Annotated in this window: 100 protein-coding genes (1 of these 100 running past the window's edge); 27 read left to right on the top strand and 73 right to left on the bottom strand. The window is 33.2% G+C overall.

The window, feature by feature from the left end; genetic code table 11:
- From carA to rpsL, 35 genes are all read right to left on the bottom strand, one after another.
- Positions 1 to 67: the 5' portion of a glutamine-hydrolyzing carbamoyl-phosphate synthase small subunit gene (gene carA, locus ABJD27_RS14970; protein WP_348167902.1), read on the bottom strand. Its footprint begins 1,046 nt before the window's first position; the window shows 67 of its 1,113 coding nt (coding positions 1-67); the start codon lies at positions 65 to 67; its stop codon lies off the left edge, out of view.
- 107 nt (positions 68 to 174) lie between these two features.
- Complete coding sequence (locus ABJD27_RS14965) at positions 175 to 882, bottom strand: hypothetical protein (RefSeq protein WP_348167899.1); 708 nt, start codon at positions 880 to 882, stop codon at positions 175 to 177.
- A 33-nt stretch (positions 883 to 915) separates the two neighbouring features.
- On the bottom strand, positions 916 to 1,623 hold the full coding sequence (locus ABJD27_RS14960; protein WP_348167896.1) for a hypothetical protein: 708 nt from the start codon (positions 1,621 to 1,623) through the stop codon (positions 916 to 918).
- A 142-nt stretch (positions 1,624 to 1,765) separates the two neighbouring features.
- Positions 1,766 to 2,233 (bottom strand): 50S ribosomal protein L17, encoded by a 468-nt coding sequence (gene rplQ / locus ABJD27_RS14955; RefSeq protein ID WP_348167893.1) that lies wholly within the window; start codon positions 2,231 to 2,233, stop codon positions 1,766 to 1,768.
- 45 nt (positions 2,234 to 2,278) lie between these two features.
- On the bottom strand, positions 2,279 to 3,271 hold the full coding sequence (locus ABJD27_RS14950; protein WP_348167890.1) for a DNA-directed RNA polymerase subunit alpha: 993 nt from the start codon (positions 3,269 to 3,271) through the stop codon (positions 2,279 to 2,281).
- A gap of 26 nt (positions 3,272 to 3,297) precedes the next feature.
- Positions 3,298 to 3,903, bottom strand: a complete 606-nt coding sequence (rpsD, locus tag ABJD27_RS14945) for a 30S ribosomal protein S4 (protein ID WP_348167887.1) — start codon at positions 3,901 to 3,903, stop codon at positions 3,298 to 3,300.
- 79 nt (positions 3,904 to 3,982) lie between these two features.
- The gene (gene rpsK / locus ABJD27_RS14940) at positions 3,983 to 4,366 is read right to left on the bottom strand and encodes a 30S ribosomal protein S11 (protein ID WP_348167884.1); all 384 of its coding nucleotides are present in this window, start codon (positions 4,364 to 4,366) and stop codon (positions 3,983 to 3,985) included.
- Between the two features lie 12 nt (positions 4,367 to 4,378).
- Positions 4,379 to 4,753, bottom strand: a complete 375-nt coding sequence (rpsM, locus tag ABJD27_RS14935; protein WP_348167881.1) for a 30S ribosomal protein S13 — start codon at positions 4,751 to 4,753, stop codon at positions 4,379 to 4,381.
- A 5-nt stretch (positions 4,754 to 4,758) separates the two neighbouring features.
- Positions 4,759 to 4,875 carry a type B 50S ribosomal protein L36 gene (gene ykgO, locus ABJD27_RS14930; RefSeq protein ID WP_010519235.1) on the bottom strand — a complete coding sequence of 39 codons (117 nt, stop codon included), beginning with the start codon at positions 4,873 to 4,875 and terminating at the stop codon, positions 4,759 to 4,761.
- Between the two features lie 17 nt (positions 4,876 to 4,892).
- Positions 4,893 to 5,108, bottom strand: a complete 216-nt coding sequence (gene infA, locus ABJD27_RS14925; RefSeq protein ID WP_013751343.1) for a translation initiation factor IF-1 — start codon at positions 5,106 to 5,108, stop codon at positions 4,893 to 4,895.
- Positions 5,108 to 6,460 carry a preprotein translocase subunit SecY gene (gene secY / locus ABJD27_RS14920; protein ID WP_348167875.1) on the bottom strand — a complete coding sequence of 451 codons (1,353 nt, stop codon included), beginning with the start codon at positions 6,458 to 6,460 and terminating at the stop codon, positions 5,108 to 5,110. Before secY ends, infA begins: the two co-directional genes overlap by 1 nt.
- 13 nt (positions 6,461 to 6,473) lie before the next feature.
- On the bottom strand, positions 6,474 to 6,926 hold the full coding sequence (gene rplO / locus ABJD27_RS14915) for a 50S ribosomal protein L15 (protein ID WP_348167872.1): 453 nt from the start codon (positions 6,924 to 6,926) through the stop codon (positions 6,474 to 6,476).
- 13 nt (positions 6,927 to 6,939) lie between these two features.
- Positions 6,940 to 7,119 carry a 50S ribosomal protein L30 gene (rpmD, locus tag ABJD27_RS14910; protein ID WP_348167869.1) on the bottom strand — a complete coding sequence of 60 codons (180 nt, stop codon included), beginning with the start codon at positions 7,117 to 7,119 and terminating at the stop codon, positions 6,940 to 6,942.
- Between the two features lie 11 nt (positions 7,120 to 7,130).
- Entirely contained in the window at positions 7,131 to 7,655 is a 525-nt protein-coding gene (gene rpsE / locus ABJD27_RS14905) for a 30S ribosomal protein S5 (RefSeq protein ID WP_348167866.1), read from the bottom strand.
- A gap of 7 nt (positions 7,656 to 7,662) precedes the next feature.
- Positions 7,663 to 8,019 (bottom strand): 50S ribosomal protein L18, encoded by a 357-nt coding sequence (gene rplR / locus ABJD27_RS14900; protein ID WP_348167863.1) that lies wholly within the window; start codon positions 8,017 to 8,019, stop codon positions 7,663 to 7,665.
- Between the two features lie 10 nt (positions 8,020 to 8,029).
- Complete coding sequence (gene rplF / locus ABJD27_RS14895; protein ID WP_348167860.1) at positions 8,030 to 8,572, bottom strand: 50S ribosomal protein L6; 543 nt, start codon at positions 8,570 to 8,572, stop codon at positions 8,030 to 8,032.
- 21 nt (positions 8,573 to 8,593) lie between these two features.
- Entirely contained in the window at positions 8,594 to 8,992 is a 399-nt protein-coding gene (gene rpsH, locus ABJD27_RS14890; protein WP_348167857.1) for a 30S ribosomal protein S8, read from the bottom strand.
- 61 nt (positions 8,993 to 9,053) lie between these two features.
- Positions 9,054 to 9,323 carry a 30S ribosomal protein S14 gene (gene rpsN, locus ABJD27_RS14885; protein ID WP_348167854.1) on the bottom strand — a complete coding sequence of 90 codons (270 nt, stop codon included), beginning with the start codon at positions 9,321 to 9,323 and terminating at the stop codon, positions 9,054 to 9,056.
- A gap of 2 nt (positions 9,324 to 9,325) precedes the next feature.
- Positions 9,326 to 9,877: a 50S ribosomal protein L5 gene (rplE, locus tag ABJD27_RS14880; RefSeq protein WP_348167851.1), complete on the bottom strand. Its 552-nt coding sequence runs from the start codon at positions 9,875 to 9,877 to the stop codon at positions 9,326 to 9,328.
- A 2-nt stretch (positions 9,878 to 9,879) separates the two neighbouring features.
- Complete coding sequence (gene rplX / locus ABJD27_RS14875) at positions 9,880 to 10,191, bottom strand: 50S ribosomal protein L24 (protein WP_348167848.1); 312 nt, start codon at positions 10,189 to 10,191, stop codon at positions 9,880 to 9,882.
- Between the two features lie 11 nt (positions 10,192 to 10,202).
- Positions 10,203 to 10,571 carry a 50S ribosomal protein L14 gene (rplN, locus tag ABJD27_RS14870; RefSeq protein WP_013751332.1) on the bottom strand — a complete coding sequence of 123 codons (369 nt, stop codon included), beginning with the start codon at positions 10,569 to 10,571 and terminating at the stop codon, positions 10,203 to 10,205.
- A complete protein-coding gene (rpsQ, locus tag ABJD27_RS14865) occupies positions 10,571 to 10,828 on the bottom strand; it encodes a 30S ribosomal protein S17 (protein WP_348167845.1) in 258 nt (85 codons plus the stop codon). Before rpsQ ends, rplN begins: the two co-directional genes overlap by 1 nt.
- 11 nt (positions 10,829 to 10,839) lie before the next feature.
- Entirely contained in the window at positions 10,840 to 11,028 is a 189-nt protein-coding gene (rpmC, locus tag ABJD27_RS14860; RefSeq protein ID WP_348167842.1) for a 50S ribosomal protein L29, read from the bottom strand.
- Positions 11,029 to 11,039: 11 nt separating this feature from the next.
- On the bottom strand, positions 11,040 to 11,462 hold the full coding sequence (rplP, locus tag ABJD27_RS14855; protein ID WP_089373245.1) for a 50S ribosomal protein L16: 423 nt from the start codon (positions 11,460 to 11,462) through the stop codon (positions 11,040 to 11,042).
- 20 nt (positions 11,463 to 11,482) lie between these two features.
- Positions 11,483 to 12,199, bottom strand: coding sequence for a 30S ribosomal protein S3 (gene rpsC, locus ABJD27_RS14850; protein ID WP_348167839.1), 717 nt, complete (start codon positions 12,197 to 12,199; stop codon positions 11,483 to 11,485).
- A 4-nt stretch (positions 12,200 to 12,203) separates the two neighbouring features.
- Positions 12,204 to 12,614: a 50S ribosomal protein L22 gene (rplV, locus tag ABJD27_RS14845; protein ID WP_348167836.1), complete on the bottom strand. Its 411-nt coding sequence runs from the start codon at positions 12,612 to 12,614 to the stop codon at positions 12,204 to 12,206.
- A gap of 8 nt (positions 12,615 to 12,622) precedes the next feature.
- Complete coding sequence (rpsS, locus tag ABJD27_RS14840; RefSeq protein ID WP_348167833.1) at positions 12,623 to 12,901, bottom strand: 30S ribosomal protein S19; 279 nt, start codon at positions 12,899 to 12,901, stop codon at positions 12,623 to 12,625.
- A 7-nt stretch (positions 12,902 to 12,908) separates the two neighbouring features.
- Positions 12,909 to 13,733 carry a 50S ribosomal protein L2 gene (gene rplB / locus ABJD27_RS14835; protein ID WP_348167830.1) on the bottom strand — a complete coding sequence of 275 codons (825 nt, stop codon included), beginning with the start codon at positions 13,731 to 13,733 and terminating at the stop codon, positions 12,909 to 12,911.
- 9 nt (positions 13,734 to 13,742) lie between these two features.
- Positions 13,743 to 14,033 carry a 50S ribosomal protein L23 gene (gene rplW, locus ABJD27_RS14830; protein WP_348167827.1) on the bottom strand — a complete coding sequence of 97 codons (291 nt, stop codon included), beginning with the start codon at positions 14,031 to 14,033 and terminating at the stop codon, positions 13,743 to 13,745.
- A 6-nt stretch (positions 14,034 to 14,039) separates the two neighbouring features.
- Entirely contained in the window at positions 14,040 to 14,669 is a 630-nt protein-coding gene (rplD, locus tag ABJD27_RS14825; RefSeq protein ID WP_348167824.1) for a 50S ribosomal protein L4, read from the bottom strand.
- Entirely contained in the window at positions 14,669 to 15,280 is a 612-nt protein-coding gene (gene rplC / locus ABJD27_RS14820; protein WP_348167821.1) for a 50S ribosomal protein L3, read from the bottom strand. Before rplC ends, rplD begins: the two co-directional genes overlap by 1 nt.
- Before the next feature lie 150 nt (positions 15,281 to 15,430).
- Positions 15,431 to 15,736: a 30S ribosomal protein S10 gene (gene rpsJ, locus ABJD27_RS14815; protein WP_013073266.1), complete on the bottom strand. Its 306-nt coding sequence runs from the start codon at positions 15,734 to 15,736 to the stop codon at positions 15,431 to 15,433.
- An 11-nt stretch (positions 15,737 to 15,747) separates the two neighbouring features.
- Complete coding sequence (gene fusA / locus ABJD27_RS14810; RefSeq protein WP_348167817.1) at positions 15,748 to 17,871, bottom strand: elongation factor G; 2,124 nt, start codon at positions 17,869 to 17,871, stop codon at positions 15,748 to 15,750.
- Between the two features lie 3 nt (positions 17,872 to 17,874).
- The gene (rpsG, locus tag ABJD27_RS14805; RefSeq protein WP_348167814.1) at positions 17,875 to 18,351 is read right to left on the bottom strand and encodes a 30S ribosomal protein S7; all 477 of its coding nucleotides are present in this window, start codon (positions 18,349 to 18,351) and stop codon (positions 17,875 to 17,877) included.
- Positions 18,352 to 18,377: 26 nt separating this feature from the next.
- On the bottom strand, positions 18,378 to 18,752 hold the full coding sequence (gene rpsL / locus ABJD27_RS14800; RefSeq protein WP_089373255.1) for a 30S ribosomal protein S12: 375 nt from the start codon (positions 18,750 to 18,752) through the stop codon (positions 18,378 to 18,380).
- Between the two features lie 188 nt (positions 18,753 to 18,940).
- Between rpsL and ABJD27_RS14795 the strand changes: the two genes are divergently transcribed.
- The 9 genes from ABJD27_RS14795 (at position 18,941) to rlmB (ending at position 34,565) form a co-directional block, all read left to right on the top strand.
- Positions 18,941 to 20,635 carry a BamA/TamA family outer membrane protein gene (locus tag ABJD27_RS14795; protein ID WP_348167811.1) on the top strand — a complete coding sequence of 565 codons (1,695 nt, stop codon included), beginning with the start codon at positions 18,941 to 18,943 and terminating at the stop codon, positions 20,633 to 20,635.
- A 416-nt stretch (positions 20,636 to 21,051) separates the two neighbouring features.
- On the top strand, positions 21,052 to 24,090 hold the full coding sequence (locus ABJD27_RS14790; protein ID WP_348167808.1) for a TonB-dependent receptor: 3,039 nt from the start codon (positions 21,052 to 21,054) through the stop codon (positions 24,088 to 24,090).
- Positions 24,091 to 24,104: 14 nt separating this feature from the next.
- A complete protein-coding gene (locus ABJD27_RS14785; RefSeq protein WP_348167806.1) occupies positions 24,105 to 25,634 on the top strand; it encodes a RagB/SusD family nutrient uptake outer membrane protein in 1,530 nt (509 codons plus the stop codon).
- A 12-nt stretch (positions 25,635 to 25,646) separates the two neighbouring features.
- Positions 25,647 to 26,492, top strand: a complete 846-nt coding sequence (locus ABJD27_RS14780; RefSeq protein WP_348167804.1) for a hypothetical protein — start codon at positions 25,647 to 25,649, stop codon at positions 26,490 to 26,492.
- 313 nt (positions 26,493 to 26,805) lie between these two features.
- Positions 26,806 to 30,051 (top strand): SusC/RagA family TonB-linked outer membrane protein, encoded by a 3,246-nt coding sequence (locus ABJD27_RS14775; protein WP_348167801.1) that lies wholly within the window; start codon positions 26,806 to 26,808, stop codon positions 30,049 to 30,051.
- Between the two features lie 23 nt (positions 30,052 to 30,074).
- On the top strand, positions 30,075 to 31,895 hold the full coding sequence (locus ABJD27_RS14770; RefSeq protein ID WP_348167798.1) for a SusD/RagB family nutrient-binding outer membrane lipoprotein: 1,821 nt from the start codon (positions 30,075 to 30,077) through the stop codon (positions 31,893 to 31,895).
- A gap of 26 nt (positions 31,896 to 31,921) precedes the next feature.
- Positions 31,922 to 32,908: a hypothetical protein gene (locus ABJD27_RS14765; protein ID WP_348167796.1), complete on the top strand. Its 987-nt coding sequence runs from the start codon at positions 31,922 to 31,924 to the stop codon at positions 32,906 to 32,908.
- A 61-nt stretch (positions 32,909 to 32,969) separates the two neighbouring features.
- Complete coding sequence (locus ABJD27_RS14760) at positions 32,970 to 33,743, top strand: DUF6503 family protein (protein ID WP_348167793.1); 774 nt, start codon at positions 32,970 to 32,972, stop codon at positions 33,741 to 33,743.
- Between the two features lie 87 nt (positions 33,744 to 33,830).
- A complete protein-coding gene (rlmB, locus tag ABJD27_RS14755) occupies positions 33,831 to 34,565 on the top strand; it encodes a 23S rRNA (guanosine(2251)-2'-O)-methyltransferase RlmB (RefSeq protein ID WP_348167790.1) in 735 nt (244 codons plus the stop codon).
- Here rlmB and ABJD27_RS14750 read toward each other — a convergent pair whose 3' ends face one another.
- On the bottom strand, positions 34,566 to 35,312 hold the full coding sequence (locus ABJD27_RS14750; RefSeq protein ID WP_348167787.1) for a rhomboid family intramembrane serine protease: 747 nt from the start codon (positions 35,310 to 35,312) through the stop codon (positions 34,566 to 34,568).
- Between the two features lie 86 nt (positions 35,313 to 35,398).
- On the opposite strand from ABJD27_RS14750, the gene ABJD27_RS14745 reads away from it, so the two are divergent.
- Positions 35,399 to 36,676: a replication-associated recombination protein A gene (locus ABJD27_RS14745; protein WP_348167784.1), complete on the top strand. Its 1,278-nt coding sequence runs from the start codon at positions 35,399 to 35,401 to the stop codon at positions 36,674 to 36,676.
- Between the two features lies 1 nt (position 36,677).
- Here the strand turns inward: ABJD27_RS14745 and ABJD27_RS14740 are convergent, their stop codons facing one another.
- The 7 genes from ABJD27_RS14740 to radC all read right to left on the bottom strand — a co-directional run bounded on the left by ABJD27_RS14740 (position 36,678) and on the right by radC (position 45,536).
- A complete protein-coding gene (locus ABJD27_RS14740; protein WP_348167781.1) occupies positions 36,678 to 40,037 on the bottom strand; it encodes a VCBS repeat-containing protein in 3,360 nt (1,119 codons plus the stop codon).
- Positions 40,037 to 40,831 (bottom strand): hypothetical protein, encoded by a 795-nt coding sequence (locus ABJD27_RS14735; protein WP_348167778.1) that lies wholly within the window; start codon positions 40,829 to 40,831, stop codon positions 40,037 to 40,039. Before ABJD27_RS14735 ends, ABJD27_RS14740 begins: the two co-directional genes overlap by 1 nt.
- Positions 40,832 to 40,834: 3 nt before the next feature.
- Positions 40,835 to 42,190, bottom strand: coding sequence for a DUF5723 family protein (locus ABJD27_RS14730; protein ID WP_348167776.1), 1,356 nt, complete (start codon positions 42,188 to 42,190; stop codon positions 40,835 to 40,837).
- A gap of 51 nt (positions 42,191 to 42,241) precedes the next feature.
- Positions 42,242 to 42,802 carry a hypothetical protein gene (locus ABJD27_RS14725; RefSeq protein WP_348167773.1) on the bottom strand — a complete coding sequence of 187 codons (561 nt, stop codon included), beginning with the start codon at positions 42,800 to 42,802 and terminating at the stop codon, positions 42,242 to 42,244.
- Between the two features lie 48 nt (positions 42,803 to 42,850).
- Complete coding sequence (locus tag ABJD27_RS14720) at positions 42,851 to 43,537, bottom strand: YjjG family noncanonical pyrimidine nucleotidase (protein ID WP_348167770.1); 687 nt, start codon at positions 43,535 to 43,537, stop codon at positions 42,851 to 42,853.
- Complete coding sequence (locus tag ABJD27_RS14715; protein ID WP_348167767.1) at positions 43,530 to 44,747, bottom strand: polysaccharide deacetylase family protein; 1,218 nt, start codon at positions 44,745 to 44,747, stop codon at positions 43,530 to 43,532. The genes ABJD27_RS14720 and ABJD27_RS14715 overlap by 8 nt, the downstream gene beginning before the upstream one ends.
- A 90-nt stretch (positions 44,748 to 44,837) precedes the next feature.
- Positions 44,838 to 45,536, bottom strand: a complete 699-nt coding sequence (gene radC / locus ABJD27_RS14710; protein ID WP_348167764.1) for a DNA repair protein RadC — start codon at positions 45,534 to 45,536, stop codon at positions 44,838 to 44,840.
- Between the two features lie 295 nt (positions 45,537 to 45,831).
- On the opposite strand from radC, the gene ABJD27_RS14705 reads away from it, so the two are divergent.
- Positions 45,832 to 46,272 (top strand): DUF1569 domain-containing protein, encoded by a 441-nt coding sequence (locus ABJD27_RS14705; protein ID WP_348167761.1) that lies wholly within the window; start codon positions 45,832 to 45,834, stop codon positions 46,270 to 46,272.
- Positions 46,273 to 46,417: 145 nt separating this feature from the next.
- Here ABJD27_RS14705 and ABJD27_RS14700 read toward each other — a convergent pair whose 3' ends face one another.
- The 5 genes from ABJD27_RS14700 to ABJD27_RS14680 form a co-directional block, all read right to left on the bottom strand.
- On the bottom strand, positions 46,418 to 47,785 hold the full coding sequence (locus ABJD27_RS14700; RefSeq protein WP_348167758.1) for a hypothetical protein: 1,368 nt from the start codon (positions 47,783 to 47,785) through the stop codon (positions 46,418 to 46,420).
- 55 nt (positions 47,786 to 47,840) lie between these two features.
- The gene (locus ABJD27_RS14695) at positions 47,841 to 48,491 is read right to left on the bottom strand and encodes a hypothetical protein (RefSeq protein WP_348167755.1); all 651 of its coding nucleotides are present in this window, start codon (positions 48,489 to 48,491) and stop codon (positions 47,841 to 47,843) included.
- 42 nt (positions 48,492 to 48,533) lie between these two features.
- Positions 48,534 to 49,193, bottom strand: coding sequence for a hypothetical protein (locus ABJD27_RS14690; protein ID WP_348167752.1), 660 nt, complete (start codon positions 49,191 to 49,193; stop codon positions 48,534 to 48,536).
- Between the two features lie 14 nt (positions 49,194 to 49,207).
- The gene (locus tag ABJD27_RS14685; RefSeq protein ID WP_348167749.1) at positions 49,208 to 50,560 is read right to left on the bottom strand and encodes a Mur ligase family protein; all 1,353 of its coding nucleotides are present in this window, start codon (positions 50,558 to 50,560) and stop codon (positions 49,208 to 49,210) included.
- A 62-nt stretch (positions 50,561 to 50,622) separates the two neighbouring features.
- Positions 50,623 to 51,255: a 7-carboxy-7-deazaguanine synthase QueE gene (locus ABJD27_RS14680; RefSeq protein ID WP_348167746.1), complete on the bottom strand. Its 633-nt coding sequence runs from the start codon at positions 51,253 to 51,255 to the stop codon at positions 50,623 to 50,625.
- 280 nt (positions 51,256 to 51,535) lie between these two features.
- Here ABJD27_RS14680 and kynU point away from each other — a divergent pair, with 280 nt between their 5' ends.
- Both kynU and ABJD27_RS14670 read left to right on the top strand, forming a co-directional pair.
- Positions 51,536 to 52,816, top strand: coding sequence for a kynureninase (kynU, locus tag ABJD27_RS14675; protein ID WP_348167743.1), 1,281 nt, complete (start codon positions 51,536 to 51,538; stop codon positions 52,814 to 52,816).
- Between the two features lie 6 nt (positions 52,817 to 52,822).
- The gene (locus ABJD27_RS14670) at positions 52,823 to 53,440 is read left to right on the top strand and encodes an FMN-binding negative transcriptional regulator (RefSeq protein ID WP_348167736.1); all 618 of its coding nucleotides are present in this window, start codon (positions 52,823 to 52,825) and stop codon (positions 53,438 to 53,440) included.
- 23 nt (positions 53,441 to 53,463) lie between these two features.
- On the opposite strand, the gene ABJD27_RS14665 is transcribed toward ABJD27_RS14670, so the two are convergent.
- Complete coding sequence (locus ABJD27_RS14665) at positions 53,464 to 54,702, bottom strand: hypothetical protein (RefSeq protein ID WP_348167733.1); 1,239 nt, start codon at positions 54,700 to 54,702, stop codon at positions 53,464 to 53,466.
- 381 nt (positions 54,703 to 55,083) lie between these two features.
- On the opposite strand from ABJD27_RS14665, the gene ABJD27_RS14660 reads away from it, so the two are divergent.
- From ABJD27_RS14660 to ABJD27_RS14640, 5 genes are all read left to right on the top strand, one after another.
- A complete protein-coding gene (locus tag ABJD27_RS14660) occupies positions 55,084 to 56,481 on the top strand; it encodes an NAD(P)/FAD-dependent oxidoreductase (RefSeq protein ID WP_348167730.1) in 1,398 nt (465 codons plus the stop codon).
- 3 nt (positions 56,482 to 56,484) lie between these two features.
- Complete coding sequence (locus ABJD27_RS14655; RefSeq protein ID WP_348167727.1) at positions 56,485 to 56,907, top strand: RidA family protein; 423 nt, start codon at positions 56,485 to 56,487, stop codon at positions 56,905 to 56,907.
- A gap of 413 nt (positions 56,908 to 57,320) precedes the next feature.
- On the top strand, positions 57,321 to 58,130 hold the full coding sequence (locus ABJD27_RS14650; protein ID WP_348167724.1) for a Cof-type HAD-IIB family hydrolase: 810 nt from the start codon (positions 57,321 to 57,323) through the stop codon (positions 58,128 to 58,130).
- Positions 58,131 to 58,153: 23 nt separating this feature from the next.
- Complete coding sequence (locus ABJD27_RS14645; protein ID WP_348167721.1) at positions 58,154 to 58,417, top strand: biotin/lipoyl-containing protein; 264 nt, start codon at positions 58,154 to 58,156, stop codon at positions 58,415 to 58,417.
- Between the two features lie 177 nt (positions 58,418 to 58,594).
- Positions 58,595 to 59,149: a hypothetical protein gene (locus tag ABJD27_RS14640; RefSeq protein ID WP_348167718.1), complete on the top strand. Its 555-nt coding sequence runs from the start codon at positions 58,595 to 58,597 to the stop codon at positions 59,147 to 59,149.
- Here ABJD27_RS14640 and ABJD27_RS14635 read toward each other — a convergent pair whose 3' ends face one another.
- Genes ABJD27_RS14635 through ABJD27_RS14625 form a run of 3 tightly spaced genes read right to left on the bottom strand, consistent with a single transcriptional unit; the run spans position 59,150 to position 62,010 of the window.
- Positions 59,150 to 60,862, bottom strand: coding sequence for a hypothetical protein (locus tag ABJD27_RS14635; RefSeq protein WP_348167715.1), 1,713 nt, complete (start codon positions 60,860 to 60,862; stop codon positions 59,150 to 59,152).
- A 4-nt stretch (positions 60,863 to 60,866) separates the two neighbouring features.
- Positions 60,867 to 61,478, bottom strand: a complete 612-nt coding sequence (locus tag ABJD27_RS14630) for a hypothetical protein (RefSeq protein ID WP_348167712.1) — start codon at positions 61,476 to 61,478, stop codon at positions 60,867 to 60,869.
- On the bottom strand, positions 61,462 to 62,010 hold the full coding sequence (locus ABJD27_RS14625; protein ID WP_348167709.1) for an RNA polymerase sigma factor: 549 nt from the start codon (positions 62,008 to 62,010) through the stop codon (positions 61,462 to 61,464). Before ABJD27_RS14625 ends, ABJD27_RS14630 begins: the two co-directional genes overlap by 17 nt.
- A gap of 306 nt (positions 62,011 to 62,316) precedes the next feature.
- Between ABJD27_RS14625 and ABJD27_RS14620 the strand changes: the two genes are divergently transcribed.
- Both ABJD27_RS14620 and meaB read left to right on the top strand, forming a co-directional pair.
- On the top strand, positions 62,317 to 63,219 hold the full coding sequence (locus tag ABJD27_RS14620; protein ID WP_348167706.1) for a hypothetical protein: 903 nt from the start codon (positions 62,317 to 62,319) through the stop codon (positions 63,217 to 63,219).
- 88 nt (positions 63,220 to 63,307) lie between these two features.
- The gene (gene meaB / locus ABJD27_RS14615; protein ID WP_348167703.1) at positions 63,308 to 64,354 is read left to right on the top strand and encodes a methylmalonyl Co-A mutase-associated GTPase MeaB; all 1,047 of its coding nucleotides are present in this window, start codon (positions 63,308 to 63,310) and stop codon (positions 64,352 to 64,354) included.
- A gap of 40 nt (positions 64,355 to 64,394) precedes the next feature.
- Here the strand turns inward: meaB and ABJD27_RS14610 are convergent, their stop codons facing one another.
- Positions 64,395 to 64,619 carry a hypothetical protein gene (locus tag ABJD27_RS14610; protein ID WP_089374008.1) on the bottom strand — a complete coding sequence of 75 codons (225 nt, stop codon included), beginning with the start codon at positions 64,617 to 64,619 and terminating at the stop codon, positions 64,395 to 64,397.
- 459 nt (positions 64,620 to 65,078) lie between these two features.
- Positions 65,079 to 65,327, bottom strand: coding sequence for a YgjV family protein (locus ABJD27_RS14605; RefSeq protein ID WP_348167700.1), 249 nt, complete (start codon positions 65,325 to 65,327; stop codon positions 65,079 to 65,081).
- Between the two features lie 261 nt (positions 65,328 to 65,588).
- On the opposite strand from ABJD27_RS14605, the gene ABJD27_RS14600 reads away from it, so the two are divergent.
- From ABJD27_RS14600 to ABJD27_RS14575, 6 genes are all read left to right on the top strand, one after another.
- The gene (locus ABJD27_RS14600) at positions 65,589 to 66,389 is read left to right on the top strand and encodes a sulfite exporter TauE/SafE family protein (RefSeq protein ID WP_348167697.1); all 801 of its coding nucleotides are present in this window, start codon (positions 65,589 to 65,591) and stop codon (positions 66,387 to 66,389) included.
- A gap of 119 nt (positions 66,390 to 66,508) precedes the next feature.
- Positions 66,509 to 66,880, top strand: a complete 372-nt coding sequence (locus tag ABJD27_RS14595; protein WP_348167694.1) for a rhodanese-like domain-containing protein — start codon at positions 66,509 to 66,511, stop codon at positions 66,878 to 66,880.
- Positions 66,881 to 66,895: 15 nt separating this feature from the next.
- Entirely contained in the window at positions 66,896 to 67,495 is a 600-nt protein-coding gene (locus tag ABJD27_RS14590; protein WP_348167691.1) for a methyltransferase domain-containing protein, read from the top strand.
- Positions 67,496 to 67,530: 35 nt separating this feature from the next.
- On the top strand, positions 67,531 to 67,989 hold the full coding sequence (locus tag ABJD27_RS14585) for an isoprenylcysteine carboxylmethyltransferase family protein (RefSeq protein ID WP_348167688.1): 459 nt from the start codon (positions 67,531 to 67,533) through the stop codon (positions 67,987 to 67,989).
- An 85-nt stretch (positions 67,990 to 68,074) separates the two neighbouring features.
- Positions 68,075 to 69,388 carry a cytochrome ubiquinol oxidase subunit I gene (locus ABJD27_RS14580; protein WP_348167685.1) on the top strand — a complete coding sequence of 438 codons (1,314 nt, stop codon included), beginning with the start codon at positions 68,075 to 68,077 and terminating at the stop codon, positions 69,386 to 69,388.
- The gene (locus ABJD27_RS14575; protein ID WP_348167682.1) at positions 69,385 to 70,407 is read left to right on the top strand and encodes a cytochrome d ubiquinol oxidase subunit II; all 1,023 of its coding nucleotides are present in this window, start codon (positions 69,385 to 69,387) and stop codon (positions 70,405 to 70,407) included. The genes ABJD27_RS14580 and ABJD27_RS14575 overlap by 4 nt, the downstream gene beginning before the upstream one ends.
- Before the next feature lie 96 nt (positions 70,408 to 70,503).
- Here ABJD27_RS14575 and ABJD27_RS14570 read toward each other — a convergent pair whose 3' ends face one another.
- On the bottom strand, positions 70,504 to 73,260 hold the full coding sequence (locus ABJD27_RS14570; protein WP_348167679.1) for a trypsin-like serine protease: 2,757 nt from the start codon (positions 73,258 to 73,260) through the stop codon (positions 70,504 to 70,506).
- Positions 73,261 to 73,551: 291 nt separating this feature from the next.
- Here ABJD27_RS14570 and ABJD27_RS14565 point away from each other — a divergent pair, with 291 nt between their 5' ends.
- Positions 73,552 to 73,731 (top strand): hypothetical protein, encoded by a 180-nt coding sequence (locus ABJD27_RS14565; RefSeq protein ID WP_348167676.1) that lies wholly within the window; start codon positions 73,552 to 73,554, stop codon positions 73,729 to 73,731.
- 77 nt (positions 73,732 to 73,808) lie between these two features.
- On the opposite strand, the gene ABJD27_RS14560 is transcribed toward ABJD27_RS14565, so the two are convergent.
- From ABJD27_RS14560 to ABJD27_RS14475, 18 genes are all read right to left on the bottom strand, one after another.
- Entirely contained in the window at positions 73,809 to 76,019 is a 2,211-nt protein-coding gene (locus ABJD27_RS14560; protein ID WP_348167673.1) for a hypothetical protein, read from the bottom strand.
- 409 nt (positions 76,020 to 76,428) lie between these two features.
- Positions 76,429 to 77,133 carry a 4'-phosphopantetheinyl transferase superfamily protein gene (locus ABJD27_RS14555; RefSeq protein ID WP_348167670.1) on the bottom strand — a complete coding sequence of 235 codons (705 nt, stop codon included), beginning with the start codon at positions 77,131 to 77,133 and terminating at the stop codon, positions 76,429 to 76,431.
- 219 nt (positions 77,134 to 77,352) lie between these two features.
- The gene (locus ABJD27_RS14550) at positions 77,353 to 77,742 is read right to left on the bottom strand and encodes a hypothetical protein (protein ID WP_348167667.1); all 390 of its coding nucleotides are present in this window, start codon (positions 77,740 to 77,742) and stop codon (positions 77,353 to 77,355) included.
- An 838-nt stretch (positions 77,743 to 78,580) separates the two neighbouring features.
- A complete protein-coding gene (gene ccrA, locus ABJD27_RS14545) occupies positions 78,581 to 79,786 on the bottom strand; it encodes a crotonyl-CoA carboxylase/reductase (RefSeq protein WP_348167662.1) in 1,206 nt (401 codons plus the stop codon).
- A gap of 319 nt (positions 79,787 to 80,105) precedes the next feature.
- Positions 80,106 to 80,492, bottom strand: coding sequence for a hypothetical protein (locus ABJD27_RS14540; protein ID WP_348167659.1), 387 nt, complete (start codon positions 80,490 to 80,492; stop codon positions 80,106 to 80,108).
- Complete coding sequence (locus ABJD27_RS14535) at positions 80,492 to 82,858, bottom strand: penicillin acylase family protein (protein WP_348167656.1); 2,367 nt, start codon at positions 82,856 to 82,858, stop codon at positions 80,492 to 80,494. The genes ABJD27_RS14540 and ABJD27_RS14535 overlap by 1 nt, the downstream gene beginning before the upstream one ends.
- 178 nt (positions 82,859 to 83,036) lie before the next feature.
- Complete coding sequence (locus ABJD27_RS14530; protein ID WP_348167653.1) at positions 83,037 to 84,689, bottom strand: cyclic peptide export ABC transporter; 1,653 nt, start codon at positions 84,687 to 84,689, stop codon at positions 83,037 to 83,039.
- A gap of 173 nt (positions 84,690 to 84,862) precedes the next feature.
- Positions 84,863 to 85,582: an alpha/beta fold hydrolase gene (locus ABJD27_RS14525; RefSeq protein WP_348167650.1), complete on the bottom strand. Its 720-nt coding sequence runs from the start codon at positions 85,580 to 85,582 to the stop codon at positions 84,863 to 84,865.
- Positions 85,583 to 85,621: 39 nt separating this feature from the next.
- Complete coding sequence (locus tag ABJD27_RS14520) at positions 85,622 to 87,997, bottom strand: TonB-dependent receptor (protein ID WP_348167647.1); 2,376 nt, start codon at positions 87,995 to 87,997, stop codon at positions 85,622 to 85,624.
- A gap of 96 nt (positions 87,998 to 88,093) precedes the next feature.
- Positions 88,094 to 89,719, bottom strand: a complete 1,626-nt coding sequence (locus ABJD27_RS14515; protein ID WP_348167644.1) for an MBL fold metallo-hydrolase — start codon at positions 89,717 to 89,719, stop codon at positions 88,094 to 88,096.
- 193 nt (positions 89,720 to 89,912) lie between these two features.
- Entirely contained in the window at positions 89,913 to 95,858 is a 5,946-nt protein-coding gene (locus ABJD27_RS14510; protein ID WP_348167641.1) for an amino acid adenylation domain-containing protein, read from the bottom strand.
- A gap of 111 nt (positions 95,859 to 95,969) precedes the next feature.
- Positions 95,970 to 99,029, bottom strand: coding sequence for a beta-ketoacyl synthase N-terminal-like domain-containing protein (locus ABJD27_RS14505; RefSeq protein ID WP_348167638.1), 3,060 nt, complete (start codon positions 99,027 to 99,029; stop codon positions 95,970 to 95,972).
- A 20-nt stretch (positions 99,030 to 99,049) separates the two neighbouring features.
- Positions 99,050 to 105,343, bottom strand: coding sequence for an amino acid adenylation domain-containing protein (locus tag ABJD27_RS14500; RefSeq protein ID WP_348167635.1), 6,294 nt, complete (start codon positions 105,341 to 105,343; stop codon positions 99,050 to 99,052).
- An 85-nt stretch (positions 105,344 to 105,428) separates the two neighbouring features.
- Positions 105,429 to 106,421: a TauD/TfdA family dioxygenase gene (locus tag ABJD27_RS14495; protein ID WP_348167632.1), complete on the bottom strand. Its 993-nt coding sequence runs from the start codon at positions 106,419 to 106,421 to the stop codon at positions 105,429 to 105,431.
- A gap of 224 nt (positions 106,422 to 106,645) precedes the next feature.
- A complete protein-coding gene (locus ABJD27_RS14490) occupies positions 106,646 to 111,433 on the bottom strand; it encodes an amino acid adenylation domain-containing protein (protein ID WP_348167630.1) in 4,788 nt (1,595 codons plus the stop codon).
- A gap of 86 nt (positions 111,434 to 111,519) precedes the next feature.
- The gene (locus ABJD27_RS14485; RefSeq protein ID WP_348167627.1) at positions 111,520 to 112,791 is read right to left on the bottom strand and encodes a condensation domain-containing protein; all 1,272 of its coding nucleotides are present in this window, start codon (positions 112,789 to 112,791) and stop codon (positions 111,520 to 111,522) included.
- 287 nt (positions 112,792 to 113,078) lie between these two features.
- Positions 113,079 to 113,249, bottom strand: a complete 171-nt coding sequence (locus ABJD27_RS14480; protein WP_348167624.1) for a hypothetical protein — start codon at positions 113,247 to 113,249, stop codon at positions 113,079 to 113,081.
- A 92-nt stretch (positions 113,250 to 113,341) separates the two neighbouring features.
- Positions 113,342 to 115,343 (bottom strand): condensation domain-containing protein (locus ABJD27_RS14475; protein ID WP_348202060.1); only part of this gene is annotated, 2,002 nt, incomplete at its 5' end.

The following is a 115,343-nucleotide window of genomic DNA, read 5'->3' as shown; positions in this document are numbered from 1 at the left end:
ACTTCCCATGAAAAATAGTTCCATCTGCTAATAGAATAAGTGCTGGACGTCGAGATTGATATTTCATAATATACTATTATAATTTATCTGCAAATATATTATATCGCTTAAAATACTAAGCCAAAAAAAAAGAGCTTTTTTCAAGCTCTTTTTTAAAATATGTTATAACCTAACTTAGGATATCTTATTAAGGTACAAAAACATCCTTTTTACATCCTTATCTTTATTAAATGATAGTCTATTTTTTTTTGCAAAAGATTTAATCTGATCTGCTTTTGAACCAAATATTTTTAACAATTCTGATTTTTTAAACTTGATGGCTGTGATTTGTCCATTTCTTTGAACATAATATTTATAAGAAATAACATATTCATCATTACCTTTTCCTTTAGTTGGTGAAAAAACACCTTCTCTAATTGTTAACTTATAATCTTTAAGTAATGAAAAACTATCTGCTTCTCCTACAACCTCCATGAACATCATTCCATTTTCATTTACTTTATCGACAACTTTAAAGTTTTTGTTATTAATAACAATTTTTTTAAAGTTAACAGTATTGAATACAAGCACAGAGTCTTTACTTATTTTAGAAACAAAAGCATCTCTCTCTACATCATAGTTTAAATTTTCAATTCTATATTTTTTATTTTTTCCAGTTTCTAAAACCCCAACATTTTTCCAGTCGTCATATAAATATTTCGAACCATCTATACTACTAGGAGCAATATAAGAAATTGCAAAAGTAGCATTTGCAGGCTGTTCATTAGAAACCTGACCTAAGTTAAGAGTATTTCTAAAGGTATCACCTCCAGCATCATCTTGTGAAAACATAACTACTGAACTCATTACAGATACTAGTACTATAAAAAAAATCTTTTTCATAACAATTTTATTTTAGTGAAGTACTTACTCTTACTATAATGTTCTGTAATAACTTGCTATTTTCTGTAAATCTCGCTCACTTTTAAAATTGAGGTTATTATCTTTTGCATACTTCTCTAGATTAGAAGATTTAGATCCTGCTACTTGAAGAATTGCAGATTTTTTAAGTTTAAATTTCTTAAAAGATTTTCCTTTTTTCACATAATATCCATCTCTCATAAGGTACTTATCATTTGCACGAGCTAGTAATGGATTAGGGTTCCCTTCTCTTATATCTATTGTATAATCTTTATAGATCTCAAAGTCATTGGTTTCAGCAACTACCTCAAAAATTCTATATCCACCATCAACTGGAGAATATACATTTTTAAAAACTCTATTATTAATTACAATTTTTTCAATGTTTGTAAAATCAAACGTGAAAATAGTTTCATCATCAATTTTTGATTCAAAGACATTTCGTTTTGCATTAAAATTAATATTACTATTAAGTCTAATAGGTTTTTCCTGAGTAGTTGTTACTATAAGTGTGTTATTAGACCAACTCTCAAATAAATATACAGTTCCATCTATAGGTCTAGCTGGATTACGCACAAAACTAGATGCACCTATATTTGCTCCATCTGGTCCGTATGTTGCAAGTGCGTTAAGCACATTGTTATTCGTATCAACCGCATTTTGTTGCGCGTATCCTATAGAAGTAATCACAAAGGATACTAAAACAATAATTAATTTTTTCATAATTCTATAATTTCAAATTTATATCAATTTCAAGTTCAAATACTTTGCCATATTTTAACTTAACACTGTAAAAATAAAAAAAGGGATTCACCTTGCGGTAAATCCCGATACTATTTAACCTTTTTGTAACAGGTTTCCCGATCTATTCTTCCTCGTTAGAAGTGGTATCTGCAACTGGAGTTGCTTCTACTTTTTTAGTTCTACCGCGACGTGTAGATTTCTTTTTAGCAGGTTTACCAGCATTATAAATTTCATTATAATCTACAAGTTCGATCATTGCCATATCAGCATTATCCCCAAGTCTATTACCTAATTTAATAATACGAGTATATCCACCAGGGCGATCTCCTATTTTTACTGCAACTTCTCTAAAAAGTTCTGTTACGGCATCTTTTTGACGTAAACGAGCAAATACAATACGTCTATTATGTGTTGTATCTTCTTTAGATTTTGTTACTAATGGTTCAACAAACTGCTTAAGTGCTTTAGCCTTTGCAACAGTTGTGTTTATTCTTTTATGTTCAATTAGGGAACAAGCCATATTAGCAAGCATTGCTTTTCTATGGGCTGTTTTTCTTCCTAAATGATTAATTTTCTTTCCGTGTCTCATTGTTGTTATTCTTTATTCGCTTTCGCGAAAGCGTACAAATCGTAATTAATCTTTATCTAGTTTATACTTTGATAAATCCATACCAAAATTTAAACCTTTCACATTTACAAGTTCTTCCAATTCTGTTAATGATTTCTTACCAAAGTTTCTAAACTTCATAAGATCATTTTTATTAAAAGAAACTAGATCTCCTAATGTGTCTACTTCTGCAGCTTTAAGACAGTTAAGAGCACGTACCGAAAGATCCATATCGATAAGTTTTGTCTTAAGTAATTGCCTCATATGAAGTGACTCTTCATCATATGTTTCTGTTTGAGCAATCTCATCAGCCTCAAGGGTGATACGCTCATCAGAAAATAACATAAAGTGATGAATAAGTGTTTTTGCAGCTTCAGTAAGAGCTTCTTTAGGATGAATAGAACCGTCTGTAATTATTTCAAAGATTAATTTTTCATAATCTGTTTTTTGCTCTACACGGTAGTTTTCAATGCTATATTTTACATTTCTAATAGGTGTGTATATAGAATCTGTAAATATTGTTCCTAGAGGTGCATTTGATTTTTTATTTTCTTCTGCTGGTACGTAACCTCTTCCCTTTTCTATGGTAATTTCCATATTTACATTAACCTTCTTATCCATATTTGCGATAATAAGGTCTGGGTTAAGAACTTGAAATCCAGAAATAAATTTCTGAAAATCTCCTGCAGTAAGTTGATCTATGCCAGAAAGTGAAATAGTAACAGTTTCATTATCTATTTCTTCTATCTGTCTCTTAAAACGTACTTGCTTTAGATTAAGAATAATCTCCGTTACATCTTCAACTACTCCAGCGATTGTAGAAAACTCATGATCTACGCCTTCTATACGAACAGAAGTGATTGCAAAACCTTCTAAAGAAGAAAGTAATACACGTCTTAAAGCGTTTCCTACGGTTAAACCATAACCAGGTTCTAAAGGTCTAAACTCAAACTTACCTTCAAAATCAGTAGAGTCAATCATAATGACTTTATCAGGCTTTTGGAAATTTAATATTGCCATATCGTGTTTTCTAGCTTTAGTTAATTTTACTTAGAGTATAATTCGACAATGAATTGCTCATTGATATTTTCAGGTATTTGGATACGCTGAGGGACAGCTACAAATGTACCTTCTTTCTTATCATTATTCCATGTGATCCACTCATAAACATGACTTGCATTAGCCAATGAGTTTTCAACAACTTCTAATGATTTTGATTTTTCGCGCACTGCAATAACATCCCCAGGTTTTACTTGGTAAGATGGAATATTAACAATACCTCCATTTACAGTAATATGTCTATGTGATACTAATTGACGTGATCCATTTCTTGAAGGAGAAATCCCCATTCTATATACTACATTATCTAAACGTTGCTCACAAAATTGAAGTAAAACCTCACCAGTAATTCCGTTTGATCTATTTGCTTTTGCATATAGGTTTCTAAACTGACGCTCTAATATACCATATGTATATTTTGCTTTCTGTTTTTCTTGTAATTGAACAGCGTATTCAGATTTTTTTCCTCTACGTCTGTTGTTTCCGTGTTGTCCAGGAGGATAATTTCTTTTTTCAAAAGATTTATCATCTCCAAAAATTGCTTCACTAAATTTACGAGCAATTTTAGTCTTAGGACCAGTATATCTTGCCATTTAAAAAGTTTTTTTGAGGGGGTTAGGAATTAAGGTCAATCCTTCGCAAACTCTATTCCCTCTAGATATTAAATTAAAATTAAACACGACGTCTTTTTGGTGGACGACAACCATTATGTGGTGCTGGAGTTACATCAATAATTTCTGTAACTTCAATACCGCTATTATGAATAGATCTAATAGCAGACTCACGTCCATTACCAGGTCCTTTTACATATACTTTTACTTTACGCAAGCCTGCTTCGTGAGCAACTTTTGCGCAATCTTCTGCAGCAGTTTGAGCAGCATATGGAGTGTTCTTTTTAGAACCTCTAAAGCCCATTTTACCAGCAGACGACCAAGATATTACATCTCCTTTCTTATTAGTTAAAGATATAATCAGGTTATTAAAAGATGCTGTGATGTGTGCTTCACCCACAGATTCTATAACAACTTTACGTTTTTTTGTACTTTGCTTTGCCATTACTACAAGTTATTATTTAGTTGCTTTCTTCTTGTTTGCAACAGTTTTACGCTTTCCTTTTCTTGTACGAGAGTTATTCTTTGTACGTTGACCTCTTAAGGGAAGTCCTGTACGGTGGCGAATACCTCTATAACATCCTATATCCATTAAACGTTTAATGTTTAATGATACTTCACTACGTAATTCTCCTTCGATAGTAAAACTACCCACTGCATCACGAATACGACCAATTTCGTCGTCATCCCAATCAGAGACTTTTTTATCTTCAGATACATTAGCAGTAGCCAAAATTTCTTGTGCTCTACTCTTACCGATTCCAAAGATGTAAGTTAATGCAATTACACCTCTTTTTTGTTTTGGGATATCAATCCCTGCGATTCTAGCCATAACTTTTAACCTTGTCTTTGTTTAAACCTAGGGTTCTTTTTGTTAATTACGTATAATCTGCCTTTGCGACGTACAATCTTACAATCGGCACTTCTCTTTTTAATAGACGCTCTTACTTTCATATCAAGCTATTTTCCCGTTAATAACGGTACGTTATACGAGCCTTAGATAAATCATAAGGACTCATTTCTAATTTTACTTTATCTCCAGGTAATAATTTAATATAGTGCATGCGCATTTTACCTGATATGTGCGCCGTCACTACGTGACCATTTTCTAGTTCAACTCTAAACATTGCATTAGACAATGCCTCTATAATTGATCCATCTTGTTCTATAGCTGCTTGTTTTGCCATTATGCTACCGCTTTACGATTTTTACCTGACTTCATAAGACCATCATAATGTCTATTAAGCAGGTATGAGTTTACTTGTTGCATTGTATCTATGGCAACTCCCACCATAATCAAAAGTGATGTTCCTCCATAAAATAAAGCCCATCCTTGTTGTATTCCTATGACATTAAAAGCTATTGCTGGGAATATTGCTATTAATGCTAAAAATACAGATCCTGGTAATGTAATCTGAGACATTATCTTATCCAAATATTCTGCTGTTTCACTTCCAGGACGAATCCCAGCTATAAAACCACCACTACGTTTAAGATCATCTGCCATTTTATTTGTAGGAACTGTAATTGCTGTATAGAAGTACGTAAAGATTATAATTAATAATCCAAATACTAGATTATACCAAAATCCAAATATATTTCCTCCAAACTCAGCTTGTAACCATTGTCCTGCAGAAGTATTTTCTAAGAAACTAGCTGATCCAATCAAACCTGGTACAAACATAATTGCTTGTGCAAATATAATAGGCATTACTCCTGAAGCATTCAATTTTAATGGAATATATTGTCTACTTCCAAAAACGTTTTTCTCATAGGCTCCACTTGCAGTTCTTCTTGCATAAGAGACTGGGATTTGCCGTACAGCCATCACCAGAAGAACAGATAATAATATAATTACAAACCATATTACTAATTCTATTAGAATCATAATGATTCCTCCGTTAGATTCTGTTACACGAGCAACCCATTCTTGGACAAATGAAAGAGGCATTGTTGCAATAATACCCACCATAATTAAAAGTGATATACCATTACCAATACCTTTATCTGTAATTTTTTCTCCCAACCACATTGCAAAAACACAACCTGTTACAAGTATTAATACTGATGAAATATAGAAGACAGGTGTTTTACCTAAAATAAAAGCAGATTCAGGAACTCCTAATGTTCCAAGAGCAGCAAGATAACCAGGAGCTTGTAATAAACAAATTCCTATAGTAAGCCATCTTGTAATCTGATTAATCTTACGACGACCACTTTCTCCTTCTTTTTGTAATTTCTGTAAATAAGGAATTGCTATCCCCATTAATTGAACTACAATAGAAGCAGAAATATATGGCATAATACCAAGTGCAAATACTGACGCATTAGAAAAAGCTCCTCCAGTAAATGCATTAAGTATACCTCCTAGACCAGCATCAAAATTAGCAGCAAATCCTCCTAATTGAGAAGCATCAATACCAGGTAGTACTACTTGGGCACCAAAACGATATACGAGGAGCAGAGTTAACGTAAGCAAAATACGATTCTTAAGCTCGTCAATCTTCCAAATATTTTTTATTGTATCTATAAATTTCATCCTCTTATATCAATTATAAAGTTACAGCTTCTCCTCCAGCAGCTTCAACAGCTTGCTTTGCTGATGCTGTAAACTTATGAGCAGACACTTTAAGTTTTGCTTTAAGCTCTCCTCTTCCTAATATTTTTACTAGATCGCTTTTTCCAACAAGACGATTCTCGATTAACACATCAAGAGTAACCTCATCTTTAATACGACCTGCATCAACATATTCTTGAAGAGTATCTAAGTTTACACCTGCATACTCTTTGCGATTAATGTTTTTAAAACCAAATTTAGGAACACGTCTTTGTAAAGGCATTTGACCTCCTTCAAAACCTATTTTCTTAGAATAACCAGAACGAGATTTTTGTCCTTTATGTCCACGACCAGCTGTACCACCGTTACCAGTTGCCTGACCACGACCTTTACGGCTATCGTTTTTCTTAACTGAACCCTTTGCAGGTTGTAAAGTATTTAAATTCATCTATACTAATTATTTAAGCTTCTTCTACAGAAACTAAATGACTTACTTTATTTATCATACCAAGAATATTAGGAGTATTTTCATGCTCCTTTACTTGGCCCATCTTTCTTAATCCAAGAGCCTCTAGGGTTCTCTTTTGGTCTTTAGGACGATTAATCGCACTTCGAACCTTTGTTACTTTAATCTTTGCCATAACTTCTTGGTTTATCCTTTAAATACTTTATCAAGAGAAATCCCTCTTTGTTTTGCAACAGTTTCAGCACTTCTTAATTGAAGTAATGCATCAAAAGTAGCTTTAACAACGTTATGTGGATTTGAAGAACCTTGATTCTTAGATAATACATCATGTATTCCTACAGACTCTAATACGGCTCTAATCGCACCACCTGCAATTACTCCTGTTCCGGCAGCTGCTGGAAGTAATAATACTCTAGCTCCACCATATTTTCCTTTTTGCTCGTGAGGAATTGACTTCTTATTTAATGGAATACGTACAAGGTTTTTCTTAGCGTCCTCTACTGCTTTTGCAATAGCAGAAGCAACTTCTTTAGATTTCCCTAACCCTTGACCTACAACACCATTCTCATCACCTACGACTACAATAGCAGAAAAACCAAAGGCTCTACCTCCTTTTGTTACTTTAGTAACACGTTGTACCCCTACTAAGCGATCTTTAAGTTCTAAACCACTAGGTTTAACTAACTCTACGTTTTTATAATTCTGATACATAATTTATTTAGAATTTAAGTCCACCCTCTCGAGCGCCTTCTGCTAGTTGTTTAACTCTTCCATGATATAAGTAACCTCCTCTGTCAAATACAACAGATTCAACTCCTGATTTTACAGCTTTCTCTGCAATTGCTTTTCCTACAAGTTTTGCGATTTCAGATTTGTTTACGTCTGAAGTAACAATTCCTTTATCACGAGAAGAAGCAGCTCCTAAAGTCTGACCAGATAAATCATCGATTATCTGAGCATAAATCTCTTTATTACTTCTAAATACACAGAGTCTAGGGCGCTCTGCAGTTCCAGAAATAGTCTTACGAATTCTCAAATGAATTCTATTTCTTTTTTCACTTTTTGATAATGCCATAACCTATGTATTATGCAGATTTCCCTGCTTTTCTTCTAATGATCTCTCCTACAAACTTAATCCCTTTTCCTTTATATGGTTCAGGCTTACGGAAGGCGCGTATTTTTGCAGCAACTTGACCTACCAGTTGTTTATCGTGAGACGTTAATTTTACAATTGGATTTTTACCTTTCTCAGATACAGTTTCCACTTTTACCTCAGGAGCGATTTCTAAAACAATATTATGAGAGAAACCAACAGCCAAATCTAATTTTTGACCTTGATTACTAGCACGATATCCTACTCCTATAAGCTCTAATTCCTTGGTCCATCCTTTTGAAACACCTTCAATCATATTAAAAATAAGCGAACGATATAAACCGTGCTTTGCTCTAATATCTTTTTTATCTGAATCGCGTTCAAGAGTAATCGTTCCATCTTCTACTTTAATAGCAATATCTGAAAACTCTTGTGTAAGTTCACCTAACTTTCCTTTTACGGTTACAACACCATCTGCTACATTAATTGTAACACCGTCTGGTACTGTAATTGGACTTTTACCTATTCTTGACATTTCTTTGTCTTTTTAACTGGGTTAGTAAACGTAACAAAGTACTTCGCCACCTACATTAGCTTGTTGAGCTTGCTTTCCTGTCATAACTCCTTTAGAAGTTGAAACAATAGCAATACCTAAACCATTCAATATACGAGGTATATCTGAAGATGATGCGTATTTACGTAAACCAGGTTTACTTATTCTTTGAATATCCTTAATTACAGATTCTTTTGTTAATCCATCATACTTCAATGCAATCTTGATAGTATCCTGAGACTTACCTGTTTCAAATTTGTAACTTAATATATAACCTTGATCGAATAAGATTTTTGTCATCTCCTTTTTAAGGTTTGATGCAGGAATCTCAACGACTCTGTGATTGGCTGCAGCTGCATTTCTAACTCTAGTTAGAAAATCTGCAATTGGATCTGTGTTCATTTATATGAATTTACAGTAGTGGTTTTTCATCTATATGAAACCTTCTACTTATTAATATTTATTACCAACTAGCTTTCTTTACACCTGGAATAAGACCTTGATTTGCCATTTCACGAAATGTTACACGTGAAATACCAAATTGTCTCATATATCCTTTAGGACGACCTGTCAATTTACAACGGTTGTGCATACGTACAGGTGATGCGTTCTTAGGCAGCTTCTGTAATGCATCATAATCTCCAGCTTCTTTTAAAGCTTTACGTTTTTCAGCATATTTAGCAACTGTCTTTGCTCTTTTCACCTCACGGGCTTTCATTGATTCTTTAGCCATAATTAGTTCTTTTTGAAAGGTAAACCTAGTTCTGTTAACAATGATTTTGCTTCTTTATCAGTAGAGGCAGAAGTTTCAAAAGTAATATTCATACCATCAATCTTCTTTATTCTATCGATATTGATTTCTGGAAAAATGATTTGTTCAGTAATTCCCATATTGTAATTACCTCTACCATCAAATCCAGTAGCATTTATTCCTCCAAAGTCTCTTACTCGTGGAAGTGCTGATGTAATCAATCTATCAAGAAATTCATACATACGTTCACCACGTAAAGTTACTTTTGCTCCAATTGGCATTCCTTTACGAAGTTTAAAAGTAGCAACATCTTTCTTTGAAATTGTAGAGACAGCTCTTTGCCCTGTAATTAGGGTAAGTTCATCTACTGCATTTTCAACCAATTTTTTATCAGCAACTGCTGCTCCAACTCCTCTAGATACTATGATCTTATTTAGTTTAGGAACCTGCATTACATTCTTATAGCCAAATTCTTCTGTAAGAGCGACCGTCACACGATCTTTAAACTCTTGTTTTAATCTTGGTACGTATCCCATGACTATATAATTTCGTTTGTTGTTTTTGCGAAACGAACCTTCTTATCTCCTTCCATACGGTAACCTACTCTTGTAGCTTTACCATTACTATCTATTAAAGATAGATTTGAAACTTGAAGAGGTGCTTCTTTTTCTTTAATACCACCTTGAGGGTTTGCAGCGCTAGGCTTTTCATGTTTTTTAACCATGTTTACACCTTCAACGATAACCTTATTTTTATCGATAAACACTTTCGTCACTTTACCTTCCTTACCTTTTTGGTCTCCAGCAGTAACACGAACAGTATCTCCAGATTTTATTTTAAGTTTTGTCATCTTCTTATGTATTAAAGCACTTCTGGTGCCAATGATACAATCTTCATGAATTGCTTATCACGAAGTTCTCTCGCTACTGGTCCAAAAACACGAGTTCCTCGCATTTCACCTTGAGCGTTTAAAAGAACACAAGCATTATCATCAAAACGGATATATGATCCATCTGGACGACGTACTTCTTTCTTAGTACGCACAACTACTGCTGTAGAAACGGCTCCTTTTTTAATTTGGCCATTAGGTGTTGCATCTTTTACAGATACAACAATCTTATCTCCTACAGAAGCATATCTTCTCTTAGTACCTCCCAACACACGGATAGTCAAAACTTCTTTTGCTCCTGTGTTATCTGCTACTTTTAATCTTGATTCTTGCTGTAACATTACTTAGCTCTTTCAATGATTTCTACTAGTCTCCAACATTTTGATTTACTCATAGGACGAGTTTCCATAATCCTAACAGTATCTCCTTCGTTGCAGTCGTTTGTTTCGTCGTGTGCTACGTATTTTTTCGTTTTCAAAACGAATTTACCATACATAGGGTGTTTTACCTTTTTAACCTCTGCAACAACAATTGATTTTTGCATCTTGTTACTGGTTACAACACCGATACGCTCTTTTCTTAAATTTCTTTTTTCCATCTTAAGCGGCGTTATTGTTCTCTTTTAGTTAACTCAGTTGCTATTCTTGCGACTGTACGTCTCAAAGAACGCAATTGAATAGGATTCTCTAATGGAGAAATGGTATGTGCCATTTTAAGATCCGCATAAGATCTTTTAGCTTTTCCAAGTTCTTCTTGTAATTCTGCTGCAGATAATCCTTTTACCTCTGATTGTTTCATTATCTTAAAATTTATTCAGCTGAAAAATCTCTAGCTACGATATATTTCGTTCTAACAGGAAGTTTTTGAGCGGCAAGTCTAAGTGCTTCTTTAGCCACTGGCTCAGGCACTCCACCTACTTCAAATAAAATACGTCCTGGTTTTACAACAGCTGCCCAATATTCTACAGCACCTTTACCTTTACCCATACGTACCTCAAGAGGCTTCTTCGTTATAGGCTTATCCGGGAATATTTTGATCCATAATTGACCTTCCCTTTTCATGTAACGTGTTGCAGCAATACGAGCTGCTTCTATTTGTCTAGCAGTAATGAAATTTGAGTCTGTTGACTTAATTCCAAAAGTTCCATTTGAAAGTGTATGTCCTCTTTGAGAAAGACCCTTCATACGTCCTTTTTGCTGCTTACGGAATTTTGTTTTTTTAGGCTGTAACATTTTTTTGTTCTTTTAAAAAATTACTTTCTACGACGAGGTCCTCGGTTATCTTTACCTGAACCCCCTTTACCTGATTTCTTCTGTAAACCAACTAATGGAGAAAGCTCTCTTTTGCCATATACTTCACCTTTCATAATCCACACTTTAATACCCAATCTACCATAAGTAGTATGAGCTTCAACTAAAGCATAATCTATGTCGGCTCTAAATGTTGATAAAGGAATACGTCCATCTTTATAAGACTCTGAACGCGCCATTTCAGCACCATTCAAACGTCCAGAAATCTGAATTTTAATACCCTCGGCATTCATACGCATTGCAGCCGCAATAGCCATTTTGATTGCACGACGAAAAGAGATACGACCCTCTATTTGACGAGCAACACTTGACCCTACCAAAAATGCATCAAGTTCTGGACGTTTGATCTCGTGGATATTAATTTGTACTTCTTTCTCAGTAATCTTCTTAAGCTCTTCTTTTAACTTGTCTACCTCTTGACCACCTTTCCCAATAATAATACCAGGTCTAGCAGTAGTGATAGTAACGGTTACAAGTTTAAGCGTACGCTCAATAATTACACGTGACACACTAGCTTTACTTAAACGAGCGTGAATGTAACGTCTAATCTTATCGTCTTCGGCAAGTTTATCACCGTAGTCGTTACCACCGTACCAGTTAGATTCCCATCCTCTGATAATTCCTAGGCGATTTCCGATTGGATTTGTCTTCTGTCCCATCTAATTAATTGCTTTGTGTGTTATCGTTTGCTGCAAGCACAACTGTAACGTGATTGCTGCGTTTTCTTATTCTGTGTGCACGACCTTGTGGTGCAGGACGAAGTCTTTTTAACATCGCTCCACTATCCACTTTGATCTCTTTAATAAAAAGATCTGCATCTTCAAGACTTGCGTCTTCATTTTTTGCTTCCCAATTTGCAATTGCAGAAAGGACAAGCTTTTCAACTTTACGAGATGCTTCTTTATTACTAAATTTCAATAACTGAAGTGCTCTCTCCACCTTTGCGCCGCGTATCATATCTGCTACTAAACGCATTTTACGAGGTGAAGTCGGGCAGTTATTCAATTTAGCGAAAGCTACTTGCTTATTAGCAGCCTTGCGCGCTTCTGCTGATTCTCTTTTACGAACTCCCATGACTTCAATTATTTTTTACCTTTATTTTTTGCACCAGCATGTCCTCTATAAGAACGAGTTGGTGAAAATTCTCCTAATTTATGACCTACCATATTCTCAGTAACATATACTGGAACAAATTGGCGACCATTATGCACTGCTATTGTTTGCCCCACAAAATCTGGAGTAATCATTGAAGCTCTAGACCAGGTCTTGATGACAGTCTTTTTACTTGCTTCAATATTTGCAGCAACTTTCTTTTCTAATTTATAGTGAACGTAAGGTCCTTTTTTTAATGAACGTGCCATATCTTAATTATTTCTTTCTACGTTCTACAATATATTTATTACTCGCTTTCGTTTTAGAACGCGTTCTATACCCTTTAGCAGGAACACCGTTTCTATTACGAGGGTGACCTCCAGAAGATTTACCTTCTCCACCTCCCATTGGGTGATCGACAGGGTTCATCACTACTGGACGTACACGAGGTCTTCTACCTAACCAACGGCTTCTACCAGCTTTACCAGATACTAATAACTGATGATCACTATTAGACACCGCTCCGATCGTTGCCATACAAGTCACAAGAATCAATCTTGTTTCCCCTGAAGGTAATTTTACCGTAGCAAACTTACCATCACGTGCCATTAATTGTGCAAATGCACCAGCACTACGAGCCATTACAGCTCCTTGACCTGGACGCAATTCTATACAAGAAACGATTGTACCTAATGGAATATCTGAAAGAGGCATTGCATTTCCAATTTCTGGAGCCACATTTGGACCAGATACTAGATTTTGACCTACTTCAAGACCGTTTTGAGCAATTACATAACGCTTTTCACCATCTTGGTAATTAAGCAATGCAATAAATGCTGTTCTGTTTGGATCGTACTGAATCGAAGCAACCGTAGCTGGAATTCCTTCCTTGTTACGTTTGAAATCGATTATACGATACCTTCTTTTATGACCCCCACCTAATTGGCGTACAGTCATTTTTCCTGTGTTGTTTCTACCCCCTGAGCGTTTTCTCGGAGCCAAAAGGCTCTTTTCTGGCTTGTCAGTTGTAATCTGGTCGAAACCATTTACAACTCTAAATCGCTGCCCTGGAGTGATAGGTTTTAGTTTTCTTACTGACATTTTAAGAAATTAAATGTTGTTATAAAAATCTATTGTATCACCTTCCGCCAACTGTACAATTGCTTTTTTGATAGCACTTGTTTTACCAGTAATAACCCCAGATTTCGTATAACGAGATTTGCGATCTGGACGGACATTCATTGTTCGAACTTTTTCAACTGAAACGCCATAAGCAGACTCAACTGCTTTTTTAATTTCAACCTTATTTGTTCTCATACTTACTTCGAAAGTATAGCGATTATTAACCTCACTATCCATCGTAGCTTTTTCCGTAATAACAGGTTTTATTAAAATACTCATGACGTCTTATTTAGCTAAGTTAGTCTCAATACCTTCTAAAGAACCTTCAAGCAATACAACATTATTAGCATTCATAATTTTGTAAGTACTTAATTCTGAGCTTGTTACAACTTCAGTGCTCTTTAAATTGCGTGACGACAAATATACATTATTATTTGACTCTCCCAACACTATCAAAGATTTTTTGTTTTCAAGACCTAAAGCCTTAAGCACATTGATAAAATCTTTTGTCTTTGGAGTTTCAAAATTAAAGTCTTCTACGACTGTGATTGCTTTATCATTTGCCTTTAAAGAAAGTGCAGAACGACGTGCTAATCTTTTTAATCCTTTATTAAGTTTGAAAGAATAATTTCTTGGTCTAGGACCAAACATTCTTCCTCCTCCTTTAAAAACACCAGACTTGATACTACCCGCACGAGCCGTACCAGTTCCTTTTTGTTTTTTAATCTTACGAGTAGATCCTGAAATCTCAGCTCTCTCTTTTGCCTTATGAGTTCCTTGACGTTGATTAGCAAGATATTGCTTTACGTCTAAGTATACAGCATGATTATTAGGCTCAATAGCAAAAACAGCATCAGAAAGGTCTGCCTTTCTCCCTGTTTCTTTTCCTTTAATATCTACAACTGCTACTTTCATTATTTCTGAATGGTTACATAAGCGTTTTTGTGACCAGGAACACATCCTTTTACAACAAGTAGATTTTTATCTGCAACTACTTTTAAAACTCTTAAATTTTGAACTTTCACTTGATCACCTCCCATACGTCCTGCCATACGCATTCCTTTGAATACACGTGCAGGATAAGAAGCAGCACCAATAGAACCTGGAGCCCTCAAACGGTTATGTTGACCGTGAGTTGCTTGTCCTACTCCGGCAAAACCGTGACGCTTAACAACTCCTTGAAAACCTTTACCTTTTGAAGTACCAGCCACATCTACAAATTCACCTTCTTCAAAGTGATCTACAGTGATCGCATCTCCTAATTTAAATTCTCCTTCAAATCCTTGAAACTCGACAACTTTGCGTTTTGCAACCGTACCTGCTTTTTTAGCGTGACCGCTAGCAGCTTTGTTTGCCTTTTTCGCGTCATCGAAACCAAGTTGAAGGGCTTCATACCCGTCAGTTTCTGTGGTTCTGACTTGGGTAACTACGCAGGGACCTACCTCTAAGACCGTACATGGAATATTCTTTCCATTTTCGTCAAAGATGCTGGTCATACCTACTTTTTTTCCGATTAACCCAGACATATTTATTTATATTAATTATTAAAAATTCTATTCAAAAAAAACAGGGCCAAATACCTTCAACCCTGAATGTATTTTTCCGTTTTTCCTTTGCTCGCAGCTCAGGACATTTTATAGTGTTAAGTGTGCTTTCGCGAAAGCACACTCAATCTATCACACTTTTATCTCTACTTCTACTCCACTTGGCAATTCAAGCTTCATTAACGCATCAATCGTCTTTGAAGATGAACTATAAATATCAAGTAAACGCTTATAAGAGCTAAGCTCAAATTGCTCACGAGATTTTTTGTTTACGTGTGGAGAACGTAGTACTGTAAAAATTTTCTTATGTGTAGGAAGCGGAATTGGTCCAGTTACTACAGCTCCAGTTGTTTTTACTGTCTTTACGATCTTCTCAGCAGACTTATCTACTAAGTTGTGGTCGTAAGACTTTAATTTGATTCTTATTTTTTGACTCATATCCTTAGTAATTAGTTTGTTCCTTTAGATGCTGCAATTACTTCTTCAGAAATATTAGAAGGAGTCTCAGCATAATGAGAAAATTCCATTGTTGAGGTTGCACGTCCAGAAGACAACGTTCTTAATGTAGTTACATATCCAAACATTTCTGAAAGTGGCACCGTTGCTTTTACAGTTTTTGCACCAGCACGATCACCCATATCACTCACTTGACCACGGCGACGGTTAAGGTCACCTACAATATCTCCCATATTCTCCTCAGGCGTAATTACCTCAAGTTTCATAATAGGCTCCATTATTACGGCTTTAGCAGCTTTAGCTGAATTTTTAAAACCTAATTTTGCAGCAAGTTCGAATGATAATTGATCAGAATCCACATCATGGAAAGATCCATCTGTCAGTGTTACTTTAATAGCGTCCACCTCATAACCTGCTAAAGGCCCATTTACCATTGCCATTTTGAAACCTTTCTCAATAGAAGGAACAAATTCTTTTGGTACGTTTCCACCTTTAATCTTATTTACAAACTCAAGTCCTACAAAACCTTCTTCTGCTGGCTCAATTGTAAATACGATATCTGCAAATTTACCACGTCCACCTGATTGCTTTTTGTACGTTTCTCTATGTTCTGCTGTAGCAGTAATAGCCTCCTTGTACTCAACCTGTGGTTGACCCTGGTTAACTTCTACTTTAAATTCACGCTTTAAACGGTCTACAATAACATCTAAGTGAAGTTCACCCATTCCAGATATAATAGTCTGCCCTGAAGCTTCATCAGAACGCACTGTAAACGTTGGATCTTCCTCAGCTAATTTAGCCAAACCAAGCCCTAATTTATCAACATCTGCCTTCGTCTTTGGCTCTACCGCAATACCAATTACTGGATCAGGGAAATCCATAGATTCCAACACTATAGGATGCGCTTGATCGGTAAGAGTGTCTCCTGTTTTAATAGATTTGAATCCAACAGCAGCCCCTATATCTCCAGCTTCTATATATTCAATTGCATTTTGCTTGTTAGCATGCATCTGATAGATACGAGAGATACGTTCTTTTTTACCAGAACGATTATTTAAAACATAAGATCCAGCATCTAAACGACCTGAATATGCTCTAAAAAATGCTAAACGTCCTACAAAAGGATCTGTAGCAATTTTAAATGCTAAAGCAGCAAATGGCTCCTTAACATCTGGCTTACGTAATTCTTCCTCATCTGTATTTGGATTTACACCAACAATACCTTCTTTATCCGTAGGAGAAGGTAAATAACGACATACCGCATCAAGAAGGAACTGAACTCCTTTATTCTTAAATGCAGACCCACAGATCATAGGAATAATAGACATATCCATTACAGCAGCACGAAGCGCAGCATGCACTTCTTCTTCCGTAATTGACTCTTCATCTTCCATGAATTTCTCAAGAAGATTCTCATCATACGCAGCAACTTCTTCAATAAGTTTACCACGAAGCATCTTAGCCTCTTCTTTAAGATCTTCAGGAATATCAACAATATCAAATGTTGATCCCATTCCTTCCTCATGCCATACAATAGCACGATTCTTAACTAAATCAACAATTCCTTTAAAATCTTCTTCATCACCAATATTCAATACAATAGGTACTGCATTAGAACCTAACATATCTTTAACTTGCTGACATACTTCTAAAAAGTTAGACCCTTGACGGTCCATTTTATTTACAAAACCAATACGTGGCACTTTGTAATTATCCGCTAGTCTCCAGTTAGTTTCTGACTGAGGCTCAACACCATCAACAGCACTAAATAAGAACACTAACCCATCAAGTACACGTAATGATCTATTTACCTCTACAGTAAAATCAACGTGACCTGGAGTATCTATAATATTAAAATGGTATCCTTTTGTATCTGGAGTAGATTCCCCATTTTCAATAGGAAATTCCCAAGTACAGGTAGTCGCAGCAGAAGTAATCGTGATACCACGCTCTTGTTCTTGCTCCATCCAGTCCATTGTAGCAGCACCATCATGTACTTCTCCAATTTTATGACTCACACCTGTATAATAAAGAATACGTTCAGTAGTAGTAGTTTTTCCTGCATCAATGTGCGCAGCAATACCAATATTTCTAGTGAATTTTAAATCTCTTGCCATTTCTTAGAATCTAAAGTGTGAAAATGCTTTATTTGCTTCTGCCATTTTATGCGTATCAGTACGCTTTTTAACAGCAGCACCTTCTTCTTTTGCAGCAGCAAGAATTTCTGCAGCAAGTTTAGAAGCCATTGACTTTTCGTTTCTTTTTCTTGCAAAACCGATTAACCACTTCATCGCAGTTGAGATCTTACGATCTGGACGAATTTGCATAGGGATTTGGAAAGTTGCCCCTCCTACTCGACGACTACGTACTTCAACGTGAGGCATTACATTAGATAATGCATCCTTCCACATTTCAAGTGCTGTTTTTTCGTCGTCTGTTTTCTTTTCTTCTACGATATCAATTGCATCGTAAAAAACTTTAAAGGCTACCGATTTTTTTCCGTCCCACATCATCATATTAACAAATCGAGTTACTAACTGATCGTTAAAGCGTGGATCCGGTAAAAGTGGTCTCTTTTTGGCCTGTCTTTTTCTCATTTCTTCTCTTTAAAAGTGTTGATGATTTACTTCTTAGGGCGTTTTGCACCATATTTAGATCTCGATTGTAGTCTTCCTTGAACACCTGCGGTATCCAAAGCACCACGTACAATGTGATATCTAACTCCTGGCAAATCTTTTACCCTTCCACCTCTAACCAATACTATCGAGTGCTCCTGAAGATTGTGTCCTTCACCTCCGATGTATGCATTCACCTCTTTACCATTTGTTAAACGAACACGCGCAACTTTACGCATAGCCGAGTTTGGTTTTTTAGGTGTAGTCGTGTAAACACGAGTACATACGCCGCGGCGTTGTGGGCACGAATCTAAAGCAGCCGATTTACTCTTCTTGGTTATTTTGGCTCTTCCTTTTCGTACTAATTGTGAAATTGTTGGCATAATTTCTTTCTACCTAAATTTTGTTAAAATTAACTAACCCTTCTCTAAGGGCTTGCAAAAGTACAAATATTTTTAAGTTTATCAAATACTAAATCACTTATTTTAATAGGTTTTTCTAATTAAATACCGTCACAAACACTTTTTACTTTCAAAAACCGTTAGATTTACATCAAAAAAACTACAACTGCTTGAGACGCATTATTTACTTTTTTCATATCCTATATATATATACTACTTCTGTAAGTTTTGCTCAAGAAGAAAAACTCACACTCAAAATTCAAGGAATAACAGATACCGAAACAAAAGTAATAGACAGTTTAGGTTATGCAAAAACGTATAACGAACTCACCCCTCTTTTAAAAACCATAGACAGTTTAAAAAGCAATCTTTCTCAATTAGGATATATAGACATCTCTGAACAAAGAAGCAACAACAAATTTGCTTATACTTCTATCTTAAACTTAGGAAAGCGCTATACTTACATCAAAATATATGTGGGCTCTGACAAATCCATTAAAGAATACTTTAAACAAGCCAATATAAAAGTAAAGAACGATAGTGTTGTTATTGAGACCGCTTTCGCGAAAGCGGCCTTAGAAAACTTAACATATATTGCTGCAAATAGCGGAAATCCATTTACTAGTTTTCAAATAACATCTATTGCAAAAAAAGACTTATCTAATAGTCTAACAGGGACACTAACTACAGAAAAGGATACTGATCGATATGCTGATCGTATAATTATAAATGGATATGAGAAAGCTCCAAAGGGTTTTATAAAACATTATGCGAGGATAAAAGAAGGAAAGCCTTTTAACCAAAAAGAACTAATTGAGCAAAACGAACGGCTAAACAACCTTAGTTTCATTTCTTCAAAGAAAGATCCTGAAGTGCTTTTTACAAAAGACAGCACTACTGTTTATTTTTACTTAGAACGAAAAGTCAACAATCGTTTTGATGGTTTTTTAGGTTTTGCCACAAATGAAGAAACTAATAGACTCCAGCTTGACGGCTACATAGATTTAATACTAACAAACAATCTCAATTATGGAGAGACACTTCTTCTTAATTACAAAAGTGATGGAGAAGATCAAACTCAATTAAACATCAAAGCAACATTACCTTATCTTTTTAAAAGTCCTTTAGGAGTAGAGGCTCAGCTTTCACTATTCAGAAAGGACAGCACCTTCTCTGAAAACAGCCAAGAAGTTAGTTTATTTTACCAAGTAAATGCAAATAACACAATTTCCTTAGGATACAAATCAAAACAGTCTGAAGATCTTATCGAATCGACAGACATAAATGAAGTCATAGAAGACTTTACACAACAAAGAGTATTAGGTAGTTTTAAACACACTAACCTTCAATCTGACTTTTTCTTTCCCACCAAAACACAACTAATTATTGAAGGAGAATTAGGTAATCGCCAAACAACGACTTCAAAAGAAGAGCAATTAAGCATTAATGAATACATCAGTCATATTTTTAAACTTAATGAATACAATCAAATCTATTTACAAAATAGAACTCAAGTACTTCTTTCTGATTCGTACTTAACAAATGAACTTTACAGGTTTGGAGGAATCACAAGCATACGAGGATTTGAAGAGAATAGTATTTTTGCAAATCTTGTAAGTACACTAAATACGGAATATAGATATGTCATAAATTCTGGAATTTATATACATAGCATTATAGATTTAGCATATTTTGAGAATGAAATAGCCAATCAAAAAGAAAAACTAGTAAGTTTTGGAATTGGTGCAGGGCTAAGAACTAAAGCTGGTATTTTTAAAATCAACATAGCAAACGGCAAAACAGAGAATCAAACATTTCGATTTTCGAACACAAAATTACACTTTCAACTCGCAATTCGTTTTTAAAAAGACATCCAAGCAGCAGAAAATGTATTTTTTTCACCTAAAAACAGCTTCCTTTCCTTATTTATTATGTTAAAATTAACTTAAAAGTAAATCATTATCGGGATTATCTATACTGCGAAAAAAAAGGATAAAATTTAACCTGAAATAGAAAATACCTCGAGACCCCTCCAAACTATTTTAAATAAAGAATTCTCACATACAGAATTCTAAGGGACAATTAAATGGATTGTAAAATTTTCTTAAAACAACACATCCAAATTAAGTGCTTTTTTGATACAAAATAGACACTTAAGAGTATTAACAGTTTTTATGAAAAGTTTAATAAAAATGCCATTTATCCTAAAATTTAGCAATAAATAGTTGTACGATTAACTTTTTATTGTGATTTTTATAAAAAATTGTAATCTTTAAAAGAAATGAAAAAAAAATTGACACTATTGTCAATACTACTCTTAGTATTGACAGTGCAGATTTCTCATGCACAAGAAAAAACGATATCAGGAACGGTTTTTGAGTCCGAAGGTCCTTTGCCAGGCGCTAATATTTTGGTAAAAGGAACATCAAATGGAACACAGACTGATTTTGATGGTAAATTCACATTACCCGATGTTAATTCATCCGATATTATCGTCATTAGCTATGTAGGATACAAGACTCTCGAAATTCCTGTTGGAACCCAGACTACTATTACGGCAACGCTAGAAGCCGACAATACACTTGACGAAATTGTCATTGTAGGTTTTGGTAGTAGAACAAAAGAACTCTCAACATCTGCAGTATCTACCGTTACTGGTAAGGATATAGAAAACTTAGTTCCTTCCACCAGTCTTGATAATGCATTACAAGGTAAAGCCGCAGGGGTACAAGTCGTAGGCGCAAATGGACGACCTGGTCAAACCGCTTTTGTACAAATACGTGGTATTGGGTCCTTAAGTGCATCTACAACACCATTATATGTTGTTGACGGCGTGCCAATTGATGCAAATGACGTAAACAACATCAATCCTAACGATATTGAGAACTTCTCTATTTTAAAAGATGCAGCAACTGTAAGTCTTTATGGTTCTCGTGGAGCAAATGGCGTTGTTTTAATTACAACAAAAAAAGGAAAAAGTGGGGAAGCTAAAATTAGTTTTAATTCTTCCATAGGGTACTCTCAACGCATTCCTGATCCGTTTGATCTTTTTGATGCAGCAGGAAAACTTGAGATTGAAAGACAATTTGCAGAGCTAGGAGTTACAGCTGCCCAAAGTTTACCTGGAGCAACATCTTCCCCAGAAGAGTTAGCTGAACTTATTGCTTTAGATACAGATTGGGAACAAGAATTACTTAGACAAGGTTTTATTCAAAATAATTCACTTTCTATTTCAGGTGGAGATGACAAATTAAATTATTTCTTATCTCTTGCATATAGTAAGAATACAGGAGTTATTGACCGTATTGATGGTTTTGAAAGGACCTCACTTCGTTTAAATACTTCGTACCAAGCAAAAAAATGGTTAAAAGTAAACACAAACATCTCTTTATCACGTAATACGTCTGATTTACCTAGAGACAGAAACAATGTACAAAACCCATTTAGAGCACTTTATGATTACAATCCATATGAACCTCTTTTCCTAAGAGATGCAGATGGAAATATTGAGGTTGATGAAAATGGAGACAATGTATTTAATCCAACTTCTACAGGATTCCCTATAGCTAGAGCTCTTCAAACTGAACCAGAAGATAATAGAAACTTCTTAATTATTGGAAGTCTTGGTGCGGACATCAAACTTTCAGATAATTTTTCAAATAACTTCCTAGTTGGAGCAACATCAAATAGATTTAACAGAACAAACAGGTCTTTAGCTGGAGGTGTTCTTCAAGGATTTGTAGGAGATGCCAATTTTCCTGGAACTCAAACAGATAATGCTTCTGTAGATTTACGATATAATGTAACAAACACATTTAGTTACAAAGACACTTATAATGGAGTACATAATCTTCAAGCTGATTTTCTTTTAGAATACATAGAACGTATTTTTACTAGTCAGTTTTCTACAAGTAGAGGATTCCCTTCTCCAGACATTCCATTTCAAGATGTTGCAACAGAAGCTCAAACAGCAGGTTCAAACGAAGCAAGAAACAGACTGTTTTCTCAAGGATTATTCTTAACCTATGATTACGACAGAAAATATGTAGTATCTGGAAGTATACGTCGTGACACATCTACACGTTTTAGCCCAAATAATCAAGAAGGATATTTTTGGAGTGGTAGTGCTGCTTGGAATATCAGTAATGAAGATTTTTTAGCAGACAATTCGACAATTAGTAATTTAAGACTAAGAGCTTCTTTAGGAACAGCAGGAAATCAAGCAATTGGAGATTTTCAATTCTTAGATTTGGCTGGTTTCAGTACATTTAATGGAAATCCTGCATTAATTCCTTTTGGATTAGGAAATCCTAATATTCAATGGGAAGCACAAAGGACTCTTGACATTGGGGTAGAATGGGGATTATTCAACAATCGCTTAAACGGAGTCGTTGACTTTTTCCAAAGAAATTCTGATGAATTATTACTTCCTAGACCTTTATCTTTAACTCAAGGAGATCAAAACAATTCAATAACAACTAATGTTGGTGAAATAGAGAATCAAGGATTAGAAGTATCTTTAAACTATGATATTATAAGAAACAGTGCTATTAAATTTTCTGTAGGTGGTAATATTTCTTTCCAGTTAAACAACGAGGTTGTTTCTCTTCTAGATGGAGCAGATATCATTAATGGGAATACTATTCTAAGAGAAGGTGAAGAACTAAATACATTCTTTCTACCAAGGTACGCTGGTGTAAATCCTGCAAATGGAGCTCCATTATATCTTGATCAAAATGATGCAATTACCGATAACTTTAGCGCGGATTTCCAAACATTATTAGATGGAAAATCTCCAGCTCCGGATATTCAAGGTGGATTCTATACTGATTTTAGTTGGAAAGGTTTTAGTGTACGTTCTGATTGGGCTTTTCAATCTGGAAACTATATTCTTAACTTCCAAAGACAACAAGGAGTTGCCATTGGTAACATTGATTCTAATTTAAGAACGGAAGCATTAAATTTTTGGAGACAACCAGGAGACACCAACGTACTCCCTAGTCCATTATTCCAAGCTACAGCAGATCAAACATCGACTAGGTTCCTTGAAAAAGGCGATTTCCTACGTCTTAGATCATTAACGTTAGCATATAGTCTTCCAAGCTCTTTTACCGAAAATTTATTTATCAGTTCATTAAGAATATACGGAACAGGCCAAAACATACTTACAGTAAGTGGCTTTGAAGGAGACCCTGAAGTAGGTATTGGTTCTGCAGAAACATCTGCTCCAGGTGCAGCTGGATTTGTTGCCGGAGCATTTAATCTATTTAGTTATCCACAAACCCGTTCATATACATTTGGTGTAGAAGTAGGATTTTAATAAAAAAACATAAAATGAAAAAAATAAAATTAACAATAGTATCAGCACTATTACTGAGTATGACATATTCTTGTAGTGATGAAATAGACAACCTAGAGCCCTTTACATCCGTAAACCCTATAGCATTTCTTGAAGGACCTGCGTCATTTCAAACTGCTGTAGATGGTATGTATAACCAAATATTTGGATATTATTCTTCTCCCGGGTCTGCCCTACAAGGCATTCCTGATATCTTATCAGACAATGCTGTTTTAGTCACTACAGGAAGACGTTCTAATGAAGTATATTATGATTACCAGTATACAGCAGCTACTGGAGGAGCCATAGGCTTGTATTTTAGTCAAGCGTATAATGCTATAAATATCTCAAACATTGTTATTTCTCAAATAGACAAACTACCAGAAGGAGATACGAGAGATAATATCTTAGGTCAAGCATTAGCTGGAAGAGCACTCGCTCATTTTGATTTGGCTCGAGTATATGGTCCAATACCTAGTCAATCTAATAATGCAATTAGTGAGCTTGGAGTATCTTATATTAAGGTAGAGGATGGCGATGTAGATTTTGACGTACCTACACCTATATTCCCTGAAAGAGAATCTATAGGATCAAATTATGAAGAGATTTTAGAAGATTTACTTGCTGCAAGTACTTTAATTTCTGAATCAAATTCAGAAGGAAGATTAACAAGAAACGGTGTTTTCGGTTTATTATCTAGAATCTACCTATACTTAGGGCAGTACCAAAACGCTATTGACTCATCAAATGAGGTATCAACAGCTATAGCTACGCAAGAAGATTTATCATCTATATATATAGACGCCACAAATGCTGGTATCGTTATAGAACTTTCGGTCAACACTGCTGGCTCAGAAGCAAACTTTAACAATGTGGGTGTTATTTATAGTCAAGGAAGTCTTGATGATGCTGGAAATATAACTAATACAATTTCAGAATACGCAGTAGATTTTGAATTCTTTAATAGTATAGACGATTCAGATATAAGAAAGGGTATTATCCAATTTGACAGCGCTAATGGTGATGCTGAACATAACGGCATACGTAAGTTTCTAGGAGAGTCTGGACAAGTAAACGGTCGACTTGACATTAAAGTTATGAGAGCTGCTGAAGTATTATTAAACAGGGTTGAAGCCCAATTTGAACTTGGTTTTGAAGGCCAAGCACTAACTGGACTAAATCAATTAAGAGAGTTACGCTTTTTTGGAGACGACCTCCCTGAAAACAATGACAATGACACTACAAATGATATTGTTTTTATACCTGGAACAGAAACTGGACAAGCTCTTGAAGATGCTATTCAATTTGAAAGACGTGTAGAATTAGCCTTTGAAGGACATCGCTTCTTTGACCTAAAACGAAGAGGAGAATCTATACAAAGATCTACTTTTGGAGATTTAAGGGACGGAACAGGAACTCCTGCCGAAGTATTAACATTACCAGCTGGTGATACTAGATTTCAATTCCCTATCCCTATCGCTGAAATCAATGCAAATACAAATTACACTCAAAATCCTGGGTATTAAAAAAAGAACACAATGAAAAAAATAAAACTTTTATTTATAGCAATCTTAGTTACAGCTTTTACATCTTGTGATGATGATTCTGAATTTGGATCTGGGATTCAAGATTCTGATCCTTCTATTGTAAGTCTAAGTCAGTCTAGTGCTAATTTATCAATTGAAGTAGGTGAAACAAGAGAAATGGAGTTTTCTGTTAATGCATCTAAATTATCAAATAACGCTAGAACTATTAATTTATTAATTAATGAAGCATCAACGCTTAATCCAGATTCATATGTAATATCCACGACGAATGTGACTATTCCTGCAAATGAATTTTCAGGTTCATTTACCGTTACTATTACTGATCCTACAGGTTTTCCTGCATTAGCTGAAAATTTAATTTTAGATATTGAAGATTCTTCTGATTATACTACGTCCACAATATTATCGTCTCTTACTATAAGATCAGGTATACTAGGACCATTTTCAGGTTCGTACAAGCTTGATGTTATTGAAGGGGTTTTCCCTGGGTTTGGCGCAACTGGATCATATGAAACAGGGAGAGTAATAGATATCGAATTTCTTTCACTTAATGACAGAAGAATTACAGATCTTTGTTACTTACCTTCACTTGGAAGTTTTTGCGGTCCCTTTGACTTTTCTATTGACGGAAATCAAATAGTTGTACCATTACAAGCTCCAGGTGGAGGTGTAGGTTGTGGTGCAGCTTTACTAGCTCAATCATTTTCTGATGATCAAGCATCTATAGATTTAGATGACGATAGTTCATTTCAAATTATATTTCAAGATAATGTGGATAATGCTGGAGGTTGTGATGTAGACCCATATAGAGTCGTATTTGAATTGACAAAACAATAAACACAATTAGTTAGCATAAAAAAGCTCTCTGATTAAGAATAAAAGGATGTAATTCATATGAGTTACATCCTTTTTTAGTTAAAAGTTAAATGTATTATAAAATATAAATATGCAACTATTAATGCTTTTAATTCACTCAAACTGACATCAAATTTCACCATAACTTAATAATATATATACAAGAGAACCCCTTTCATTATTTTGAAAATAAATCTGTCTATTAAACTAATTCGTTAATTTTAGGAGTAAATAGTTGTGTAATTAACTTTTTATTGTGATTTTTGACATTGGCTAATTCAAATAATTTATAAAAATGAAAACAAAGTTTAGTGGAATTTTAACGCTCTTGTTAGCGTTTGTCGTGCAAATTTCTTTTGCACAAACAACAGTTTCCGGGACGGTTTCTGAAGAAGGTGGACCATTGCCTGGAGCAAGTGTCCTAATCAAAGGAACTCAAACTGGAGCTCAAACCGATTTTGATGGTAACTATACTATTGATGCAAGTCCTAGTGACGTTCTTGTATTTAGTTATGTAGGTTACTCAACTCAAGAAGTTACTGTAGGTAATCAAACTACAATTAATGTTACTCTTGCTCAAGACAATCAACTTGATGAAGTAATTGTAACTGCTCAGGGTATAAAACGTGAGAAAAAAGCGTTAGGATATGCTGTAAGTGAGGTTTCTTCTGAAGAAATCGAGAACCGTACAGAAGGTGACGTAGGACGTATCCTTTCAGGTAAAGCGTCTGGGGTGGCTATTACTTCTCAGAGTGGTACATCAGGATCTGCAACTAATGTTGTTATTCGTGGTTACAACTCTATTAATGGTGATAACCAAGCTCTTTTCATTGTAGATGGTGTTCCTTTTAGTAGTGACACAAATGCAGATGGAAATTTTGTTAATGGTAATAACGGATCTTCTCGTTTCTTAGATCTTGATCCAAACAACATTGAAAGTGTTAACGTACTTAAAGGATTAGCTGCTGCTACACTTTATGGTACAGCTGGACGTAATGGAGTTATTGTAATTACAACAAAATCTGCTACATCTCGCGGAACGGGTGCTAAAAAGACTGAGATTACAATAAACCAATCATACTTTGCAAATGAGATTGCTTCTTTACCTGATTATCAAGATAAATTTGGTGGAGGATTTGATCAATCATTTGGGTGGTTCTTCTCAAACTGGGGACCAGGATTTGAAGCTGACGGTGTTGCTGGTTATTTAAATGATCCAGCTCAGTTAATTGCAGCTGACGGAACAGTAGAACACCCTTATTCATCTTCTGCATTTTTAGATGGATTCTTAGGAGGGGCAAACATCCTTGAAGATGAGTTTCAAGATCAACGTTACGAATGGAGACCATATAATAACGTAGATTCATTTTTTAGAACTGGTGCAGTTTCTAATACTTCTATTAATATTAATGGTGGTTCTGAAGACGGAAAAGTTTCATATAATGTAAACTACGGTCACTTAGATGATGAAGGATTCCTTCCAGGAAACACTGTAAGAAGAAATAACTTATCTATAGGAGGTAGAGCTCAATTATCTAACAAGTTTACGGTCTCTGGATCTTTAAACTACGCTAGAACTGATTTCTCTACACCTCCAGTCGCTGCTTCTTTAGGAAATGGTACTACTGGATTATCTGTATTTGGAAATGTATTCTTTACTCCTCGTAATGTGGATTTAGCAAACCTTCCATTTGAAATTCCTGAAACTGGCGGAAGTATTTACTATCGTAATGGTAATGATATCAACAATCCAAACTGGCTTGTTCAGAATGCTAAAGATTCACAATTAACAAATCGTGTATTTGGAACTACAACTTTACAATATGCTATAAATGATAATTTAAATATACAGTATAGAGGTGGTGTTGATTTCTTTAACCAAAGAAATGTAAGTTATATTAATAGAGGTGGTGTATTAGGTGCTGGACGTGATGATATTCGTGGAGAATATAACACGACTGATATTAATACTAGAATATGGGATCATTATGCAGCAATAAGCGGTGATTACGATCTTAGTGATAAAATAGGACTTACATTTATTGCAGGTGCTACATCTAGATCTAGAGAAAGAGAACGTCAAAGTACTTTTAGTACTGATCAAATTGTATTTGGAGTACAAAGACATTTTAACTTCAGACAAGTAGTTGCTACAGAAAACTTAACATTTAGAAATATTGTTGGGGTATTAGGTCAAGCAGATTTTGATTATGATAACTTTGCTTTCTTAACGCTTTCAGCTCGTAATGACTGGGTTTCAAATTTACCTACAGCAAACAATTCTCAATTTTACCCAAGTGCAAGTGTATCATTCTTGCCTACTGCAGCTTTTGATGGTTTAAAGAGTGATGCTCTTAACTATTTAAAAATTAGAGCTGGTGTAGGAACATCTGCAGGATTCCCTGGTGGATTTCCATCTGTTCAAAACGTAATTCAGACTTTAAATGTTCAACAACCAGGTTTAGTAACTAACTCTGTAGATAACTTTAGAGCAAATCCAGATTTAAAACCTGAACTTATTACTGAATTTGAAGTAGGATTTGATGCTCGTCTATGGAAAAATAGAGTAAGTCTTGATGTATCTTATTTTGATCGTTCAACGGAAGATTTAATTGTATTCCAACCTTTAGCTCCTTCAACAGGATTTACACAAACACAATCTAATATTGGTGAAGTAGAAGGTGACGGATGGGAAGTTGATTTAGGTGTTGACATTTTCAAAAGTGAAAACAACGGATTTAACTGGAACTCAAGAATAAACTTCACACAATCAGAGCAAATTGTTACTGAGCAAGCGGACGATATTATTGTATATGCTGGATTTGGTAACTTAGGAAACGCTGCTATCCTTGGAGAGCAATTAGGTGTAATCGTAGGTGATCGTATCTTAAGAGATGCTAATGGAAACTTTGTTGTAAACGGTGCTGGTAACTATGTAAGTGAAACAAATATTACATTAGATGATGGACGTAACATCCAACCAATCATTGGTAATCCACAACCTGATTATGTAATGAACTTTATCAATACATTATCTTATAAAAACTTTAACTTAGGATTCCAAGTAAACCATACAAAAGGAGGTGACATTTACGCATCTACTATATCTGTATTACTTGGTCGTGGTTTAATTGTTGAAACTGAAGACAGAGAAAATACATTTATCCTTCCAGGAGTAAATGTTGACGGTGCTGGAAATTCAACTCCTAACCAAACACAAATTAACAACTCACAGTATTACTTCTCAAACATACTGTTCGGCCCATCAGAATTACAAGTATATGATGGATCGGTTGTTAGACTTCAAGAAGTTTCTTTCGGGTACAGTGTACCAAAGAAATATTTAGAAAAAACACCTTTTGGTTCTTTCAGCATTACGGCTAGCGGATTTAACCTTTGGTATGATGCATACAACACACCAGATGGAGCAAACTTTGATCCAAACGTAGCAGGTGTAGGTGTAGGTAACGGACGTGGATTTGACTTCCTTAACGGACCATCATCTAAGCGTTACGGTGTAAGTGTTAAAGCATCATTTTAATTGAAAAAATTTAAAATACAATTATGAAAAAAATAGTTAAATATATAATGGCAATTGCAGTTGCAAGTTCCGCTATGTTTTACTCTTGTGAGACTATAGAACTTGAACTAGTAGACAATCCTAACGGATTAAGCGAAGACCAAGCCGATCCCAATTTATTATTGAATTCGGTACAACTTGGATACTTATCAAATATGAGTTATTTTAATGGTCGTGCTTCTTCATTAACTAGACTTAATGTATTCTTCAACAGAGATTACTTTGCTGGAGTTACACCAGTATCAGTTAATGCTGTATGGACAAGAACATACTCTACCACTGGTACTAGAGGTATGATTCCTAATACATTTGCTATAGAAGCTCTAAATACTGCTGCAGGAGATGGTTCTCTTAATTATGCAGAAGGAGTAGCAAAAACATTATTAGCACATAATATGATGCTTTTAGTAGACTACATTGGCGACGTTCCTTATGCTGAAGTAAATAATCCTGACGAGTTTCCTGCTCCAAATGTAGATTCTGGTGCTTCTGTATATGCAGCCGCGCTAGGACTTTTAGATGAAGCGGAAGCTTTATTAAATGGTATCCCTAGTGGAGATGACTTATTTGATATAGGTACTGGATCTGGATGGCTTAGCGTTATTAATACAATACGTATGAAAGCTGCTCTAACAACTGGAGATACAGCAACTTTTACATCTCTTGAGTCTGGTGGTAACTTTGTAGGAGGACCAACTGGTATTGCTGATTTTCGTTATCAATATATAACAAATGATGTAAATCCTGATGGACGTCATCCTGATTACATTAATGATTATACTCCATCTGGAGCAAACATTTATCAATCAAACTGGTTAATGAATCAAATGATGACTAATAACGATCCAAGAATACGTTATTATTTCTTTAGACAAACCGACTGTACACCTGGAGCATCTTGTAATCCTGCAGGAGATGGTCAAACATTATCTTGTTCATTACAAGCCCCACCTGTACATTATGTTAATGCTGGATTTGGTGATATCGCTTGTTTCCTAGAAAATGGATACTGGGGACGTAGTCATGGAAATGATGAAGGTACACCTCCAGATAACTTCTTTAGAACTGCATCTGGTGTTTATCCTGGTGGAGGATATGTAGATGGAGATAACTTTAGAAATGGTACTATTGAACTTAATAGTGATACTGGTTCTTTTGAATTTGTTTTAGATGCTCTTGATGATCAAGTTGGTCTTGGAGTAGCTGGAGAAGGAGCTGGTATAGAACCTTTTATATTAGGTTCTTTTGTTGACTTCATGCGTGCAGAAGTTGCACTTTCTAATGGAGCTACAGCTACAGCTGCAGATCATATCAGAAATGGATTAGACAAATCAATATCTTTAGTACAATCATTCCAGAGTTTAGATTCTAATTTCTCACCTGGAACATTATTAGATGGTACTGTATTTAATGCCGCTACTGGAGAAATTACAACATCAGAAGCAACAGGAGATTTATTTCCAACATCTGCAGACAACCAAACTTTTATTGACGGAATCGTAGCAGATTTTAATGCTGCTGCTCCTGGTGCAGATCAGTGGAATATTCTTGCTGAGCAATTATGGGTTACTCAATATGGTGCAGGAGCTGAAACTTATAACTTCTATAGAAGAACTGGGTTTCCAACTACCTTGCCTCCAAACTTAGAGCCAAATCCGGGTCCATTTGTAAGATCAATACCATATCCTGCAAACGAGGTTATTGCTAATCCAAATATTAGTCAAAAATCAAATCAATCAGTACAGGTATTTTGGGACACAAACCCTCCATCGGCTGTTTCTGGTGGTTTCCCAGCTTCAAACTAAATATAATTTAAAACAACAAAATAGATATGAAAAATTTATTTAAATATATCTTTATAGGAGCAATCTTTATTGGTTTTTCCGCCTGTGAAGAGGATGATGGAGATGAGAATATCACAGTACTAGTTCAAGATACTGTAGAAACTGGAGCTGTGCTACGTACGATTCAGATAATATCAAATGAACTTCCAATCGGATTAGATGCTGGTTTTTCTGTTCAAATTGAAGAGCAGGATGAATTAGGAGGAGATTTATTACAAAGTGTAGATGTATTTGCTACGTTTGCTGATAATTCACCTGATGACGGAGATACAACTGGAGCAAATTTTTCTGAGTTTTCTTTAGGAACTATTGATGCAACTGAATTTACAGATGATCAACCATTTGGTTTACCTCGCGTTACATTAAGCTATTCATCAGACGTATTAAACGCTGGAGCTGGTGTAACACCTGATCAACTTTTTGGAGGAGATACATATACTGTTCGTCTTTCATTAAATCTAACTGATGGCCGTGTATTTTCTGTAAATAATGCTGGAGGTATTATTACAGGAGGATTCTTTAATTCTCCATTCCAGTATGCAGTAACTGTTACTTGTCCTGTAGATGCTGCTTATGCTGTAGGAAACTACGCATTAGACGTAACAACTGGTGTATTCCCTGATTTTGGAGCTACACAAGATTTTACAGAAGCTACTTACTCAGTTACCGCTGGTACTGGTGATACAGAAAGAATTGTAAATGATGTTCCTTTCTTACCTGAATTTGGAGATTTTGTTGGACCTATTACTTTCAATTTAGTTTGTGGTCAAACAATCTTACCAAATCAAGCTCTAGGAGGAGGAGTAGGATGTGGTGGTGCTATTCAAGGTGATTCTATGGGAACTGACTTTGGTGCATACGATCCTGCAGATGATAGTGTATTCACTATTGGATTTATAATTACAGCTGGAGATAGCGGAAGTACTTGTCCAAGTGCTCCTTACTCATCTGTTCTTACTTTAACAAGACAATAAGAGTATTCTATAAATACATAAATATTAAAGGCTACCTAATTAGGTAGCCTTTTTTTTTCCTATGAAAACATCATACATTATAATTATACTTGTTTTATTGACTCTTAGCTGTAAACAAAAAAACAGCTCAACACCCAACGAACCTTTAGTAAATGAAACAACCTCTGTAGATTTATTCCAAAAAGCTATGGATGCTCATGGAGGGGAAGAATTGTTTAAAAAATCTCTAATCAACTTTAAAATTGATGAAACATCATTTAGTCTTCAATATGATGATAATGGTAGAGCAGACTTTAAACAAATACGTCAGAAAGATTCAGACACTCATTTACTGTCATACAAATACGGACTTATACAGTACCGTATTAATGATTCTTTGCAACCTGAAGAATCTTATTCTCAAAGAATGGCAGAAATTAGTTTATTTGGTCTCTTATACACGTTTTCTATTCCTTTTAACTTAACGACTAATGATGTTATTATTTCTAGACTACCCAATGTTACTATTCGCCAAAAAGAGTATTATACACTAGATATCCAGTTCACAAAAATCCCTGACTTACCAGAAGATCATTTCTTATTATACATAGATGTAGATTCTAATGAAATTAATTATGTAGCATTACAACATGATCTTAGTGGATCAAGAGCTCAATTTAGAAGAATGATTAATCCAAGGAGAACAGAGGGTATTTTATTTCAAGACTATATATTATTTCATGCAAAAGACACTATCACTACATTAGACAAATTATACAGTAAATATAACTTTGGTGATTTAAAGGTTGCTCGTACCATAAAATTTGACTCTATTAATGTCAAAAAAAGATTTTAGATTTTTATTAAAATAAAAATTAGAAACTATAATAAGAAATGGTTTCTTTGCATAAATTAATAAAATCAGTTTCTCAAACATTAATTCATGGAAAAAAATCTTCAAATATTTGGTACTAGAGCTATTATAGAGGCCATAGAAGCTGGAAAAGAAATTGATAAAGTGTACTTGCAAAGAGGGCTCACAAACAACCTTACGAGTGAGTTAAACACCTTAATAAAGAGAAATGGAATACAAACTTCATTTGTTCCTATAGAAAAGCTCAATAAACTTACTCAAAAAAATCATCAAGGAGCAGTAGCAACAATTTCTCCGATTACTTTTCATGATTTTGAAGAACTGGTAATCAAAACTATTGAATCTGGTCAAAATCCATTATTTTTATTATTGGATCAACTATCTGATGTTCGCAATTTTGGAGCTATTATACGTACTGCAGCTTGTACAGGTGTGCATGGTATAATTATTCCTAAAAAAGGAGGAGCTCCTATAAATGCAGATACTGTAAAGACTTCTGCTGGCGCAGCTTTTCAAGTTCCTATTGCAAAAGTAGATCATCTTAAAGATGCTATCTATTATTTACAAGGGTCTGGCGTTCAGGTTGTAGCTGCTACAGAAAAAACGAATACGACCATCTATACTGTTGATATTACAAAGCCAACGGCTATTGTAATGGGAAGTGAAGATAGAGGAGTTTCTGGAGGTATTTTAAAAATAAGTGATCATTTAGCTAGCCTACCAATGCAAGGAAATATCGCATCATTAAACGTCTCTGTGGCTTGTGGTGCATTATTATATGAAGTTGTAAGACAACGTTCATAATTATGTTTCAGGATCTTTTTTATCCTCTTTATAAATATAATTTACAACAGTCTCATCATCTGATTCTTCTATAACCTCTTCTTCTAATTCTATAAAATTTCCGTTTTCGTCAAACTGACGCATAAATGGGTCATCATTTTCATCATAATCTTCTTTCTCCCAAACATATTTTGGAGGTGTTTCAACGCTTTCGCGAAAGCAAAAACCTAACAATCCCCCAGATATAAAACCAGCTAAATGCCCTTCCCAAGAAATCTTCTCATCCATGGGCAATGTTCCCCATATTAAACTACCATATAAAAACACTACTAGCAAAGAAAGAGCAATAAGTCTATAATGTTTTGCCTGAATTCCTTTAAAAAACAAAAAAGAAACAAGTCCATAAATCACACCGCTCATACCTATATGATACGATGGGCGACCAATTAGCCAAGTTCCTATACCGCTTAAGATAAGTATCCAGAAAAGCACTTTCCAAGCAATTTTATGGTAGAAATAAAATAATGCAGTACTTAGCACAAATAAAGGAACTGTATTATGCCATAAATGCGATAGACTACCATGGATAAATGGAGAAAACAAAACACCTCTAAGTCCATACAGCGTTTTTGGTCTTACTCCATACGATGTGAAGTTTACACTAAAACGAACCTCGATCCAATACACAATCCAAATAAGTAGCACTAAACCTACAGGATATAGCACTACTCCATTATAAAATTGAAACGATTCACGTTTTGAACTCATACTATTATAAAAGCAAAGAACTAGCCAAATTCCATTTACAGTAATATTGTCATTCTTATCATCTTCAAAATACCTATTTTTATAATATGAATACACCTTTAGCAGAACGTTTACGTCCTAAAAAACTTGAAGACTATTTAAGTCAACAGCACTTAATAGGAGAGCAGGGATCTTTACGACAAGCACTTCTTGCTGGAGTGATACCTTCTCTTATACTTTGGGGACCACCAGGAATAGGCAAAACAACACTAGCAACTATTATTGCCAATGAGTCAAAACGTCCATTCTATACCCTAAGTGCTATTAACAGTGGTGTAAAAGACATAAGAGAAGTCATAGACAAAGCAAAGCAAAGCGGAGGTCTCTTTACACAAAAAAATCCAATTTTATTTATAGATGAGATCCATCGTTTTAGTAAATCACAGCAAGATTCTTTACTTGGAGCGGTAGAAAAGGGATGGGTAACTCTTATAGGAGCTACTACCGAAAATCCAAGTTTTGAAGTAATTCCTGCCCTTTTGTCGCGTTGTCAAGTATATATCCTTAATCCATTTGGGAAAGAAGATCTTGAAGCTTTATTAGCAAGAGCAATAGAAGAAGATAGTGTTATAAAAAATAAAAACATTGAACTCAAAGAGACAGAAGCTTTATTAAAACTAAGTGGTGGCGATGCTCGTAAACTTCTTAATATCTTTGAACTCATTGTAACTACAGAAATGACAGATCTAGTAATTATTACGAATGATCTTGTTATGTCAAAAATTCAAAAGAACACCGTACTCTATGATAAGACAGGGGAGCAACATTATGATATCATCTCTGCTTTTATAAAATCTATACGCGGTAGTGATCCAAATGCAGCTGTATATTGGCTTGCAAGAATGATAGAAGGAGGCGAAGATGTAAAGTTTATTGCTCGAAGACTTATTATTGCTGCCTCAGAGGATATTGGAAACGCAAACCCAACAGCCCTTGTTGTTGCTACAAATTGTTTCCAAGCAGTAAATACCATAGGATATCCAGAAGCTCGCATTATTTTAAGTCAATGTGTTACCTATCTAGCGAGTTCTGCAAAAAGTAATGCCTCTTATATGGCAATAAAAAAAGCACAGCAACTAGTTAAAGAAACAGGAGATCTTCCTATACCATTACATTTACGGAATGCTCCTACAAAATTAATGAAAGATTTAGGATATGGAGATGATTACAAATACGCTCATGATTATCCTGGAAACTTCATTTCTCAAGAATTCTTACCAGAAGAAATTACAAATACCAAACTATATGACCCTGGAACATCTACAAGAGAAAAAGCACTTAGAGATTTTCTCAAAATACGATGGAATGACAAATATGGATATTAAACTATTTTAAAGTAAATACTTGCATAGAAGCATCATTTACCCCTACTAGCATTATATCTTTGTTTAAACCTTTATGGTATACACTTAGTAGGCTCTTAGCATTCCCTTCTATATACAAACCAGATTGAGATGATGATACTGCAGTATAACCGTCTTTTTGATTTGATAGCAATACGACGCCATTACCAGCATCATACCTAGGTGTTTCTACTTCAGTTTCATATATATTTCCAACAACTACAACATCCTCATATCCATCTTTATTAACATCTTTGATTATCATACTCAATATAGGAGAAGATTGTGCTACAGTAGGCAATTCTGATACGCTAAAGGTTCCATCTCCATTATTAAATAATAATTTTGATGAAAACGTAGTTACTTCTTTTTGATAAGCTGTAGTCAGTTTATCTCCATATATATCTTGCATTGTAGCATTTGCAAAAGCATTATACGTTTCAAATTTTTCTGAGATAAAAGGCATTTGTTGTGTAGAGCATTCTTTTCCTCTTGCTGGCACATAATTACCATTATAATTATTACTTAACACGAGGTCAAATGTTCCATTATCATCAAAATCTGAAGCAAATACTTTAAAAGGTGTTTTTTGAGTAGCCTTATACTTTATATTATCTCCTATATTCCCTATAATATAATCAGGCAATCCATCCTTATTTACATCTGTTTCTGTGATTGTAAACCACCATCCTTTTTCTTTATTCAGTCCTATTTCCTTTGAGGCATCTGCAAACTTTCCATCTGTATTTTTAAACATCCCAATATGTGACCACTCTCCTACTGCTATAAAATCTTGATCACCATCACTATCAAAATCTGTAGCGATTACTTTATTTACAATACCAAAATCTAATAGTTCAGGTGCAACATCTTTGGTTACATCACTAAATGTTCCATTTTCATTTTTATAAATCAAAGAAGGAGCACTTACTGGAAAATGTTGTGGTTGTATACGATTCCCAATAATAACATCAGAATCTCCATCTCCATCATAATCAATGATTGTTATTGACTTACTATAAAAAAGATTTTCATCGTCGGATGCTTGTCCAAAAGATGTTTGACTAAAAACACCGTTTCCATTATTTTTATAATATCTATTTTGAAAAGCTTTAGAATTTTCTGAAAATTCATTTCCACCACTTACAACAATCAGATCAAGATCTCCATCTGCATCTGCATCAAAAAAGATAGATTCCATATCTTCTTGAATAGCGTCTGCTTCAATAGCAATTTGTTTCGATTTTTCAAACCCACTCTCTGTCTGAATAAACAATTGTCCAGCCTGACCAGATGCGCCACCTATATACACATCTTCTAACCCATCTCCATTAACATCTCCTTTTGCCATACTAGGCCCTAATGTAGATTGCTTATAAGGCAATAAGACTTCGTCTTCAAAATCGTTATACTGATTTTCTTTATGCACAAAATCAAGTCCGTAGTTTGAGTTCGCTTTCGCGAAAGCGTATACCCCCTTACCTGACTCTTCAAAAATTGGATTGCCTGTCATTGTTGCTTCTTCTTCTACAAATGCAATAGTTGAATTTACAGAAACATCTGTACGTTCTTCTCGTTTTCCAGAAAGCCACTGCACAATAACTTTATCTACAGTCTTTATATTACCTAATCCAAAATGCGCAATATTTTCTGTGGAAGATAAATATCCTTTGGTTCGCTTTGATTCATAGACTTGCCTTTTACCATTGTCATACACGACCGTAACCTTTGCAAAAGTTTCGGATGTAGTACCTTCTAATGCTATACGCACATAATTCCCTATTTCTTTTTCTATACTTGTGTTTTTAAATAGAAAAGCTTCATCATCTATATTATTTACGATAAGTTCTAGATCACCATCATTATCTAAATCGGCATAAGCACCTCCATTTGAGTATGAAGCTATAGCAAGTCCCCACTGATATCCTTTGTTTTTAAAATGTAGATTCCCATCATTATGAAACATAATATTACTCAACTTCTCAGTAGGCATTGCATCATATAATTTTTGTTTTACATCTAATGGAACATTACCATTAAACGCTTTTTGAGTATCTCGTACTTGTCCTTGGATATCATTATCTAATGCATATCTTCTATATCCATTGGTCACATATACATCTTTATGGCTATCATTATCTAGATCGGCAATAAGTCCTGCCCAACTCCAATCTGTTTTTGCCATTTTTGCTTGATGCACTGCATTATTAAAATGATCGTTCCCCATATTTAATTGTAATGAATTAAACATGTATTGATGTTGAAATCCGAAGTCATCTACTAGCATAGCAAAACGATCTTCATCCATACTAGCCATTAATGTTTTAGAACGGATATGATCACTAGCTGCCATGTCAAGCACAAAAATATCTTGAAGATTATCGTTATTAATATCGGCAATATCTACCCCCATACCAAAAAAAGAGACTTGTTTTGTATAGTCTTTTATACGATCAGAAAATGTTCCGTTTTTATTATTAATGTACATCACATCAGGGACATAATAATCATTGGTCACATAGATATCGAGCCACCCATCATTATTAATATCACTCACTGTAATTCCTAATCCAAAAGCGGGTCTAAGCAATCCTGCTTTTTTTGTTATCTTACTAAAAGAGTTTCCGTTATTTTGATATAATTGTACACTACTTTTTTCAAGATTTTTTTGAATTTTCATACTCGCAAAGAATCGTTGCGGATCTAATCCATAAAACTCATTTTCATTGGAAACAACGCAATCTAAATCTCCATCATTATCAAAATCAAAAAACACAGATTGAGTACTAATTCCTGTATCTGCGAGATTATATTGTTGTGCGCTTTCGCGAAAGCGGTTATTTTTTAAATTAATATATAGTAAATTTTTGCGTTCTTCTGATTGCTTAGGCCCTCCTTGGGATATATAAATATCCATCCATCCATCATTATTTACATCGGCAAAAGTGACTCCATTTGCCCAATGTTTTCCAGTATTAATTCCTGCTATTTCTGAAATATCTTCAAATTGGAGGTTTCCTTTATTTAAATATAATTTATTTTCAGCTTGATTTCCTGCAAAAAATAAATCTTGTAATCCATCATTATTAATATCGGCAACGCCAATACCAGCTCCATTATAAAAATAATCGAAGTCAAATAGGTTTTCTAAAGAGCCTACATTCTCTTTAAGAGTATTAGAAAATGTAATCCCGCTCTCAGAACTAGGGATTAATTCAAAAAGGTTTTGAGTTTTATCTACTTCCCTTTCTTTTTCTAAAGAAGTCTCTATCGTAGTTTTCTCTTTTTCTTGACCACAGCCTAGAAGAAAGAAGGCTAAACTTATGGTTAAAAAGTATTTCATTAGTTTTTAGAAAATATCATTTGTACAATTCCTATTCCTTTAACAACTCGGTCTACGACAAAAGTATTTGCTTCAAATTTTCCTTTCCCAGAAAACTGAGTGGTCAAAACTTCATACGTATTATTATCATTAATTATTGCAGTGCCTATCTTAGTCTCACCTTCATAAATAGTAATATTATCATCTTCTACAACAAGTCGATAAAATCCATCTGCACTTTGATATGAACCAAGAATAGATGTCACTTCTTGCACGACTACTGCAACCTCTTCTTTTACAGGTGTTTTTTCTTTAACAACCACATCCTCTTTTTCATCGATAACTGGAGTTGGAGTCACATCTTCTGTCGTGGTATCTTCTTGATTTTTTCCGCTATAAACATACTTTAATTCTTCAATAGAAAGAAAAGCTTTGCGTAATGCATCATGGTATGCTTTCTTAAAATCTTTTTCTTTACTTCTTCCTCTCTCAGAAATAAAAATCACTTCTCCATTACAATCTTTTAAAATTACTTTCAATTTTGCTGTAATAAAGTTTGACTCACTTTCTATATCTGCATATAAGGCATTACAATCTCCTATTTGAAAACCAGCAGGTTTCTGATCTCTTACTTTATAAGCTTCAAATCCATATTTATTAAACAAAAATTGTGTTAGAGAATTGAGCTGATATTCATCTATGTTTTTTGCAAAACTATATTGTTCAGGAACTATAACATATTCATAATCATGCACGTTTTGAGCAAAAGAAGAAAAATGCAGTAATAATATGGCTGCGATTACAAGTTGTTTCATTATTTATTTAGGGTCAAAAATTAACTGAAAACCAAACTGTATTGAGGCGCTTTGAGCCTTTGCTAGATTGGAATATTCTAATATATTATCTGTTGCAAGATAAACATTAAATTTATTAATTTTTGTCGAAACTAGCAGTCCTATATTTCTATTTGAAAAGGCATCATAGGTGTAGGTCATTTTTGTACGAAAAAACCGATTCCAAGTCCTATCTACGTATGCAGTAACAGCTCCTTGAACACCTCTAGGTCGTTTTATTCCATATAATTGAATTCCTACATTAGTAGCATATCTATCTACACCACTGTTTGTACAATCACAATCTCCATTAAGGTTTCTCCCAAATCCTCTATTTACAGAAGCATTTATTTTAGTAGGACGCCACGTTGTATAGCTGTTTGTTAACGAATCTTGATAAGGGATATTCTCTTCAAATTCATCTTGTAGATTTTGCCAGTAGTCGGTTAACTCTTCTCCATTTAAAACATCAGGAAATTCTAGTTCTATACCATCTGTTGTATAGTTACCAGACAATTTATAATTGCGTAAATCCTTTGTATGAAAGATAGCACCTACATCAATGATACTCGCAGTTGCTGTCCAATGACGATTAAAAGTATAGGTTCCTCCTATATCAAAACCTACCCCAACATTATTACTTACAATGGCTCTTCCCAAAGCTTTTCCAGGCCCTGCGTTATCATCAGTAAACGAACGTAATCCCGATGTATTTGCAGTTACAGATGCATCTTGAATTTGATGCTGTAAAAAATTAGGTCCATCTGGAGTTGTCCTGGTAATAAAAAAGCCTTCATTATCTGTACTATTGATATTTATAATACTCATATACAGTTTTGCCCTTGCTCCTACTCTAAGTTTTTTAGAAATCTCTTTATTTATTCCAAAGTGGTATACCGAGATCACCTCAGCTGCAACAGATACGTCCGAAAATTGAAAAGGTGTATCTAAGAAATTTGCATTCCCTTCATAGCCAAGAACAGCAATATCTTTAGGAAAATACGCTATCACATCTGTCTCTTGATAAAGTCCTGCAGAATAATAGTTATTGTTAAATTTATTTTTCCATCCAAAAGAAGCTATTTCAAGTTGTTGATTTACAACAAAAGCATCTTTATTATCTAAACGAAAAATAGCATCCCGTATTCTAGCATTGATATCTCCTCCTTCTTGAAAAATATCATAGGTACTAATTCCTGTTGATCCGGCACTTAAAGAAATTCCAGAAAGCAACGGTATTCCTATATGTTTTTCAAAAGATATGGCTGCGCCAGGATTGCTTAATAATGTTTGAGGTAAATCATCTACATTATAGAGCAATTGCTTATTCTGCGCATTCATATGCGTCACTAGACAGCTTATATATAATAAGAAAACTACTCGCATCGTAAATTATAGATCTGAAAATTCTAAAGCATAAGTTGCTTTACTCTGGAATATCAACTCGCCATTTATAGATGCTCCATTTGTAGTAAGAGTCACCTCATTTGCTATCTGACTAGAGTTACTAATTGCTTGAATATCTTCTAGACTTATCACTTCTGTAAATAGTGTTCTTTGTAATGTACCATCTGGAGAAGCAACGATTTCAAATTCGACTACATATTGTTCTACTCCTGCACTATTTATAAATGCCGCGCGATTCACAAGAGATTGCCCGAAACTATTATCTACTTGAAAATCTAATGTAATCTCTATCAAATTCTCTCTAATAAAGTCATCATTAAGAAATTCTAAGCGTGTAGTGTCTTGAACTGAAAGTTCAATTTCTGGCGTATCTACATTTTCAAAATCTGATGTATCTAAATTAAAAAAAATAAGGTCTGTTACTGCATTTGGTGAAATAACGACATCCTGCGTTTGATCAAAGTCAACGTCACTTACACAAGAAGTGTATGCCGTAAAAAATAAAGTGAGTATTAGTACTCCTAATAATTGAAAGGTATGTTTCATCGTTTGGGGGATGTATGTTCATAAAACGCCTATTCACTGAGTATATTGCTATAAATAATTTTGGATCTCCAGCAATTCATCTACAACAATCTGTTTATCAGGCATCTCTAAATTATGATAATTAAAACAAATCGTTTTCATATTCATTCTTTCTGCTCCAAGAATATCTGCTTCATAGGTATCACCTATCATCATACTTTCTTCGGCAGTGGCTTGTGCTGCTTGTAATGCTACCTTAAAAATACGAGGATTTGGCTTTTTAACTCCTGCCGCCTCGCTGGTAGTTATCGTATCAAAGTAAGATACAATCTTTGACTTTTTAAGTTTTGTCATTTGCACTTCTTCAAAACCATTTGTAATAATATGGAGTTTATATTTTCCTTTTAAGTATTCAAGAAGTTCTATTGTACCATCAAATAAAAAGTTATGATCGGGCAAATGTGTTATATAATCCTCTGAAAGTTTATCTATAATATCATCAGTCACAGAAATCTTAAGAGCATCAAATGTTTTCTTAAACCGTCCATAACGCAGTTGTGCTTTTGTAACTCTTTCTTCTCTATACCATTTCCAGTACTGAAAATTAATTGGAAAATAAGTTTCTAAAAAAACGTGTAAATCAATATCAATCGTATTTTTCTCAAGTATTTTGGCAAATGCCAATTCTGAATTACGATCAAAATCCCAAAGGGTATGATCAAGATCAAAAAAAATGTTTGTTATCTCTTTATTCATCCGTTGTAATTAATGTTCTAAATATTTTTTTACTGTATATATTTATAAAATCTGCATTAGAAAAAGCGACCATAAATAACCCATTGACTTCTTTTACCGTATTGCGTATTGCTTCAAAACTCACTCGATTTATAGTTTGATTATTTGAGTTTATAATTGCGTTTACATGAATACAAAAAGGATATAATAATAAAGGGGTTTGTATTTCATAATCTAAATCATAAAACAAAAATGGCGTACACGTACTTGCTCTAAAACCTGGTGTATCTGGATATCCCATAGTGTAATCTTCTGTCACCTCCTGATCTAACAGATCGCGATAACTATAAGGTAATGTAATCCTATAGTCTGAAATCCTAGCTTGTTTGAGAGGTCTATTGGTAATTTGTTCTATTCGTTTTTTTTCTTCTTTAAGAACTGTAATAGATTGCGATGCACTTTTGGAAACAAATAAACCTACACAAGAATAGTCGCCTACCATTTTTATTAATGATTGAAAACTACGTTTACTATACTTGATATTTTTACTTTCTTCTGTATAATCTCCTAATTCAAAAAACAGTTTAAATCTAGTTGTCGCTTGCTTTTGGACATTAACTAACCAACTAAAAACATCATAAGGGTCTTTACGTAATCCAAGCAACACCTGTGTCCGATTAAAAGTTTGTTTTAAACGAAAGTTTATAAAATCGCGCCCATATCCTCCAAGAGTACGTAAAAAGCCTATTTTTCTATATGCAAATGCCTGAGGCACATCTATAATTACTCCTATTTTAAATGTTGCAATTTTTTGCAGACTATCTGGATAAGCCTGTAATAGCATTTCTTTAAACCGAAGCATCCAGATATCTACAACTGGTCGATGTATAAATTTATGTTTATAAGCTATACTTTCATTTGCAGGAAAACGTCCTAGTACATCCTTTACATGGGGTAAATATTCTTCATAACGACTTAGTAAATAAAAGGTCGCCCCAAAGATATCATACGGCAAAGCTGCATCTATATTTTTGGATGCAAAAAAACAAGGCACTCCTTCCCAGTCCTGTACTTGAATATCTACATCCATGATACCTTGTTCAAAGAGTAGATCTACAGCATTTATATGCATTTCATCCCCCAATTGCTTATGTGTATAAGACAGTTTTGGACCATCATGCGCTACAAAATCTTCTACTTTACTAGTAAAAGACACAGATATTCCTAACATACGTTTACATATATGCTTAAAGGTATACGTAACCCTAGTCGTAATCTTATGTGTATAGATGAGTAGCATTAATAATACTAAATACAATGGTTATAGTAGGCCTTCATCGGCAAAGCTAAAATACGCCTTTTCAGTTACAATAATATGATCTAACACCTTTACATCTAGACTTGCTGCTGCTATATTTAATTTTTGAGTAAGTTGCTTATCCGATGGGCTTGGCCTAAGGGTTCCAGACGGGTGATTATGGGCAAGAATAATGCCTACAGCATTTAATTGCAACGCTGTTTTTAATACCAATCGCACATCGACTAAGGTTCCTGTGATTCCGCCTTTACTCAGCTGTTGTTTATCTAGGACACTATTAGAATTATTAAGATACACTACCCAAAATTCTTCATGAGGCAAATCTCCAATAATAGGTTGCAGTAATTCAAATACAGAGGAAGATGATGTTATACGCTTTCGCGAAAGCGTACCACCGTCATTTCTTCTTCTTCCAAGCTCTAGAGCTGCTAGAATCGAAACTGCTTTTGCTTCTCCTATTCCTTTAAATTTCATTAACTCTTTTACAGAGAGTCTTCCTAATTCTGAAAGACTATTGGACGACGAAGCCAAAATCCGTTTACTTAAACCTACCGCACTCTCATCTCGATTACCAGATCCTATGAGGATGGCAATAAGTTCTGCATCAGAGAGTGTAGATCTCCCTTTATATACTAATTTTTCGCGAGGGCGGTCATCTTCTGACCATTCTTTTATAGAGAAAGAGGGTTGTTTTTCTGACATAGCGATTATACCTATTATTATGCAATAGAAAGCCTATTACGGTTTAAAAAAGTTTCAAAAAATGCTGTTATATTACATTTTGAACTTTAACTATAGCGCATAACTGCTAAAATTATAAATGTCATATTCTATTATGTTTTCAATCTTCACGATGAAGTTTTATCACATAATCTGGGTTAAATATAAAGATTGTATTTTAAAATAGTGTCAGATTCATGACTAACCAAAATATTTTTATAGTAACAATTATAGTACCTTTAAAAATCTATTATTTTTACCTTAAAATATAAAGACTATGAAATCACTATTTGATCCTAATGCTTATCAAGAAATTAAAACACGCCTTGAAGCATTAACACATGAAAGTAATCCTTCTTGGGGTAAAATGAATGTAGGGCAAATGGTTACGCATTGTCAATTTCCTTTAAAGATTGCATTAAGTAGTAAACCTAGAAAGCACAAATGGAATCTTATAGGTTTTCTATTTAAAAAATCGCTTTATAACGACAAACCTTGGAAGCAAGGACTTCCTACGGCAAAGCTTGCAAAAATCACAGATCAAAAGGATTTTCTTGCCGAGCGAGAAAAGTTAACCTCTATGGTAGATGCTTTTCACATAAAAAAAGAACAAACCGAATGGCAACCTCATCCTATGTTTGGTACATTCACTCCCGAGCAATGGGGACAATTAGAATATAAACACTTGGATCATCATCTTAGGCAGTTTGGGGTTTAGAAAACATGACTTCTAACGGGGTGGTTGTTTTCTATTTTTTGTAATCTACGAAGCATAAAAAATAGAAAATTTTCCGTTATAGTTCTTCTCTTACAAACACTTGGATCATCATCTTAGGCAGTTTGGAGCTTAGAAATAACATGGTTTACTCTATTTCCTCTATAAGCATGAAAGGATACTTCTTTTTAACTCCTGATTCTTTATATATATTTAAAGCTTGGTTTCTTCTTCGTTGCTCTTCCCTTAAGTCATATACACTCTCTTTATAAGCGATCATAAAATCAAGATAATCTTGAAGTGTCACTTCTTTACTTATGTTAAGCTTAAAAAACACACTATCAGATACAGATTCTTGAAAATAAGAATAGACTTTATCTTCATCAACTTGATTATTGACTTTAAAAGCATCAAGAACTATTTCTATTTCTTCTTTGTCTTTTAAGAATGTATCTATATATAAAATATCTGGAGGTGGGGGAATCACTTGATTTTTCGCCTCTTCAAAAATCTCTTTTGTAGGGTACAGTGTTTTTGTATATATAAACGGTTCATCATTAATAGTAGAGTGAATTACATAATTTAATTTATCTATACCTCTTATCATAGCTTTACTTTCCAATTCTTTAAGCCTACTATAAGACAATGCTCCTTCTGCATGTATTGTAAGTTTTGGATTTTTACCATATCTCATCCCATATGGATTATGTTTTTTAGAGTAGGGCATCTCTATCAACTCATGTATTGTTAACTCATTATCATATAGGATATACTTAAGATTATTAGAATCACTCAATACCTTTACAGGAATTTTAAAGTAATTATTATAAGGAGAAATTACAGGATCATCATATGTTTCTATTTCGTATGTAGTTGTAGGAATATAGACATAAGGATGTGATGTATTATATACAATGCCAAGTTTATAATATGCAGATGTATTTAACCGTGAACAAACAAACATCAAGCCTACTACCAAAATGAAATGAAGCATTAATACTTTTATAGTATACCCTTTAAAAGAACGTCTTAACTCCTTAACACTCTCTAAAAAAAGCACCACAAATAACAATACACATACACTCCAAATACTTTCTAGAAAAATTAATTTTGATAATAACATTAGAAGTACTCCTATAGACACTATCACCTTAATAAATAAATAAAAATGAGTGCCAATAAGAAATGACTGATTATTTAAAACGTTTCTTTTCCTCAAACGACTTATTGTTGTTTTTGACACTCCTGAAATATAAAATGCAATTCCTACAGAATTCCCTAAAATCACTGCATTACCCGCAAAGATCATTGCAACTAAATCTCCAAAATCTTTAGATAAAAGATGATTTACATTATATTCATGTGCCAATAATGTCGATCTAAACAAAATAAAAAGATATTGTTGAAAAAGATAGAAAATAACCATTGTTACTATTCCCAATAGAATACTCACAAAGAATCTTCTAGAAGAATAATCTTTAAAACGAAGAGGTCTATGCATATAGAATCTACCCATATAGATAGGTATACATTATAGAGGGAACGTTACATTATTAAAATACAAGCGTCCCTTATTCTATGACAAACGTTTTATTTCTATTGACAACATTCATTAAGCTACAATAAGATACTACGGAACCATCTAGACGCTCTGTTAAAGATTCACGAATTAATCCTTTAGGAAATTTATCTTTCCAAGGCAACAAAGAATAATAATCACCAAACCCTACACCAATCATAGAACGATCTACACTTTGATCTACAACCATAACATGATTCTTTGTAAGATACCTGTTACTACTCTCTGATTTATTATAGGAGTAATTATAAATGCTTTGTAAAGAATCATGAGGTGTTATTGTGAGATCATAATCACTTATATAAACAGGATTTCTATATTTGTTTCCTTTAAATGCTTTCTTATTAATACGTAAATCGTTTGCATTAAAAATAGCTTCTCCAGGCACGGTAAGCTCTGCTATTTTGTCCTTTTTATCATCTCTAAACACGAGACTATAAGTACCACCCTCTCTTAGAATAGCAATTGCCACATACGAGTTATCTTGCGTATTGATAAAGTAATATCGCGTCTCTACATCTTTACGCACAGATTCTGAAGGCTTCTGAATTTCATACTCAAGAACTTGATCAAAGATGTAACTATCCTGACAATAGAGGATCGTTGAAATAAAAAATATAAGTAAGTATATAATACACTTCATATATAAATAAGGAATATTTTATTTAGAGTAATTAAAATTATTTCAATTTACCTCTACTCTTGAATTCATGGTATGAATGTTTTCTAAAGAAATACAAGATTTCATTTTATCATCACTATCCCTTATACATCTTTTAGTAATTATGCCTTTTGTGTTTTTAAACATTTTTTTAAAAAGAAGCTTAGATTTGGTTACAATAAAATTAATCTCATGCTCTTGGTTTGAAATATCTATTTCGTAATAATACGTATTTAACTTTTTGCGTTTTTTAATCTTTTCTTTTTTAGGTAATATTTCGAATCGAACTATCAATGGGTTTTCGGAAGGAAGTAACTTTAAAAAATAATTATTAATATTAGTATTCTTCTTTGTTCTAGCTCCATTAATTAACACCCCTACGTTATGCATTATTTCTTCGTCAAACGAAATATTGTAGCCATCTGCTAACACATAATTATCAAGTCTAAATTTAGCATGGTCTTGAGTATTATGGAATGTAAGATTAAACCAAAACTCATTATCTCCTTCTACATGGATACTCGCTTGATATGAGTTATCTTTTGAATTATGTAACTGCATCCATTTCCATTTTTTCTGTTTTTTTAAAGAGACATAGCTATATTCTAAAACTTCATCAAACGTATATTTTGTTTGAGAATATGAAATACTTGATACTAACAATAATAAAAACAGAAACTTCATAAAAGCAATTTACGTCATATAACCTCTTTCACCTCTTCAAAATCCAATCCGCCATAATTACCACTACTCATTAATAACAAAGCCGTATTCTCAAATTTTTGCGCAAATAAGAATGCTTTAAACTGAGCTGGATCTGTATAAATTTTAAGATCATCTCTTTGAAATGCCATTGCAATTTGCTGTTCAGTTACTTTTTCTAGCTTTTTAATCTCAACGGCATGCGGAGAATAAAAGACAACAGCAATATCGGCTGCATTAAGTGCTCCTTGATATTCCTTAAGGAAGTTAGCATTAAGACTACTATAGGTATGTAATTCTAGACAAGCGACTACAGTACGATCTGGATATTGTTCTTTCATCGCTTGCGTCGTAGCACTTACTTTTGAAGGACTATGTGCAAAATCTTTATAGGCTACATTGGTCGTACTTTCTGCTATTTTTTCTAAGCGTTTTGATGCCCCTTTAAAGGTTGCAATCGCTTCATAAAAATCCTCTTCTACAACCCCCATATGCTGGCAAATCCACTTAGCTCCCGCCAAATTATTAAGGTTGTGTTTCCCAAAAACCTCTATAGGCATTGGCCCTTCTGGAGTTTCTAATAATGTCTCTCCATTCTCAACTTCATACACAGGTGTTTCATAAGGATACTTTTTGATATGGGCTGTTGCATTTTCTACAACGTTTACCACCTCAGCATCTTCTATATTATATACCATAGCACCGCCATTAGTCATGCTATTTACAAAAATCTGAAACTGCTCCACATAATTCTCAAACGTAGGAAACACATTAATATGATCCCAGGCGATCCCGCTTAACAATGCAATATTAGGTTTGTATAAATGAAATTTAGGGCGACGATCTATAGGACTGCTCAAATACTCATCTCCTTCTAATACAATAAAATCATTGTCTTCTGTAAGATGCACCATAGTGTCAAAGCCTTCAAGTTGTGCTCCCACCATATAATCTACTTCTTTCTCCCAATAATGCATCACATGCAAAATCATAGAAGTAATGGTTGTTTTTCCGTGTGAACCACCTATAACAACACGTGTTTTATTTTTAGATTGCTCATACAGATATTCAGGATATGAATACACAGTAAGTCCTAATTCTTGTGCTTTTAACAACTCAGGGTTATCTTCTTTTGCATGCATTCCAAGAATAATTGCATCCAGACTGTTTGTAATTTTTTCTGGAAACCAGCCAAAAGATACTGGCAACAAACCATATTTCTCAAGGCGAGATTTAGAAGGTTCAAAAATCGTATCATCACTCCCCGTGACTTGGTATCCTTTATGATGTAGCGCTAGGGCTAAATTATGCATCGCAGCACCTCCTATGGCTATAAAATGTACGTTCATATATGATATTTACAATCAGATTTAAAAATAAGACTAATTATAGAAAAGAAAATACTTTCCTTTTAAGGAATATTCAAATACTTATGTGTCTGTAAAGAAATCTTCCAGGTAGGATTTGCCATTACATAATCCACAATGAGTGGCACCATTTTATCTCTCACAGACCATTCTGGCTGTAAATATAAAATACAATTTTCAGATACTTTTGCGGCTTGTTCTTCTGCAAAAACAAAATCACTTTTATTATATACAATGACTTTAAGCTCATGTGCTTTTTGAGACACCTCTTCCTTAGGAAGCATTCGTTTCTTAGGAGAAAGACAAATCCAGTCCCAATCTCCAGAAAGGTCATATGCCCCAGAAGTTTCTATATGTACTTGCAACCCTCTTTCTTTAAGTAACGATGTGAGAGGTTTCATATCCCACATTAAAGGTTCGCCACCAGTAACAACAATGGTATCACTATACTTTGCAGCGTTATCTGCAATGATTTTTGCTTCTGTTGGAGGGTGAATTGCTGCATCCCAACTCTCTTTTACATCACACCAATGACAGCCCACATCACAACCTCCTACACGTATAAAATACGCCGCAGTTCCTTTATGATACCCTTCTCCTTGAATCGTATAAAATTCTTCCATCAAAGGAAGTAACTCTCCTAAATCTACTCGTGATTGTATGGCTTCTTTTGTCATAGAGTGCAAAAATACAAAATGAAAATGCGTATGACACAACAAGTCGTAGTAAACTCGCAGTCATCATTACATGTAATATATTCTATACAGGATTGACATATCGTATTATTTGATATACGCTTTCGCGAAAGCGTATATTAATAAAAAAATTATCCATCAAAAACTATTAAATTCTAAAAGATAAAACGCACGATGTATCTATTGGATCACAAAAACGTTTACGTAATTTACTTTCTACATCGCAGTATAATCCTTATTTTTATACACCTAAGATTTTCTAATGACAACAGCCAAAATAGCATATCAAAATACACTCGCTTTCGCGAAAGAACAAGACGCACAAGACCCGCTTTCTCATTTTAAAGAACGATTTTACCTTCCTATAGATAAAGATGATAATCCACTCGTTTATATGTGCGGAAACAGTCTCGGATGTCAACCCAAATCGGTAGCCTCTTATATTGAACAGGAGCTTAATGATTGGGCAAATCTAGGAGTCGAAGGGCATTTTGAAGCAGAAAACCCTTGGATGCCTTATCATGAGTTCCTCACAAATCAAATGGCAGAGATTGTAGGCGCTTTACCTAGCGAGGTTGTCGTAATGAATACACTTACGACAAACCTACATCTGATGATGGTTTCTTTTTATAGACCTACCCCTCAGCGTCATAAAATTATTATAGAAAGTGATGCCTTTCCATCTGATAGGTATGCAGTAGAAAGTCAGATTAAAAATCATGGATTTGATCCTTCAGATAGCCTTATTTTATGGCAACCTAGAGAAGGGGAAGATCTCTGTCGGTATGAAGACCTAGAAGCAATCGTACAAGAACATGGAGATAGCATTGCTCTCTTCTTAATAGGAAATACCAATTATTACTCAGGGCAATTTTATCCTATACAGAAAATTACACAGTTAGGACATACCAATGGAAGTAAAGTTGGATTTGATCTCGCTCATGGTGTAGGTAATATTATGCCTGACTTGCATAAAAATGGTCCTGACTTTGCAGTATGGTGTTCTTATAAATATTTAAATAGTGGCCCTGGAAGCTTAGGAGGATGTTTTGTGCATGAGCGTCATCATCATAATAAAGACCTTAATCGGTATGCGGGTTGGTGGGGACATAATAAAGATACGCGTTTTAATATGCGACATAGTTTTGACCCAACTCCTTCTGCAGAAGGGTGGCAATTATCTAACCCTCCTATTTTATCAATGGCAGCAGTGCGAGCCTCTTTAGATATTTTTGCAGAAGCGGGAATGACCAATATTAGAGCAAAATCTGTGGCACTTACCGGATATTTAGAATTTTTACTAGACGATCTAAACAACGATCGTATTTCTGTAATTACGCCTAGAGATCCAGAACAACGAGGATCTCAATTATCTATTCAAGTAAAGAATGCAGACCGCAGTTTACATGATCAACTAACCAAAGCAGGTGTTATTTCAGATTGGCGTGAACCCGATGTAATTCGTGTCGCTCCTGCTCCATTATATACAAGTTATGAAGATGTATTTGAGCTTGTGGAAAAACTAAAAGAAGTATTAGGTTAAAAACATATGTATATACCAGAAATATATAAAAATGAAGATCCTGAACAAATCAAATCTTTTATAAAAGAAAACAGTTTTGGGATCCTTGTCACAAATAAAGATGAGGTATCATTTGCTACGCATATCCCTTTAGAATATGCTCTAAAACCAGATGGTACAGAAATACTACATGCTCATATTTCAAAAGCAAATGAGCAATGCGCACATATCATAGACGGAGCTGAAGCATTATGTATTTTTAATGGACCTCATAGTTATGTTTCTAGTAGTTGGTATGATTTTGAAGAAGTTCCAACTTGGAATTACATCGCTGTACAAGTTCGCGGGAAATTAACCGTATTGGATCAAGAGGGGTTATGGGATTCTGTAAAAACCTTAATGCATACCTATGAAGATGGACAAGAAAACCCAGTTCGTATGGAAGCACTCTCTGAAAAAACATTGAGACAAATGAATGGTATTATCGGTTTTGAAATTGCTATCTCTTCTATAGAAGCGGCGTATAAATTATCTCAAAGTAGAGATGACAAAAACCATAAAAATGTTACTGATCATTTACGTAAAACAGAAAATACAGGAAGTTGTGCAATTGCAGATGAGATGAATCGATTAAGGAATAAATAAATTCATGACTAAAGTATCCTCTTCTAATCTTCAAAAAAGTTGATTTTATAATACGTTTTATTATCAGTTTCGATCAACCAGACTCCATCATTTTTGCTTTCAGCTTCCAAAAACACTTTCCTTTTACCTTTAGAAATCCCTCTAACATATTTCCTTATTTCTTCATTTGCTTTAAGATATGTAAGAGCTTTAGGGGTAAAGGCTACTTTGGGGTATTCTCTTAATTTGTTATGAGCTTTAATAAAATATGTAAACTGTATTCCCTGAATACTACCCTTCATAACATTTCTTTCAGCTTGATTATTCTTCATTGCATTTTGCTCTCCTGTAGTTTTATCAAGTTCTAAACCAGATGATTTTATTTTTTTTACAATTTGGGCATGGGAACTTAATAGAACATAATCCCTATTTAAATCTAATGACAGAGTCATATCATATGGGTTTATTTTATGTTGCGAAATACCGACAGTAGATCGTTTAAAGGTACTCCAAACTTCTTCTCCAATGCTATTAAATTTATATACATATATCCCTGTGGGAGTATAGGAATACTTAACATCTTTTTTTGATGGAGCCCTTAAAAACCCATATACATAATAAAAATATTCACCATTCTCCAAAGCCACCTTTAAGTCATTTATACTAAAATAGTCTCCAAGCACATATGTACTTGTTTTAGCACCTGAAATAGATAAACTCATGTGTGAATTATTAAACTCCCCAAAAGCAAATCCGTTTTTTGCCTTCAAATTAAGGGTAACCTCATTTAATGCATCTCCATTTTCACTATACGGCTGGATGTAAATATTTACTTCCCTATTTTTGTTTCTTAATGTTTTTGTAACAAAGGCAATAGAATTATTGTGGCCTTTTTCCAAAATAAAAGGAATTACCCTTTTTCTTTTATCTTTAAACTTATAGTTGTAAATCTCATCTGCTCTATCTTTAGGAATATTCTTAATAGAAAAAGTATTCAATGTACCGTCTCGTATATTTCTCAAACTTAATTTAAGATTGTTGTCTTTTTCTAAATCAATATATTTCCCCTTTTCGTTATGAACAAAAGCGAAATATTGATCAGTCAACAAAGTGTTTTGGATACCATCTTCAACCTTTTGAAATTCAATTACAGGAGATAAACCTTCATCAGAAAAAAACTGATATTTCTTGTAAGAATAAGCCATATTTCTGTAATGGGTTAACATTAAGGTATTCCCACTTAAAGATTCCTTAAAGATGTCAAAATCTCCATCATCAAACACAATCTTTTCTTTACCATCAGGATAATATTGTATAGCTTTTCTATAAGCAGTTCTCTGGTCCAATCCCCTTTTGGATCCAAAAAAAAGTGTAAGTACATTATCTTCATTAATTGAATAATATCTAGGTTTATTACCTTTCTCATAATCACCCTCAGTAATCAAACTTTGTGCTTTAATAGCCGGTATGGTTAAGAAAAAGAAAATAATAAAGAAATAATGATTGATTTTAGGCTTTATTGAGGTCATAGACTTTTAGGAAATTTAAAAGATAGCAATATAAAATATTTAATCTTATTTCTTAAAAATGATTAGATGATTAATAAGCAAATGACTTTTCATTCGTATTTTTAGTTCCTACTATATGTTTATAGATCACCAGAAATGAAACAAAAAGAACACATATTAATCATAGGAGCAGGACTTTGCGGTTCATTACTAGGACTGCGCATGGTACAAAGAGGCTATAAAGTCACTATTGTAGAAAAACGTCCTGATCCTAGAAAAGTACATCAAGACGCAGGAAGGTCTATTAACTTAGCCTTTTCTGACAGAGGCATGAAGGGAATCAAACTTGTAGGACTTGAAAAAGAAGTTCGCAAATTATGCATCCCTATGAATGGACGTATGATTCATGATCCTAAAGGCAATACATTCTTTAGTCCTTACAGTGGTCGTACAGATGAATATATAAATTCTATATCTCGTAGTGATCTTAATACGATGTTACTAGATGCCGCAGATCAGTTTGACGAACTTACAATTCATTATAATTTAGGTTGTAAAGAAGTAGATTTAGAAAATGCAACAGCTATCTTTAAAGAATATACCACTGGAGAAATGCATACTTTTTCTGGAGATATCATTCTAGGAACAGATGGAGCTGGATCTACCGTGCGTAAAAGCATGTACTTAAGTAAAAAATTCTTGTTTAGTTTTTCTCAGGAATACTTAGGACATGGGTACAAGGAGCTTTCTATACCTCCCGCAGAAGATGGAGGATATCGTACAGAAAAAAATGCATTACATATATGGCCTAGGGGACGTGATATGATTATAGCACTTCCTAACTTGGATGGTAGTTTTACAGTGACATTATTTTTAGATTTTGATAATGCACCTGATAGTTTTGCATCTCTTAATTCTTCTGAAGCTATTACCGAATACTTTACAAGACAATTTCCAGATGCTGTAGCAATGATGCCTAACTTAATTCAAGAGTTTCAAGAAAACCCTACAGGACCATTAGGCACTATAAAATGTAGCCCTTGGCATTCTTTTGGAAAAACGTGTGTTCTTGGAGATGCAGCTCATGCGATTGTTCCATTTTATGGACAAGGGATGAATGCTAGTTTTGAAGATGTTGTGGTCTTTGATGAGGTATTAAATGCATATGAAGGAGATTGGCAAACCGTTTTTAAAGAATATGAAAAAGCACGTAAAAAAGATACTGATGCCATTGCAGATCTCGCTGTAGATAATTTTTATGAAATGAAAGAGCACACAGCAAATCCTTTGTTTCAAGAAAAACGTAAACTAGAAACTGCTTTTGAAAAAGATTTTCCAGAAGATTATTATTCTAAATATAGTCTCGTTACTTTTAATGGAGCTATAGGATATAGAGAAGCCATGTTACGAGGGAGAGCACAAGACAAAGCGATTCTAAGTTTGATAGATGAAGGTGGTCTCTCTAGTGATCTTTCGCTTAAAGCGAAATTAGAAAAAGTACAACAAGAAACGAATGATATATTGCACGATGATGCGATTATAGAAAACTTATAACCTATGAAAAGTAATTTAGTAGAAGGTAAAGCAACACCACGTGGAGCGTATCCACACGTAAAACGTGCAGGAGATTTCTTATTTATCTCTGGAACCAGTAGTAGACTTCCTGATAATACATTTGCAGGAGTACATCAAATGGATGAGATGGGCACGATGCATCTTGACATCAAAGAACAAACACGCGCTGTCTTAGAAAACATTAAAGATTACTTAGCCACCGAAGGAGCTACCATGGCAGATGTTGTAGACGTCACTTCATTTCTAGTAAATATGAATGATTTTGGAGGGTACAACCAAGTATATGCTGAGTACTTTAATAAAGAAACTGGACCTGCTCGTACCACAGTTGCCGTACACCAATTACCACACCCAAACTTAGTGGTCGAGATTAAGGTGATGGCATACAAACCTTTAAAAGGTTAGAAGTACAAACGACAAAATATTCAACAAAGAATTGTAATGAAAAAGATCTTATCGAAAGAATTTATACCATTGGGTATCTGTATTTTATTACTCCTCTTTTCTATATTTAAAATTGTAACATCTAATTATATCTTTAACATAAAACACTATGCAGGTATATTATTAATACTATTCTCTACAATAGCATATATAAAAAATCAAAAAGTGTATATCTATCTCTTTACGATCACATTGTTTTTAGGATTACTAAGTTTTATAGATATATTTTATACTACGTACGCTTTTGGAATAAAAGGATTCTTTAGTCTTAATCCAATATTTATAATATTTATTATTTTACTTTTCATAACAAACAAAGATCGCATGAATGAGGTTTTCCAAAATTAATTAACCCATTCAGTTCATACACAAAAATGAAATACAACCTCATTTGCACAGATATAGACGGTACATTGCTTAATGCAGATCGTTATTTGAGTGATGTTACTGTGAACGCTTTCGCGAAAGCGAACATATCCACAGTTCTCGCTTCCTCACGTATGCCTAGTGCTATGCATTACTTACAAGAAGGGCTTGGCATTAAAAACGCACCTCTTATTGCATACAATGGAGGGCTTATTTTAGGAAAGAATGGCAAGTGTATAGAAAGCAATACCATGCCTCTACAAATACTGGAAAAACTTATCTCACATCATAATGCACATTCATACAATCTAAGTATTTATGCAGACGATGATTGGTATACAGATCAAGAAGATTTTTGGAGCTTACGCGAAATAAATAACACTAGAGTTACTCCTACATATCAAAGTGCTTTAAAAAGTCTTGAAACACTTCATTCAACACAAAGAGCGCCTCATAAACTCATGTGTATGGGAGACGCTTCTGAAATAGATAGTATTGTGGCTCATCTTTCTGGGCTATATAATGATGCCGTGCACTTATACAGATCTAAAGACACCTACTTAGAGATCACACCAAAATATATAGATAAGGCGAAAGCACTTCGTATTTTATTACAAAGTAAGTTTGATTTTGAGATGGATCGTGTTATTGCTTTTGGTGACAATCATAATGATGAAGAATTACTCAAGCATGCTGGGTTTGGAGTAGCTGTTGCAAATGCAACTGACAAACTGAAGTCAATTGCAGACTACACAAGTTCTTCTACAAATAAAGAAGATGCCGTGGCAAAAGCTATTGAGAAGTTTGTGATTATTTAATAATAACTATTTTATAACTCAAAATGAGTAGCCCAAATATTATTACGTTTAAATGTCCTCCAGGGATGAATGCTGATGATTCTGTAACAGTAGATAAATTAACAATTACATTAAACCAAAAAGTAAAAAAAGGACAATTGCTAGCCATTTTATCAAGCGGAAATTATGAAGTAGAAATAACCGCTGAATCTGATGGAATAATTACCGAACTACTTATTGAAGAAGATCAAATCTTACATCGGAATGATATTATGTGGAAAATTAAAACAATTAATATCGCAAATTAGATCTATACACAACTTTTTCCTCTTCTTCTTTTAAAAGTAATTGTAATAGAGAGTAATCATCTTTCTAGATATTTAAAATAGTAACATAAATAAGAAAGAATAGATAGTTCTTTTCAAAAACACTACTTCTCGTGTAACGATTATCATAAAAATGGAGTCCTACAAGAAACACACATTATGAAGCAACATCTTTGGATTATAGAATTTACTTTTAGAATATATGTATGGTCAAAAATTTGGGCTTATGGAATAGGAAAGATTGTAGGAGGCCAGTTTCATCGAGCAGGAAGACTTCCTGAAGAAGTTGCAAAAACACCTATTGCAGATATTGGAAGTTTTGATCTTGCTTGGACCTTTTTTGGGTTTTCTACAGGGTATATTTGGTTTATAGGGCTATCACAAATACTGGGTGGAGGATTACTACTTTTTAATCGAACAAAGATCATAGGTGTATTTATACTAATTCCGATACTCCTAAATATCATTGTAGTTGATTTCTTTTTTGAGATATCCCCAGGTGCTATGTTAAGTGCTATATTCTATTTATTAATGTGTTGTTACATCCTATATTACAACAAAAAACAGCTAATAGAAGCTGTAAAAAAAATACTAGAAACTGTAAAAATTTCTAGAACCAAAAAAATAAAATGGATAGGGTATTGTATTGCTATAGTTGCAGTAGTGGTTATTACGATTATTGAGGTTTCTTTAATTAATTGGGTAGGCAGGTAATTATTTTAATACCACATCACTAAACTTTGCTGTGATTGTAATCACATTTCCTGTACTACGAGATTTGTGATATCCGTTTACAACTTCGGTTCTATCATTCTTCATAGTCTTTGTTTCTAATTGTCGTGGTACTAGAAACTCGTTATGTTCTCCACTATAATTAAAGTTAAATGCACTATCAGGTAAATTAAGTACAAGGTCACTATTCTCAAGAATGATAGTTAATGATCCAAAATCGTCTACTACTTGAGAGATTGATAATTGTCCAAAAGAACCAGAAAGCAATCCACCTCCTGAAAGCGTATTGATGACTACATTACTAGAGTTTGAAGTCAGCGCTATATTTTGTGCATTTGCTATAGTACATTCTTTTACATGGCTTGCATCTAGCGTTCCTCCGTTCCAAGAACCTACAGTGATAGGGCTATATGATACATTGATGGAGGTATCCCCTCCATCAATGTATGTAGCTGCAAGACTACCATGTGATATAACAGCTTTTGGATTATAGACCGCTGCCATTTTTACTTTACCATAACGCACATTCATATCGATCTCTGCCTTTTTTGGCATCTTTATGATAATTGTACGTTTTACATCACGACTAGGTTTGTCATCAGTGTCATAGTTAAAATGAAAGCTAGAGCTTTTATTCCCATGCTCATCTTCATCATGACGCTCTTCCCAATCGGCTTCATGCTCTTCTGCCCATTTCTCTACTTTTCTTCCGAACTCTTCTCCCCACTTCTCCATATCTTTTCCAAAGTCTTCTCCCCAATCTTCAAAAGCTTTGCCTACAGACTCTCCAAAATTCTCTCCCCATTCTTCCATGGCTTTTTCAAAATCGCCCATCTTAAGTTCAAAGTTCTCTCCCCATTCTTCCATATCGTGTTCAAACTCTTCTCCCCACTCTTCCATTTCTTCTAGCCAAGCATCTACTTCACGTACTTTTACATTTGTATTGTACTTTTTATTTAGTTTATTTAGATATGCTTTCTTGTCTTTACGATACTCATTATCGTTAAAGTTCATATTTCTAGTTTTCCCAAATGGCCATTGTGGAATATCCATAAGTCCTTTTAATGCACCACCTAAGGCTCCATCTTCAGAAAAGTCGTTTTCTTTTTCCCACTTCTCCATTGCTTTATCAAAATCAGGTCCAAAGCTCTTTTCCATCTCTTTTTCATAACGCTTAAGGTATGCTCTTCCTTCACGACGGTATGCATCGTGATCAAACTTTGTTTTCCCTAATTCTTCATAAAACTCTGCAGGCAATTGAGCTCCTGTTAATCCTTCAAGAATTGGTCCTACAATTCCTTCTAAAACAGGCTCTACAATGTTTAATGATTCTCCTATAATCTCTGTTAAAGGGATTTCGCCAAGGTCTATATTATCTATATCTATAACGGTTGCATCACTATATCCACCTGAGCTATGAATACGTACTTTATCACTATTTCCAGTTACAGATAAGTTCCAATCTTCTATAGCTTGGTCTGTATTTTTTCCTTGTACAAAAGCTTCTACAGAAACCTCGTTTTTATTCCAAGTTTCAAAAATCACATCTACATAACGTGTATCTACTTCTATTTCAACATCTTTATTTACATTGAAACGTTCTTTTAATTTTTCCTGTTTGGCTTGTGCAAAAGCACTTCCCGATAGCATTATAAATGCTAGCATAAAGAGCCAATTTATTTTATTTATTTTCATTGTATTAGATCGTTTGGATGGCATCTTCTTGAGATGCTTTTAATTCACTTAACTTGCGTTTCAGTTTTGACAGTAATTCTACTCGTAGCTTCAAATTTTCAATCATTGCATTGACCATCTCTTCGCTGATTCCGCTCTCTGTAATTTCTTTGTTTAATCGTTGATATTCTTCGTCTAGTTCTGCAAGTTGTTTTAAGAAAGAATCGATAAGTTCTTTGTTTTCATCGTTTATTTCTAATCTTGTGATTTCTAGATTGATGCTCGCTAGGTAATAGTCTTCTACTTTTTTAAAGTCTGGAGATAGATCACTTAATTGTAATGATCTTTTTTCTTCAGGTAATTCATTAGTATCTGTAGAGACTATTTTGTGTTCATCTGAGTCCGCTTTCGCGAAAGCGTTATTAGCCACAAACCACACCGTACCAGCAACAAGAATGATAACAGCTGCTATTTTCATAAAAAAGAAAATTCCTTTTTGAGATCCTTTATCTGTATCTTCTTGGACGGGTAATGCTTGTGCAAGACGGTCTTCAAATCGAGACTGATGTCCTTTACTTAATGGTGTCCCATCTTGTTCTTTTATGTCTTTAAACATGTTTCTAAGATCCTGTGCCATAGCTCAACTCTTTTAGTTGTTCTTGTAACTTCTTCTTACCGCGGTGCACCATGGTACGAGAAGCTACTTCTGTTATATTTAATATTTCTGATATTTCCTGATGATCGTACCCTTCTACAAGGAATAGCATAAGTGGGTATCGATATTTATCAGGCAACTCAGCGATTGTTTTCTTGACGTGGTCTACCGTTACTTCATCATCTACATCCCAGTTTTCGGTATCCTCATCTACTTTGCCTATCACCTCTTCATTAAGAGGGACAATGGTTGCTTTTTTTGCTTTAATCATATCGAGACTTTTATTAATCACGATACGTTTTAACCAAGCTCCAAAAGTGACATCCCCTGTGAATTGATGTAATTTTGCAAAAGCATTTATAAATCCTTCATGCATCGCCTCTTCTGCTTCGAATGTATTCTTCAAAAATCGAAAAGCCACGTGGTACATACCTTCACAGTATTTGTTGTACAGTTGCAACTGTGCCCTTCGGTCATTGCGTTTACATTGTTCTATGATATCAGTTGTAAGCAAAGTATTCTTTTTGGTTAGTGTATAATTATTTGCTATTCGATCTAAAGACGAGACTATTTTTTTGATGTTGCAAAAAAAATGAAAAAAGTTTCGCCTATTCAAATTTACTACCTCTAAATTAAATCATTAATGTTCATATATCAACATTAAATTTTATTGATTATCACATATTAACGATAAAAAAATAAAGTAAATTTGAATTGAAATTTTATTATTAACCCATCGAAAGCCTAACAATTGAAGTTCTCTAAATCTAGTATTTTATACCTATTAAGATTATTTTGTCGCTATTATATTGCCTTTAGGATGTTTTCTTATGCTTTTTCAAAAATTCTTAAAACACAATTTAATTTAGGCCCTAGATATCTAGATGATTCTATAAGTAGTTTTAATGGGCTTTCTCTTACTTGGTATTATTATGGTTATTCCCGAACATACGGTTTAGTAATAGCTGGCGCACAAATAGCTGCTGCGTTACTACTTTTATTCAGAAAAACAGAACGAATAGGAGTTATCCTTTTCTTAAGTTTTATGATTAATATTTTATTGTTAAATTATTTTTATGAAATTGATGGAGCAAAATCAATGTCTATTACACTAACAATAATGGGCATTTTCCTGTTGTTTTCAGATTGGAAAGCATTTAAAAATTATTTTCTAAAATCAAATATAAACCAGCCATTAATCCCTTCTATTATTCCTGCAAAAGCAAAAAACTTATATTGGTTGAAGTTTCTTGTTATTATTCTTCTTGCCTTTTTTGCACATAGAAGAATCTCTGACCTCAAAAAAGAATATTTAGTTGAAAGTAAACTTCATGGAGTTTGGGAAATAACCCCTAGAAATTCTAAAAATAAAATTGACAAACTCTATATAGGATATTATAACCGTATAAAGTTACGAGACTCTCTTAATAATATGTATCGCGGAAAATTAGAGCTTGATACAATAAAAAAAATAGGAACTTTCAAAGCAAGTTATTATTCAGAAAAATATTATTACTTTATTGAAGACAGCATAGCAAAATTAGATGTTCAAAAAGATAGTTTAAAGAAAATTAGAGCTAACATTAGAGAATTTTATAATACAAAAAACAATTCATCACCTATTGAATTCACATTTAATTATAAATTAAGAGGAGATACATTAATTTTAAATGGTCAACGTGAAGTGAAATATTTAAATATAACAGATAGATATAAAAATTAAAAAGTTATTTTTTTTTACAGAATAATACTGCATCTATTTTCGCCTATTCAAATTTACTACCTTTACTTTACAATGAGATAATGCAGGTATGAATAAAGAAAATACTAGAGGAATTAATCCTGACTATTTACAAGGAAAAGCTCGTAAGGCTAGAACATCACTTGATGTTGAAGTACTTGCTCAAGAAATTATTTCTGGAAACCATACGGCATTATCCAAAGGAATTACATTGGTAGAAAGCACTGTAAGCAAACATCAAGAACAAGCACAAATCCTGATAGAAAAATGCCTTTCGCATGCAAATCAATCTATCCGAATTGGAATTACAGGTGTTCCAGGCGTGGGAAAAAGTACATTTATAGAAGCTTTTGGAAGTTATCTCACAGAACAAAATAAAAAAGTAGCCGTACTTGCAGTAGATCCTTCTAGCTCACTTTCTCACGGAAGTATCTTAGGGGATAAAACAAGAATGGACACTTTATCTCAGAATAAGCATGCTTTTATAAGACCATCTGCTTCTGGAAATTCTCTAGGTGGTGTTGCACGTAAAACAAGAGAAGCTATTATTTTATGTGAAGCGGCGGGTTTTAATACTATTATTATAGAAACCGTTGGTGTTGGTCAAAGCGAAACTATCGTACACTCGATGGTAGATTTCTTTCTTTTGCTAAAACTTGCAGGCGCGGGAGATGAGTTACAAGGGATCAAACGAGGTATTATTGAGATGGCAGATGCCATTGTGATTAATAAAGCCGATGGTAAAAATGAGAAACCTGCAAAGCTAGCAAAGGCTGCTTTTGCAAAAGCGTTACATTTATATCCTCCAAAAGATAGTCACTGGACGCCCAAAGTAAGTACGTGTAGTGCTCTAGAAAATACAGGGATTACAGCTATATGGGAACTCATTACTTCTTATAAAGAACTTACAGAAGAAAATGGATATTTTACAACAAAGCGTACTGAACAAAATACTTACTGGTTATTACAAACCATAGAAGATAGTTTAAAAGAAAACTTTTACCGCAATAAAAATATAAAAGAAAAATTACCGCTGTTATTAAAAGAACTTTCTAATAATAAGATTTCTCCTTTTGCAGCGGCAAGGATATTATTAAAAGAAAATAATAATTCTTAAAAAACAAATGGCTCGCAATTGCGAGCCATTTGTTTTTTAATTAAGCAGTATCTGGACGTCCTTTAAGACGCTTTTCTATCTTACGTTTTTTTTCTGTAAGCCTCTTCATCATATCCATCAGCTCCGGTTCTTTTGTTTCCTTATAAATTTCATTAATTGCTAAAATGAGTCGTTTTGCTTCTCTTGAAGCTACCACACGATCACTAGTCGACATATGACTCATTTTGGAATTTTCAAAAGCTTCCGCTTCAGTTAAAATATCCATAGTTGTTTTGTTTGTTCAATATTGTTTGAAAGTGCATAAATGTAAATAAACAAAGTTTATTATACAAAAAACGTTCATTGATTATGCTTATGTTAACATTTGATATCAATATACTTATCTCGTGTTATTTATAAAACAACACTTACCGCACCCTTTTAACTACTGATTGTTAATTATTTACACAGCTCTCAATATACACATTTTAATATATTAACCGCATTCATTTGTAAGTAAATTCTACTATTATTTTTTTATTTCTGTCCAAAGAATTTATTTCATCAGCAAAATTACGACGCATAAACATATTCTCGATGTGCTTTTAGAATACTAAAACCTGCTATAAAACAGAAAAAAACAATATTTTATATAAAAGCAAATAGCAAAAGACATGCTAGAAAGCGAACTTATAACGACATAATATTTTAGTAAAATAGGTATTCCAAATTAGATATGCAGCCCTTAATTATCTTCGGGTTTCACTACTGTAGCATCCGACTTCTTTATAAAAAGATAATACCCGTTTACAAGTAAAATTGCTACATTAGTTATAATAATAGGAATACTTGTAAGTAACACTCCATAGGCTACAAAAAAAGCACATCCTATTGAATTTGTAATTCTAAGTTGGCGTATATCTTTTCTAAAAAAAGATAGCAACACAAATAAACTAGCTAAATATCCTACAATTTCTACTGAATTAAACTCCATATTTTCCTTCTCTTTTATGGATGCAAAACTAAGAATACTTACTTTATTTTATTGTTCATTATTCTTGTTTTTTATTGTTTGCTTACCTGGTTATGTTTTATGAAGTATCATTATTGTATACTCTTCTAACAAAAAAAATCAATCATTTAATAAAATCCAAAGTAGTTGTAAATCCTTCTTAAAATACATACATAACAATTAATATATTTATAGTTTAAAAACTATCATTACTTTTATATTAAAATTACCCACTAACTATTAATGGACATTATCCAAATTCTTGGTTACATTGGCGCTTTATGCATAGGTGTCGTTTTAGGTCTTATAGGAGGTGGAGGTTCGATATTAACCGTTCCTATCTTAGTATATCTCTTATCCCTTAATCCTATTACAGCAACTGCATACTCACTATTTGTTGTAGGAGTCTCTGCTCTTGTAGGTGCTATTAATAATATAAGAAAAGGGCTTGTTGATTTTAAAACTGCTATTGTTTTTGCTATTCCAGCGCTACTAGCAGTTTATGCTACAAGAAAGTATATAGTACCTAATATTCCTGAGGAATTATTTTCTATAGGTGATTTTATCATAACCAGAAGCATAGGGATTATGATCTTTTTTGCCATCATTATGTTACTTGCTTCTATCTCTATGATACGTACTAAACGTAAAGATGATAATATAGAAACAACAGTAACGTATAATTACCCAATGATTATTTTGGAAGGAATTGTTGTTGGCGCTTTAACAGGAGTTGTAGGTGCTGGAGGAGGTTTCCTTATTATTCCTGCATTAGTATTGCTGGCAAAGCTTCCTATGAAAAAAGCAATTGCTACGTCATTATTAATCATCGCAATAAAGTCTTTAATTGGTTTTATAGGAGATGTAGAAAATCTAACGATAGATTGGCCATTTCTTTTGAGCTTTACGAGCCTCTCTATTGTTGGGATTTTTATAGGGATGTGGCTTACAAACTTTATTGATGGAAAAAAACTAAAGAAAGGGTTTGGTTGGTTTGTTCTTATTATGGGGATTTATATTATTATCAAAGAGTTTACGATGTAACTTATGTTACTGTTTACTTTAAAAGATGTTCCTAAATTCGCTTTCGCGAAAGCGTACTTACAAACATTCAGATTTTAGTAAAATCATCTGTATGTTATTAAATCTTAAAATGAAATTACATGAAAAATATATTTTTTATCATACTACTTATACTATGTGTTTCTTGTAAAGGGCAAGAGAAACCTAATGAAACTCAAGTAATAGATATTCAAACATTAAAGACAGAAGTTATAGGTAAAGATGTACAATTTGTAGATGTACGATCAGAAAGAGAATACAATCAAGGACATATAGATGATGCTATTAACATCAATATTGCAGATAAAGATAATTTCAAAAAAGAAATACAAAATCTGGATAAAACAAAGCCTGTATATATCTATTGCCAGGCTGGTGTGAGAAGTCACCGTGCTAGTAAAATCATGCAAGAATTAGGTTTTACTACTATTTATGATTTTGCAGGAGGTTGGGGTGTTTGGAGTAATCAATAATTCTAGCATATCACGATGGAGTTTAATGATGAGTATTGGGAAAACAGGTATTTAGAAAATACAACACGATGGGATCTAGGAGAGATCTCTACACCCATAAAAGAATATATAGATCAGCTAGAAGATAAGACATTAAAGATTTTAATTCCGGGAGGTGGTAATTCTCACGAAGCTGAGTATCTCATCCGTCAAGGTTTTAAGCAAGTATATGTTATAGATATTGCAAGTACACCTCTTCAGAACATAAAAAAAAGAGTGCCATCTTTTCCTCCTTCTCAACTTATTCAAGGAGACTTTTTTGATTTAAATCTAACCTTTGATCTTATCATAGAGCAAACCTTCTTTTGTGCTCTTACACCTAACCTTAGACCTGCTTATGTCAAAAAAATGAATAATTTACTTACTACAAAAGGAATCCTCGTAGGATTACTTTTTAATGCTCCTCTATATGAAGACCACCCTCCATTTGGAGGAAATATAGAAGAATACCGTTCTCTTTTTGAACCTTATTTTACAATTAATAGTATGGATCCTGCAACAAACTCTGTAGAAAGTAGAACCGGAAGAGAGCTTTTTATACATATGCATAAAAAAAATAAGCACTTGTCTGTATGACAATTATGTTTCTTATTTTCTTTTATCTTATGCCTATGAAATTACAACCAACCGATTTTGCTTTTGTGTTTATTCAATTCGTATTGTTTTTTGCATTTATTTTTGAGATTTCATTTTTACAAATAACGTTACCAAAATTCGTTAAAATCGCAGGATTTGTCACTTCTATTTTCGGAAGCCTACTTGTTGTAATAGCACTACTGCAATTAAACAAAAATCTATCTCCTTTTCCCTCTCCAAAATCTGATACTCAACTTATTAAAAATGGCATCTATACATACATACGTCATCCTATTTACACTGGTATCTTAGGAATAGTCGTAGGATATAGTTTTTTTTCAGGATCGGGATATAGATTCTTAATTACGTTACTCCTTCTTGTTCTATTTATATATAAATCTCGTTATGAAGAAAAGCGATTATTATTAGTTTTTAAAGACTACCTAGATTACAAAAAGAAAACGGGTCGTTTTTTGCCAAAAATAAACCCGTAAACGTTCTTTTTATGTACCCAAGTGTACTAGCAAATTAACATTTGAAAAGTATCTTTATAGCATAGAATTTTAAAGACTATATCGTATGGAAAATCTAGATGCTGCAAGACTTCAAATGGCATTTACTCTTATTTTTCACATTGTCTTTGCCTGTGTAGGGATGGTGATGCCCTTTTTTATGGTTGTAGCTCATAAAAAATGGTTAAATACTCGAAATCCAATATACTTAACACTTACAAAATCATGGCAGAAAGGGGTTGCTATCTTTTTTGTCACTGGTGCTGTTTCTGGAACTGCACTTTCTTTTGAGCTTGGTCTTTTATGGCCAGAATTTATGAAACATGCGGGTCCTATTATAGGGATGCCTTTCTCCTTAGAAGGAGCTGCTTTTTTTGTAGAAGCCATTGCTCTTGGGTTCTACTTGTACGGATGGAATAAAATTCCAGAAAAATTTCACTGGATTACAGGTATTATTGTGGGGATTTCTGGTGTTGCCTCTGGGATTCTTGTTGTCTCTGCAAATGGATGGATGAATGCCCCATCTGGTTTTGATTACATCAATGGAGAGTTTCTTAATATAGATCCTATAAAGGCATTATTTAATCCTGCTTGGTTTACACAAGCACTCCATATGACGTTAGCTGCTTTTACAGCTACAGGATTTGCTGTAGCAGGAGTTCATGCCTATCAGATATTTAAAAAGCGAAATATAGAATTACATAAAAAAGCATTTAAAATTGCAATTACCTTTGGAGCTATTGCTGCCATTTTACAACCTTTAAGTGGCGATCTTTCTGCAAAAGACATTGCCGAAAGACAGCCTGTAAAACTTGCCGCAATGGAGGCTCATTATGACACCTCAACAGGAGCTCCTCTATACATAGGTGGGATTGTTAATAACGAGACTCAAGAAGTATCTTATAAAATTGAAATTCCTAAAGCACTTTCTTTCTTAGCCTTTGGAGATTTTGACGCAGAGGTAAAAGGGCTCAATGATTTTCCAAAAGACGAACATCCTAATGTAGCCATCGTTCATTATGCGTTTCAAACAATGGTGGGTATAGGAACACTACTTATGCTTGCAGGGATTTTGTTTCTTATTACGCTTTCGCGAAAGCGTACCTGGTTTAATTCTCCTAAGTTTTGGCTATTATTTATCATACTAGCTCCTATGGGATTTATTGCCCTAGAAGCTGGTTGGATTGTCACCGAAGTAGGTAGACAACCATGGATTATTCATCATATTATGAAAACCAAAGATGCCGTAACTCCTGTACCAGGAATTGTGTATAGTTTTTATATGTATGTAGTTTTATATAGTATTCTGACCATTGCCGTTACTTGGTTAATGAGCAGGCAGATCAAAGCATTAAATAACACTAAAAATATGGAAGCATGATTTATGTCGTTCTCTTTTTTCTTGCTTTTTCATTAGTATTGTATGTATTACTAGCAGGAGCAGATTTTGGTGCAGGTATTGTAGAGTTATTTTCTTCAAAAGAAAATCAAGCTATTACTAAAAAAACAGTGTATCGTGTGATGGGGCCTGTTTGGGAAGCAAATCATATTTGGATTATTATTATGATTGTCATCTTATGGGTTGCATTTCCTATCTATTATAATATTCTTGTAGTATCCTTACATATACCACTTACACTCATGTTACTAGGAATTACGTTGAGAGGAGTTGCTTTTGTTTTTAGACATTATGATGCTTATAAAGACAAATCGCAAGTACTTTATGACTGGATGTTTAAAACGGCTAGTCTAGTAACCCCTATATTTCTAGGAATAACTTTTGGAGCAATTATCAGTGGAGAAATCATACATACAATCTCTATTACAGATTATAATTTTAAAGAACTTTATATAGATTCTTGGTTTAATATATTCTCGATATTAACAGGTTTGTTCTTTGCTTCTTTATGTGCTTTCTTATCTGCTGTATTGCTTATTGGTGAAGCAGCTTCTATCAATAGAAAAATATATGTAAAAAAAGCAACCATAGCAACACTAGTTGTAGTTACTATTGGTTCCTTAACCATGCTCTATGGATATTTTAATCAAGTGCCTTTTGTCTTAACGTTTACCTCAAACGTCTATGCCATTATTGCTATTATTTTATCTGCATTATTTCTTATTCCGTTATGGATAAGCATACGAGGTGGCCATCGAATTTTAAGTAGAATATTTGCAGGAATACAGGTATTACTTATTCTAGTTGCTGCACTCACGCCTCATTTTCCAAATATTTTATTTACAACGCAAGGATCTATTAGTATACTTCAAGGGGTTGCACCAGAAAGTGTAATACATACTCTTGGCATTACATTACTTATAGGAGGAGGTGTTATATTACCAGGACTTTTTCACCTTCTTAAATCGTTTAAGATGATCAAAATATTAGAACGTAATTAAAATATCTATTTCTTATCATACAAAACTATCTTCTTAAAAAAAATAGATCCGAGACAAGCTCGGACCTATTCATTTAATTACCTGATAATTTAATAATTAATTCTTTACTATTACTTTTTTAGAAATAGCATACTGATCTGTTTTAAAGGTTACAAAATAGATTCCTGTCTTAAGTGTTCCTGTTGCATTCCAATTTGAATTTATAGCTACATCTTTCTTTGAATTTACTATAAATGAATGGATTTTTGTTCCATAAAAATTATATATCTCCACAGTAACATCAAGGTCTGCACTAGTTTCTATTAAGAAATTCATATTTCCTTTGTTAGGGTTTGGATAAATATCTGTTTTTACAAAACCATTACTTTCTGGTGCTCTTATTGGTGTGAAGCATTGAGGAAATGATGGTTGAGATTGGGTTTCATCTTCACAGACTGCTGTCACTCTCCAAGTAAAACATTTACTCTGTAGCCCTTCTGGTATTGTAACATTGTTTACTGGTGTTATAAGAGGTATAATAGATATTTGACTCTTACAATGACAAAATGCTTGTGGTCCATCTCCTGTTGGAGAGCTTACAATATAATATGCTGCTCCTGGTACAGGATTCCAAGTAAGTACTTCTCCGACAACTTGAAGGTTTGTAGGTGTTGCTAAATCTTCACATTTTGGTGGTTTAACACAATCTATAATCGTAAAGTTATGCTGTAATGATACCCAGCCACAGTTAGGATCATTTATCGCTAATTTTACAGAATAAGTCTTTCCTACCTCGAAGGTTACTGGATGTTCAGGATCATTTTCAAATAAATCTGTAATGTTTACAAAATCTGGAGATCCAGAAATCCATCCTGCTCCAGAAATCCAATCATAGTCTCCATTACTATCTACAACCCAGAGGTCCATAAAGTAATTGCTCGTATTTAAAGTAGCACTACCATTTACATACACATCTTCATCTAAACAGAATTCTGTTTTATCATTATGATTTTCATCTTCATAATGATAGTCTACAGAATCTGGTTCTATAATCGTAAAATCATGCTGTAATGATACCCACCCGCAATTAGGGTCATTTATAGCTAATTTTACAGAATAAGTCTCTCCTACTTCGAAGGTTACTGGATGTTCTGGGTCATTTTCAAATAAATCTGTAATATTTACAAAATCTGGTGAGCCAGAAATCCATCCTGCTCCAGAGATCCAATCATAGTCTCCATTACTATCTACAATCCAGAGATCCATAAAGTAATTGCTCGTATTTAAGGTAGCACTACCATTGACATAGACATCCTCACCTAAGCAAAATTCTGTTTGATCATTATGACCACTATCTTCATAATGATAATCTACAGAGTCTGGCTCTATAATCGTAAAATCATGTTGTAATGATACCCAACCACAGTTAGGGTCATTTATAGCTAGCTTTACAGAATAGGTTTCTCCTACCTGAAAGGTTACTGGATGTTCCGGATCATTTTCAAATAAATCTGTAATATTCACAAAATCTGGTGAGCCAGAAATCCATCCCGCACCAGAAATCCAATCATAATCTCCATTGCTATCTACAATCCAGAGATCCATAAAATAATTACTCGTATTTAAGGTGGCACTACCATTCACATAAACATCTTCTCCTAAGCAGAATTCTGTTTGATCATTATGACCACTATCTTCATAATGATAATCTACAGAGTCTGGCTCTATAATCGTAAAATCATGTTGTACAGACTCCCAACCACAATTAGGATCATTTATCGCTAATTTAACAGAATAGGTCTCTCCTACTTCAAAAGTTACCGGATGTTCAGGGTCATTTTCAAATAAATCTGTAATATTTACAAAATCTGGAGATCCAGAAATCCATCCTGCTCCAGAAATCCAATCATAATCCCCATTGCTATCTACAATCCAAAGATCCATAAAGTAATGACTTGTATTTATTGTATCACTACCATTGACATAAACATCTTCACCTAAACAAAACTCTGTTTGATCATTATGATTTTCATCTTCATAATGATAAGCAACACTAGTGGGAACATTATCACTTATAAAATCTGAAAGATTACGCACATTTGCATAGATCGTAGGAAAGTCATCTCTCACACATCCTCCCCAACTTGACACTCCAATGAGTATAGCATCGGCTCCACGTCCTAATACAGCAGGTCCTCCACTGTCACCAGGACCAGCGGCGATTCCTTCTTGCCAAAAAGAAATCATAGAATTATCAAAAGGATTATCATCATCTGGTTGACAATTGTTTGCAGCAACATTAATAAGATCATTTGCAGCCGCATTAGTAATTATAGGAAGAGAAGCTCCTAGTAAAATGTTATTACAGCAACCTCCTCCTGAATCTCCCCAACCAGATATAAATGCATTTACACCTTCAGCAATATCTGCTGCAGTGGTATTATCTGGAGTAGCATAATCTATAGCACGGACATTATCATTAAAATCTAAAGGGCTCTCAAGACGTATTAATGCAATATCATTTGTTGCAGGAGCATTTCCTGCTCCAAAAGGTGTATAATCAGGATGCATGATAATTTCTGCGACATCAATTCTTTGTCCAATTCCATTATTAGTTTGATCGGTAGCACCCGCATGTACTACGATATCATCTGCACTAAGTCCTTCTACACAATGACTCGCAGTAACGATCCACTCACAATCTATAATGGTTCCACCACAGCCATGACCTACACCTACTCCAGGGTATTCTAAAGAAACTTGATAGGGAGCATCTGCTATATCTATAGCTGTTCCTCCAAATATTCTCTGATCTTGGGCATACATCTGAAGTGACGCAATTAAAAACCCAATTACAATAATAATTTTTTTCATAATATATAGTTAGTTATGTTTTCTCCTACTCTTTTTAGACTTTTCGGATTCCGCCTTTCAAAAACCTATTCAGTTTAAAGAGTGGCATTTAGAGATGTGTTACCCTATTTTTTTAAACAAAGTGTACATAACATCTAAGACATAACTATTTATCCTTATAATAATCTGGTGTATTGTAGTCTCTAGGCATTTTTATATGTGCTTAAGGTGATCAAAATATCTATAACACAAAACCCTCTGCATCTATTCTTCGTAAGTATTAGGGAAGTATAATTTTAAAATCATGTTATTATGAAAAAAGAGTTAAAGACATTAAAATTAAAAACAATCAAAATCTCTAATCTTTCAAACGTTCAAGGAGGGCTTAAAGTTTTAGTGGACATTCCCACTAGTGATAATAGCTTAGGTTGTTCTTTCCAGCCTCAATGTCACCCTACAGATTCGCCAACGTTTGCTTTTACTTGTGCATAATTTAAAACACACATGAGAAATGGCGCTTTTTTAAGGCGCCATTTCTATTTACATCTTTTAATTTTTACTTGTAGTGATCATTCAATTTTCACACGCTGTGACACTGCATCTAACCATATATAACTCAAATCGGCTCCTGCTGCGCCATGACATGTCATACAACTACGATTACTTCTTTGTGTCGCTTTGCCATTCTCATCATCACAATATGTAGTCATAAATGATTCTATTACAGTATTTCTCAAAAAGCGAGGTCTTGCACTAAAACAATCATTCCCTATTGTATTGTCCTTACAGTTTATCTTATTTACGGTTCCGTTTTGATTACGTCCATTTAAAGGCCATTGTACATTAACGAGTATATAATTTGCAAAAGGAGATCCTATTTTTTTCAATTCTGCCTGAAACATGGTATTCAGTTTTATAGCTTCAGGAGTAAGAGGCACTAATCGTGTAATCTGATTTGGAGCATCTTTAAGTCCTTTATCAAATCTATTTAAGTCCACATTAGGACAGCCTTCAATACCTGAAACTCCTGCCAAAAAAGGATATTCATCACAATCAGTTAATGACGGAAGGTCTGGGTTATAAAAAGTTCCTTTACCATCTTTATCTCCCGCATCTGGAGCATTGTCCTTGTGTTCAAAAGTAATCCAGATCCATTGTGGAGCAAAATATGTTTTACGCGCAATATGAAGTCCTACTAATGCCATGTATGAAACCCTACACGCCTTTTTTTCTGAATCATAAATAAGTGCTTTTCTAACAAAAAATTTCTCATTTGCTTCCTTTAATTCTTCTGCTTCTTTTTGAGGGTTATTTTCTGTAAAGACAAGTTCTTTCCACGCCGACTTTACCTCCATGGCTCCTTCATTATATAATGTGTCTGCTTTAGTATCTGGAAAATTCACTGTATTTACTTCTCCTTTAGGCCCGCTAGGTGTAAGATTGAGACTTGCTGCTCTTCCATTACTAATTAAGTATTCAAATTCAGTTCGATTAAAAAGTACTTCATAGCGCACCTTTTTTCTATCTTGATCTACAAGATATCCAAAGGTACCTGCAAATGCTTGTCCTGTTTCATTTAGTACATCACGTGTTTTTGATTCCATTGTAATTACAAAATCATGTGGTACCTCTTTACAAGAAGCTTCGACTATTACTGGAGGTTTTTGATTCCAAGGTTGTGCTACAGGATCCCAACTAATATTTCCAGGTTGGAAGACTTCAAATGTCGGTTTATAGGTTTCCCAAACTGTTGAATTCTTACTATTGCCAGTAAAAGGCAGCGATGTATCTGCTTCACCTCTTTGTGGTGTTGGTGTATTTTTTTTGTTAGGCCAATTTAGAGCAATAAATGATTTCCACCCATAACTATTAAACATCTCTTGTGTTTTCTCTGGGCTTAGATATTTAAATGCTAGTGTAGGGTCTACTGGAACATCAGAAGGGAGTTTAGGGCTCAGTTTTGAATCTTGTACATACGCTTCTACCGTTTCTGAAAATTTTGCAAGATCTGTGGGTTCTTGTGTTATAATAGAAGAGCCATTCATATCTGGTGGCGTTATAAAACGGTCACAATACGGTGTATCACTTTGTTCTGAAAAAGGATTTCTAATATCATCTAGTGTTCTTACATAATCTGTGTTAAAAGCAGGGGCATGACAGTTTACACAAAAGGAGCTTACATGATTCTGAATCCCTTGTGAGCCAGCACTTATATTACTTGTCTTTACGTCCTTTTCAAAAAAGAATCCGTAAAACCAATCTCCACCATAACAGTCTACCCCATTATATGTTTCTAAAGTTGCCGTCGCGCAGTAATTATATTTAGGGTACGGTTTATAGAGTAATGTTATTGCTCCTGGAGCTTTTAGGAGTGGATTTTCAGTATGTGTACTGTCTATTTTTGCATGATAGTTTTGTTTTACAATAAAAGAACCTGGAGGAAAATCTAATGGTTGTGTAATTGTAGAATCTACTGCAAGCTTTAAAAATTCGTTTGCTATATCATTTACATAGGTACGTATCCAACGACCATGTACAGCCAGTCCTAATCTTTTTAAAGTATCAGATCCTGAAGAAACATCTGTACCCGGAAATAAGTGCCAGTTTGGGTTCTTTGGATTACTATAGTCTTGCTCTTGGAGGTAGGTCATAACTGATTGAATATCTGGATTGACCTCTCCCTCTCTTATTTCTGTATAATGACCATTTAAACGTGGATTACACGAATTTAAAACAACGATACCGATCAAAACAGCGATACATACAAATAGCTTTTTCATTTTTTATGGTGTTATATCCATTCCTCACGCTCCAAATGTATAATCTAATACCTACTTCAAAATATGGATTAGTATAAAATTTCTCTCACAACATTCTTAAATAGTATAATTTAAGAATACAAAATAGCTATAATTAGCCATGTATAAACACGTAATAATACGCATTTTAAATATAGTATGGTCTGGCTTTTTTTGCTTTCGCGAAAGCGCACAATAAATACAGGTCTATGTACAGGAGTTTTTACTTATTATAATAATAAACGATTTTGTATTCTTAAATATTGAGGAACAAAAAAAGCCGACTCTTTCGAGTCGGCTTTTTTATAGTAATCATATGAATAAAATTGGAATTTGTTCTTTAATTTATTGCTTTAAAAACATACGTATATCACACTACATATATTGACAATTAAAATATAACTTGAAGTTCTTGTGCTTTTTTTAGTTCACACTTTGAAGTGATAGAACAGTATTTATTATCCATTTTAAACGTTTTGGTATACCAGGTATCATTTTCATAGGTTGTCCCTTCTTTATCTATCTTTATTTCTGTAAGAGGGATAGACATCCCTTTTCCTATAGCTTTAATGACAGATTCTTTCTTAGTCCAGAATTCATAAAACTTATCCAGTCCATTGTCTTGAATTTCTGCTAATTCTTGTGTTGAAAAAACATTTTCAAATAAGTCGTACTCTATCTCATTGATTTCCTCTATATCGATTCCTATTTCTTGTTTACTAAAGACGCATACAACCGTATTACCACTATGAGAAATATTAAAGTTAAAGTTACTATTTATCATATATGGTTTTCCATAACTATCCTTAAGAATTTTCTCAAATTCAAAGGAGTCATATCCAAATATATAAGCTCCCATATATATCATTAATTTTCCAAATAGACAGTTGTATCTATCATCCCACCTTCTATATTTAAGCACTTCTTGCTTAAGTTTTTGAGGTAAAAACTCTAAGTAATATTTTAAAATATCTTGACCTATATTACTATCTGTAGAATATTGAAATAAATAATATTCATCCTCCCTTAGATCTATTTTAGGAATTGATTTAAAATCACTAAAGGCTACGTTATGTATTGAATTTTGTGTGATCATAATAATGTGTATAATAAAACTAGTCATGGGATTTCCCATCGTCTAGTCTTGCATTAAACTTTTCCAATATTTTTAATTTTTCATTTCAATAAAGACATAAAGTTTTATTGAAGCGTGTCGTGTGTTTTTATATTTTTACAAGGAATATATAGTGTATTTCTTGTAGGTAGTATATGATTAATTGGGTATTAAAAAATGATTGTCATTTTGGACTATTTATCATAATAAATTATTGATATATGTTCCTTCTGTTTCTATATATTTAATAAGCGCCGCTATATCATATTTACAACGGCAACGCCTGAGTTTATTGAGAATCTTACGAAGTGCTCTTTTTGTTTTATCTTTTGCATCTGCATGGCCAAATTGCCCTTTGGATCGTTGTATCGTAAGATTAATAAAGGCTAAATTCCATAGCAATTGAGTTAATTTACCTGAGCTTGATTCATCCAGTCTTATATTCTTAATTTTTATAAAATTACCTTCATCATTTATTAGTACTAAGAATTCGGTTCCTAGTATATTTATACGATCTTTTTGAATCTCTAAAACTTCTGGGGTTGGTTCTTTTATAACGACATCTGGCGCATATTCTAGTTCTACATTCATGGTGTCATGGCTTTACTATATTATTTAATAAAAGAGAGGTCAAATCAATAAGACATCTAAATACCAAGTGATATCTAGATTAATTTTGTGTCTTCCTTGATTGAATATAGCACCGGTAAGACCTTTTACCTGCTCTTATATTCCCGTTACATATCGATACATTTGATATATATAAACAACGTATTTTTGAGCATACAGAAATACTATGATTACTAGTTTCATTTCAGGTGATTTACAATTATTTTCAGGTTCTTACTGCTATTTATGAAGCATATGTAAGCAAACTCTTTAAAGGACAAATCATTTCTTCTGTTATAATAGGGTTAGGTACAGTTTTCCCTTGTTTTATTAAACTTAATTTACGTCCGCACATGCCTCCATTTTGAGCGCAGTTACATGTTGATTTACTATTTTTCATCTTGTTAGTTTTTAAGTTAATGCCTCTGTTTTAAAAAGTAAAAGGACCTTGATTTTATAGTTATACTTTATAAAGCAATTCATAAATAACATTGTAGGTGCACAGGAATATCTTATTATGAGATACTCTCTTTTTAATAAGATATATTCTTCAGATACGCTTTCGCGAAAGCGTATAACGACATACACTAAGCATAAATAATATGCAGGCTATTTCGTATATAAACAAATTTTATGTAGTGTATAACAGAAATTATTTATGAATGTAAAACCGAGATCCTTTTCTCTTATTAGCGTTGAAAATATTTAAGTATTATGAGTGTCTTGAGCATACAATTTATAAAGGTCTAGCATATCACATGAATGCATTTATAAATCTAGATACAACTGTATTTTACTATTATTTTCATACCATAATTCCTTATAGAACAACTGCTGCATTTCCAAATTGATTGCTATTATTAAGCATATCTAAATGAGCTAATGGGAGTTCATCCCAAGGATAGGTTTTGGATATAACAGGTGTAAACATGGCATTTTCCACCAATTTATTAGCATCACTTAATTCTTTTAAAGAACTAAAATGTGATCCTTGAATTCTTTTTTGACGCATCCAAATATAGGAAGCATCCATAGATAGATTGAAGCCACTAGTAGCGCCACAAAAAACAACCATTCCTCCTGTTTTAACTACATAACAACTTGTTGGAAAAGTGTCTTTCCCGACGTGTTCAAAGACAATATCTGGGTTGACATTTTTTCCAGTTATTTCCCATATAGCTTTTCCAAATTTTTGCATTTCTTTTACATGACTTGCGTATGCTTCTTTATCATCTACACTAGGTAATTCTCCCCAACAGTCAAAGTTTTTTCGGTTTATATAACCTACAGCACCCAATTCCATGCATTGTTTCCCTTTTGCGGTACTAGATGTTACAGCAATTGCATTTGCACCAGCTATCTTGATTAATTGAATGGCTGCACTACCTAATCCTCCACTTGCACCCCAAACTAGCACATTCATTCCTGGTCTAAGAATATTAGGCGCATGCCCAAATAACATTTTCCAAGCGGTAGCATAGGTTAACATATAACTACCCGCTTCGTCCCACTTTAAGTGTTTTGGTTTCCTTAATAATTGTGAAGCTTTAACTGCGGTATATTGAGCAAAAGATCCATAAGGAGTTTCATATCCATATATCTTTTGTGAAGAACATAACATTGTATTTCCTCCATTACATTCATCACAAAGTCCGCAAGATTGTCCACAATGAATGATTACCTCATCTCCTAAACTATACTTAAAATTAGGGTTGTTAATCAGACCTTCACCTACCTTCCAAATAACTCCGGCAGCATCACTTCCTGCAATATGAAAGTCTCTTCCGTGAAATTTTGTAGGTGATACAGGACTTCCTAAAGCAGCCCATAAACCGTTATAATTAATTCCTACAGATTTTACCTTAATCAAAACTTCGTCAAATCCAACTTGAGGAGTTTCTATTACCTCTTCTCTTAAAGATTGCATAGGAGCCCCATGATTATCAGGCTTAATAACATAAGCATACATCTTTGAAGGTACAGTCCCTAATTCTGGGCTCTCATTAAGATTAAATAATTGTTTCATAATAATTGTTTTTTAATGTAATTAACAAACTTTAAAACTGTAGTTCTCCTATCTAGAATACAAAGGCTTAACATCTAATAAGGCAAATAATATCGCCGTTATATAAAACATATTTTTGTATAACATGTATTACATACGCTTTCAAAAGATTCTAGATGTATCATAAGTAGGCAATAGTCTTTCCTGCTCAACATATTTATACACATATTGAGTCTCACTACTCTTTTAAGTTTATTAAATACTTGATTGAGTATTTAATTATCTTACATATAGCATCTAGATAATCACATCATCTAGATGCTATAGTCATAAAGTTCATTTAACCTACTATCTCAATAGCTTGTTCTTTAGACATCCCCTTTTTCTTGGTAAATAGAGTGCCTATCTTATAACCAAAAAAGAATAATATTGCTGTATTTAAAGCATTAAGCAACGGGAAAAACACATATATAAATGCACTTGACAACCCTAAGTTTACAAGAAGATCTTTTATATAGTCTACACGTGATTGGTACATCAAAAATATTGTTGCAAACACTATAAAAGCAATAACAAAACTCTTTAAAAAGACTTTTTTACGTTCAATTTTAAAAGAAGCAATAAAGCCTATTAAAATTATAGAGATCAAAATAATAGTATAGTTATCTATTAAAAATTGTATTATTAATACAACTATATATGGCAAGTAATTAAGTATCTTTTTCATCAGTTAAATTTTATAATATTTTTAATATTCTCTAGTTTATTAGGATTGTTTACAAATTGCACAGTCTTATATTGACCTTTTTTCCAAGGTTCAATTTGATCTTTATAGTGTTTTGAATTTATCATACCACTCTGACCTCCAGCCATAATTGTTTGTGCTTGTATCTGTCCATCATTTATTTCATAAACAGCTCGAAAAACAGGGTGAAACGTTTCTGTATTAATATTAATCGTATTTGTGTTTCCTCCAATATTTTCGATTTTTTCTCCTAGTCCAGGTATAAACATGATATTGCTTATTGTAAATTCAGACATGGTGTTATAAGAAACATTTTTCCATTGATTCCCGTAACGATGAGTTAACGTAGAATCAGTCTTAGCAAAAATGGCATTTACTATTTCTTGCTTATTATCACCTCCAGGAATTGTATACTCCTTATCATTTAAATATTTCAGAAAATATTGTAATGACGGTTCTTTATTTACTTGCAATTTTGTATTTGCAAATTGCTTTGCTTGTTCTATAGAAACATTTCGTAATATTTCATATAGCAATGCTTGGTTTGCTTCATCACTCATATTACCATCCCAACTTGTTAGTTCTTTTACAATATCAGTATACTCATCTTGTATTGTATAGTTCTTCATTAGTTCTTTAAAGTCTTTAAAGGAAATATCAATCTCATCGGTTTGCATTTTCTGAATTTCTTGAACATCCCAGCTTTCATTTCCTTCCAATAAAGAATGGATACGTTTTGCTCTATAATTGTCTTTTAAACCATGAGCTCCGAAGTAAATATTATTCTGAATAGGTTGCTGATTTGCAGAAAACAAAAACTTTTTTTCTGGGTTAAAATCATACCAAAGAGAGTCTAAGGATTTTGCAGGAATATATCTTTTTGTACCATCTAGTACTTGACCTACATAATCAGTATTTCTTTCTGGTAACTCGCCTGCACATACAATTCCGATATTATCTTCTACATCACTATACACAAAGTTTTGAGGAGGATAACTATAGTCTCTTAAAGAAGTAGTAAACTCGTCCCAATTTTGACTTTGCATAACATCATACATTGCTTTTACTGAGTTACTTTTATTTCCAGCATACCAATGTTGAGCATAGTATTGATCATCTCCTTCTTTAATAATTTTCCCATGTACAGTGCTCTTATGTTCTTGTATATAATCCGACTTACCTTTTACTTTAATCGTATAATTTTCAACTTCAAAAGGGACCCACTTTCCATCATTAAGATATAAGCTATCTTCTTTTACTTGCAGTTTATATCTATCTACCAGATCCCATTCTCCATTTGTAATTCCCCAAGAGATTTTATCATTATGACCACTTACAATTACTGGAACTCCAGGAATTGTAAAACCATAAACTTTAAATGTATCTGTTACAAGGTGAGCTTCATAAAAAGCTTCTGGAAGTGTCAAATACAAATGAGGATCATTTGCCAAAATATTTCCTTTGTTTTTTGTTTTAGCATTATTTACAACCCAATTATTACTTCCTATACCTTGATAAAATTTATGATTACTCATTAATTTATCTCCTAAGTTAAATAACGATTGATCATCATTGGGAGTTTCTACAGAAGCTGTTGCCGAGTAATCTAATCCTAAATTTGGCACATTTACACTTGGCGGTACTGTATTAGATGGTAAAATGGTATTCATCCCATCTGGTTGTAATGGATAAAAATAATCTCTAATATCTTCTGGCAATTCTGCTAGAAGTTCTTGTTGTTCTATATGATGATCAAAATATGTCAATGTCCAACTCATATACCAAGTAAATAATAAGGAATATTCTGTTTTCCAAACTCTTGGCGTTTCTCCTAAAGCTTTATATAAAGGATCTGTATTCTCATTATTTTCCAAATATGTATTTACCCCATCTGAGTACGCTTGTAAATAAGCATAGAATTCTGGCTCTTCTTTCTTATATGTTTCTAGAAGTTCAATCGATTTTTGTTCAAACTCATATGGTATCCAGAATTTATCAGATTTTAATGTCTGCGCAGATAAGAGTTCTGACAATCTTCCTTGTACAATTCTAGATATCATCTCCATCTGAAAATACCTGTCTTTTGCGTGCATATATCCTAATCCATATGCTGCCTCATTTTTTGAAGAACTATACACATGGGGAATCCCAATATCATCTACATAAATATTTAACTTATGATCACTAGTGATCTCTCTTATTCCATCATTTTGTAACGGTACAGATAACAGGCCTGTTTTATAGGTCGTCAATTCACCTAAAGAACCTAATGGTCCTAAATTAAAAGTAGTAACAAATATCCATGCTAAGGATACTATGACTACAAGAATTATTTTAACTGTTTTCATTTTCTTGAGTTTATATGTTTAAAAAAAAGTTATATTTAATGAGTATATATACTTCATTATTAATTTATTGAGCAAAGTATATGTAGGGCAATAAAACACTTCTACCATCTGTAATAAAAAGGTATTAGTAGTATTTATAAAAATAAAAAGGAGTGGTTTCAGTCTTTTTTTAATGCTATCAAAAGATTGCTGCTAGCTCTGAGACATTTGTTTTTTCTAGTTTACCATATTCCATCTTAAGTAGCGTATCTGCCACATCATAATATCTATCATCATGTGTTATAGCTATAATTGTTTTATCATTTTCCTGAACTAGAATAGGAATAATTTCTGTATAAAATTTATGTCTAAAATGTGGATCTTGATCTGCAGCCCATTCATCAAGCACTATAATAGGTCTACCTTCTAATAAGGTACTGATTAAAGCCAATCGTTTACGCTGTCCTGTCGATAAGTCGGTTGTAGAAAAATATCCATCTTTTATAGATACCTTTTCTTCTAACTCAAATAGTTCTAAATATGCATGTACTTTATCATAATCTACATGTGGTATTCCATAAAATTCATCAAAGAGATAAAAATCACTAAAAACAGGAGCAAAAAGACTTTTTATTTTCTCCAACTCTCCTAGAGGAATTAACTCTCCATCTATATAAGCTTCCCCATTATCAAGATTATAAAGATTCAAAACTGTATTAATAAAAGTCGTTTTACCTTCTCCATTACCTCCATACACAAAAACAACTTCGTTCCTAGAAACATCCAAATTAATAGGGCCAACTGAAAATTGATTTTCTCCATAAGAAAATGAATAGTTCTTTATTTTTAAATTTGAAAAATCTCGATACCTCTCTTTATTATCAACTTGTTGTATTTTTTCAATCTTTGTGAGATCTTTCTTTAGCTTTTCCATCTTTTTAAGAGATACTAAAGCTCTATTCATCACTGGAACAATTGTCATGACACTTACTATAGGTCCCATTAAATACAATAAAACAAATATAAAACTCACTTTAACCTCAATAGGTGTTTGAAATATCGGACCTGCAAAAACAAGAATAAATGCGATAAGACTATAAAATAATAATTGACTTATAATCTCACTATTGAGGTATTTTAAAAGTGCTTTTACAAATTTAGTCTCTCCAGTGCTTGCAACTTTTAATAGCTTTTGATCATAAATTTGAGTTCCTTTATCTGCATTGATATTAATCTCTTTTGATCCATTAAGAATACTATTAAAAATATTTATAAATGTTTTTTCTAATTCTCTTACTTCTTTTATTTGTGCATTACTCGTCTTTGATCTGATTACATATATTAAAACTCCAATAGCTATTACTGCCGCACTAACTCCCAATAATTTTAATGACAAAAATGCCATATATACCAAACAAGCTATTATAAGAATAATTGAAGAAAAAAATGTAATGATCATTAATGATGCATTGGTGATATGATTTACATCTGTCGTTAATGTAGCATATACTTCATCTTTATATTCTTGAAGTTTTCTATAAGGAGCCTTAAGAATAAGTTTTATCACATCCTTTCTAATATCCCAATATATTTTTTGAGATAGCCCTATAATACCACCTGCAAGCCACCTACGTGAAATGAAAAAGATAACAATAGCACCTATAAACATATATAGATAGTCTTGCATCGATATTGTTTCTGTAGCAGTAATAGAGTTACTTATAATTTTATTAATAATTGTTATAAATGCAAACCCTGATAATCCTGAAACTATGGCTAGTAAAGAGTATCCTATTATAGGTTTTATAGGTATAAGTCTAGAACTACTAACTTCTGATATTTTTTTTCCCATGTCTATTCTTTAAAAAATTACAAATAAATCCCTGCCCTACTTAGTAAGGTATCTATTAACTCGATCTAATTTTTGATTGGATATTACGCTTTCGCGAAAGCATAACAAGATGCATCATTATCTCATAAAGAAGATATTATGTACACATTGCACCTTGTTATACAAATACTACGCTATACATTAAGTAATGAATACATAGCGCATTCATTAATAATTTGTGTTAGAGTTTCTACTTGACTATGAATAAAGAAATGATTTCCTGATACAATTTGGCAATCAAATTTCCTACTCGTATACATTTTCCAATTTTCGATCTCCCCTACGGTTTCTTCTTGATCTCCCATAATGGCAAAAATTGGAGTATTAATAACAAGACCTACTTCCGAATCTCTATTCTTTTCGAGAATCTCAAAATCTGCTCTCATAATGGGACTAAAGAAATTATACAAATCTTCATTTTCTAAAACTTCTTCGGGAACTCCCCCTAAAGATCGTAGTTCCTCCTTAAATTCAGGATCACTTAAGGCATGTCGTTGTATATCTTTCTGATTTGCTCCTGGTCCTGGATTTCCAGAAACGACCAATATATTTGCAGCATCTAGATGTTCTTCCATTTTTTTTGCAACAGAAAGCCCTAAAGTAGCTCCCATACTATGACCATAAATAATATAAGGTTGATCATTTCTTAACCTCTTAATTTGAGCCACATAATCAAGAATTGCATCTATCTTATTAAAAAGATAGTCCTCCTGATTTCTTTTTCCTCTCCCTGGAAGTTCTAAGGCATGACACTCAAAATTATTTTGAAGACCACTTTTTAGAAAATCAAAAGAGTAACAACTTCCTCCTGCAAAATGCAATAAAAATATCTGTATTTTTTGATTTGAATACATAGCTCACTGTTTTAGTCTGTAGCATATATGCTAGCATTATTATTGTCTATTACTCTTATTTTCCTTTCTATTTCTTCCTTTATTAAATCTATAATTAAAATTAAGATTCCATCTCGCTGCATTAAAATTAGTCGACTGGTTTACGATAAATCCATCACCAACAGTTCTCTCTCTTAATTCTCGTGTATTAAAGATATTACTAACACCTAATGTTATTCTTCCTTTATTATTAAATAATGATTTTCCTATAGCCATATTCAAGTAATAAAACGACCTAGCTCTAGTTTGCGCATCACTCACAGGAGCTTGGTATTCAAATTTGCTTTGAAATGTGAATTTTTTTGGTAATCTAATTTGACTTAATAATGTTGCTGTCCAAGTCTCATTAGAAAAATCTAAATTGGTTGTCCCTACCCCTCCTTTTTGATCAAAGCTATAGGCATTAAATTCTGCCATAAGAGCTAGCCATTTTATAGGAGCATATTGAGCTGAGACTTCTAGACCAAATCGTGTTTCTTCATCAAGGTTTATTAACGCAGTTTCAAAAACTCCCTCATCATTTTGTGTTGTAAAGTATTGAAAGTTATTAGTCGTTTTTGAATAATATAAAGAAGGATTAATAACTAGACCTTTTGTTTTACGTATAAGAGTTAACTCTACAGCGTCTGTGTAAGAAGGCACTAGATTAATATTACCAAAAATACGTGAGTTAAAATCGAGAAGCTCCGCAAAAGGATTTAACTGAAATAAATTAGGTCTATTGATACGTTGACTATAATTTAATTGTGCTGTGGTTTTTTCTGACAGAACATAACTCAAGTTTACAGATGGAAATAACCTTGTATAGGTACTATCCGTTAAAACACCTCCCGTATTTTGATCTTTAATTTCAATATCTGTATACTCAGTTCTTAACCCTAATAAATAACTAAACTTCTTTATTTTATTACCATACTGTGCATATGCCCCTAGTATCTGTTCCTTATAATCTAATCCGTTATTAAAACCATCTATAGGAGTTATTGCTCCAGCGATTTCTTCATTTGCAACAAAGTCTGTAGATACTACTCTATCTTCTACCTTAACTCCTACTTCAAAATTTGCCGTTTCACTTAAGGGAGTAATAAAGTCAGATTGTATAACAACATCATCATTTTCTCTATTTGATCTTGTATTTATAATTGACACGTCTCCAGCATCTGGCATAACTGTTCTTCTTGCAATATTAAAATCCTTAGTACTATCCCAAAAATCATATTGAACATCTACCGTAAATTTCCTACCTGGTTTCTCAAAAGCTTTTGTGTAGTTAAACTCAAACTGATTATAACTCCTCTCTTCTTCTGAATTTCCTATTGTTTGAATACGTGTATCTGGAGTGCCAGTTCCTGAAAAATCAAAATTTAATGTATTTTCATCTGTATCTTTTGTATCATTTCTATAAAATGCTGTTGTAATTGTGTTTTTATCATTTATAAAATAATCCAACCCTACATACAGTAAGCCTCCATCATCATGCCTATCTTGATCTTCTCTCTGGCTTAAAAAAAGATTATTCCCATCTACAGTACTTTGCTGATCCCTAGTGTTAAGCCCTACATAATCAGAATAACGAATCCCTACATTAGAAAACAAATTAAACTTTCCTTTTTTATAATTAAGGCTTCCTAAGATTCTATGATCTGCAGGAGTTCCAGTGACTAAGGTTACACTTCCGCTTAGGTCATCTTTTGTGTTCTTTCTTAGAACTACATTTATAATTCCTGCAGATCCAGAAGCATCGTAACGTGCTGATGGATTTGTGATTACCTCTACAGACTTTATAGTTTCTGCAGGAATTTGTTCTAATCCTTGGGTAGATGCTAGTCCAGATTTGCGTCCATTAATAAGAATAAGGACATTGCTATTGCCTCTTAAACTTACAGCACCGGTTGGGTCAACTGTAACAGACGGAACATTATCCAGTACTTGTGTTGCAGATCCTCCTTGAGAAATTAAATCCTTCCCAACATTAAATACCTTTTTATCTAGTTTTAATGATAATTGAGAAGTTTCTCCCGTAACAACAATTTCTTCAAGAGAAGTGACATCAGATTTTAACTGTATTGTTCCAAGATTAATTTTTGATTTAGAACCATCTACCGTTAATGGAGACGTATACGTTTCAAATCCTAAAAATTGAACCTCTACAGTATACGCCCCTACTTTGATATCTTTAATTTTAAAGTCTCCTTTATCATTAGTGATCACAGCCTCTACAAGGAGCGTATCCTGCTTTACAATAACAGAAGCATATGCTAATTTATCGTTTAGATCTTCTCCAGAAACCGTCCCTGACAATTGAGTGAGGGACTGGGCGGATATGGAGGATATGCATAAGAATACAAATGCATTTATGAATATTGATTTTAACATGATTTCTTAATTAAGTATTAACAATTATTTTTATTTTTTTTATTTTTAAATAACAGCACATAAACCGCTATTTATGAACACATAAGCTAAAACAGCTTATGCAAGAACAAGCTCATTTTTATATTCAATAATTTTCTCTCCATAAAGTCTTTCTGGCTCTATATTATTTGCAATACAGTAGTCCAATAACTTATTTGATTCTACAATAGGAATAGACTCATCGGTATATTTTATAGAACTTATGTATTTAAGCCAAGGCTCCATGCCCATAGCGTATACAAATACTTCACTAGGTTTAAAAACATCTACAAGTGCTTTTGCTTGTTCAAAATTACACCCTGCTAGTCGTCTAGATTCATCCTTATCTCTGGATAAAACTTCAGGCATTAAAGGACCGTATAACCAAGATAATGGCGCTCCTTCACATTCCATTCCCAAGAAAATAACATCTATATTTCCCATCACTTTATGAATGCGTTCATAAAGTCTTGGAGATACATTACAGGAATCTGCTGCAAATAATACTTTTAATCCATCTTTGTATGCTACGTGATGACATAATTTACTTCGTACATCTAGATCACAATGTTCTCCTACAAATGGTAATCCTGTTATTGAACAATCATCAAAATGAATAGTTTCCATCTCTCCTAGTTCTATAATATTTGTGAATCCTATTCTTTCAAACATTAATTTCAGGTTTGGATCTTGAAGAAATCCTCCATTACTTTTTGGAACTACAATGTTTTTAATTTTACGTCTTAATCGTAATAAAGTTTCAAAAAGAATGTGATCTTGGTGATTATGAGTTACCAATACATAATCTATAGATTCTGGTAAATCATCATATGAGTATCGTGATATATCAGATTCATACCCATAACTTACTAAAGGATCGGCTAGTATTGTTGTGTCTTTGGTCTCTGTAAGAATACATGCATGTCCAAAATATCTTGTAAGCACACCATCACCCGTATAACGCTCATACTTTTTAGACTTCTCTTTTGTAAAGAAGGATTTAAATAAAGGAATATCTTCTAAAGCAATATCAAATATTTCTGTAATCTCTCCAAATGTTTTAGGATGATCTTCCATTTCAAATAACTCATCAATTTTTTCACTTTTAAAAGGTAAGTTGACTCTTAAGATATCATCACCTGGTAATTTTGGTGTACTTAATACAAATGATCTTGAATCATCATCATGCACTAAAAACAAATTGAAACTTTGAAGAGACTCATCATAATATTCTGTTTCATATAATAATGATTCAAAAAAGCGAAAAGAAGGATTGTTATTTATATCATATACTAATTCTACAAGTCCTTGTAAACTCTCTGGTACTTTATTATATAGTTCTGTAAGTGCATATCCTTTGGCCTCTTTATTAAGCATCTCATTAAGTGCAAAAACATCTTCTCTTAGTTCTAAAAGTTTAGCACATTGATCATTTGTATTATCAATGAGTGCTTGAATTTCATCTACACGTTTTCCATCATAATCTATAAAAGGACCTCCTAACATTTTAGGCGTTTTTACTGCCGCTGCATGAATCATTGGGTTTTGAACATATGACCCCATGATTTTTAAATGTCTGTCTTTAATATTCATTGCTGCAGTAGCTGGTGACACCAAATGTGGCCATGCATACCAGTTGTCTACCAAAGGTTCGATTGCTAAATTTTTTTTAATGTATACTAAATCATCATTTTGTATTTCCATGAGTTCTAATTTTAGATTTTTATTTAATAAATTTTATTTTTTTGTGATATAATAGGCTATAAAAACAGGCACAAGAATCTTCCGCATAAAGTGGATATATCCCTTATAAGTTTCTATAAATTATTGAGTGGTTGTATACGCTTTCGCGAAAGCGTACCCAGTAAGAATTAGTATAATGTCTCTAATAGACCTTCTAGATTAACGCTTCAGAAAGGTTGAGTAAGTGCTCCTTAAAATTAAAATCTTCAGAAAATGATGTGTTATATTTTTCTAGAGAACAAGAGAGACTTATCTCAACAGCATTTGAATAGATATTACAAACTAAATCTACTCCTTGTGTGAAGTCATTTTTAGAATACGTTATTTTGTTTTCTACAACTGGATTTGCAAACTGTTTTTCTCCAGCGTTATTAATAAAATTAAGGAGACCTCCTACTTCGTTTTCTACCGAAACTTGATGGGTATGCTCCATATCTTTGCATAGCACTTCATAAGGGATTTGCTGATGCATAAGTGCTTCCATATAGTTACTATACACTTCTTTTACATAGGTGCTATTTGTTTGCTGAGAAGGTTGCACAACGGGTATTGGTAAAAAATTATTGACAACACCTAACACTTTATGGCTCTCTATTTCCTGAGTTCCTAATTCTCTTGCTTGCACTAAAATTAATTGCAATGCACAATCAGTATGTTTAGAAAGAAGCAATTGGTGAATGGCTGTAAAAAATGCAGATGATGTTAACCCTGTCTTTCTTATAATTTCTGAAAGATTCTTAAAGGTGTCACCTGTAATCCAAGCGGTTTGTTGTACACAATCTTCTAATACAGCTGGTTCCTTATTTGTAATCTCCTTTGTTACGATATCTTTTAAGGTTTTTAACCAATAGTCTCTTTGCTCCTTAGCGACTGCAGATTGCAAATATGATTGTTGCCAGGTTGCAAATTCAAAATATGACGTATACCCAGTTTGTATAGGTGTATCATTAAAATATGCTCTTAAATTTTCAAGTAGTATCGTATTTGTAAAAGCATCTGTAAGTGCATGATGAATACTCAAATAGATATAAGAATTCTGATCCGATTGATTTACTACATCTTGAATAAGAAGTACTTTTATTAATGCCCCTCCTATTACTTCAAAAGGTTCTGATAATAAAGAAGTGAGTTTCTCTTGATTTAATTGGGTTTCTTCATGAATCGTAATAGAGACTTCAGATGCAGGTAACACGCGTTGTTTTACAAGTTCATTTTCTTTATAAAATTGTGTTCTCAGAATTGGAAATGCAGTTATGAATGACTCAAATGCTTTTAAGAATTCTTCTTTTGAAGCAAATTTAGGAGTGACTATAGGCCCTATGATTCCTTGCGACATACTCTTACCTACAATAAAACTTTGGTTAGGTGTTACTGGAAAATCTTGTTCTTTATTAAATACATTTTCAGAAATTGCACTTTGGTCTTTACTTAAAACCGTTAGATCATTTACTAATGTAATTAAGTGGTTTTTAAATGAAGTGGATAATGCTTCTATAGCGTTTTTTTCAAAAAGGAAAGAAGAATATCCTATACTCATTTTTAATTCTCCTAAAGAAATCATTCCTACGACACTCAATCCTAAATTATTGTGATTTTCTGAACTTGAGTTTCCTCCTATACTTTCAGATCCATATGTAAATACCGAATCTCTTTCTGACGAAACATTATAGCCAAAATCTCCAAGATAATTATACTCCAAATCAAATGTAGTATTCAAATCTATGTCATCATTTAAAAATCGTAAAGCACTATATCCTATTCCTTTATTAGGAATACTTAACAAGTCCTCTTTTACATTTACTAAATTTTCAAGAGTATCATTTTTTGAGACATCTAGCACAAAAGGATAAAACGATGTAAAGTATCCTACAGTACGACTTATATCAATGGTATCTATAATCTCTTCTCTTCCGTGACCTTCCATTTGGATCGTTATTTGATCTCTTTGTAACGTATCCTTAATAGCAAGTCCTAAGCAGGTTAAAATGACATCATCTATCTGTGTGTTGTATAACAAATGTGCCGATGTTTGTAAAAGTGTTGTCGTCTCTTTATCCAAGATCATCGCCGTGGTTGTATCACAGTTAAGTTTATATATCTCATCTGATCCAATATTACGTAGTGGATTCCCTCTTTGTTTACATACAGATTCCCAATAGGTAAGTTCTTCTGTTTTTTTAAGTTCCTGAGCGTATCTCTTTAACTCACTCGCCCAGGTTTGATATGAACTTGTTTTGTATGGGAGTTTATACTCTTTACCTTCTTTAACTTGCTGATATAAATCTGCAAAGTCTTGTAGTAAAATTCTCCAAGAAACCCCATCAATTACTAAATGATGAATGATAAAAGCTATACGATCACCATCTTTTAATCTAAAGTGGGCTATTCTTACTAAAGGACCTTGAGAAAGATCAAAAGAAGATTGTAATTCTATTCCAATATTTCTAATGCTCATTAAATGATCATCATCTTCTCGTAAATCATAGAAATGTATCGTATAATTTTCTTCTAAGCTGTTCTTATTATATTGTTTTCTTACATTATTTTCTACAGGAAATATCATTCTAAGTACATCATGATGTTGTACCAATTGATCTATACAGGTTCTTAAAACTGTAGGCTCTACCCTATCTTCTGTGTTGAGTAATACCGTGTGATTATAGTAGTGAGGAGCATTAAAAATTTTGTTTTCTACCTTGTTAAAGAAAAATTCCTGAATAGGTGTTAATATAACATCTCCTTCTACTTCTGACTGGTCAACGATTGTATCATTCTTTTGCAGTAATGGTACTAAGTCTTCAAGTTTAGGGTTTGATATAATATCTCCTGCTTTAAGAACAAATCCATGTTGCTTAAGTTTTGAGACAATTTGTATTGATTTTATAGAGTCACCTCCTATGCTAAAGAAATTATCTTTAATTCCTATATTTTCTCTATTTAAAACTTCTTCCCATACACGTACTAATAACTTTTCTTCAGAAGTAGTTGCGGCAACATAAGTTTGGTCTTCTTCTATTGTAGTCGTATTATGTACTTCTGACAACGATTTTTTATCAACCTTTCCATTAATTGTAAGTGGTATTTGATCTAGTTGTATAAACTTATGTGGCAACATATACTCAGGAAGAATTTTTGATAAAAAAGATCTTAATTCCCCGGTATTAACTACTACTCCTGTAGCAACTATATATGTGATCAATTCTTTATTTCCTTGATCATCTTTTTGCACAATAACAACGGCTTCATCTATCTGTTCATTAGACAATAATTGTTGTTCTATGGCGCTAAGTTCTATACGATGTCCTCTTATCTTTACTTGTTCATCGTTACGTCCTATATAAATAACATTTCCTTCTTTAGTCCACTTCCCTAAATCTCCTGTTTTGTATAATCTATCTTGTGCATTAAATGGGTTTTCTATGAATTTACTTTGAGTTAATTCTTCTCTATTAAGATACCCTCTCGCAACGCCAGTACCTCCTATACATATTTCTCCTATTACACCTACTGGTACTAATTTATTATGTTCATCTAGGATAAGGATTTTGGCATTTGATATTGGTTTCCCTATAGGAATTGTACGATACGCTAGTGTATTGGTTTCTGGCATTTTAAATATTGTACCACAAATACTAGTTTCTGTAGGGCCATATGCATTATAATATGTTCCATAGTTTAAATACGGTTTTATAATTTCATAATCTGGTGCTTCACCCGCAGTAATCAATGTATCTATCTGTTGTAAATCATCAATATCAATTAAAGCTAAATAAGAAGGTGGTAATGTAGCAATGTTGATTTTGTTCTCTTTGATATATGTTGTCAGTGTATCTACATCTTTACGTTGCTCTTCTGCAACGACATAAAGGCTTCCTCCAGATAAAATAATCATAAAAGTCTCCCATACAGATGCATCAAAAGAAAAAGGAGCAAACTGTAATCCTCTATTACTTTCGTTTAAATTAAAATAATCAATTTGAGAAAGGATTGTATTTACAATTTGACCATGTTCTATCATGACTCCTTTAGGGAGTCCTGTAGAACCAGATGTATATATAACGTATGCAAGATCATTAGGCATTACATCAAGAACTACTTCATCACAATCACTAGCATCAAAACCTATATCTATTGCCATTAATGCTCCTGTATAAAAATCTAGATCAAACATATAGGATGTTGTGGTAATCAAGAGTTCTAACTGAGTATCAGATACGATATGCTCTTTTCTTTGGTTTGGCATATCTGGAGCAATAGGAACATAAGCGCATCCTAGTTTTATAATTCCTAGCATTGCTATAACACTCCATTCATCTCGATCTAACTGTATTCCTATAAGACTTCCTTTGGTTACTTGATATTGCTTATTAATGTAGCGTGCTAACTCACTTGAAACCTCGTCTAACGCTGCATAAGTAAATTCTTTTTTTCCAGCAACTAAAGCTATTGCATTGGGTGTTTGTTTTACTTGTGTTTCAAACAATGAAATTAATGTTGCTTTAGAATCATATTCTAGCGTTATATTATTAAAATCTACTAGTAATTCATTTTTTTCTTTTTCAGATAAATAATCAATTTCCTTAATAGGCATATTTGGATTTAAAACAATTTCCTCTATTAATTGCTTAAAATGCATCAATAAATCGGTAACATATTCAGATTCAAAAACATCTATATTGTATACCAAGTGACAGCATAAATAGTCTCCTTCTTCAATAAAATTAATATCCAGATCTGTTAATGCTGAGGTTGCACCTAATTCTTTAATTTCATTTATTTGAGTCTTGTCTACATTATATTTATTACTATTATCTACTGCATTTTGTAATAAAAGCATTACATCAAACAACGGAGATCTTGACATGTCCTTCTTATAGTTTATGAGCTCTAACAAGTGACTAAAAGGATAGAACTGACAATCTAAAGCACTAAGCGTATTTTCTTTTACTATATCAAAAAATGCATTAAAAGTTTGTTCAGGGTCTAATTGATTACGCAATGGCAGGGAGTTAATATAACATCCTATTTGTCCCTTTAAATCTGCATGATCTCTTCCTGCAACAGACGTCCCTATCACAATATCTTTACTATTTGTGTATTTATATAATAACACATTCCAAACAGCTAGTAATCCCATAAAAACACTTCCTCCATTGTCAGAACAAAGTGTTTTAAACATTGTTGTAGTTTCTTTAGATAAGTACGATTTAAGAGCAAATCCACTAACTGTTCTAACCGCCGGTCTGGTTTTACTATTTGTAAAATCAAGTACAGGTAGTTCTCCAGAAAACGTATCTTTAAAATAAGCTTCTTCCTTTTTAAAAAGCCCCTTATCAAGCTGCTCATTTTGCCAAGCAGCATACTCTTTATATTGAATGTTTAACGCTGGTAATTCATTTTTTACACCTAACTCAAAAGATGAATAAAACGCAAAAATATCTTTAAACAATATATCAAGAGACCAAGAATCACTTATTACATGGTGAATATTACAATAAAAAATAAATTCACTCTCTGCAAGTTGAAATAAATATACTCTCAATAAAGGTCCTTGTCCAATATCAAATGGCTTTTCTATATCATTTCTAGTAACGATTTTTACTTGCTCATTCTTTTTTTCTAAGGTTCTAAAGTCAAAAAAGTCAACGGTAAAATTTATAGCTTCTTGATCTAAAATATATTGTCGTATCTGTCCCTCATCATTAATTCTAAATACGGTACGTAAAGATTCGTGCCGTTCTATAGTACTATATACTGCTTGTTTAAAATTTACAACATTAATTTTTTGTTGTAAATGAATTGAGTTAGGCACCGCATAGTTAAAACTTTTTGTGTCTGTATCTATTAGTATAGATGATAACATTCTAAGGAGACTAGACGAAACTTCATAACTCTCCTGAATCCCAAGTTTTGGAATAACATTATTAGTATTTGATCGTGTATACTTACTTAAATAAGAAACAATTTCTTGTTTGTTTTTCTTAATTTTTTTGATAAGTTCCTCATCAATTACATCATCTTTAAAACCAAGTTTAAGATCTTCACCATCTAAAGACAGTGTTATATTACTCTGATATATTTCATTTAATAAATCGACCATTGCATTTCGTTTTTAGAAGCACAAGCGAGTTGCCTTCAAATAATTAATAAAAAAAGTGTTGTTGTATAGTTTTTCGCTTTAAGCGAAAAAGAAAAAAGAAGTGAGTTATATCTAGATAGTAATTACTGTTTTATAAGTATTTTCTTCTTCTTGAATAGTAATCAGTTTTACTGCCAAATCAATTTCTGCAGCAAGATCTTTTATTGTTGATTTTTTATAAAAATCTTTAATTTTAATGTCTATTTCAAATGTTTTCTGAATGAGCTTAAGCATTGTCACACCTTTTAAAGAATTTCCTCCTAACGCAAAGAAACTATCCAAAACTCCAATTTTATCTTTACTAAAGAATGTTTCCCACATCTCAACAAGTTTTTCTTCTGTTGTATTTGATGGGGCTACGTAATTAATAAAAAGAGTTTCTTTTTCATCTATATCTTCTTCAAATGCTTCATCATCATCAAACGTATCTATCACAAATGGATTTACCGTAGAAGGAGCTTCTTCTTCTGAAAAATTAATGAGTTCAAAAGGATTCACTTTTACAGGTAATTTTGTTTTATTAAACACATACCCTGGAAGTGATGTTCTATAAGGTTTTTCATTCCCGTAATAGGCTTCCCAATTGATATCAATACCATTCATCCATAATTCTCCTATCTTTTTAAGGATATATTCTTGATCATTAACTTCTTCTTTAGGATGTCTAATCAAGTTTACAGCACTATTATTAGTACCTGACATTTCTTGTTGTTGAAATAGTGTCGTAAGCGTATTACCTGGACCTACTTCTACAAAAAGGGTGTTAGACTCTTTTAACAACGTAGTCAATCCGTCTGAAAATCGTATCGTATTACGTAAATGATCTGTCCAATATTGCGAGGACATCGCTTCTTCTGAGGTTATTAATTCTCCCGTCAAGTTTGAAACAAAAGGAATTTGAAGTTCAGAAAACGTAACCTTTTCTAATTCTTGTTTAAATTCTTCAAGTACAGAATCCATTAAAAATGAATGACCACCAAGTGAAATTCTTAATTTAGAACAAGAAATATCTTCTGTTTCAAATAACTCTACAAGTGCATCTATTGCTTTTTCTGTTCCAGAAAGAACACAAGATTCTGGAGAGTTTACAACAGCAATAGATAAGTTTTCATTTAAATATGTTTTTACTTTTTCTTCAGAAAGAGATACACTTAGCATACTTCCCTTAGGGGTTTTATTCATTAAAGAAGCACGTTTAATAACCAGTCGCAGTCCTGTTTCAAAAGAAAAAACTTCGCTTAAACAAGCTGCCACATACTCTCCAGTACTATGTCCTATAAGTTTATCTGGTTGAACTCCCCATTTCATCATTAATCTAGCTAGAGCATACTCAAAAACAAATACGATAGGTTGTGTAAACTCGTTTTTATCTATATCAACATTCTCAATAAGCACCTCTTTCTTATACATCACCTTTGCTATATCTGCTCCTGTCAATTCTTTTATGATCGCAAACCCCTCATCCATATGTTGTTTAAAGTAAGGTTCATTTTCATAAAGATCTTTCCCCATATCAAGATACTGCGCTCCAGAACCTGTACACATAAATACAACCTTCCGTTTTTGATCTAGTTTCCCAGAATAAATAGCTTCACTTATAGGATCTTTTAAAACCTCTAAAGCTTTTTCTTGAGAATTACAGACTAAAAATCTATTGTACTTAAATTGGCTTCTCCCTACTTGAAGAGAATATGCCATATCTCTAAGATTGTCATTCTCATTCTCTTCTAGAAATGCAACTAACTTATCTTGATATGCATTTAATGACCCCATAGATTGGGCAGAAAAACGAAGAAGTTTATAAGATGTATCTTTATGTACAGCCTCTTTTAAAGGAGCTTCTTGTAATATCACGTGGGCATTATTTCCTCCTATACCAAAACTACTTACACCTGCTCTTAATGGATAATTATTAACTGGTCTCCAAGTTGACAATTCTGTTTGTACTTTAAATGGCCCTGATTTAAAGTTAATTTCTGGGTTTGGATTTTTAAAGTGTAATGATGGAGGAAGCATTTTATTTTTTAATGCAAGTGTGGTCTTAATAAATCCAGTAATCCCAGCGGCAGCATCAAGATGCCCCATGTTTGTTTTTACTGAGCCTAATGCACATTGATGTGAGGTATTATACCCAAAAGATTTATTGAGTGCTTCTACTTCAATTGGATCTCCCAATTTTGTTCCTGTTCCGTGTGCTTCTACATAGGTTATAGATTCTGGTGTCACATCTGCTATTTGATGTGCTTGTTTTATACATTCATATTGTCCATTAATACTTGGAGCTGTATATCCAACTTTTCTATTTCCATCATTATTTACAACCGAAGAGCGAATGACTGCATAAATTTGATCTTTATCTTTTATTGCATCTTCTAATCTTTTTAAAACAACCACTCCTATTCCTTCTCCAGATACAATACCCGAAGAGTCTTTATCAAAGGCTTTACAATGACCATCTTTAGAATTTGTCATTCCTTCTTGATAAAGATGCCCTTTATATGCTTTTGAATACACTCTTACTCCACCTGCTATTGCCATAGAACATTCTCTCATAAGTAAAGAACGACAGGCTTGATGTATTCCTACTAAAGAACTTGAACACGCCGTGTCAATATAATAACTAGGACCTCTTAAGTTTAAATTATAAGATATAAGCGTGCTTATAAAATTCTTATTAGATATCTGGTTCAAGAAAAATGAATTTACATGATCATTATTTGCAATAAGAGTATATGCTCTCCAATTAATATTGTCTGCCGCAGATAGGTATAAACCTATCTTATCTTTATATGTCTTAGGAGTGTATCCAGCATCTTCAAGAGCTAGCCAGACTTGTTCATGCATCATACGGATTTGAGGATCCATAGACATTGCTTCCTGTTTTGTATATCCAAAAAAAGAATAATCAAAACTATTAGGATCTTCAATAAAAGATTGTGCCTTTACCAAATTTGGATTTGCTAAGTCTTTCTCACTTACACCTACTGCCCTTAACTCATCATCTGAATAGAAATGAGTTAACTCCTCTCCATTCATTAAATGCTTCCAGAACTCATTAAGCGTATCTGACTTAGGGTATCTACCAGAAACTCCTACAATAGCTATATCTTTTTTTCTAATTTTATTTTCCATCGTAACTAAGTTATATTGTCCTACATTAAATTTATAAATTCATCCAAGGCCTCTGATATATCCTCCGGCTCTTCTATTACACTCTGTTCTTTAGAATCAAGAATCTCCAAATATTGAATAAACTCATTAACATTAGGGTTCTCAAATAAGGAAACCACTTTAACATCTATCTCTAATTGTTTATTAATTTCATTTAATATTTTGACAATTTTTATAGAGTTTGCTCCTAGATCAAAGAAATTATCTAGTATACTTATAGTACTGACTTCCTTTCCTAATTGTTGCGCTATAATTTGTATGATTACTTTTTCTTTTTGGGTTTGCGGTGCTATATATTTTTTTTCACTTACCGCCTTAATTCCAGAAGAATATGGTAGCGCTTTTTTATCAATTTTTCCATTTATAGTAATTGGTAATTGTGTTAACATCACAAATTCTGAAGGAATACTATAATGAGGGATACTCGTTTTTAGAAATACTCTTAGTTGTTCTAGAGACAAGGATTCTTTTGTAACTATATATGCTATCAAGCTTTTGATATTAAATTGATTTACATTTACAACTACAACAGCCTCATTAATATAATCGTGCGTTACTAAAGCTTGTTCTACTTCTCCTAATTCTATTCTATATCCATTAATTTTTACTTGATCGTCTTTTCTTCCTAAGAATTCAATATTCCCATCAGGAAGCCATTTTCCTAAATCACCCGTTTTGTAGAGGCGTTCTCCTTCTTTATAAGGATGGGTTATAAATTTTTGTAATGTAAGTTCTGGTCTGTTTAAATACCCTTTGGCTAAGCCAGCTCCACCTACACATATCTCACCTACAACCCCAATAGGTATTATTTTATGATCTTCATCTAAAATAAATGTTTGCGTATTTGCAATGGGTTTTCCTATAGGAATAACTCCTAATGGCATATCTTCTCCCTTCAACAAACCATACATAGAAGAGCAAATACTTGTTTCGGTTGGTCCATAGGCATTATAATAATTACCTAATTTCAGATATTCTTTTACTTTACTATATACAGGAGGTTCCCCTGCTGTAATCAATGTTTTAAGTCTACTTAACGATTCTACATCCATCAGACTCATATAAGATGGCGGTATGGTAGCTACATCTATCCTTTCATTAATAATGTAAGTTTCCAACATTTTAGGGTCATCTCGATGCTCTTTGTCTATAACACATAAACAAGCTCCTGATAAAAGGGCTGTAAATATCTCGGATATAGAAGCATCAAATGAGAAAGAAGCAAATTGTAATCCTCTATCGTTATGAGTTATATCAAAAAGATCAATTTGCGCTAAGATGGTATTTAAAATCCCTTTATGTTCAATAATTACTCCTTTAGGATTCCCTGTAGAGCCAGAAGTATATATGATATAAGCTAAATCGTCTGGAGCTAAATAGACATCTACTAAATCTTCACTGTAATTAGAAGGTTCAAAATCTTTTTCAATATCAAAAACAACACCTTGATAATTATCTTGAATAGTTACTGTAGAACGGTTTGTAATCAACAAATTAATCTTAGTATCCTCATAAATATATGACTTACGAGATTCTGGATGCTCTGTATCAATAGGAATATATACCGCTCCTGCTTTCATTATTCCTAGGATGGCTATAATCACAGACGCATCGCGCTCTAGTTGTACTCCTATAAAGTCTCCTTTACAAATATTATAATCATCTAGTAAGCAACGAGCTAGTTTGCTTGAAAGACTATCTAGCTCTTGATACGTATAAATTTCATTTTTATATAATAATGCTTTATTTTCTGGAGTCTTTAATATTTGAGAAGAGAACAAATCAATTAATGTCTTATCCTTAGAAAAAGGAATCGAATTTGCATTAAAATCACAAACAAGTTCTTCTTTTTCTCTATCAGAAATATAATCTATGTCCTTTATCTTTTTACTTGGATTTTGTAATAGTATTTCCAGTAGTTGTTTATAATGCTGTATAATATGACGTATGGACTCTTGTGAGTATATAGCTGTATTATATGTGATACTAAAAGACATATAATCACCTTCTTCTTGAAAAGCAATATCCATATCAAACTTAGAAATCTTATATCCTCTATCCTCTATAGTATGAAAAGCTGTAGCATCTAAATGTGTATTCTCAGCAACATCTCTCATGTTTTGCAACATAAGCATGACATCAAATACAGCACTTCTACTTGTATCATTTCGTATATCTAAATCGTCTACCAAACGATCAAATGGATACATTTGATGCTCATAAGACAAAAGAGTGTTTTCCTTTACTTTATTATAAAATAATTCAAAACTTTCTTCAGAATCTACTGTATTTCTTAAAGGAAGTGTATTTATATAAAACCCTATCTGATCATTTAAATCAGCATGATCTCTTCCTGCAATAGGTGTTCCTATAATGATATCATTTTCTGAGGTATACTTTTGAAATAAAATATTCCAAGCGGCTAATAAACCTATAAATAAACTACCTCCCTGGTTTTGTCCATATATTTTTAAACGATTTGTAACATCCGAAGATATATACGTTTTAAGACTGTTCCCTGCATAAGTTTTAACAGCAGGTCGTGCTTTTTGATATGGTAAATCTAATGTTGGAAGCTCTCCTGATAATGCTTGTAACCAATACTCTTTATGGATATTGTTTCCTTCCTCCTGTAGTTGCTTTTGTTGCCATACGGCATAATCTTTATATTGAATTTTTAATACTGGAAGTGTTAATTCTTTTTCTTCTAAATAATGTTCATAAAAGGCAAGTATATCCTTAGCCAAAACATTCATCGACCAACCATCACAAATGATATGATGCATATTATAGTAAAACACATAATCATCGTCCGACAGTTGCAATAAACTAGCTCTTAATAAAGGTCCATTCTCTAAATCAAATGGTAAATAAGCATCTTCTTCTATATATAGATTTGCAATTTCTTCTTTGAGTAATGCCTCTCTATAATCAATATAATCAACACTAAATCCTAATGTTTCGAGCGTCTTTATCTCCTGCCTTACTTCACCTTCATCATTAATCTTAAATACAGTTCTTAATACCTCATGTCTCTCAATAGCAGCTTCAATAGCTTTACAAAAACATGCCACATCATAATCTCCTTTTAACACTACACTAGAAGGCATATTATAGATTTCTGTCCCTCCAGTAAATTGACTTAACACCCATAATCTGCGCTGTCCATCAGAGACAGGATAGTCTTTGGCATTTTCGACTTTTAATATAGATGTATGTGTTGTAACATCCGATTTTTCAATGAGACGAGCATGAGCTTCTACCGTTGTATTAGCAAATATTTCTTTCAGCCCAAGTTTAACTTCAAAATTCTTATGATATTGATTGATCATTTGAGTTGCTTTAAGACTATGACCGCCTAATTCAAAAAAATCATCTTGCGTTCCTATTTTATCTATTTGTAATATTCCTTCCCAAATCGCTATGATTTGTTCCTCAAGATTATTTTTAGGAGCTACATATGCTACTCTGGATGCTGTTCTTCCAGAATTTATTGTCAATAAATAGTTTTTATCTACTTTTCCATTTACTGTTAATGGAATCGCATCTACCTCTATAATAGATGAAGGAATCATGTATTCTGGCAGTTTACTTTCCAGGTGCTTCTTTATCTTTTCTATCTCTCCTTTTTGAGACGTAGTTATGTATGCTACAATTTCTTTGTTATCATTATTTCTATCATCTACCAATACGACCGCTTGATTAATACTATTGTGAAAAGTAAATTGCTGTTCTATTTCACCTAGCTCTATTCTATACCCTCGTATTTTAACTTGATCATCTTTTCTTTCTTTATAAGCTATTTCTCCATTCACCATCCATCTTCCTATATCTCCTGTTTTATAAGACTGTGTACTGTTTTCAATCTTTGTAAATCGTTCATTTGTAAGTTCAGGACGGTTTAGATAACCCTTAGAAACACCAGCCCCCATTATTACAATTTCTCCATACATTCCTATATCACAAGAGTTTCCTTGATCATCTACAATATCAATAAATGTATTTGCAATAGGCTTTCCTATAAACACTTGAGATTGCTCTTTAGACATCTCTTTTACAATGCATCCTACCGTAGTTTCTGTAGGTCCATACTCATTATATATGCGTATATTTTGATCAATATCCCATACTGCCTGTAATTGACTTTGAGTTAATTGTTCTCCACCACATATAATTACTTTTACATTCGTTTTTTCTATAACCAACTCTTTTAATAAAGAAAGATGTGAAGGTGTCAACTTTAATGTATCAATTTCTGGATGCGTAAAACTTTCTATAAGTAATTCATCTATTGCTTTTTCATCTGATCCAATCCATAACTTCTTTCCTCTTGTAATACTCGTAAAGAGAGATGTGATAGTGAGGTCAAAAGACACAGAAGTAATTAATCCCCAATTTCCTGTTTCAGAATCATTAAAGTAATAATCATTTGCCCATAAAGTATAGTTCAAAAGATTTGCATGACTTATCAAACATCCTTTAGGATTCCCTGTAGACCCAGAAGTATAAATACAATAAGCAATATCTTCTGGACTTGTCATATTAAGTATTGATGCATCTACATCAGATTGATATATCTTATCTTGAGATGGATCAAGAGTTGTCACTTTAGAAAAATCGTGAGTCTCTATCAACTCTGGAATACTTATTAAAATACTACAATCACAATCCTCCAAAATAAATTGTATTCTATCTTTTGGATATGCTATATCCATTGGGATATAGTATGCTCCTGCTTTTAGGATTCCTAAAACACTAATAACAAAAAACTCTGTGCGATCTAGTAAAACAGCTACAGGATCTCCTTTTTGAACACCATATTCTTGGATTAAGCATTGAGCAAATTGATCTGACTTTTCATCTAATTCTTTATAAGAAATAGTTCCCTCATTAGAACATAATGCAATTTCATTTTCACATAATGTCACTTGCTTTTTAAAAGCCTCTACAATAGAATTAAATGCATCAAATTGCTTTACTGTGTTATTTGATTCCTGTATTATGGTTTTGCCAATAACATTATCATTCTGATTTGCAAAAGCACTTTTAAGTTGTGATATAATTACAGCAATAGCTTCATTAGAATATATTTCCGTATCATAATATGCATCTATTGTGAGTCTATCTCCATAGTCTACAACACTTACCTTTAGCTCAAAAATGTCTGTAACACTATATACATTTCTTATATTTAGATTACTTGATACCAGATCTTTGTTAACTTCTAAAAACTCATATGTATATTTAAATATTGGTGTATTATGAATCCCATCATCATGAATTCTATTTAAATAGAAATAATCTGACCACATTCCTATTTCATCTATCGATTTTTGAAGCAGTTTTTCTGATTCTGTTTGAGATGACAGATGTAACTCTTTAAGGTGAACAGGTAATGTTTTTGATACTAATCCAAATGTATTTTCTAATTCGTCATAATATCTCTTATACGGAAGGTATCCTAGTGTAAATGAATCCTTTTCAAATTTAGATAGATACTTCGCATACTGTGATAAAACAAGATACTCTATTGAACTATTATCTTGAATAGATGTTGTTTTTAAAGTACGATATGCTTCTCCTTCTATTACGCAAACTGTCTTTCTTTGAGGGGTAAACATCTCTTGCTTTATGCTCTTAAATGGCAAAATGTTTTTATCCAGATCTACTGTATAGTTTTTCCAGAAATTAGCTCCTTCTTCTTCTGGATCACTAAACAATTGATGTTGCCAAGCCGAAAAATCCTGATACTCTACAACTTCTCTTTCTTCTTGTTCATAAGAAGCCTCATCTAGCAATGCCTTTGACAATTCATTACATAAAAAAGTGGTACTGTAGCTATCTGCCCAAAGTGAAAACAAACGCACTATTAAAACTTGATTCCCCACTGCATCTGTTAGTAAACAAAGTCGCATAGGTTCATCCTTTAAAGGATCATAATTAGATCCTAAAAATTCTTGAGAAATTGTCGTAATAGTCATTTCATCTAGTACGCTAGTAGTTTTCTCAAATATTTCTATTTGATGTTCTTTGGATACTACTTGAACTGGAAAAATCGAACTTGACACCATACTTGTTTTAAATAATAATGTTTCATTCTTACGCACCACAAGTGACAATACACGAGATAACTTTTCTGTAGATAACTCTCCTTCTATATCAATAACAACCTGATTATAATAATCTTGTATGTTCTTTTGAGCTACTCTCCATAAGTTCATTTGATTTATAGAAAGTTGATATCCTTCAACAGTATTTAGTGTTTCGTTTTCCATGATAATAGTATCTGATTAATTATGTATTTATTTACTCTAAAGAGAAGAGAGCAATGATCTATTTTAAGTTGTGTTTATTCTTTTATTAAAACAGTGACGCTATAATTTGTCTACTACCTTCATAAGGGTTTCTTCCGTGAGCCATACGCATATTATCTAAGAATAGTACATCTCCTTTTTCCCAAGGAAATACGACAGTTGCTTTTTGATATGCTTCTCTTATTTCTTCTATTTCTTCTTTAGAAATCTCGCTACCATCCCCATAAAAAGTATTATTAGGGAGTTGATCATCGGTTTCTACCAGATCAAAAAATGATGCTTCCAGCGCATATTTGTTAAAAAAGTATGCATGATTAAACCATACTTGATCACCAGTTGCAGGATGTTCCCAAATTGCTTTTTTATTCCAAGTCAATACAAGATTACTATCACTTTTCCATTCATAAGAAATGCCCTTATCATAGCACTCTGCCTCTACTACTTTTTTATCTTCTGTTTGAAAAACCTCTTCCCATGATAAACCAAAGGCTGCATTAAGATTTCTAACATATCTCACTCCTTTTTCAGAAAATTTAGCTCTTGTTTTCTTACTTAAAAATTGTAATACATTTTTAGTATCTGCAATTGGAGTTTCTCCCCTTTGGTCTGCAGGATCAATACAACAAAAAACGATATTACTAGGATGGCTAGGTGCATAAGAGCTTTCGCTATGCATCTCAATACTATATTCTTTAGGATAGGTTGTGGTATGATACACATTCTTACCCACAGAGTATCTAGGTGATGATCTTAAATTATATTCCAGTGGTGTATCTGCATACAGTTTACTGAAATCTTCAAATTTTTCGACCGTATTAATATGAAACCCTCTAAAAAGTATGGCTCCATAGGTTTTTACTTTTTCTTCAAACAATTGTCTATTATCAGCAACCCAATCATTTAATTGCATTCCTGCTGTTGTAGGTTTAATTACTAAAGGAAATCCTGCATCTTTAGACCATACAGAATAATTTACTTTTGCGCTATCTGTTACTTTTTGAGCTTTAATACTCTTTAATTTTTGTATGCTACTTATCATGATCTTATATTTTTAAATAAAGCAATACCACTGCTACTCTTATTGTTAAAAACATTGTTAGCTATAAGGTATTTATAGAGTACGCTTTCGCGAAAGCGCACTGAGTACTATCATAAACTTTATGTAAGACAGAAAACTGCCGCATAAAGCCTATGATATCATGCGCTGAAATGAAATAGGTAATCGTAATCTGTATGAATACTCATACTACGATATGGAAGTTGTTACTTTTTTACAAGCTTAAATTTATTAACATTGAGATTTCTTAAATTTTGCTTTGTTTCCTTTTGAAAATCAATATCACATATTTTTTCTTGCGGATTATCTAATAATTGTGATAGTAGGTATTTAAAGTCATTCATTAAGACTTTAATAGAACTTTGATTATACAAATCTGTATTGTAATTAATATCAAAGTATAGGTAGTTTCCTATCTCTTTAAAATTAATAAGCATATCTAGTTTTGCACCTCTTTCATCCTGAACCACAATTTGATCAATCTCTTGCTGAGTTAGTTGTAATTCTCTATCATTCTCAACTGTATTATGATACGAAAGCATCACATCATATAAAGGATTACGGCTTGTATTTCCTTTTATACTTAAATCATCCAGTAGGTTATCAAATGGATACATTTGATGCTTTACATTATCAAACATCGCTTCCTTAACTTTCTCAAATGTCTGATCAAAATTCTCATCAGGATTCATATGATTACGGATCACCATATTGTTAAAATAAAGTCCTATTTGATTTTCTAAATCTACATGATCTCTACCAGCAATTGGAGATCCAATAATGATATCTTTTTGATTTGTATAACGATAAAATAAGATATTCCAAATGGTCAGCACACCGCCAAATAATGTTCCATCATTTGCTTTACAATAGGTAGCTAATTTACTTGTAATCGTATCTGACAATAACGTGCGTAAAGTCTGACCATTATTTGTTTTTACTTTAGGTCTTACTTTCTGACTTGGTAAATCTAATACTGCTCTATCTCCTGATAATCTTTGCAACCAGTATTGTCTATGATCTCCAAAAGAACCATTTTCCAATTGTTGTTTTTGCCAAGTAGCAAAGTCTTTGTATTGAATACTTAACACTGGAAGTGAAGGTGTTCTATTATTTTTATACGCATTATAAAAAGCTAACACATCTCTTTTTAAAATTCTTTTTGAGACCCCATCTCCAATAATATGATGCATATTATAGTAAAAGATATAATCGCTATCAGACGTTTGTAATAGTGCAATTCTTAAAAGAGGTCCTTCTTCAAGATTAAATGGTTGTAAAGCATCATTTGCCATATACGTCGCCACTGAATTCTCTACGTTTTCTACCTCTCTAAAATCTTGTTCTTGGATGGTAAACCCAATATCTCCTGGAGTACATATCCATTGTCTTACATCTGAATTCTCATCTCTTTTAAACACAGTACGAAGTGTCTCATGACGTTCTATAACAGCATAGATAGCTTTCTTTAACAGTGCAATATCATATCCTCCTTCGAGAGAAAGATGTGCTGGCATATTATATGAAATATTACTTTCTTCTGATTGGCTCAAAATCCACATACGATATTGAGCGCTAGAGAGCGTATAATTATTTTGAGTTGCTACTGGTTCTATATTTTCTATTGTATTAGCCGCTGTAGGAGTATCAAATAATAATGTACAATGAGCCTCTATTGTTTTATTAATAAATAAGTCTCTTAATTCTAGTTTTACACCGTATTCTTTATGATATCTTGTAATGAGTCGAGTGAGTTTAAGACTATGTCCTCCAAACTCAAAGAAGTTATCAAAAACACCTATACGTTCTCTATCTAAAATTTCTTTCCAAATCTTTACTAGTTGTTCTTCATTAGTATTACGAGGAGCAACATATCCTTCTGCATCACTTCCTTGAGTTTCTACTTTTGGCAATGCTTTTTTGTTGATTTTTCCATTAGATGTTAATGGCATTTCATCTAGAACAATACATATAGATGGCACCATATACTTAGGTAAATTATCAGAAAGATATTCTTTAAAATTATCTAGTGTATACTCTTCTTTAAGTACTACATATGCTACAAGTTCCTTAGAGTAAAATTTATCTTCATTTACAATAACAATTGCTTGATTTGCATATGGACAAGCATTTATAGCTGTTTCTATTTCTCCTAGTTCTATTCTAAAACCTCTAATTTTAATTTGTTTATCGTTTCTTCCTAGATATTCGATATTACCATTAGATAGTCGCTTTGCTACATCTCCTGTTTTATACAAACGTTCTTCTGAGTTAAATGGATTGGTCATAAAACGTTCTTCAGAAAGTTCAGGACGATTTAAATACCCTCGAGAAACACCTGCTCCCGAAACATATAATTCACCAGTAACTCCCATAGGTACTAAACAAAAATTCTCATCTAGGATATAACAACTCATTGTCGGGATAGGCTTCCCTATATCGCTTATATTAAGACTGATCTCACGAGCTCCTATCTCCTTAAAGGTTACGTGTACCGTTGTTTCTGTAATTCCATACATATTAATAAGCTTACATGATGGATATTGGGTTGCCCAAGGTTTAAGGGCTCCTGGCGTAAGGGCCTCACCTCCAAAAATTACATATCGTATATCCATCTCTTGCTTACTATCTGTAACCTCTTCTTGTAAAGCATTAAATGCCGAAGGAGTCTGATTAAGTACAGATACTTTCTCTTCTGATAATAATTGTGCAAATGCTTTGGTATCCTTTGCAACTACTTCTGGAACAATCACAAGCTTACCTCCGTATAGTAATGCTCCAAATATTTCCCAAACAGAAAAATCAAAACAATACGAGTGAAATAAACACCATATATCTTTCTCATTGAAATCAAATAATGGTTCTTCTGTAAAGAAAAGTCTTACCACGTTCCCGTGCTCAAGTAATACTCCTTTAGGTAATCCAGTTGTCCCTGATGTATATATTACATAAGCAAGATTTGATAATGGTAAATCTAACTCTAAGTTTGTTGTAGTATATGTAGAGAAAAGTGAATTTGCATCATCTAGATTAATTGGACTAATATGGTTTTCTAACACTATCGTACCAATACTCTTTGTACTTACAAGTACTATACTTGAGTCTATGTCATTTAAGATATAATTGATACGTTCATTAGGGTATTCTGGATCAATAGGAACATATGCGCCTCCTGCTTTTAAGATTCCAAGCATTCCAATCATCATTTCTAAAGAACGATGTATACACATCCCAACCATAACTTCTGGCCCTACTCCTTGGGTTTGTAAATATCTTGCAAGTTGATTTGCTTTTTCATTTAATGACTTATAAGTCATTTCTTCTCCAGCAAGAGATAGTGCAATAGCATCAGGAGTTGTAAGTGCTCTTTCTTCAAAAATCTCTACGATATTTTTATCCTTTGGATATGCTATCCCAGATGCATTATATGTATATGTAAGGGCATTTTTCTCATCTTCTCCAAGCATATTGAGATCACCGATTGTTGTTATTTCTCCATCTGCAATCTGGCATAACGCTTTTCTAAAATGATCTGTGATCATTTGTACATACGCCGTCTCCATAATAGAACTATTAAAGGTAAAATCAATCACAAGTCTATCCTTTAACATAGGTTGAATAGAAAGTAAGTAGTTATTGTTTTCTTTTACATTAACACTATCTATTTCTAATACAGGTTTTTGATCACTTCCTCCTTCCTTAGTAGGGTAATTTGTAAAAGACAATAAAGAATCAAAACAATCACCTTTTATCTCATTCCATTGTTGGATTTTATTAAGTGATGTATGTTGGAAATTTCTTGCTTCTACAGATGTTTTTTGAAGAGTTGCTAGAAAATCTGTAATTGTTTGATCAAGATCTATCTTAGCTCTTAATGGGATGGTATTGATATACAATCCTACTTTACTGTCATAATTTAGATCTGCTGGGCGTCCAGAAACTGTAACTCCATATACAATATCCTTAAGACCTGTATATTTTGCTAATAAAATAGCCCATACAGCTTGTGTTAACGTATTTGCTGTTACGTGTTGAGATTTTGAAAAATCACTGATTTTCTGGGTTAATTGTTTATCAAAATCAATAGTAATACGCTCATATTTTCCTTTTCCTTTATTACGCTCATGAGATGCTTTACAAAAAGGTAATAATGATGGCTCGCTAAAATCTTGCATATATGACTTCCAGAACTCCTTTTCCTCAAAAGCATCTATAGATTTGATATAATTAATAAAATCTTCATACCTATCTTCTTCTTGCGCTTCAAGTGCTACACCATACATTAAGTTGGTGTATGCTCTTATCACTTCTTGAATGATTACTTGTCCTGACCAACCGTCCCATAACACGTGGTGTTTTGTCCAGATCATTTTAAATTCGCTCTCACCAAACTTAACAATAGTAATACGCATTAATGGAGGATTTGTAAAACTAAAATCTTCAAATCGATCCTCATTCTTGAGTGCTTGATACTTTGCCTCTTTCTCTTGATCCGTACTATTTGTTACATCTATAAAGCGTAAAGGAACTTCTACTTCTTTATTTACAAATTGAATAGGAATATTTACTTTATCATAAATAAAACCTGTTCTAAGTATAGTATGCTTATTTATAACATATTGCCAAGATTCTTTAAACATATCCATATCTAGCTTAGAAGAAAAACCAACATCAAATTGCGTATGATATGTAGTGTTTCCTTTTGTTTCGCTATTATATAGATACGTACTATGAAAAAGGATTCCTTCTTGTACAGGACTTAATCCATACATAGAAGAAATGTTTTTTCTATCTAATTTAAAATCTTTCTCCTTCAAATAAGCAACAATAGTTGCTTTATTTTCTTTGATAAAAGAAGTAATATCTGGACGATTTGTGATCATCTTTATATCTGAAGAAGTAAGCTTACCTTCTCTACCTAATAAGATTAAATCTTGCCCGTTAATTTTAAGTTGTAATCCAAGACTTTTTAATTGTTTAATAAACTTTTCCATGATTTTAAAATATCTGTTCTAGTAGTAGTGAAGTCACTCTTTACTATTGATGTTGTACTATGTTGTTTTTATTATAAAACTGTGATTTAGAATACTGCAATGCCCCTTAATGCGTCTGTATCCTGATGTTGTGTAGCTGTATCGAGAATATTTTCTATGATTTGTAAAAAAGATATAATCGTCTCTGGTTTAAAATACAGCTCATTATAGGTGAGTATAAAATCAAATGTATTCTCCTTTTCTTGCACCAAAAGGGTAAGGTCGTATTTTCCTAATCCTTGATTTTTATACTCAAAAAGTTCATCCTGCTCGTCAGTAATAACATCATAAGCATCATAGAGATACAAGACGTCAAACAAAGCAGTTCTACTCATATCTTTTTTAGGGTTAATCTCTACTACAAGTTTATCAAAAGGGATTCCTTTATTATTTTCTGCAGCTTTCCATGTCTTATCTACCACTGTACAAGCATCTGACAGGGTTGAGTTTTCTTCAAAAACAGATCGTAAAACTACCAGGTTTTCTATAGCTCCTACTGTTGTTTCTGTGAGACTAGTACGCATATTCATAAGTGTACCTATTACAATATCCGACAACTCAGAAAATGTAGCTAACCCCATTTTATATGCTGTAAGACTCACTATTTGTGCTGTAATCCCATGTATCGCTGCAAAAGACTGTAACCTATCTTTGTCATAAGAAAAAGCACTCGTTGCTGCCTTATAAATATGTATAGGAACTCTTTCTGTATCTGTTGGGAGATATAACACCTGTATATTAGATAATTTTTCTCTCCAATACGTTACCAGCATTTCTGTTTCATAAGGATCAATAGCTTGTTGCCATTCTGAAAAATCCTTATACTGCATCGTAAAGCCTAGCGCCTCTTTTGGATTATTAATAAGGCTTAGAAAATCTTCTTTAAGAATGGTAAGACTATATCGATCTACAAGGGCATGATGACACACAAATAGTACTCTACTATGATCTTCTTCTTGCTCAAAAAAAGCTTTCAGCAGTAACTCATTCTCAAAATCAAAGGATACTTTACGTATTTTTTCTTGATTATTTTTAAGATGATGTACTTCTTTAAATAGCTTTATTATTTCAGCATCTTCAGGAGTAGTAACGACTTGAAAAATCTGATCGCCTTCTCGTACTATTTTAGTTCTTAAGATATCATGACGCCTTACCAATTGTATAAAAGCGTGATACATTTCTTCTGTACTTACTTTTTTATGTATTGTAAAACTCAATGGTATATTGTGATAAATAGGCCCACCTTCATAGAGATAATCTCTTTCAAAATGATCTATAAACCACATCCTTTGTTGATGATAGGATACAGGTAATTTCATGTTTTTATGGTATTAAGTAATTAAGATAATGATGACAATAGCGACCCCTAAAGGACCCTGCATAATCATACACTAAAATGAGTATTGCTATTAAGGTGGGGTACGCTTTCGCGAAAGCGTACTTTGTATTTTCAATATAGACAGCTGTAGTACACGACAATCTTATTGATCTTTACATCTTTTAATGCTTTATAGAAATAAGTCAAGCATTGAAATAAAGGTTTTGTATTTATGGTCACTCTATGAGTGTGAGATTTGGTTATTTATTCCTAACCTCACTTTTACAATTAACCGTCTATGAGTTCTGTTGTAAACTCTCTTTTTTCGACGGCGTCTTCTAGTAATACAAATTGTTGAGCAGCACCTCCTTTAATTTGGTTTCCACTAGCAATTAGTTTTGCTACCGTTGATTTTCTCAACCCTATAAGTTTACTTTTTTTTGCACTCTTATTTTCCATATTAGAATTATTTAATTGCGTCCCAGCATTTTTTATAGACTTTGAGACAACTAGTTTGATATAATGACTTTCTACTTTTTAAATTGCAATATTTAAAACCTTAATACGCTCTCATCTTCAGAACTCTCTTGTGTTTCGGATTCAAATAATTCATCAAATTCTTTAAAATCTAATGCATCACTTAATCCAAAATCTGAAGGTGTCACTTCACTTACTTCCTTATTAATACAGTGCTCTATAAGTTGTGTTAAGTGTTTTATATAACTATCGGCTAATTTCTGAACCGTTTCTTGGTGGTACCTTTCTTTAGAATAATCCCAAGAAATTCTAAGTTCATTTGCTACAATAATTGCTTTTATGATGAACTTCTCTTCTAATAAAGATTTAGAATTTATATGTTCTCCTGCATACTCTGATGCAGATGTAAAGTTTGCACTTTGATTTAAGACATTATCTATCTGACCTAAGTAATTAAAAACTACATCCCATCCGCAATTTTCAAGCGAATTTCTTATCTCTATAGAAGGATGTAAATAACGTAAGCAACCATATCCCATTCCCTTAGTAGGAATTTTACGTAGTGCTTCTTTTACGGACTTGATAATATTTCCATCTGTCTTTGCATCTCCTTTTGATAAAATCACAGGGTATTTATTTGTAAACCACCCTGTAGTACCTGCTAGATCTATATCTGGAAATATATTTTCTCTTCCGTGTCCTTCAAAACCTAAGGCTAATCGTTCTGTATGAAATACATCTTCGAAAGTCATTTGTAACGCGCTTAACATCAAATCATTAATCTCTGTGTTATATGCAGTATTGACTTCTTTTAACAAACATTGTGTATACTCTTCATTAAGGGTAACACTAAGAGTATCTATAGTCTCTCTCGTTGATTTACCAGAAGACAAGTCGGTAGGAAGTGGCGTATAATCTGTATTTATTTGTTGCCAATATTCTAATTGCGACTCTATTTCTTCTGTCTCCGCAAAGTTTTTTAATTTATACATCCAATCTCTAAAAGAATTAGTCTTGTGACCTAAATACCCTGTTTCATCTAGTATTTCTTCTCGTAATAAAGTATCTAAATCATCAATAATAAATCTCCAAGAAACACCATCTACTGCTAGATGATGGGATACCATAAAGAATCTATTATGTGTTTCTGAATCTGGTGTTTCAATAAGAACAAATCTTGCCAAATCACCTTTCTCTATATCAAGTGCTTTCTGGTATTTTGTACAAATCGCTGTAATTGCTTCTCCAACATCACTTCCTTCTTCGATTTTCTCAATTCTATAAAGATTTGTAAACTCCCCATAAGACTGTTTCCATTCTTCTTTTTGTTGTACTATTTCTCTTGTATATTTAAATCTAAGAGAGTCATGACGTTTAGAAATTAAATTTATTATCGTTTCTAAATGTTCTGTATCTACCTTTTTGTTTATTCCTAAAAGAACCGCTTGATTAAAGTGCGATAATGTTTCTTCTTCTCTATCAAAAAACCATTGTTGAATTGGAGATAATGGCACTTCACCTTCTAATAGTCCTTGTTCTGCTGTATTGAGTTCTTTACTATTTCTCTCTATAGCTCCAGACAGTTCTTCTATAGTTTGGTAATCAAACAAGTCTTGTACTTTAATCTGATATCCTTTTTTCTTGGCTCTACTTACTACTTGAATAACGATGATAGAATCACCTCCTAATTCAAAGAAATTATCAGTCACTCCGACCTTCTCTACATTGAGTAAATCTTGCCAGATCGTAACCAAAGTCTCTTCTACCTCAGTACTCGGAGCTACATATACTCGCTCTTCTGTCATAGTAGGGTCTGGTAAAGATTTCCTATCTATCTTACCATTAGAAGTAAGTGGCATCTCTTCCAACTCAACATATACCTGAGGAACCATATAATCTGGAAGATGTCCTAAAACATAAGACTTCAAATCTGATTCTGAATATCCTGCCTCCGTAACTACATAACTCACCAAACGCTTAACTCCAAAACTATCTTCTCTAAATAAAACCTCACTCTGTATAACATCAGAATAATCCTGAATCACTCGACTGATCTCCTTTAACTCTACTCGATAA

The sequence above is a fragment of the Dokdonia sp. genome (genome assembly GCF_039945015.1).
Taxonomy (GTDB): Bacteria; Bacteroidota; Bacteroidia; order Flavobacteriales; family Flavobacteriaceae; genus Dokdonia.
Note: the sequence above shows the minus strand (reverse complement) of the source record. Positions and strands in the feature narration are given on the sequence as shown.

What these genes read in the sequence shown, in the direction of transcription:
- ABJD27_RS14965 (WP_348167899.1), bottom strand. Translation starts at nt 882, where the DNA reads ATGAAAAAGATTTTTTTTATAGTACTAGTATCTGTAATGAGTTCAGTA.
- ABJD27_RS14960 (WP_348167896.1), bottom strand. Translation starts at nt 1,623, where the DNA reads ATGAAAAAATTAATTATTGTTTTAGTATCCTTTGTGATTACTTCTATA.
- rplQ (WP_348167893.1), bottom strand. Translation starts at nt 2,233, where the DNA reads ATGAGACACGGAAAGAAAATTAATCATTTAGGAAGAAAAACAGCCCAT.
- ABJD27_RS14950 (WP_348167890.1), bottom strand. Translation starts at nt 3,271, where the DNA reads ATGGCAATATTAAATTTCCAAAAGCCTGATAAAGTCATTATGATTGAC.
- rpsD (WP_348167887.1), bottom strand. Translation starts at nt 3,903, where the DNA reads ATGGCAAGATATACTGGTCCTAAGACTAAAATTGCTCGTAAATTTAGT.
- rpsK (WP_348167884.1), bottom strand. Translation starts at nt 4,366, where the DNA reads ATGGCAAAGCAAAGTACAAAAAAACGTAAAGTTGTTATAGAATCTGTG.
- rpsM (WP_348167881.1), bottom strand. Translation starts at nt 4,753, where the DNA reads ATGGCTAGAATCGCAGGGATTGATATCCCAAAACAAAAAAGAGGTGTA.
- ykgO (WP_010519235.1), bottom strand. Translation starts at nt 4,875, where the DNA reads ATGAAAGTAAGAGCGTCTATTAAAAAGAGAAGTGCCGATTGTAAGATT.
- infA (WP_013751343.1), bottom strand. Translation starts at nt 5,108, where the DNA reads ATGGCAAAACAAGCAGCTATAGAACAAGATGGATCAATTATAGAGGCA.
- secY (WP_348167875.1), bottom strand. Translation starts at nt 6,460, where the DNA reads ATGAAATTTATAGATACAATAAAAAATATTTGGAAGATTGACGAGCTT.
- rplO (WP_348167872.1), bottom strand. Translation starts at nt 6,926, where the DNA reads ATGAATTTAAATACTTTACAACCTGCAAAGGGTTCAGTTAAGAAAAAC.
- rpmD (WP_348167869.1), bottom strand. Translation starts at nt 7,119, where the DNA reads ATGGCAAAGATTAAAGTAACAAAGGTTCGAAGTGCGATTAATCGTCCT.
- rpsE (WP_348167866.1), bottom strand. Translation starts at nt 7,655, where the DNA reads ATGTATCAGAATTATAAAAACGTAGAGTTAGTTAAACCTAGTGGTTTA.
- rplR (WP_348167863.1), bottom strand. Translation starts at nt 8,019, where the DNA reads ATGGCATTATCAAAAAGTGAAAAAAGAAATAGAATTCATTTGAGAATT.
- rplF (WP_348167860.1), bottom strand. Translation starts at nt 8,572, where the DNA reads ATGTCAAGAATAGGTAAAAGTCCAATTACAGTACCAGACGGTGTTACA.
- rpsH (WP_348167857.1), bottom strand. Translation starts at nt 8,992, where the DNA reads ATGAACACAGATCCAATTGCAGATTTTCTAACTAGAGTTAGAAATGCA.
- rpsN (WP_348167854.1), bottom strand. Translation starts at nt 9,323, where the DNA reads ATGGCTAAAGAATCAATGAAAGCCCGTGAGGTGAAAAGAGCAAAGACA.
- rplE (WP_348167851.1), bottom strand. Translation starts at nt 9,877, where the DNA reads ATGGGATACGTACCAAGATTAAAACAAGAGTTTAAAGATCGTGTGACG.
- rplX (WP_348167848.1), bottom strand. Translation starts at nt 10,191, where the DNA reads ATGACAAAACTTAAAATAAAATCTGGAGATACTGTTCGTGTTACTGCT.
- rplN (WP_013751332.1), bottom strand. Translation starts at nt 10,571, where the DNA reads ATGTTACAGCAAGAATCAAGATTAAAAGTAGCAGATAACACAGGAGCA.
- rpsQ (WP_348167845.1), bottom strand. Translation starts at nt 10,828, where the DNA reads ATGGAAAAAAGAAATTTAAGAAAAGAGCGTATCGGTGTTGTAACCAGT.
- rpmC (WP_348167842.1), bottom strand. Translation starts at nt 11,028, where the DNA reads ATGAAACAATCAGAGGTAAAAGGATTATCTGCAGCAGAATTACAAGAA.
- rplP (WP_089373245.1), bottom strand. Translation starts at nt 11,462, where the DNA reads ATGTTACAGCCTAAAAAAACAAAATTCCGTAAGCAGCAAAAAGGACGT.
- rpsC (WP_348167839.1), bottom strand. Translation starts at nt 12,199, where the DNA reads ATGGGACAGAAGACAAATCCAATCGGAAATCGCCTAGGAATTATCAGA.
- rplV (WP_348167836.1), bottom strand. Translation starts at nt 12,614, where the DNA reads ATGGGAGTTCGTAAAAGAGAATCAGCAGAAGCGCGCAAGGCTGCTAAT.
- rpsS (WP_348167833.1), bottom strand. Translation starts at nt 12,901, where the DNA reads ATGGCACGTTCATTAAAAAAAGGACCTTACGTTCACTATAAATTAGAA.
- rplB (WP_348167830.1), bottom strand. Translation starts at nt 13,733, where the DNA reads ATGTCAGTAAGAAAACTAAAACCTATCACTCCAGGGCAGCGATTTAGA.
- rplW (WP_348167827.1), bottom strand. Translation starts at nt 14,033, where the DNA reads ATGAGTATTTTAATAAAACCTGTTATTACGGAAAAAGCTACGATGGAT.
- rplD (WP_348167824.1), bottom strand. Translation starts at nt 14,669, where the DNA reads ATGAAAGTAGCAGTTGTAGATATTAAAGGAAAAGAAACAGGGAGAAAG.
- rplC (WP_348167821.1), bottom strand. Translation starts at nt 15,280, where the DNA reads ATGTCTGGGTTAATCGGAAAAAAAGTAGGTATGACCAGCATCTTTGAC.
- rpsJ (WP_013073266.1), bottom strand. Translation starts at nt 15,736, where the DNA reads ATGAGTCAAAAAATAAGAATCAAATTAAAGTCTTACGACCACAACTTA.
- fusA (WP_348167817.1), bottom strand. Translation starts at nt 17,871, where the DNA reads ATGGCAAGAGATTTAAAATTCACTAGAAATATTGGTATTGCTGCGCAC.
- rpsG (WP_348167814.1), bottom strand. Translation starts at nt 18,351, where the DNA reads ATGAGAAAAAGACAGGCCAAAAAGAGACCACTTTTACCGGATCCACGC.
- rpsL (WP_089373255.1), bottom strand. Translation starts at nt 18,752, where the DNA reads ATGCCAACAATTTCACAATTAGTACGAAAAGGAAGAGCCAAAATAACC.
- ABJD27_RS14790 (WP_348167808.1), top strand. Translation starts at nt 21,052, where the DNA reads ATGAAAAAAAAATTGACACTATTGTCAATACTACTCTTAGTATTGACA.
- ABJD27_RS14785 (WP_348167806.1), top strand. Translation starts at nt 24,105, where the DNA reads ATGAAAAAAATAAAATTAACAATAGTATCAGCACTATTACTGAGTATG.
- ABJD27_RS14780 (WP_348167804.1), top strand. Translation starts at nt 25,647, where the DNA reads ATGAAAAAAATAAAACTTTTATTTATAGCAATCTTAGTTACAGCTTTT.
- ABJD27_RS14775 (WP_348167801.1), top strand. Translation starts at nt 26,806, where the DNA reads ATGAAAACAAAGTTTAGTGGAATTTTAACGCTCTTGTTAGCGTTTGTC.
- ABJD27_RS14770 (WP_348167798.1), top strand. Translation starts at nt 30,075, where the DNA reads ATGAAAAAAATAGTTAAATATATAATGGCAATTGCAGTTGCAAGTTCC.
- ABJD27_RS14765 (WP_348167796.1), top strand. Translation starts at nt 31,922, where the DNA reads ATGAAAAATTTATTTAAATATATCTTTATAGGAGCAATCTTTATTGGT.
- ABJD27_RS14760 (WP_348167793.1), top strand. Translation starts at nt 32,970, where the DNA reads ATGAAAACATCATACATTATAATTATACTTGTTTTATTGACTCTTAGC.
- rlmB (WP_348167790.1), top strand. Translation starts at nt 33,831, where the DNA reads ATGGAAAAAAATCTTCAAATATTTGGTACTAGAGCTATTATAGAGGCC.
- ABJD27_RS14750 (WP_348167787.1), bottom strand. Translation starts at nt 35,312, where the DNA reads ATGAGTTCAAAACGTGAATCGTTTCAATTTTATAATGGAGTAGTGCTA.
- ABJD27_RS14745 (WP_348167784.1), top strand. Translation starts at nt 35,399, where the DNA reads ATGAATACACCTTTAGCAGAACGTTTACGTCCTAAAAAACTTGAAGAC.
- ABJD27_RS14740 (WP_348167781.1), bottom strand. Translation starts at nt 40,037, where the DNA reads ATGAAATACTTTTTAACCATAAGTTTAGCCTTCTTTCTTCTAGGCTGT.
- ABJD27_RS14735 (WP_348167778.1), bottom strand. Translation starts at nt 40,831, where the DNA reads ATGAAACAACTTGTAATCGCAGCCATATTATTACTGCATTTTTCTTCT.
- ABJD27_RS14730 (WP_348167776.1), bottom strand. Translation starts at nt 42,190, where the DNA reads ATGAATGCGCAGAATAAGCAATTGCTCTATAATGTAGATGATTTACCT.
- ABJD27_RS14725 (WP_348167773.1), bottom strand. Translation starts at nt 42,802, where the DNA reads ATGAAACATACCTTTCAATTATTAGGAGTACTAATACTCACTTTATTT.
- ABJD27_RS14720 (WP_348167770.1), bottom strand. Translation starts at nt 43,537, where the DNA reads ATGAATAAAGAGATAACAAACATTTTTTTTGATCTTGATCATACCCTT.
- ABJD27_RS14715 (WP_348167767.1), bottom strand. Translation starts at nt 44,747, where the DNA reads ATGTTAGGAATATCTGTGTCTTTTACTAGTAAAGTAGAAGATTTTGTA.
- radC (WP_348167764.1), bottom strand. Translation starts at nt 45,536, where the DNA reads ATGTCAGAAAAACAACCCTCTTTCTCTATAAAAGAATGGTCAGAAGAT.
- ABJD27_RS14705 (WP_348167761.1), top strand. Translation starts at nt 45,832, where the DNA reads ATGAAATCACTATTTGATCCTAATGCTTATCAAGAAATTAAAACACGC.
- ABJD27_RS14700 (WP_348167758.1), bottom strand. Translation starts at nt 47,785, where the DNA reads ATGGGTAGATTCTATATGCATAGACCTCTTCGTTTTAAAGATTATTCT.
- ABJD27_RS14695 (WP_348167755.1), bottom strand. Translation starts at nt 48,491, where the DNA reads ATGAAGTGTATTATATACTTACTTATATTTTTTATTTCAACGATCCTC.
- ABJD27_RS14690 (WP_348167752.1), bottom strand. Translation starts at nt 49,193, where the DNA reads ATGAAGTTTCTGTTTTTATTATTGTTAGTATCAAGTATTTCATATTCT.
- ABJD27_RS14685 (WP_348167749.1), bottom strand. Translation starts at nt 50,560, where the DNA reads ATGAACGTACATTTTATAGCCATAGGAGGTGCTGCGATGCATAATTTA.
- ABJD27_RS14680 (WP_348167746.1), bottom strand. Translation starts at nt 51,255, where the DNA reads ATGACAAAAGAAGCCATACAATCACGAGTAGATTTAGGAGAGTTACTT.
- kynU (WP_348167743.1), top strand. Translation starts at nt 51,536, where the DNA reads ATGACAACAGCCAAAATAGCATATCAAAATACACTCGCTTTCGCGAAA.
- ABJD27_RS14670 (WP_348167736.1), top strand. Translation starts at nt 52,823, where the DNA reads ATGTATATACCAGAAATATATAAAAATGAAGATCCTGAACAAATCAAA.
- ABJD27_RS14660 (WP_348167730.1), top strand. Translation starts at nt 55,084, where the DNA reads ATGAAACAAAAAGAACACATATTAATCATAGGAGCAGGACTTTGCGGT.
- ABJD27_RS14655 (WP_348167727.1), top strand. Translation starts at nt 56,485, where the DNA reads ATGAAAAGTAATTTAGTAGAAGGTAAAGCAACACCACGTGGAGCGTAT.
- ABJD27_RS14650 (WP_348167724.1), top strand. Translation starts at nt 57,321, where the DNA reads ATGAAATACAACCTCATTTGCACAGATATAGACGGTACATTGCTTAAT.
- ABJD27_RS14645 (WP_348167721.1), top strand. Translation starts at nt 58,154, where the DNA reads ATGAGTAGCCCAAATATTATTACGTTTAAATGTCCTCCAGGGATGAAT.
- ABJD27_RS14640 (WP_348167718.1), top strand. Translation starts at nt 58,595, where the DNA reads ATGAAGCAACATCTTTGGATTATAGAATTTACTTTTAGAATATATGTA.
- ABJD27_RS14635 (WP_348167715.1), bottom strand. Translation starts at nt 60,862, where the DNA reads ATGAAAATAAATAAAATAAATTGGCTCTTTATGCTAGCATTTATAATG.
- ABJD27_RS14630 (WP_348167712.1), bottom strand. Translation starts at nt 61,478, where the DNA reads ATGGCACAGGATCTTAGAAACATGTTTAAAGACATAAAAGAACAAGAT.
- ABJD27_RS14620 (WP_348167706.1), top strand. Translation starts at nt 62,317, where the DNA reads ATGTTTTCTTATGCTTTTTCAAAAATTCTTAAAACACAATTTAATTTA.
- meaB (WP_348167703.1), top strand. Translation starts at nt 63,308, where the DNA reads ATGAATAAAGAAAATACTAGAGGAATTAATCCTGACTATTTACAAGGA.
- ABJD27_RS14610 (WP_089374008.1), bottom strand. Translation starts at nt 64,619, where the DNA reads ATGGATATTTTAACTGAAGCGGAAGCTTTTGAAAATTCCAAAATGAGT.
- ABJD27_RS14605 (WP_348167700.1), bottom strand. Translation starts at nt 65,327, where the DNA reads ATGGAGTTTAATTCAGTAGAAATTGTAGGATATTTAGCTAGTTTATTT.
- ABJD27_RS14600 (WP_348167697.1), top strand. Translation starts at nt 65,589, where the DNA reads ATGGACATTATCCAAATTCTTGGTTACATTGGCGCTTTATGCATAGGT.
- ABJD27_RS14595 (WP_348167694.1), top strand. Translation starts at nt 66,509, where the DNA reads ATGAAAAATATATTTTTTATCATACTACTTATACTATGTGTTTCTTGT.
- ABJD27_RS14590 (WP_348167691.1), top strand. Translation starts at nt 66,896, where the DNA reads ATGGAGTTTAATGATGAGTATTGGGAAAACAGGTATTTAGAAAATACA.
- ABJD27_RS14585 (WP_348167688.1), top strand. Translation starts at nt 67,531, where the DNA reads ATGAAATTACAACCAACCGATTTTGCTTTTGTGTTTATTCAATTCGTA.
- ABJD27_RS14580 (WP_348167685.1), top strand. Translation starts at nt 68,075, where the DNA reads ATGGAAAATCTAGATGCTGCAAGACTTCAAATGGCATTTACTCTTATT.
- ABJD27_RS14575 (WP_348167682.1), top strand. Translation starts at nt 69,385, where the DNA reads ATGATTTATGTCGTTCTCTTTTTTCTTGCTTTTTCATTAGTATTGTAT.
- ABJD27_RS14570 (WP_348167679.1), bottom strand. Translation starts at nt 73,260, where the DNA reads ATGAAAAAAATTATTATTGTAATTGGGTTTTTAATTGCGTCACTTCAG.
- ABJD27_RS14565 (WP_348167676.1), top strand. Translation starts at nt 73,552, where the DNA reads ATGAAAAAAGAGTTAAAGACATTAAAATTAAAAACAATCAAAATCTCT.
- ABJD27_RS14560 (WP_348167673.1), bottom strand. Translation starts at nt 76,019, where the DNA reads ATGAAAAAGCTATTTGTATGTATCGCTGTTTTGATCGGTATCGTTGTT.
- ABJD27_RS14555 (WP_348167670.1), bottom strand. Translation starts at nt 77,133, where the DNA reads ATGATCACACAAAATTCAATACATAACGTAGCCTTTAGTGATTTTAAA.
- ABJD27_RS14550 (WP_348167667.1), bottom strand. Translation starts at nt 77,742, where the DNA reads ATGAATGTAGAACTAGAATATGCGCCAGATGTCGTTATAAAAGAACCA.
- ccrA (WP_348167662.1), bottom strand. Translation starts at nt 79,786, where the DNA reads ATGAAACAATTATTTAATCTTAATGAGAGCCCAGAATTAGGGACTGTA.
- ABJD27_RS14540 (WP_348167659.1), bottom strand. Translation starts at nt 80,492, where the DNA reads ATGAAAAAGATACTTAATTACTTGCCATATATAGTTGTATTAATAATA.
- ABJD27_RS14535 (WP_348167656.1), bottom strand. Translation starts at nt 82,858, where the DNA reads ATGAAAACAGTTAAAATAATTCTTGTAGTCATAGTATCCTTAGCATGG.
- ABJD27_RS14530 (WP_348167653.1), bottom strand. Translation starts at nt 84,689, where the DNA reads ATGGGAAAAAAAATATCAGAAGTTAGTAGTTCTAGACTTATACCTATA.
- ABJD27_RS14525 (WP_348167650.1), bottom strand. Translation starts at nt 85,582, where the DNA reads ATGTATTCAAATCAAAAAATACAGATATTTTTATTGCATTTTGCAGGA.
- ABJD27_RS14520 (WP_348167647.1), bottom strand. Translation starts at nt 87,997, where the DNA reads ATGTTAAAATCAATATTCATAAATGCATTTGTATTCTTATGCATATCC.
- ABJD27_RS14515 (WP_348167644.1), bottom strand. Translation starts at nt 89,719, where the DNA reads ATGGAAATACAAAATGATGATTTAGTATACATTAAAAAAAATTTAGCA.
- ABJD27_RS14510 (WP_348167641.1), bottom strand. Translation starts at nt 95,858, where the DNA reads ATGGTCGATTTATTAAATGAAATATATCAGAGTAATATAACACTGTCT.
- ABJD27_RS14505 (WP_348167638.1), bottom strand. Translation starts at nt 99,029, where the DNA reads ATGGAAAATAAAATTAGAAAAAAAGATATAGCTATTGTAGGAGTTTCT.
- ABJD27_RS14500 (WP_348167635.1), bottom strand. Translation starts at nt 105,343, where the DNA reads ATGGAAAACGAAACACTAAATACTGTTGAAGGATATCAACTTTCTATA.
- ABJD27_RS14495 (WP_348167632.1), bottom strand. Translation starts at nt 106,421, where the DNA reads ATGATAAGTAGCATACAAAAATTAAAGAGTATTAAAGCTCAAAAAGTA.
- ABJD27_RS14490 (WP_348167630.1), bottom strand. Translation starts at nt 111,433, where the DNA reads ATGGAAAAGTTTATTAAACAATTAAAAAGTCTTGGATTACAACTTAAA.
- ABJD27_RS14485 (WP_348167627.1), bottom strand. Translation starts at nt 112,791, where the DNA reads ATGAAATTACCTGTATCCTATCATCAACAAAGGATGTGGTTTATAGAT.
- ABJD27_RS14480 (WP_348167624.1), bottom strand. Translation starts at nt 113,249, where the DNA reads ATGGAAAATAAGAGTGCAAAAAAAAGTAAACTTATAGGGTTGAGAAAA.